76 protein-coding genes and 2 tRNA genes are annotated in these 84,621 nt (G+C 52.4%); 40 read left to right on the top strand and 38 right to left on the bottom strand.

Features of this window, described 5'->3' with window-relative positions; all coding sequences use genetic code 11:
* Positions 1–164 precede the first annotated feature (164 nt).
* Positions 165–1,169: a class 1 fructose-bisphosphatase gene (gene fbp / locus HGO41_RS19920; protein ID WP_013573794.1), complete on the bottom strand. Its 1,005-nt coding sequence runs from the start codon at positions 1,167–1,169 to the stop codon at positions 165–167.
* A gap of 167 nt (positions 1,170–1,336) precedes the next feature.
* Here fbp and mpl point away from each other — a divergent pair, with 167 nt between their 5' ends.
* Positions 1,337–2,722, top strand: a complete 1,386-nt coding sequence (gene mpl, locus HGO41_RS19915) for a UDP-N-acetylmuramate:L-alanyl-gamma-D-glutamyl-meso-diaminopimelate ligase (protein ID WP_112152041.1) — start codon at positions 1,337–1,339, stop codon at positions 2,720–2,722.
* A 298-nt stretch (positions 2,723–3,020) separates the two neighbouring features.
* On the opposite strand, the gene yhcN (HGO41_RS19910) is transcribed toward mpl, so the two are convergent.
* The 3 genes from yhcN (HGO41_RS19910) to argR form a co-directional block, all read right to left on the bottom strand.
* Positions 3,021–3,284 (bottom strand): peroxide/acid stress response protein YhcN, encoded by a 264-nt coding sequence (gene yhcN, locus HGO41_RS19910; protein WP_014411566.1) that lies wholly within the window; start codon positions 3,282–3,284, stop codon positions 3,021–3,023.
* Between the two features lie 201 nt (positions 3,285–3,485).
* Positions 3,486–3,749 (bottom strand): peroxide/acid stress response protein YhcN, encoded by a 264-nt coding sequence (gene yhcN, locus HGO41_RS19905; RefSeq protein WP_013573798.1) that lies wholly within the window; start codon positions 3,747–3,749, stop codon positions 3,486–3,488.
* 450 nt (positions 3,750–4,199) lie between these two features.
* Positions 4,200–4,670, bottom strand: a complete 471-nt coding sequence (gene argR / locus HGO41_RS19900; RefSeq protein ID WP_013573799.1) for a transcriptional regulator ArgR — start codon at positions 4,668–4,670, stop codon at positions 4,200–4,202.
* 464 nt (positions 4,671–5,134) lie between these two features.
* Between argR and mdh the strand changes: the two genes are divergently transcribed.
* Positions 5,135–6,073, top strand: coding sequence for a malate dehydrogenase (gene mdh / locus HGO41_RS19895; protein ID WP_037034246.1), 939 nt, complete (start codon positions 5,135–5,137; stop codon positions 6,071–6,073).
* A 43-nt stretch (positions 6,074–6,116) separates the two neighbouring features.
* On the opposite strand, the gene HGO41_RS19890 is transcribed toward mdh, so the two are convergent.
* The gene (locus HGO41_RS19890; RefSeq protein ID WP_013573801.1) at positions 6,117–6,389 is read right to left on the bottom strand and encodes a helix-turn-helix domain-containing protein; all 273 of its coding nucleotides are present in this window, start codon (positions 6,387–6,389) and stop codon (positions 6,117–6,119) included.
* 660 nt (positions 6,390–7,049) lie between these two features.
* On the opposite strand from HGO41_RS19890, the gene HGO41_RS19885 reads away from it, so the two are divergent.
* Positions 7,050–7,409, top strand: coding sequence for a DNA-binding protein (locus HGO41_RS19885; RefSeq protein WP_013573802.1), 360 nt, complete (start codon positions 7,050–7,052; stop codon positions 7,407–7,409).
* Positions 7,410–7,462: 53 nt separating this feature from the next.
* On the opposite strand, the gene ispB is transcribed toward HGO41_RS19885, so the two are convergent.
* Positions 7,463–8,434 carry an octaprenyl diphosphate synthase gene (gene ispB / locus HGO41_RS19880; protein WP_013573803.1) on the bottom strand — a complete coding sequence of 324 codons (972 nt, stop codon included), beginning with the start codon at positions 8,432–8,434 and terminating at the stop codon, positions 7,463–7,465.
* Between the two features lie 259 nt (positions 8,435–8,693).
* Between ispB and rplU the strand changes: the two genes are divergently transcribed.
* The 4 genes from rplU to cgtA all read left to right on the top strand — a co-directional run bounded on the left by rplU (position 8,694) and on the right by cgtA (position 11,529).
* Positions 8,694–9,005 (top strand): 50S ribosomal protein L21, encoded by a 312-nt coding sequence (rplU, locus tag HGO41_RS19875; RefSeq protein WP_013573804.1) that lies wholly within the window; start codon positions 8,694–8,696, stop codon positions 9,003–9,005.
* 18 nt (positions 9,006–9,023) lie between these two features.
* Positions 9,024–9,281 carry a 50S ribosomal protein L27 gene (gene rpmA / locus HGO41_RS19870; RefSeq protein ID WP_013573805.1) on the top strand — a complete coding sequence of 86 codons (258 nt, stop codon included), beginning with the start codon at positions 9,024–9,026 and terminating at the stop codon, positions 9,279–9,281.
* A gap of 85 nt (positions 9,282–9,366) precedes the next feature.
* On the top strand, positions 9,367–10,323 hold the full coding sequence (locus HGO41_RS19865; protein ID WP_112152042.1) for a DMT family transporter: 957 nt from the start codon (positions 9,367–9,369) through the stop codon (positions 10,321–10,323).
* 33 nt (positions 10,324–10,356) lie between these two features.
* Complete coding sequence (gene cgtA, locus HGO41_RS19860) at positions 10,357–11,529, top strand: Obg family GTPase CgtA (RefSeq protein ID WP_013573807.1); 1,173 nt, start codon at positions 10,357–10,359, stop codon at positions 11,527–11,529.
* 86 nt (positions 11,530–11,615) lie between these two features.
* Here the strand turns inward: cgtA and pmrB are convergent, their stop codons facing one another.
* The 3 genes from pmrB to dacB are packed head-to-tail and all read right to left on the bottom strand — an operon-like array spanning position 11,616 to position 14,820.
* A complete protein-coding gene (gene pmrB / locus HGO41_RS19855; protein ID WP_250981327.1) occupies positions 11,616–12,707 on the bottom strand; it encodes a two-component system sensor histidine kinase PmrB in 1,092 nt (363 codons plus the stop codon).
* Positions 12,704–13,366, bottom strand: a complete 663-nt coding sequence (gene pmrA / locus HGO41_RS19850) for a two-component system response regulator PmrA (RefSeq protein ID WP_013573810.1) — start codon at positions 13,364–13,366, stop codon at positions 12,704–12,706. Before pmrA ends, pmrB begins: the two co-directional genes overlap by 4 nt.
* A gap of 20 nt (positions 13,367–13,386) precedes the next feature.
* The gene (dacB, locus tag HGO41_RS19845; protein WP_013573811.1) at positions 13,387–14,820 is read right to left on the bottom strand and encodes a serine-type D-Ala-D-Ala carboxypeptidase; all 1,434 of its coding nucleotides are present in this window, start codon (positions 14,818–14,820) and stop codon (positions 13,387–13,389) included.
* A gap of 281 nt (positions 14,821–15,101) precedes the next feature.
* Between dacB and greA the strand changes: the two genes are divergently transcribed.
* Positions 15,102–15,578 (top strand): transcription elongation factor GreA, encoded by a 477-nt coding sequence (gene greA, locus HGO41_RS19840; protein WP_013573812.1) that lies wholly within the window; start codon positions 15,102–15,104, stop codon positions 15,576–15,578.
* 180 nt (positions 15,579–15,758) lie between these two features.
* On the opposite strand, the gene yhbY is transcribed toward greA, so the two are convergent.
* On the bottom strand, positions 15,759–16,055 hold the full coding sequence (yhbY, locus tag HGO41_RS19835) for a ribosome assembly RNA-binding protein YhbY (protein ID WP_013573813.1): 297 nt from the start codon (positions 16,053–16,055) through the stop codon (positions 15,759–15,761).
* Between the two features lie 182 nt (positions 16,056–16,237).
* On the opposite strand from yhbY, the gene rlmE reads away from it, so the two are divergent.
* The 17 genes from rlmE to HGO41_RS19755 all read left to right on the top strand — a co-directional run bounded on the left by rlmE (position 16,238) and on the right by HGO41_RS19755 (position 34,318).
* Positions 16,238–16,867, top strand: coding sequence for a 23S rRNA (uridine(2552)-2'-O)-methyltransferase RlmE (gene rlmE, locus HGO41_RS19830; protein ID WP_013573814.1), 630 nt, complete (start codon positions 16,238–16,240; stop codon positions 16,865–16,867).
* Positions 16,868–16,923: 56 nt separating this feature from the next.
* A complete protein-coding gene (gene ftsH, locus HGO41_RS19825; protein ID WP_014411568.1) occupies positions 16,924–18,867 on the top strand; it encodes an ATP-dependent zinc metalloprotease FtsH in 1,944 nt (647 codons plus the stop codon).
* A gap of 124 nt (positions 18,868–18,991) precedes the next feature.
* Complete coding sequence (folP, locus tag HGO41_RS19820; RefSeq protein WP_013573816.1) at positions 18,992–19,831, top strand: dihydropteroate synthase; 840 nt, start codon at positions 18,992–18,994, stop codon at positions 19,829–19,831.
* A gap of 2 nt (positions 19,832–19,833) precedes the next feature.
* On the top strand, positions 19,834–21,174 hold the full coding sequence (gene glmM, locus HGO41_RS19815; RefSeq protein ID WP_037034237.1) for a phosphoglucosamine mutase: 1,341 nt from the start codon (positions 19,834–19,836) through the stop codon (positions 21,172–21,174).
* Positions 21,175–21,409: 235 nt separating this feature from the next.
* Positions 21,410–21,745: a preprotein translocase subunit SecG gene (gene secG, locus HGO41_RS19810; protein WP_013573818.1), complete on the top strand. Its 336-nt coding sequence runs from the start codon at positions 21,410–21,412 to the stop codon at positions 21,743–21,745.
* Positions 21,746–21,829: 84 nt separating this feature from the next.
* Positions 21,830–21,916 (top strand) — tRNA-Leu (locus HGO41_RS19805).
* Between the two features lie 59 nt (positions 21,917–21,975).
* Positions 21,976–22,052 (top strand) — tRNA-Met (locus HGO41_RS19800).
* Between the two features lie 216 nt (positions 22,053–22,268).
* Positions 22,269–22,721, top strand: a complete 453-nt coding sequence (gene rimP, locus HGO41_RS19795; RefSeq protein WP_014411570.1) for a ribosome maturation factor RimP — start codon at positions 22,269–22,271, stop codon at positions 22,719–22,721.
* A 23-nt stretch (positions 22,722–22,744) separates the two neighbouring features.
* A complete protein-coding gene (nusA, locus tag HGO41_RS19790; protein ID WP_013573819.1) occupies positions 22,745–24,253 on the top strand; it encodes a transcription termination factor NusA in 1,509 nt (502 codons plus the stop codon).
* A 24-nt stretch (positions 24,254–24,277) separates the two neighbouring features.
* On the top strand, positions 24,278–26,971 hold the full coding sequence (infB, locus tag HGO41_RS19785; RefSeq protein ID WP_013573820.1) for a translation initiation factor IF-2: 2,694 nt from the start codon (positions 24,278–24,280) through the stop codon (positions 26,969–26,971).
* Positions 26,972–27,050: 79 nt separating this feature from the next.
* Complete coding sequence (gene rbfA, locus HGO41_RS19780; protein ID WP_014333704.1) at positions 27,051–27,464, top strand: 30S ribosome-binding factor RbfA; 414 nt, start codon at positions 27,051–27,053, stop codon at positions 27,462–27,464.
* Positions 27,464–28,408: a tRNA pseudouridine(55) synthase TruB gene (truB, locus tag HGO41_RS19775; protein WP_013573822.1), complete on the top strand. Its 945-nt coding sequence runs from the start codon at positions 27,464–27,466 to the stop codon at positions 28,406–28,408. Before rbfA ends, truB begins: the two co-directional genes overlap by 1 nt.
* A gap of 122 nt (positions 28,409–28,530) precedes the next feature.
* Positions 28,531–28,800: a 30S ribosomal protein S15 gene (gene rpsO, locus HGO41_RS19770; RefSeq protein ID WP_013573823.1), complete on the top strand. Its 270-nt coding sequence runs from the start codon at positions 28,531–28,533 to the stop codon at positions 28,798–28,800.
* A gap of 273 nt (positions 28,801–29,073) precedes the next feature.
* Positions 29,074–31,197 (top strand): polyribonucleotide nucleotidyltransferase, encoded by a 2,124-nt coding sequence (pnp, locus tag HGO41_RS19765; RefSeq protein WP_013573824.1) that lies wholly within the window; start codon positions 29,074–29,076, stop codon positions 31,195–31,197.
* Between the two features lie 129 nt (positions 31,198–31,326).
* Entirely contained in the window at positions 31,327–32,211 is an 885-nt protein-coding gene (gene nlpI, locus HGO41_RS19760; RefSeq protein WP_014333708.1) for a lipoprotein NlpI, read from the top strand.
* 114 nt (positions 32,212–32,325) lie between these two features.
* Positions 32,326–32,406: a protein YrbN gene (gene yrbN, locus HGO41_RS25870; RefSeq protein ID WP_096335046.1), complete on the top strand. Its 81-nt coding sequence runs from the start codon at positions 32,326–32,328 to the stop codon at positions 32,404–32,406.
* Positions 32,396–34,318: a DEAD/DEAH family ATP-dependent RNA helicase gene (locus HGO41_RS19755; RefSeq protein ID WP_013573826.1), complete on the top strand. Its 1,923-nt coding sequence runs from the start codon at positions 32,396–32,398 to the stop codon at positions 34,316–34,318. The genes yrbN and HGO41_RS19755 overlap by 11 nt, the downstream gene beginning before the upstream one ends.
* An 86-nt stretch (positions 34,319–34,404) precedes the next feature.
* Here the strand turns inward: HGO41_RS19755 and HGO41_RS19750 are convergent, their stop codons facing one another.
* A complete protein-coding gene (locus HGO41_RS19750) occupies positions 34,405–35,430 on the bottom strand; it encodes a luciferase-like monooxygenase (protein WP_013573827.1) in 1,026 nt (341 codons plus the stop codon).
* A 217-nt stretch (positions 35,431–35,647) separates the two neighbouring features.
* On the opposite strand from HGO41_RS19750, the gene HGO41_RS19745 reads away from it, so the two are divergent.
* From HGO41_RS19745 to HGO41_RS19735, 3 genes are read left to right on the top strand one after another with little or no spacing between them, the layout of a single operon-like run.
* Complete coding sequence (locus HGO41_RS19745) at positions 35,648–36,622, top strand: HlyD family secretion protein (protein WP_112152047.1); 975 nt, start codon at positions 35,648–35,650, stop codon at positions 36,620–36,622.
* Positions 36,619–37,791, top strand: a complete 1,173-nt coding sequence (locus tag HGO41_RS19740; RefSeq protein WP_013573829.1) for an ABC transporter permease — start codon at positions 36,619–36,621, stop codon at positions 37,789–37,791. The genes HGO41_RS19745 and HGO41_RS19740 overlap by 4 nt, the downstream gene beginning before the upstream one ends.
* A complete protein-coding gene (locus tag HGO41_RS19735) occupies positions 37,788–38,951 on the top strand; it encodes an ABC transporter permease (RefSeq protein WP_013573830.1) in 1,164 nt (387 codons plus the stop codon). Before HGO41_RS19740 ends, HGO41_RS19735 begins: the two co-directional genes overlap by 4 nt.
* A gap of 54 nt (positions 38,952–39,005) precedes the next feature.
* Here HGO41_RS19735 and HGO41_RS19730 read toward each other — a convergent pair whose 3' ends face one another.
* Together HGO41_RS19730 and ubiU are read right to left on the bottom strand one after the other, a co-directional pair.
* On the bottom strand, positions 39,006–39,884 hold the full coding sequence (locus HGO41_RS19730) for a U32 family peptidase (protein WP_013573831.1): 879 nt from the start codon (positions 39,882–39,884) through the stop codon (positions 39,006–39,008).
* A 14-nt stretch (positions 39,885–39,898) separates the two neighbouring features.
* The gene (gene ubiU, locus HGO41_RS19725; RefSeq protein WP_013573832.1) at positions 39,899–40,894 is read right to left on the bottom strand and encodes a ubiquinone anaerobic biosynthesis protein UbiU; all 996 of its coding nucleotides are present in this window, start codon (positions 40,892–40,894) and stop codon (positions 39,899–39,901) included.
* Positions 40,895–41,209: 315 nt separating this feature from the next.
* Between ubiU and ubiT the strand changes: the two genes are divergently transcribed.
* Together ubiT and HGO41_RS19715 are read left to right on the top strand one after the other, a co-directional pair.
* A complete protein-coding gene (gene ubiT, locus HGO41_RS19720; protein WP_013573833.1) occupies positions 41,210–41,731 on the top strand; it encodes a ubiquinone anaerobic biosynthesis accessory factor UbiT in 522 nt (173 codons plus the stop codon).
* Positions 41,725–42,228, top strand: coding sequence for a GNAT family N-acetyltransferase (locus HGO41_RS19715; protein ID WP_013573834.1), 504 nt, complete (start codon positions 41,725–41,727; stop codon positions 42,226–42,228). The genes ubiT and HGO41_RS19715 overlap by 7 nt, the downstream gene beginning before the upstream one ends.
* Positions 42,229–42,268: 40 nt before the next feature.
* On the opposite strand, the gene HGO41_RS19710 is transcribed toward HGO41_RS19715, so the two are convergent.
* Positions 42,269–42,571: a GIY-YIG nuclease family protein gene (locus HGO41_RS19710; RefSeq protein WP_119261172.1), complete on the bottom strand. Its 303-nt coding sequence runs from the start codon at positions 42,569–42,571 to the stop codon at positions 42,269–42,271.
* Positions 42,572–42,686: 115 nt separating this feature from the next.
* Between HGO41_RS19710 and HGO41_RS19705 the strand changes: the two genes are divergently transcribed.
* On the top strand, positions 42,687–43,121 hold the full coding sequence (locus HGO41_RS19705) for a YhbP family protein (RefSeq protein WP_131638606.1): 435 nt from the start codon (positions 42,687–42,689) through the stop codon (positions 43,119–43,121).
* Between the two features lie 105 nt (positions 43,122–43,226).
* The gene (locus tag HGO41_RS19700; protein WP_013573837.1) at positions 43,227–43,868 is read left to right on the top strand and encodes a Rossmann-fold NAD(P)-binding domain-containing protein; all 642 of its coding nucleotides are present in this window, start codon (positions 43,227–43,229) and stop codon (positions 43,866–43,868) included.
* Positions 43,869–43,966: 98 nt separating this feature from the next.
* Here HGO41_RS19700 and HGO41_RS19695 read toward each other — a convergent pair whose 3' ends face one another.
* The 10 genes from HGO41_RS19695 to phnF all read right to left on the bottom strand — a co-directional run bounded on the left by HGO41_RS19695 (position 43,967) and on the right by phnF (position 51,626).
* Positions 43,967–44,605: an LbetaH domain-containing protein gene (locus HGO41_RS19695; protein ID WP_014411573.1), complete on the bottom strand. Its 639-nt coding sequence runs from the start codon at positions 44,603–44,605 to the stop codon at positions 43,967–43,969.
* An 8-nt stretch (positions 44,606–44,613) separates the two neighbouring features.
* Positions 44,614–45,189 (bottom strand): ribose 1,5-bisphosphokinase, encoded by a 576-nt coding sequence (phnN, locus tag HGO41_RS19690; RefSeq protein ID WP_112152049.1) that lies wholly within the window; start codon positions 45,187–45,189, stop codon positions 44,614–44,616.
* A 75-nt stretch (positions 45,190–45,264) separates the two neighbouring features.
* Positions 45,265–46,401: an alpha-D-ribose 1-methylphosphonate 5-triphosphate diphosphatase gene (gene phnM / locus HGO41_RS19685; RefSeq protein WP_250981326.1), complete on the bottom strand. Its 1,137-nt coding sequence runs from the start codon at positions 46,399–46,401 to the stop codon at positions 45,265–45,267.
* Positions 46,398–47,105, bottom strand: coding sequence for a phosphonate C-P lyase system protein PhnL (gene phnL / locus HGO41_RS19680; RefSeq protein WP_250981325.1), 708 nt, complete (start codon positions 47,103–47,105; stop codon positions 46,398–46,400). Before phnL ends, phnM begins: the two co-directional genes overlap by 4 nt.
* 28 nt (positions 47,106–47,133) lie before the next feature.
* A complete protein-coding gene (gene phnK, locus HGO41_RS19675; RefSeq protein ID WP_013573842.1) occupies positions 47,134–47,925 on the bottom strand; it encodes a phosphonate C-P lyase system protein PhnK in 792 nt (263 codons plus the stop codon).
* Positions 47,925–48,800: an alpha-D-ribose 1-methylphosphonate 5-phosphate C-P-lyase PhnJ gene (locus tag HGO41_RS19670; protein WP_013573843.1), complete on the bottom strand. Its 876-nt coding sequence runs from the start codon at positions 48,798–48,800 to the stop codon at positions 47,925–47,927. Before HGO41_RS19670 ends, phnK begins: the two co-directional genes overlap by 1 nt.
* Entirely contained in the window at positions 48,790–49,872 is a 1,083-nt protein-coding gene (locus HGO41_RS19665) for a carbon-phosphorus lyase complex subunit (protein WP_112152053.1), read from the bottom strand. Before HGO41_RS19665 ends, HGO41_RS19670 begins: the two co-directional genes overlap by 11 nt.
* A complete protein-coding gene (gene phnH / locus HGO41_RS19660) occupies positions 49,872–50,453 on the bottom strand; it encodes a phosphonate C-P lyase system protein PhnH (protein ID WP_037034216.1) in 582 nt (193 codons plus the stop codon). The genes HGO41_RS19665 and phnH overlap by 1 nt, the downstream gene beginning before the upstream one ends.
* Positions 50,454–50,456: 3 nt before the next feature.
* A complete protein-coding gene (phnG, locus tag HGO41_RS19655) occupies positions 50,457–50,900 on the bottom strand; it encodes a phosphonate C-P lyase system protein PhnG (protein WP_037034214.1) in 444 nt (147 codons plus the stop codon).
* Positions 50,901–51,626 (bottom strand): phosphonate metabolism transcriptional regulator PhnF, encoded by a 726-nt coding sequence (gene phnF / locus HGO41_RS19650; RefSeq protein WP_013573847.1) that lies wholly within the window; start codon positions 51,624–51,626, stop codon positions 50,901–50,903.
* Positions 51,627–51,931: 305 nt separating this feature from the next.
* On the opposite strand from phnF, the gene HGO41_RS19645 reads away from it, so the two are divergent.
* From HGO41_RS19645 to HGO41_RS19635, 3 genes are all read left to right on the top strand, one after another.
* Entirely contained in the window at positions 51,932–52,276 is a 345-nt protein-coding gene (locus tag HGO41_RS19645) for a type II toxin-antitoxin system RelE/ParE family toxin (protein ID WP_234300340.1), read from the top strand.
* Entirely contained in the window at positions 52,260–52,547 is a 288-nt protein-coding gene (locus HGO41_RS19640; protein ID WP_013573849.1) for a helix-turn-helix domain-containing protein, read from the top strand. The genes HGO41_RS19645 and HGO41_RS19640 overlap by 17 nt, the downstream gene beginning before the upstream one ends.
* A 120-nt stretch (positions 52,548–52,667) precedes the next feature.
* Positions 52,668–52,829, top strand: a complete 162-nt coding sequence (locus HGO41_RS19635; RefSeq protein WP_112152055.1) for a type II toxin-antitoxin system CcdA family antitoxin — start codon at positions 52,668–52,670, stop codon at positions 52,827–52,829.
* A 34-nt stretch (positions 52,830–52,863) separates the two neighbouring features.
* Here HGO41_RS19635 and nrdG read toward each other — a convergent pair whose 3' ends face one another.
* The 5 genes from nrdG to treR all read right to left on the bottom strand — a co-directional run bounded on the left by nrdG (position 52,864) and on the right by treR (position 60,008).
* Entirely contained in the window at positions 52,864–53,328 is a 465-nt protein-coding gene (nrdG, locus tag HGO41_RS19630; protein ID WP_217244183.1) for an anaerobic ribonucleoside-triphosphate reductase-activating protein, read from the bottom strand.
* Between the two features lie 4 nt (positions 53,329–53,332).
* Entirely contained in the window at positions 53,333–55,471 is a 2,139-nt protein-coding gene (gene nrdD, locus HGO41_RS19625; protein ID WP_250981328.1) for an anaerobic ribonucleoside-triphosphate reductase, read from the bottom strand.
* A gap of 343 nt (positions 55,472–55,814) precedes the next feature.
* Complete coding sequence (treC, locus tag HGO41_RS19620) at positions 55,815–57,458, bottom strand: alpha,alpha-phosphotrehalase (protein ID WP_119261173.1); 1,644 nt, start codon at positions 57,456–57,458, stop codon at positions 55,815–55,817.
* A gap of 22 nt (positions 57,459–57,480) precedes the next feature.
* On the bottom strand, positions 57,481–58,899 hold the full coding sequence (gene treB, locus HGO41_RS19615; protein ID WP_037034210.1) for a PTS trehalose transporter subunit IIBC: 1,419 nt from the start codon (positions 58,897–58,899) through the stop codon (positions 57,481–57,483).
* A gap of 152 nt (positions 58,900–59,051) precedes the next feature.
* Entirely contained in the window at positions 59,052–60,008 is a 957-nt protein-coding gene (gene treR / locus HGO41_RS19610) for a trehalose operon repressor TreR (protein ID WP_013573855.1), read from the bottom strand.
* A gap of 344 nt (positions 60,009–60,352) precedes the next feature.
* Between treR and mgtA the strand changes: the two genes are divergently transcribed.
* Positions 60,353–63,055 (top strand): magnesium-translocating P-type ATPase, encoded by a 2,703-nt coding sequence (mgtA, locus tag HGO41_RS19605; RefSeq protein ID WP_099049191.1) that lies wholly within the window; start codon positions 60,353–60,355, stop codon positions 63,053–63,055.
* A 77-nt stretch (positions 63,056–63,132) separates the two neighbouring features.
* On the opposite strand, the gene HGO41_RS19600 is transcribed toward mgtA, so the two are convergent.
* The 4 genes from HGO41_RS19600 to HGO41_RS19585 form a co-directional block, all read right to left on the bottom strand.
* The gene (locus HGO41_RS19600) at positions 63,133–64,104 is read right to left on the bottom strand and encodes a TerC family protein (RefSeq protein ID WP_014411579.1); all 972 of its coding nucleotides are present in this window, start codon (positions 64,102–64,104) and stop codon (positions 63,133–63,135) included.
* Between the two features lie 301 nt (positions 64,105–64,405).
* Positions 64,406–65,152: a glutamine amidotransferase gene (locus HGO41_RS19595; RefSeq protein ID WP_013573858.1), complete on the bottom strand. Its 747-nt coding sequence runs from the start codon at positions 65,150–65,152 to the stop codon at positions 64,406–64,408.
* A gap of 26 nt (positions 65,153–65,178) precedes the next feature.
* Positions 65,179–66,165, bottom strand: a complete 987-nt coding sequence (locus HGO41_RS19590) for a Gfo/Idh/MocA family protein (protein ID WP_250981324.1) — start codon at positions 66,163–66,165, stop codon at positions 65,179–65,181.
* 22 nt (positions 66,166–66,187) lie between these two features.
* Positions 66,188–66,694 (bottom strand): M48 metallopeptidase family protein, encoded by a 507-nt coding sequence (locus tag HGO41_RS19585; RefSeq protein ID WP_013573860.1) that lies wholly within the window; start codon positions 66,692–66,694, stop codon positions 66,188–66,190.
* Between the two features lie 170 nt (positions 66,695–66,864).
* Between HGO41_RS19585 and rlmG the strand changes: the two genes are divergently transcribed.
* Positions 66,865–68,016, top strand: coding sequence for a 23S rRNA (guanine(1835)-N(2))-methyltransferase RlmG (rlmG, locus tag HGO41_RS19580; RefSeq protein ID WP_013573861.1), 1,152 nt, complete (start codon positions 66,865–66,867; stop codon positions 68,014–68,016).
* Positions 68,017–68,099: 83 nt separating this feature from the next.
* Here the strand turns inward: rlmG and HGO41_RS19575 are convergent, their stop codons facing one another.
* The gene (locus tag HGO41_RS19575) at positions 68,100–70,136 is read right to left on the bottom strand and encodes an oxidoreductase (RefSeq protein WP_250981323.1); all 2,037 of its coding nucleotides are present in this window, start codon (positions 70,134–70,136) and stop codon (positions 68,100–68,102) included.
* 396 nt (positions 70,137–70,532) lie between these two features.
* On the opposite strand from HGO41_RS19575, the gene HGO41_RS19570 reads away from it, so the two are divergent.
* Entirely contained in the window at positions 70,533–71,399 is an 867-nt protein-coding gene (locus HGO41_RS19570; RefSeq protein WP_013573863.1) for a crotonase/enoyl-CoA hydratase family protein, read from the top strand.
* 29 nt (positions 71,400–71,428) lie between these two features.
* Here HGO41_RS19570 and pdeR read toward each other — a convergent pair whose 3' ends face one another.
* From pdeR to malT, 4 genes are all read right to left on the bottom strand, one after another.
* Positions 71,429–73,447, bottom strand: a complete 2,019-nt coding sequence (pdeR, locus tag HGO41_RS19565; RefSeq protein WP_119261176.1) for a cyclic di-GMP phosphodiesterase — start codon at positions 73,445–73,447, stop codon at positions 71,429–71,431.
* A 282-nt stretch (positions 73,448–73,729) separates the two neighbouring features.
* Positions 73,730–76,027, bottom strand: coding sequence for a beta-glucosidase BglX (gene bglX, locus HGO41_RS19560; protein ID WP_112152060.1), 2,298 nt, complete (start codon positions 76,025–76,027; stop codon positions 73,730–73,732).
* A 380-nt stretch (positions 76,028–76,407) separates the two neighbouring features.
* A complete protein-coding gene (locus HGO41_RS19555) occupies positions 76,408–76,692 on the bottom strand; it encodes a YjcB family protein (RefSeq protein WP_013573866.1) in 285 nt (94 codons plus the stop codon).
* Between the two features lie 252 nt (positions 76,693–76,944).
* Positions 76,945–79,671, bottom strand: coding sequence for an HTH-type transcriptional regulator MalT (gene malT, locus HGO41_RS19550; protein ID WP_013573867.1), 2,727 nt, complete (start codon positions 79,669–79,671; stop codon positions 76,945–76,947).
* 322 nt (positions 79,672–79,993) lie between these two features.
* Between malT and malP the strand changes: the two genes are divergently transcribed.
* Together malP and malQ are read left to right on the top strand one after the other, a co-directional pair.
* The gene (gene malP / locus HGO41_RS19545) at positions 79,994–82,396 is read left to right on the top strand and encodes a maltodextrin phosphorylase (protein WP_112197553.1); all 2,403 of its coding nucleotides are present in this window, start codon (positions 79,994–79,996) and stop codon (positions 82,394–82,396) included.
* A gap of 9 nt (positions 82,397–82,405) precedes the next feature.
* Positions 82,406–84,496, top strand: a complete 2,091-nt coding sequence (gene malQ, locus HGO41_RS19540; RefSeq protein ID WP_013573869.1) for a 4-alpha-glucanotransferase — start codon at positions 82,406–82,408, stop codon at positions 84,494–84,496.
* Positions 84,497–84,621 lie beyond the last annotated feature (125 nt).

Genomic DNA, 84,621 nt, shown 5'->3' with positions numbered 1-84,621 from the left:
GAGGGAAGTGAGAGAAAAAAGGTCGAAATATCCCTTAAAAAACAATGCCGGTCACCTTAAGTGACCGGCATTAGGCTTTTAAGCCACCTTTTTATGTTTGGGTCAATGCAAAGCTACACAGGTATCACATTCATTCTTTGATGATTTTTTGATGCGTATTTCAGTTATTCATCAGGGAACTGGGCAATGAAGCGCTCCGCGTCTTCCACCATTGAACTGTTGCCCACAAAGAATGGTGCACGTTCATGCAGTTTCTGCGGGATGATATCCAGGATACGGTTTTTACCGTCACTGGCTTTACCGCCAGCCTGCTCGGCCAGGAAAGCCATCGGGTTGCATTCATACAGCAGACGCAGTTTTCCGTTCGGATGGCTGGCGGTGCTTGGATAAATATAAATGCCACCTTTCAGCAGGTTGCGGTGGAAATCTGCCACCAGCGAGCCGATGTAGCGTGAGGTGTAAGGGCGTTGCGTCGCTTCATCCTGTTCCTGGCAATACTTGATGTATTTTTTAACGCCAAGCGGGAATTTAATGTAGTTGCCTTCGTTGATCGAGTACATGTTGCCCTTTTTAGGGAAACAGACTTTTTCGTGAGAGAGGCAGAAAACACCAAGTGAAGGATCGTAGGTAAAGGCATGAACGCCTGCGCCGGTGGTGTAAACCAACATGGTGGAAGAACCATATACCACATAACCTGCGGCGACCTGGCGGTTTCCCGGTTGCAGGAAGTCAGCTTCCGTCACCGGCTGACCCAGCGGAGTCGTACGGCGGTAAATCGAGAAAATTGTCCCGACAGAAACGTTAACGTCGATGTTTGAAGAACCATCCAGCGGATCCATCAAAATGACGTATTTTGCATTTTCAGCGCGTTCACCTTCGAAAATGACAATCTCATCTTCTTCTTCTGACGCGATACCGGCAATCTCACCACGCGCCTTCATCGCGGCTTTTAATTTTTCATTTGCGTACAGATCAAGTTTCATCTGCACTTCACCCTGCACATTCTCTGCACCACTGGTACCCAGAATGTCGACCAGACCCGCTTTGTTGATATCACGGTGAATGATTTTAGCGCCGAGTTTAATTGCTGAAAGTAACGCTGTCAGTTCACCAGTTGCATGTGGAAAATCTTGCTGCTTCTCAACAATAAATTCGCCTAACGTTTTCATGACACTTTCCCTGAATCGAGGATAGATAACGGTACGTTAATAAAAATTTCACAAGAGCGTGAGCAGTTTAGCCCAAATATATGGACGAATCATAGGCAAATCCATTTCTTCTGGAGGATTCTGAGCGGTAGAATAGCGGCTGACTTAAAGGCATTAATGGAAAATATATGCGCATTCATATTCTTGGGATTTGCGGCACGTTTATGGGCGGGCTGGCGATGCTGGCTCGTGCACAGGGGCATCAGGTAACCGGTTCGGACGACAACGTTTATCCACCGATGAGTACGCTGCTGGAAAATCAGGGGATCGACCTGATCCAGGGGTACGATCCTGCCCAGTTAGATCCTCAGCCGGATCTGGTGATCATCGGCAACGCGATGACGCGCGGCAATCCTTGTGTCGAAGCGGTGCTGGAGCTTGGGATCCCTTATGTCTCAGGCCCGCAATGGTTACATGATCATGTTCTGCCAGAGCGCTGGGTTATTGCCGTTGCGGGGACGCACGGTAAAACCACCACTGCCGGCATGGTAACGTGGATCCTCGAAGCCTGCGGTTATGAACCGGGCTACGTCATTGGTGGCGTGCCGGGCAATTTCGAGGTATCTGCGCGTCTGGGCAACAGCCCGTTTATCGTGCTGGAAGCTGATGAATACGACTGTGCGTTCTTCGATAAGCGTTCCAAGTTTGTTCATTACAGCCCGCGTACGCTGATCCTCAACAATCTCGAATTCGATCACGCTGACATCTTTGATGATCTGAAAGCGATTCAGAAACAATTCCACCATCTGGTGCGTCTGGTGCCGGGCAAGGGAAAAATCATTCTGCCGGAGCACGACACACCGCTGAAACAAGTGATGGCGATGGGGTGCTGGAGTGAGCAGGAATTTGTCGGTGATGCCGAAAATTGTGTGTGGGATGCTAAGAAACTGACGCCAGATTCCAGTACTTTCGAGGTTTATTTGCACGGCGAAGCGGTCGGGCAGGTGAAGTGGAATCTGGTTGGCGAGCACAACATGCATAACGGCCTGATGGCGATTGCTGCGGCACGCCATGTGGGCGTGAAGCCGGAAGATGCCTGTAAGGCATTGGGCGATTTCATTAATGCCCGTCGCCGTCTCGAATTGCGCGGCGTAGAAAATGATGTCAGCGTGTACGACGATTTTGCTCACCATCCGACGGCTATTCTGGCAACGCTTTCTGCATTGCGCAGCAAAGTCGGCGGAACTGCACGTATTCTGGCCGTGCTGGAACCCCGTTCAAACACCATGAAAATGGGCATGAGTAAAAATGAACTGGCACCTTCCCTGGGACGTGCTGATGAAGTTTTCCTTTTACAGCCGCAGCATATTCCCTGGCAGGTGGCCGAAGTGGCTGAACACTGTATTCAGCCTGCTCACTGGAGTGCAGACGTCGATTCACTGGTCGATATGGTCGTTAAGGCCTCTCAGCCTGGCGATCATATTCTGGTGATGAGCAATGGCGGTTTTGGTGGTATACATGGAAAACTGCTTACGGCCCTGGCTGCAAAAGCGAAAGCGTCACAAGATCAGTAAAATCATATTTTTATAGTGAATAAGCACAGCAGTTGCTGTGCTTTTTTTATGCCTGTGATCCGCCGTGTTAAGGTTTTCTCAGGCAAAAAAAAGCCCCCGAAATTTTGAGGGCTAAAGGGTGTCGTCGGACAGGACGACGAGGGTATCGTTAGCAAGAGAGTCGGGCAGTGGCAGTGTCAACGCTCTTCCCAGCCTCAACAGCGCTTATTTTCGCTGGTCTGTGGCTGTTGAAACCCGGTAACGCTAATTTATGAAATAATCAAACAGCGGTTTTATATCAGTGACTTACTCAGGAATGTTATTGATAGATTTCTGCTGTCGCGTGATAAGCACCGTCGTTATGGGCTTCGATCACACGGAAAGATTTTGCGCCCTTGCTCTCAGCTTTATCAGACAGCTGCTGGCGGATATCCATTGGCACGCCGTTGACGCCGCTAACGCTGACCATGCCCATCGGTTGCAGATTTTCTGCCTGCTGGTTTGTCACAAGCTGTGCGGCAGAGGCACCAAAAGAAACAACAGACAACAGGCTAAGTGCGGCAATAGTGGTAATAATTTTCATGATGGTTTCCTGAATTCACAGACGTTGGTGCTTTTCATCAGAGAGCAACGTCGATTGAGATTTGGATTTATCAGGACTGTAATATCGTGTTCTGGAGCGCATAAAGCGTGCGGGAACGTAGATGGTGCAGTGACAAATCCTTCTTAATGCGCATAGCGCGGGCCTGAGTCATTCAGGCCCCTTCGCTTCGTTTACCCGAAATTATTGGTAAATTTCTGCGGTCGCGTGGTAGTTACCTTCTTCACGAACTTCGATAACACGGAATGCTTTAGCACCTTTGGCATCGGCTTTATCTGACAGTGCCTGACGGATATCTGATGGTGCACCGGCTACGCCGCTGACGCTGATCATCCCTGTAGGCTGCATTGTTGCGGCTTGTTCTTGTGTAACAGGTTGTGCTGCAAAAACGCCAAATGACAATGCAGAGAGAATGCTTAATGTTGCGATTGTAGTTTTAACTTTCATGATTTTGACCTCGTCGATTTTATTATGTTTCCAACAACTGGTGCTTCACACCACGGAAATGAGTATACATCTAGTCACGCCATAAATTAATAGCTCGCTAATAGTTATTTGGGTGGTTATATGTCAACTATCTTTGTTTTTAATAACAAAAAGGCATAAAAAGTGGATGAAAAACGTTCGTTTCGTGTTAATTTTTAGTAAAATCAATGGAGTGAGTGAATTTGACTATTTGTGCTTATTCTTGCGGTGAATCACACCCTGGAAATATCTGTGTGACGGAATTTCGTAGGTTGTAGCGAGATTTAACAGAAAGGCGGTGCGTTTGCGGTTTTTTTGAGAAACGGAAGGCAGCAATAAAGGAAGGGAATAGCGTTGAATGAGGTCAGAGAAGGTAATCTTCTGACCTCAGGCACAGAATGAAAGCGACAGGAGGTGCAAAATGTTGCAGCCCTAGAGCTCCTGCTCGAACAAACTGAGGATCGCATCGTGCAACTGTTTGACGCTAAATCCGCGGGCCGGTGTCGTGAAGATCGTATCATCACCGGCAATTGTTCCGAGGATCCCTTCGGATTTACCCAGGGAATCGAGTAAACGCGCGATCAGTTGTGCGGCTCCCGGGCTGGTTCGGATCACCACAACGGCATCGTTATGGTCGATATCCAGCACAAGATTCTTCAGAGGACTGGTGGTTGTCGGCACGCCAATTTCAGCGGGCAGGCAGTACACCATTTCCATCTTCGCATTACGAGTTCTGACAGCACCAAATTTTGTCAGCATCCGTGAGACTTTTGACTGATTGATATTTTCGAAACCATCATCCTGAAGTGCGACAACGATTTCGCCCTGAGAGCTGAATTTCTCTTCCTTCAACAGTGCCTTGAAGGCTTTGATCAAATCTTCCTGTTTAGCAGGATTACGCATTTTGCACCCTGGTCTCTGAATCATAGTGGGGCTGATTATGCAGATAATTGAATTTTTATGCAACAGAGGTTAATTGCAAAAATCATGAATTAAGCTTGGAACAAGGAATGTAAGTGCCGCTGTTTTAAGCTCAATTTAATGAATATGCCAAAATTGTGCATTGCGGGTGAACTGTGTTGCACAAGGGATTTAATGTGATGATCTCGATTCAGCTCTCACATTGGACCGAATTTAACCATTTATTAACCTGGCCTATTTTGTGGTGCTATTTTTAATGATGAAGCTTTCCGATAAAAAGTCACTAAAAGCGGAAAAAGGTCATCTTAGAGATGTTTTTTTACTTTCTAAACGACCAACCTCAGATTCTCTGCAGGTGAGCGATTGTTTTTAACAGCGTAAGTGATTAAGGTCACACCAATTAATTACACGACACTTATAAGTTAATGATAAAAAAGGAGTATAGGATGAAAGTTGCAGTTCTAGGTGCTGCGGGTGGTATCGGTCAGGCCCTCGCGCTTCTGCTCAAGACCCAGCTACCTTCCGGTTCCGAACTCTCATTATATGATATCGCACCGGTCACTCCGGGTGTCGCCGTCGATCTCAGCCATATCCCTACCGCGGTCAAAATTAAAGGTTTCTGTGGTGAAGATGCTAAACCGGCTCTGGAAGGGGCTGACATCGTCCTGATTTCTGCGGGGGTGGCACGTAAACCCGGCATGGATCGTTCAGACCTGTTTAATGTGAATGCCGGGATCGTGCGGAATCTGATCCAGCAAGTTGCCAGTACCTGCCCGAAAGCCTGCATTGGTATTATCACTAACCCGGTAAATACCACGGTCGCGATTGCGGCTGAAGTATTGAAAAATGCGGGCGTCTACGACAAAAATAAACTGTTTGGCGTAACGACTCTGGACGCAATCCGCTCCAATACTTTTGTCGCTGAGCTGAAGGGTAAGCAACCTGAAGATATCGAAGTGCCAGTTATCGGCGGGCACTCTGGTGTGACGATTCTGCCTTTATTGTCTCAGATCCCAGGTGTCTCTTTCACTGAAAGCGAAATTGTTGCACTGACTCAGCGCATTCAGAATGCCGGAACGGAAGTGGTAGAGGCCAAAGCCGGTGGCGGTTCTGCCACGCTTTCAATGGGGCAGGCTGCAGCACGCTTCGGGCTTTCATTGATGCGGGCGATGCAGGGTGAAGAGAATGTTGTGGAATGTGCCTATGTTGAAGGTAAAGGCGATTATGCGCGATTTTTCGCACAACCGGTTCTGCTAGGTAAACATGGCATTGCAGAGCTTATCGATATCGGTCAGCTCAGTGCTTTTGAGCAGCAATCGCTGGATTCGATGCTGGATATTCTTCGCAAAGATATCGAGCTTGGTGAGCAGTTTATTAATAAGTGAACATTGAACAAAGCCGCCGGTTAACGGGCGGCTTTTGTTTTTCTTAACGCGGTGTTTCATTGGTCGGGCGGCAACGGCGTTCAATGATTTGCAACGTTTTGGGATCAAAATACCGGCTAGGCCAGATCAGTGAGGGATGGATACCCAAAGCGCCTGCGATAAGCAATTCTCCTTTTGGCCATGGCCGTGATAATGCATTTGAAAGTGTCGAAGAGCTCAGGCCTGCTGATCGTGATACTGCTGCGAGTGTGGTGCCCTTCTTTCTCAGTGCTGCAATAATATCAGCCTGGTGCCAGTCTTCATTCCTTGTCATCATGATCTCTTCCTTCTGAAAAATGATTTTCAATAAATACGCTATTAAACATACTTTTAAAAATTGCTCATACTACTCATATAAACCATATCAATGTTTCCTAAAATCCATTATTTTACTTATTTAGAAAATACATTCTTATTTTGATTTAGACAAACAAGTAAATTCCTTTTGCTTTTTGTGATTTGTGTCAGTTTATAATTTTATTATTGTATTTTTTTAAAGTGAAAACGTAACTGGCATGTGTTTTTTTTGAACAAATACATTGATAGGGTTAATTAACCAATTGAATTTTAGTTATTTAAATTATGATTTAAGGCGGTTTTTCTTGCTTTTTTAGATGGCTATCTACTTGTTGTAATTTGCTTTTTTTAATTTTCCTCTTATTTTAGTTTAAGATTTTATTTAAACTGCTTTCCGAAAAAAAATTTAATCAGTTCACCCGGCTGTTGATAAACATAATTCATGGAAGCATTTACATACATCTATAGACTCACTCCAAAAAATTGAATATCTTCTTTCTGTCACATAGGTGTTTTTCTAAATGACTTATGTTAATACCACCTTTTATATAAACGCTCATTACCAGAAAATATCAGCATTACCCTCATGGATGTATAACAACGATCTTTCTTACTTACTTAATAAGAAACAAGGAATGTTATGAAAAAAGAGTGGTTTGCAGCAAAGGAACTGACCGGAAAAGAAGGACTGCCGACGTCAACCCAAGGTGTGCATGGGATGGCTCGCAGATTGTGCTGGATTAAACGCCGCAGGCTGGGCGTTCAGGGACGTGCAGTGGAATATCACATCGACAGCTTGCCCGGTAATGCCGCCGCCAGTTTATCGATGAATGAGCGTTCTGCTGAATATGTGTATACGTCACATCAGGACCCACTGGCGATCTGGATCGAAAGTTATAAGCAACTGAGAGAACCTGAACGTGAAACGATGATCTCATTCATTGTGAGGGAAGGGATATCTGAGTTGCTCAACAGATTACGTGAGCCTGAAAAAAACTAGCGCAATAATGCCTGTCGCGCCTGCTTTATTCTGGCAGGTACGACAGGCAAATATCAGAAATCGCGTTTTACAGACATATGCGCGAGGCCTTCAAGCGCAGAGCGATATTCGGACTCCGGGAGCACCTGAAGCGCCTGGATGGCTTTATCAGCTTCTTCTTCAGCACGCTGGCGGGTGTAAGCCAGAGAGCCCCACTGATGCATTGCTGCCAGCACGGGTTCCAATAAATGGCGCCCGTTACCCTCTTCGATAGCTTTGCGGATCATAGCGGATTGTTCGGCATCACCGTGCTGCATCGCATGCAGAAGGGGCAACGTCGGTTTTCCTTCATCAAGGTCATCGCCAGTGTTTTTGCCCAGCGTTTCGCCATCAGCATCGTAATCGAGCAAATCATCAATCAGCTGGAAAGCGGTGCCCAGATAACGACCATAATCTTGCAAAGCTGTAATCTGCTCATTGTTTCCGCCCGCCAGCATGGCAGAGGCTTGCGACGCGGCTTCAAAAAGACGCGCAGTTTTGCTGTAAATCACCTGCATGTAACTGGCTTCTGTGATGTCAGGATCATTGCAATTAATCAGTTGCTGCACTTCGCCTTCTGCAATCACATTCACCGCTTTTGCCATCAGAGCCAGAACAGGAAGCGATTCAAGATCTGTCATCATTTGAAATGCGCGGGTGTAGATAAAATCGCCGACCAATACGCTGGCGGCGTTGCCAAATGCGGCGTTCGCAGTGGCCTTTCCCCGACGCATATCTGATTCGTCAACCACATCGTCATGTAACAGTGTGGCGGTATGAATAAACTCAATCAGAGCAGCGACTTTGATGTGTTTATCGCCCTGGTAGGATAGTGCTTTGGCTGCCAGTACTGCTATCATCGGGCGGATACGTTTGCCGCCGCCACTGATGATGTAATATCCCAGTTGATTGATGAGAGAAACCTCTGAATTCAACTGTTCAAGGATGGATGCATTGACTGCAGCCATGTCGTCCTGGGTAAGATCAATAATCTGTTCTAGGTTCATTGTGTTTTTTCAGCTGTTGTTCTCTTCACCGCAATGAGGTCTGGCTCACATTGGCACATGGCGCTAACTGTAAAGGGGATTGTACTTGAAAAACAGTGTAGATAAATGATATCGGAAGAACTGCGCTTTTTTTCTTCTTTTGTCGTCATTGTACTCTTGTCTTATGCTGATTTTTTGCGTAGAATTCGCGCCCTATTGTGAATATTTATAGCGCCCTCTGGACTATACAAAGTTGAGTGCGCGGAAAGCGGAGTTTTATATGTACGCGGTTTTCCAAAGTGGTGGTAAACAACACCGTGTCAGCGAAGGACAGACTATCCGTCTGGAGAAGCTGGACGTTGCAACTGGCGAAGCTATCGAGTTCGATCAGGTTCTGATGATTGCAAACGGTGAAGAAATCAACATCGGTCTGCCTTTAGTGGCTGGCGGTGTAATCAAAGCTGAAGTCGTTGCTCACGGTCGTGGCGAAAAGGTCAAAATCGTTAAGTTTCGTCGTCGTAAACACTATCGTAAGCAGCAGGGCCACCGTCAGTGGTTCACTGACGTTAAAATCACCGGCATCAGCGCTTAAGATTAGGAGAGCGGAACAATGGCACACAAAAAGGCTGGCGGCTCCACACGTAACGGTCGCGATTCAGAAGCTAAACGTCTGGGCGTAAAACGCTTTGGCGGCGAAGCAGTACTGGCAGGCAGCATCATCGTTCGTCAGCGCGGCACCAAATTCCACGCTGGTATCAACGTGGGTTGCGGCAAGGACCACACTCTGTTTGCTTTGGCTGACGGTAAAGTCAAGTTCGAAGTTAAAGGCCCGAAAAACCGTAAGTACATCAGCATCGAAGCTGAATAAGTTTTTCGCGTCTTAGTAAATAGATGTAAGCCCCGCAATTCGTTGCGGGGCTTTTTACATTCTGGTTAGCCCATTCTGGCGGGATATGGATACGAAATCACAGGCACCTGTCGGGATTCTGTTGGCGCTGATTACTGCCATGAGCTGGGGCTCTTTGCCTATCGCCATGAAGCAGGTTCTGGTGGTGATGGATCCCTTTACTGTGGTTTGGTATCGGTTTTCGATGGCGGCCGTTGTGCTGGGTTGCATTTTGGCCATGAGGCGAAGGCTGCCTCCGAGAGCGATTTTCAGGCGACCGCGCTGGCTGGTTTTAGTGCTGATTGCAACTTGTGGATTACTGGGAAACTTTGTTCTTTTTAGTTCTTCTTTGCAATTTCTTAGCCCGACGGCTTCTCAGGTTATCGGACAGCTTTCTCCGGTCGGTATGATGGTGGCCAGCGTAATCATCCTAAAAGAAAGGATGCGCGTTACGCAGGTTATTGGCGCCAGTATGTTAATTTTTGGGCTGATATTGTTTTTCAATACCAGTCTGATTGAGATTTTCACCCGTCTGACGGATTACACTTTGGGTGTGATTTTTGGCGTCGGGGCAGCAACAGTTTGGGTGATATACGGTGTGGCGCAAAAGGTTTTACTGCGTCAACTGGCTTCACCGCAAATCCTTTTTTTGCTGTACACTTTATGTTCTATCGCATTGCTCCCGCTGGCCAGCCCTGCGGTGCTTTCACAGCTCAGCGGCTGGCAGTTTGCCTGCCTGTTGTTTTGCGGCGCGAATACCTTGGTAGGATATGGCGCCTTAGCGGAAGCGATGGCGAGATGGCAGGCAGCTCAGGTAAGTGCATTAGTGACACTCACGCCGCTGTTTACCCTGCTATTTTCAGATTTATTGGCACTTGCCTGGCCTGACTTTTTTGCTGCACCAGTACTTAATTTTATTGGTTATCTGGGAGCATTTGTGGTGGTGGCGGGTGCAATGTTTTCCGCAATTGGCCATCGATGGTGGCCACGTCGGACAGAGCAAAACCTGGTAGCTAAACTTTAGCTGCCCGGCGAATGATTTACGGAGACAGAACAAATGAAGTTTGTTGATGAAGCCACGATTCTGGTTGTGGCCGGTGATGGCGGTAACGGGTGCGTCAGCTTCCGCCGCGAAAAATACATTCCACGTGGCGGCCCTGACGGTGGCGACGGTGGTGATGGCGGTGATGTGTACCTCGTTGCTGATGAGAACCTCAATACGCTGATCGATTTCCGCTTTGTGAAATCTTATCGTGCTGAGCGCGGTACTAACGGTCAGAGCAGCGACTGTACTGGTAAACGCGGTAAGGACATCACCATTAAAGTGCCTGTGGGAACGCGAGTTCTTGACCAAAGCACTGGCGAAGTCCTGGCCGATATGACCAAAAATGGTCAGGTTAATATGGTCGCTAAAGGCGGTTTCCACGGACTCGGTAACACCCGTTTTAAATCTTCCGTGAACCGTTCACCGCGTCAGAAAACCATGGGCACCAAAGGTGAAGAGCGTGATATCGCACTCGAACTGATGCTGCTTGCCGATGTAGGCATGCTGGGTCTGCCAAACGCAGGTAAATCGACGTTTATCCGCTCCGTCTCTGCAGCGAAGCCGAAAGTGGCTGATTATCCGTTTACCACACTGGTGCCAAGCCTCGGTGTTGTACGTATGGATCACGAACAAAGCTTCGTGGTTGCAGACATCCCCGGTCTGATCGAAGGGGCTTCTGAAGGCGCTGGTTTGGGTATCCGCTTCCTGAAGCACCTTGAGCGTTGCCGCGTTCTGTTGCACCTGATCGACATTGCGCCGATCGATGAATCTGATCCGATCGAAAATGCCAAAGTCATCATCAATGAACTGAAGCAATACAACGCCAAGCTGGCTGAAAAGCCGCGCTGGTTAGTGTTCAATAAAGTTGATCTGATCGAGAAAGAAGAAGCTGAAACGCGTGCTAAAGCGATTGCTGATGCATTAGGCTGGGAAGGTAACTATTACCTTATTTCCGCTGCAAACCGCGAAGGTGTGAATGCATTGTGTTGGGACGTGATGAAGTTCATCAACGAAAATCCTAAGCACATGGCGATTGAAGAAGCGGCACCCGAGAAAGTTGAGTTCATGTGGGATGATTATCACCGTGAACAACTGGCTGAAGTGGAATCTGAAGCCGACGACGACTGGGATGATGACTGGGATGAAGATGACGACGAAGGCGTAGAAATCATTTACGAACGTTAATCCCGTGTATTAGCGTTTCATCGCTGAAAGAAAGGCTGCCATTGGCAGCCTTTTTCTTTTTGATCGCGTGTTAATCGGAGCGCGTATTAACGGGTGTCTGGTGAAAGTGTCAGCGAGCTTTGTAATGCAACATTCGGTAGCCAGCATTGTGCGCTGAGGCCAGTGTTGCCGGGACGATTTCGCAATGTCAGCGTACCGCCATGCAGGTGCGCAATCCGCACCACAATATTTAAGCCCAGGCCGCTGCCTCCATAACGTTGGTCGACGCGCTTAAAAGCCTGTGTCAGTTCACTGGCCTTCGTTTCATCAATACCCGGACCGGCATCGTCTATCTTTATCAGGAATCCGTTGTCTTGCGGTGCAATTGTGATGCCGATGTCGCTATTTTCAGGCCCGTAGCGGTAAGCATTTTCGACCAGATTGCGTACCATTAAACGTAGCAGCACAGCATCCCCCTGAATTTCAGCACGAGGCGGCAGGTGTATTTTCAAGTTTTGACCGCGTTCACTGAGCATTTCACACAGCTCTTCTCTGAGCGGCTCAACGACGTTACTGATCAGGTCAACCTGCTGATATTCGCCTTTGGCAAAATTCTGTCCGGCGCGGGCAAGCATAAGTAACTGCTCTATGGTATGCATTAACTGGTCGATGCGGCTTATCAGAGTATCGCTGCCTTCTACGCCTTTTTTGTGCATTATTTCCAGATGCAACCGGACGCCTGCCAGTGGAGTGCGCAACTCATGAGCCGCATCCGCAGTGAACAATCGTTCCTGCTGAATGGTGCTGGAGAGACGGGAGAAAAGCTGATTCAATGCATTCGTCACGGCCACAATCTCCCTGGTTTCGCTGTTGAGTGGCAGGGGAGAGAGGTTATCGGCTGAACGGGTCTCCAGTCGTTTTTGTAACTGGTTAAGAGGCCGAATAATCCAGCTGATGGCCCAAAAGGACAGTACCAGAGTAATACTCATCATGAGTAAGGAAGGGGCAATCAGTGAAGCAATGGCTTCTGCAATTTCTTTCTCAACGTGCGCGTTACGCACTTTGGCTGACAGGGTGTCATTGACCAGCAGGTTAATTTGTTCCTGGCTCTCGTGCCAGAGCCAGAAAATACTGATGAGCTGAGTCACGAACAGGATCAGAGCCAGCATAACCAGAAGGCGGCGGCGCATACTGGTCATACGATTATTTCCAGCCTGTAGCCGATACCACGTACAGTTCTGATGACTTCTTTACCCAATTTGCGGCGCAGATTATGAACATGTACCTCAAGCGTATTGGAGCCTAAATCATCCTGCCAGGTATAGAGATCTTGCTGGAGCAACTCGCGGTTTACAGTCTGCCCGGCACGCATCATCAGTCGTGACAAAATCGCGAACTCTTTGGGCGTGACCTCTACCGGCGCATCATTGAGATAAGCCTGCTGAGAGGAGAGATTGATTTTCAGGTTGCCGACGGAAATCTGGTTGTCACTCTGCCCCTGATAACGGCGGATCAGGGCGCGGACACGGGCCTGTAATTCGACTAAGGCAAAGGGTTTAATCAGATAGTCATCGGCACCGGCGTCAAGGCCATCGACGCGGTCTTCAAGTGCATCGCGGGCGGTAAGAATCAACACGGGCAGGGAAATACTTTGACGTCGCCACTGGCGCAGCAGCGTTGCGCCATCTTTGTCTGGCAATCCTAAATCTAGGATCACCAGACTGTACTGACTGGTTTGGATCAGACTCTGCGCCTCGGCCGCGGTTGACGCGCAGTCGCAGGCATAATTTTCACTGGTAAGTGCCAGCGTTAATCCCTGCCGTAAAAGTTCATCATCTTCAACTATCAGCAGTTTCATCGTCTGGCACTTCTCCGTGGTTAATTATTTTGGTAGATATCCCTGTAGAGACGGCTTTCAAAGCGCACCAGCGGTGCACGCCGTGTACGTTGATCTTCAGGGGGAACAGCATAGCCTGAAAGGAACTGCACAAAGGCCATACGCTGTCCGCTGGCTGTGGTGATGAAACCTGCCAGATTATATACGCCAGACAGTGAACCGGTTTTTGCCGATACTTTGCCGTCGACACCCGCTTCATGCAGACCACCGCGGTACTGTAAGGTTCCGTCATGGCCAGCTAAAGGCAACATCGAAATAAAATCTAATTCTTTGTCGTGCTGGGCGATATATTGCAGCACCTGCATCATTGTGGCCGGTGACAATAAATCATGGCGTGAAAGCCCGGAACCATCAACCTGAATCGAGTTACCCAAATCCACGCCTGCTTTCTGACGCAAAATCTGACGAACCGCGTCTGAGCCCGCCCGCCATGTTCCCGGCACACCAAAACGCTGATGACCAATCGTACGGAAGACCGTATCAGCGATCATGTTGTCTGATTTCTTAAGCATCTGATGCAGCAAATCATGCAGGGGCACTGATTGCGTTTGTGCCAGAACCGTACCTGCTGGTGTCGGCTGGGTTTGACGTTTCAGGGTGCCGTCAATCTGGATATCTGCCTGCAACAGCTCATCTTTAAGAATCGCACCGGCATAACTGGCACCATCCTGAATAGCAAAAGCCAGTGGCAGAGGCTCGCTGCGTTGAGTCAGACAACCAGTGAGTGTATATCGGTTGAATTCACCCGGGACGACATCCAGTTCGCAATACTGCGCATCCGGAGAGCCTTTTGCCAGCGTGCGGACTTCACTGAACATATGCACTGGATAATAAGAGGCTACGCGAATAAACGCGTTCTCGTCAGGTTTAGGCGCGCTATAGAGAGATACCGAGAAACAGTTTCTGTCGACAATTGCGGCTGCTGGGGGAGCGCTGAAGCATTGGGTGATATCATTCCATGGCCATCCGGGAGCTTTGTCATGGCTTGCAAACACGGAAGTGTTAATGACCACATCGCCAGTGATTTCTTTGACGCCCTGTTTTTTCAAAACAGCGACCATATTCCGAATATTCTGGCGTTTCAGGGTCGGGTCACCAGAAAACCGAGCGACCAGATCTCCCTTGAGAACTCCGTCAGAAACAGAACCCGATGTTTCGAGTGTAGTGGTGAAACGGAAATCAGGCCCCAACTGCAACAGCGCAGCCAGTGCCGTCAGAATCTTCATAGTACTGGCAGGCAGCGCCATCTGGGTACCGTGATAATCGATCACAGGCGCAGGGGCGCCAATTTTCTGTACCAGCACCGCCAGATTCGTGCCATCAGGCAGATATTCTGTGTAATTTTCGATCTGAGCCGCATTTGTATTCAGAACAAACGCGCATGCTAATCCACTGACAATTCGTAAAAAACGCATTATTTTGAGTAAAGGCTCTGAGTAACGGCAGGATAATGTGGTGCCATACTACGATGCTACGAACCAAGGCGCAACGTGGCTGAAAGTAAACGATGATCCTCAAGGAACTCTACGTTAAAATACGAATCAAAATGCGAAATGATTCCTGGCCTGGTGGCAACGCCGGGTGAGGTTTTTTTTGTTTTTCGCCAGAGAGTCGGTCAGAAGAACTGGCTTAATTTCTTACCTGATTCAATCAGGACGGTGTTTACCGAAAGGACCAAGTTAGAGGTAATAAATATATGAAACCGATTCCGATGACGTTACGTGGCGCAGAAAGATTACGTGAAGAACTGGACCATCTGAAGAGCGTCCGTCGCCCGAAAATCATTTCTGATATCGCGACCGCACGTGAGCATGGTGATTTGAAAGAGAATGCTGAATACCATGCTGCGCGTGAACAGCAGGGTTTTTGTGAAGGCCGTATCCAGGAAATCGAAGCTAAGCTTTCGAATGCTCAGGTTATTGATGTGACCAAAATGCCCGCAACCGGCCGTGTCATTTTTGGTGCGACAGTGACTGTGATGAACCTGGACACTGAAGAAGAACAAAAATACCGCATCGTGGGTGATGACGAAGCAGATTTTAAGCAAAATCTGATTTCTGTGAATTCCCCGATTGCCCGCGGTTTGATTGGCAAAGAGCAGGATGATGTTGTTGTCATCAAAACGCCTGGCGGCGATGTTGAGTTTGAAGTATTGAAGGTCGAATACCTCTAAAATCTGCATTAAAAAGGGCGAAACGTGATGTTTCGCCCGATAATTCTCACATTCATGCAGTGAATTGCTTCACAGTAAATTGAAAACTAAAGTAAAAAGGCCTGCTCAGACCTTCCCCTGAACGTGATTTCGTGGCACCTTTCCGAAAATCTACAGCGCTTTTCGTTAAACCTTAATGGATTAACGCGGTAAGATAATTTTGCGGTCTTCGGTGGAAGGGCGATAAAGTACCAGCATATTGCCGATGACTTGCACATTACACGCCTTGGTTTCACGCACAATCGCGTCTACGATCAAAGACTTCGTTTCGCGTTCTTCTGCCGCGACTTTAACCTTGATCAGTTCGTGATGTTGCAGCGCCTGTTCGATTTCGGCGAGCACACCCTCAGTCAGCCCGTTGTTGCCCAGCATAACAACCGGTTTCAGGGGATGCGCGAGGCCTTTCAGGTACTGTTTTTGTTTATTGTTAAGATTCATCGTCTTTTTTGCTTAAGTTGGGATTGAAAACGGGTCATTCTACCGCCATCTCATGTATATCACCAACCCGGACTGCTTCGGGGAGGGAATAATACTGACTTAGCCATAGACGTCATGATGCTAACAGCTTGTTCCAAAAGCTCTAACTCAGGGTGGTTGGAAAACTATATGGTTACTAAATAATGTCTAATAAAAAGCGTTCTGCAAGTTCCAGTCGCTGGTTGCAGGAACACTTTAGCGATAAATATGTGCTACAGGCACAGAAAAAAGGGCTGCGTTCCCGTGCCTGGTTTAAACTTGATGAAATACAGCAAGGCGATAAGCTGTTTAAACCGGGTATGACGGTGGTTGATTTAGGAGCAGCTCCTGGTGGTTGGTCACAGTATGTGGCGACGCAGATCGGTAACAAAGGGCGAATTATTGCTCTTGACCTTTTACCTATGGATCCTATTGTTGGAGTCGACTTCCTTCAAGGGGATTTTCGTGATGAATTAGTTCTCAAAGCGCTGCTTGAACGCGTGGGAGAAAGCAAGGTTCAGGTGGTCATGTCCGATATGGCCCCTAATATGAGCGGTACTCCGGCAGTCGATATTCCAAAATCGATGTATCTGGTTGAATTAGCATTGGATATGTGTCGGGATGTATTAGCACCAGGCGGAAGTTTCCTGGTGAAGGTGTTTCAGGGAGATGGCTTTGATGAATACCTGCGGGAAATTCGCTCCCTGTTTACGAAGGTGAAGATTCGTAAGCCAGACGCTTCCCGAGCACGTTCGCGAGAAGTGTACATCGTAGCGACAGGGCGGAAACTGTAGTTCCCTAACGCTGTTTGTTAACACAGTTGTAATATGAGGTTAATCCCTTGAGTGACATGGCGAAGAACCTGATCCTCTGGTTAGTCATCGCGGTTGTATTGATGTCTGTATTTCAGAGTTTTGGTCCCAGCGAATCTAATGGTAACAAGGTAGATTACACTACCTTTACAACCGAAGTGGCCCAAGACCAGGTCCGTGAAGTACGTATCAATGGACGTGCGATTGACGTTATCAAAAAAGACAGCAGCAAATACACAACCTATATTCCGGTTAATGATCCTAAATTGCTGGATACGCTGCTGAGCAAAAACGTGAAAGTTGTTGGTGAACCGCCTGAACAGCAGAGTTTCCTGGCGACTATCTTCATTTCATGGTTCCCGATGCTGCTTCTGATTGGCGTCTGGATATTCTTTATGCGACAGATGCAGGGTGGCGGTGGCAAAGGCGCAATGTCCTTTGGTAAAAGCAAAGCCCGCATGCTGACGGAAGACCAAATCAAAACTACGTTTGCTGACGTTGCAGGTTGTGACGAAGCGAAGGAAGAGGTGAGCGAGCTGGTTGATTACCTGCGTGAACCAAGCCGTTTCCAGAAACTGGGCGGTAAAATTCCTAAAGGCGTTCTGATGGTGGGTCCTCCGGGTACGGGTAAGACCTTGCTGGCTAAAGCCATTGCCGGTGAAGCCAAAGTCCCGTTCTTTACGATTTCGGGTTCTGACTTCGTTGAAATGTTCGTCGGTGTGGGTGCATCACGTGTCCGTGACATGTTCGAACAGGCGAAGAAAGCGGCTCCATGTATCATCTTCATCGATGAAATTGACGCCGTTGGCCGTCAGCGTGGTGCAGGTTTAGGCGGTGGTCATGATGAACGTGAGCAAACCCTGAACCAGATGCTGGTTGAGATGGATGGTTTCGAAGGTAACGAAGGTATTATCGTTATTGCCGCGACCAACCGTCCGGATGTTCTGGACCCTGCGTTGCTGCGTCCGGGCCGTTTTGACCGTCAGGTTGTTGTCGGCTTGCCAGATGTCCGTGGCCGTGAACAGATCCTGAAAGTTCACATGCGTCGTGTTCCGCTGGCGACAGATGTTGATGCTTCTGTGATTGCCCGTGGTACACCAGGATTCTCTGGTGCTGACCTGGCTAACCTGGTCAACGAAGCTGCACTGTTCTCTGCTCGTGGTAACAAACGTGTGGTGTCGATGGTCGAGTTCGAAAAAGCCAAAGACAAAATCATGATGGGTGCTGAGCGCCGTTCCATGGTAATGACCGAATCGCAGAAAGAGTCCACTGCATATCACGAAGCGGGACACGCCATCATTGGCCGTCTGGTTCCTGAACATGACCCAGTGCACAAGGTGACCATTATCCCTCGTGGCCGTGCATTAGGTGTGACTTTCTTCCTGCCCGAAGGTGATGCGATCAGCGCCAGCCGTCAGAAACTCGAAAGTCAGATTTCTACCTTATATGGTGGCCGTCTTGCTGAAGAGATTATTTACGGTGTGGAAAAAGTGTCTACCGGTGCGTCTAACGATATCAAAGTAGCCACGTCGATTGCCCGTAACATGGTTACGCAGTGGGGCTTCTCAGATAAATTAGGTCCGTTGCTGTATGCGGAAGAAGAAGGTGAAGTCTTCCTCGGTCGTTCAGTCGCGAAAGCTAAGCATATGTCTGATGAAACCGCCCGTATCATCGATCAGGAAGTTAAGTCTCTGGTTGAACGTAACTACGTTCGTGCGCGTACTTTGCTGATGGAAAACATGGATATCCTTCATTCAATGAAAGATGCCCTGATGAAGTATGAAACCATCGATGCACCGCAAATTGATGACCTGATGAACCGTACTGAAGTTCGCCCGCCAGCTGGCTGGGACGATGCTAACGGCAAAAACGGTAACAGCAGCTCCAATGACGGCGGTACGCCAAAAGCGCCAACGCCTGTCGACGAACCTCGTACGCCGAATCCTGGCAACACGATGTTTGAGCAATTCAGCGGCAAGTAAGAGGCTGATTGGAAAATAATGCTGATGACACTCAACCCCGGGCTTGCCCGGGGTTTTTTATGCGTGCATTCTTTGCCTCGGAATTTGAAAAGCCTTTATTGATTGATCAGAAGGGACGTGATTTATGCACCTCACTGCCAGAGAGTCCAGATTGGATCTCACTTACCCCCAGGTTATGGGGATCCTGAACGTTACCCCCGACTCATTTTCCGATGGCGGGCGACATAACACGCTTGATCTTGCTCTCAGACATGCTCAGGCAATGGTTGATGCAGGCGCGACAATTCTCGACATCGGTGGTGAATCGACCCGCCCTGGTGCAGCAGAAGTCAGCGAAGATGAGGAACTGGCCCGTGTGGTGCCGGTAGTCGAAGCCATTGCGCAGCGTTTTGATGTCTGGATCTCCGTCGATACCTCAAAAGCCGCCGTGATCCGTGAAGCGGCAAATGCGGGCATGCATCTGATCAACGATATCCGTTCACTTCAGGAGCCCGGTGCGCTACAGGCTGCGGCCGAAACAGGTTTGCCTGTTTGTCTGATGCACATGCAGGGTGACCCCAAAACGATGCAGCATGCCCCGCATTACGACAATGTCGTTGCGCAGGTGGATCAGTATTTTTTTGAGCAAATTGCCCGTTGTGTTAACGCCGGCATTGCGAAAGAGAAATTGTTGCTCGATCCGGGCTTCGGTTTCGGTAAAAATTTGGAGCATAACTATCAGTTGCTCGCACGGTTGGCTGAGTTTCATCACTTTGGCATGCCATTGTTAGTGGGGATGTCGAGGAAATCCATGGTGGGGCAACTTCTGCATGTTTCTCCTGAGAAACGGGTTACCGGAAGTGTTGCTTGTGCTGTGATCGCTGCCATGCAAGGTGCTAAGATCGTGCGTGTACATGATGTAAAAGAAACCGTTGAAGCGATGCGTATCGTGGAAGCGACACTTTCTGCAAGGGATAAAAACTAATTATGAGCAACCGTAAATACTTTGGGACAGATGGCATCCGCGGAAAAGTGGGCGATACCCCGATTACCCCTGATTTTGTTCTGAAACTAGGCTGGGCGGCTGGCAAAGTATTAGCACGCCACGGTTCGCGTAAAGTGATCATCGGGAAAGATACCCGCATTTCGGGTTATATGCTGGAATCAGCGTTAGAAGCAGGGCTTGCTGCTGCAGGTTTATCGGCTTCTTTCACAGGCCCGATGCCAACGCCTGCCGTTGCTTACCTGACACGTACTTTCCGTGCAGAAGCGGGCATCGTTATTTCAGCCTCGCATAATCCTTACTACGATAACGGTATTAAGTTTTTCACAATCGACGGGACTAAATTACCTGACGAAGTGGAAGAGGCGATTGAAGCTGAGCTTGAAAAACCACTGACATGTGTTGAATCTGCCGAACTGGGTAAAGCCAGCCGCATCGTGGATGCCGCCGGTCGTTACATCGAATTCTGTAAAGGCACATTCCCGACAGAACTGAGTCTGAACAGTCTGAAAATTGTGGTCGACTGTGCCAACGGCGCTACTTATCACATTGCACCTAGCGTTTTGCGCGAATTGGGGGCAAAAGTCATCGCTATCGGCTGTGAGCCGGATGGGATGAACATCAACGAAGAGTGCGGCGCAACGGATGTCCGTCAGTTGCAGCAGCGTGTTCTGGCTGAAAAAGCAGATGTCGGGCTGGCTTTTGACGGCGATGGTGATCGCCTGATCATGGTTGATCACGAAGGCAATAAAGTTGATGGCGACCAAATCCTCTACATCATTGCGCGTGAAGGGCTTCGTCAGGGCCAGTTGAAAGGCGGTGCTGTCGGCACGCTGATGAGCAATATGGGCCTCGAGCTGGCCTTAAAGCAACTGGGCATTCCCTTTACCCGTGCGAAAGTAGGTGATCGCTACGTACTGGAAAAAATGCAGGAAAAAGGTTGGCGGATCGGGGCTGAGAACTCAGGCCATATCATTTTGCTGGATAAAACCACTACCGGTGATGGCATTGTGGCAGGTTTGCAAGTGCTTACCGCGATGGTGCGCAATCATATGAGCTTGCATGACCTGTGCAGCGGCATGAAATTGCTTCCGCAGATCCTGATCAACGTCCGTTTTGCTGGTGAACATGATCCGCTGGAATCCGATGAGGTTAAGCAGGTCACGGCTGAAGTTGAAAAGCAGTTAGCGGGCCGCGGTCGGGTGCTGTTGCGTAAATCAGGTACCGAACCTCTGCTGCGCGTAATGGTCGAAGGGGAAGATGCCGAGCTGGTGGAAAAACTGGCCAACCGTATTGCGGATGCCGTCAAAGCGGTCAAAGCGTAAGCCGATAAAAAACGGTAAATTTTCGGTGAGTTTCTCGCTGCCGGACCTCCTGGCAGCATGTTTTATCCCGATTTGCCGTTTTTTTCCGCAAACGAACAGTTTGATGAAAATTGCCCTTGCACGGTAATACGGCTTTGGTTAGTATTCACACCCGCTTCAGTGGGTCCTTTGATGACCTGCTAAATGGTGAGAAGCAATTGGCATGCGGTGAACCCGCGAGGATACAGGTACTACTATGTACGACGCTCTTCTGGTGATTTTCCTTATCGTAGCAATTGGGCTTATCGCTCTGGTTATGCTGCAACAAGGTAAAGGCGCTGATATGGGAGCCTCTTTCGGGGCAGGTGCTTCTGGCACATTGTTCGGTTCGAGTGGTTCCGGTAACTTCATGACCCGCATGACCGGCGTTTTGGCAGCATTGTTCTTTATCATTAGTTTGATTCTCGGGAACATGAGCACCAATAAAGGCCAAAAAGGCAGTGAGTGGGAAAACCTGAGTCAGCCAGCTAAAACTGAGCAGACGACTGCACCGGCAGCTCCAGCAGCGCCTAACAGTGACGTTCCTCACTAAGCAGTAAACTTCTTATCAAAGAAGCTAAGTTTTCAAACAGTGGCTTATGCTTGGACAGTATAAGCGATTGTGAAAAAAAAGAGTGCCGAGGTGGTGGAATTGGTAGACACGCTACCTTGAGGTGGTAGTGCCCGAATGGGCTTACGGGTTCAAGTCCCGTCCTCGGTACCAATCTTTATGATAATTTGCTTTTTAGCGGTTATCGGCGTAGTATTTGCCACGTTTTCGGACGCGGGGTGGAGCAGCCTGGTAGCTCGTCGGGCTCATAACCCGAAGGTCGTCGGTTCAAATCCGGCCCCCGCAACCACTTTCCCTAAGTGTTTATTTCAAATAGACTTTCAGTATCTTCCTGTGATGTTCTGCAGCTTCAATTTGAAAACAACACTTCGCGAAAGTTGTACCGAAGCCGCTATGCGGCGAATAGGGTCCAGTTGCATAAAGCCCCGATTTATCGGGGTTTTTTGTTATTTGGCAACAGAATCACTGGGCTATTTAGCCCTTTTTTTATGTCTTGGGGGTGGGCTTGTCCACATTAGAACAAAAATTAACAGAGCTGATTACAGCACCAGTCGAGGCACTTGGCTTTGAGCTGGTGGGCATCGAGTTCGTTCGGGCTCGCCAATCGACGTTGCGCATCTATATTGATAGTGACGCCGGGATCAATGTTGATGATTGTGCTGATGTCAGCCACCAGGTGAGCGCTGTGCTGGACGTTGAAGATCCAGTCACTGTCGCCTACAACCTGGAAGTTTCCTCTCCAGGCCTTGATCGTCCTATGTTCACCGCTGAACATTATCAACGTTTTCTTGGCGATGAAGTCAGTGTTGTTTTGCGCATGGCAGTGCAAAACCGCCGCAAATGGCAAGGCATCATTAAAGCTGTCGAAGGCGAGATGATCACGGTGACAGTGGAAGGGAAAGATGAAGTGTTCGCACTGAGCAACATCCAGAAAGCGAACCTGGTACCCCACTTTTAAAGAGTTTGGAAGAGGCAACTAGGATGAACAAAGAGATTCTGGCTGTTGTAGAAGCAGTTTCTAATGAAAAATCCCTCCCGCGCGAGAAGATTTTTGAAGCGCTGGAAATTGCATTATCAACGGCGACCAAGAAAAAATACGAGCAGGAAATCGAAGTCCGCGTCAGCATTGACCGCAAAACAGGCGACTTCGATACTTTCCGTCGCTGGGTAGCAGTCAACGAAGTGACTCAGCCGACCCGTGAAATCACCCTCGAAGCTGCACAATACGAAGATCCGTCAATCGACCTCGGCGGATATATTGAAGATCAAATTGAGTCGGTCACTTTCGACCGCATCACTACGCAGACTGCTAAACAAGTTATCGTACAGAAGGTACGTGAAGCAGAACGCGCGATGGTGGTTGATCAGTTCCGTGAGCAGCAAGGTGAAATTGTTACTGGCGTCGTTAAGAAAGTTAACCGTGACAGTATTGCGCTGGATTTAGGCAGCAACGCTGAAGCTGTTATCCTGCGAGAAGACATGCTTCCTCGTGAAAACTTCCGCTCCGGCGACCGTATCCGTGGGGTGCTGTATGATGTTCGCCCTGAAGCACGTGGTGCTCAGCTGTTCGTCAGCCGTTCACGAAACGAGATGCTGATTGAACTGTTCCGCATCGAAGTGCCGGAAATTGGCGAAGAACTGATCGAAATTAAAGCAGCAGCTCGTGATCCGGGTTCCCGTGCAAAAATCGCTGTAAAAACTAACGACAAACGTATCGACCCGGTCGGTGCTTGTGTCGGCATGCGTGGTGCACGCGTTCAGGCCGTTTCCAGTGAACTGGGCGGTGAACGCATTGATATCATCCTTTGGGATGACAATCCTGCGCAATTTGTTATCAACGCAATGGCACCGGCAGACGTCGCTTCCATCGTAGTTGATGAAGATAAATGCACCATGGATATCGCCGTTGAAGCCAGCAATCTGGCACAGGCGATTGGCCGCAATGGCCAGAACGTGCGTTTGGCCTCCCAATTGTTGAAACAGCATCGTGGTGATGACAAGTGGGAACTGAACGTGATGACAGCAGACGACCTGCAAGCCAAACATCAGGCTGAGGCACACGCTGCGATTGATACCTTTACCAAATATCTGGCCATCGATGAAGATTTCGCCACGGTTCTGGTTGAAGAAGGTTTCTCTACGCTTGAAGAACTGGCTTACGTGCCAGTTAACGAACTACTTGAAATCGACGGCCTGGATGAAGACACCGTGGATGCGCTGCGCGAACGTGCGAAAGAAGCGCTGACCACACTGGCTTTAGCTCAGGAAGAAAGTCTCGGTGACAAAAAGCCTGCTGACGATCTGCTTAATCTGGCGGGTCTGGAACGTAGCATGGCATTTAAACTGGCTGCACAAGGGGTTTGTACGCTGGAAGATCTTGCCGAGCAGGGTGTCGACGATCTGGCTGATATTGAAGGTCTTACTGACGAGCAGGCTGGTGAACTTATCATGGCCGCGCGCAATATCTGCTGGTTTGGCGACAACGCGTAATAAACTGTAGCAGGAAGGAACAGCATGACAGATGTAACTGTAAAATCGCTGGCGGCAGAGATTCAGACTCCGGTAGATCGCCTGGTACAGCAATTTGCTGATGCAGGGATCTCGAAGTCCGAAGCTGACTCTGTGACCCAGCAAGAAAAAGAAACTTTATTGTCGCATCTGAATGGTGGAAATTCAGGTGCGTCAAACAAACTGACGTTACAACGCAAAACGCGTAGTACACTGAATATTCCGAGCACCGGCGGGAAGAGTAAATCGGTGCAAATCGAGGTCCGCAAGAAACGCACTTATGTTAAACGTGATATGACCGAGGCAGAACTTGCCCAGGCCGAAGCGGAAGAGCAGGCGAAGCGTGACGCGGAAGAACAGGCACAGCGTGCAGCAGCGGAGCAAGCCCAGCGCGAAGCTCAGGAAAAAGCCAAACGCGCCGCCGAAGAGCAAGCTAAACGTGAGGCCGCTGATAAAGCTAAGCGTGATGCAGCGGAAAAAGATAAAGTGACCAACCAAAATACCGATGAAGTAACTAAACCAGCTCAGGCAGAGAAAGCACGCCGTGAAGCTGAAGCCGCAGAGCTGAAACGCAAAACGGAAGAAGAAGCCCAGCGTAAGATTGAAGAAAACGCCAAGCGCATCGCAGAAGAGGCCCGTAAAATGGCTGACTCTGGTGTCTGGACTGAAGCTACTGCACCAAGCGAATCAGAATCTGCTGACTATCATGTCACCACTTCTACCCATGCTCGTGCTGCTGAAGACGAAAATGACGCCAAAGTTGAAGGCGAACGTCGCAGCCGTACTCGCGGTGGCAAAGCGACCAAACAGAAAAAAGGCAACAAGCTGTCCGAATCTAAAGCGGATCGCGAAGAAGCCCGTGCTGTTGGCCGTAACGGTAAAGGTAAGCGTAAGCCAAGTACCTTACAGCAGAGCTTTAACAAGCCTGTTGTTGCCGTGAACCGTGATGTTGTAGTGGGTGAAACCATTACTGTTGCTGAGCTGGCAAACAAAATGGCAGTTAAAGGTTCTCAGGTCATCAAAACCATGATGAAACTGGGCGCCATGGCCACCATCAACCAGGTCATTGATCAGGAAACTGCTCAACTGGTTGCAGAAGAAATGGGTCATAAAGTTATCCTGCGTCGTGAGAACGAGCTGGAAGAAGCGCTGATGAGCGATCGTGACACGGGTGCTTCTGCAGCCGCTGAGCCACGCGCTCCGGTTGTGACCATCATGGGCCACGTTGACCACGGTAAAACCTCATTGCTTGACTACATTCGTTCAACGAAAGTGGCAGCAGGCGAGGCCGGTGGTATTACCCAGCATATCGGTGCTTACCACGTAGAAACCGAAAACGGCATGATCACCTTCCTGGATACTCCGGGACACGCCGCGTTTACCTCAATGCGTGCTCGTGGTGCTCAGGCAACGGATATCGTTGTACTGGTTGTTTCTGCAGATGATGGCGTGATGCCACAAACCATCGAAGCCGTACAGCATGCGAAAGCTGCTGGCGTGCCAATCGTGGTTGCAGTGAACAAAATTGATAAGCCAGATGCTGATCCGGACCGTGTTCGTACCGAACTGTCTCAATACGGCGTTATGCCGGAAGAGTGGGGCGGTGAATCTCAGTTCATCCACGTTTCTGCGAAAGTTGGTACCGGTATTGACGATTTGCTGCAAGCTATCTTGCTGCAAGCCGAAGTTCTGGAACTGAAAGCAGTTCGCACCGGTATGGCAAGCGGCGTTGTGATCGAGTCCTTCCTGGACAAAGGTCGTGGCCCGGTTGCAACCGTTCTGGTTCAGGAAGGTACTCTGAACAAAGGCGACATCATTCTGTGTGGCTTCGAATACGGCCGTGTCCGTGCGATGCGTGACGAAATGGGGCGTGATATTACGTCTGCGGGTCCTTCTATCCCTGTCGAAGTACTGGGTCTGTCCAGTGTACCGGCTGCGGGGGATGAAGTTACCGTTGTACGTGATGAGAAAAAAGCCCGTGAAGTTGCTCTGTATCGTCAGGGTAAATTCCGCGAAGTTAAACTGGCTCGCCAGCAGAAATCTAAACTGGAAAACATGTTTGCGAACATGACTGAAGGTGAAGTTTCTGAACTGAACATCGTTCTGAAGTCAGACGTTCAGGGTTCTTGTGAAGCGATTTCCGATGCATTGCAAAGCCTTTCTACTGACGAAGTTAAAGTTAAGATCGTCGGTATGGGGGTCGGTGGTATCACTGAAACTGATGCGACACTGGCCGCTGCTTCTAACGCGATCATTCTGGGCTTCAACGTCCGTGCAGATGCTTCTGCCCGCCGCGTCGTAGAAAGCGAAAGCCTGGATCTGCGTTACTACTCTGTCATCTATAACCTGATTGACGAAGTCAAACAGGCGATGAGCGGTATGTTGGCGCCAGAATACAAACAGCAAATCATCGGCCTGGCTGAAGTTCGTGACGTGTTCAAGTCACCTAAATTCGGTGCTATCGCAGGTTGTATGGTGACTGAAGGTATGATCAAGCGTAACAACCCAATCCGTGTACTGCGTGAAAACGTGGTGATCTACGAAGGCGAACTGGAATCCCTGCGTCGCTTCAAAGATGACGTTGCTGAAGTGCGTAACGGCATGGAATGTGGTATTGGCGTTAAGAACTACAACGATGTGCGTACTGGTGATGTGATCGAAGTCTTCGAAATCATCGAGATCAAACGTACTATCGCTTAACGTTTGCGAAGTAGCTGATATCCAGATGGGGGGCCTTGCGCCCCCTTATTTGTCTGGAGCAAGTGAGGAGAAAAGCATCATGGCAAAAGAATTTAGCCGTACTCAACGTGTCTCCCAGGAGATGCAAAAAGAAATCGCCATCATCTTACAGCGTGAAGTCAAAGACCCGCGCGTAGGCATGGCGACAGTTTCAGGCGTAGAAGTATCACGCGACCTGGCGTATGCCAAAGTGTTCGTCACCTTCCTGGACGTGCTGACGACTGACAATCACGATCCTGATCGTGTCAAAAATGGCATCAAAGCTTTGCAGGACGCGTCAGGTTTCATCCGTACCCTGATCGGTAAAGCGATGCGTTTACGTGTCGTACCAGAACTGACTTTCGCTTACGACAACTCTTTGGTTGAAGGTATGCGTATGTCCAATCTGGTGACCAATGTCGTGAAGAACGATGCTGAACGCCGTTCAGCTGCAGGCGATGACGAGGAAGCATAATGAGTCGCCCACGTCGCCGCGGCCGTGACATACACGGCGTTCTGCTACTGGACAAATCTTTAGGCTTGTCTTCTAACGATGCCCTGCAAAAGGTTAAACGCCTTTATAACGCTAACCGCGCAGGCCATACCGGTGCGCTCGATCCCTTAGCCACCGGTATGCTGCCGCTGTGCCTGGGTGAAGCGACCAAGTTTTCCCGGTTCCTGCTTGATTCTGACAAACGCTATCGCGTGATTGCCCGCATGGGACAACGTACGGATACGTCAGACGCCGAAGGTGCCATCATTTCCGAACGTGAAATGACTTTCACTCAGCAGCAACTGGACGACGCACTCGACAGTTTCCGCGGAGAAACTCAGCAAATTCCTTCCATGTATTCAGCATTGAAATATGAAGGGAAAAAACTGTACGAATATGCACGTCAGGGCATCGAAGTCCCGCGAGAATCACGCAGCATTACCGTGTATGAATTGCAGTTTATACGCTGGGAAGGCTTTGATGTTGAGCTGGAGATTCATTGCTCAAAAGGCACTTACATCCGCACGATTGTCGATGATCTTGGTGAGAAACTGGGCTGTGGTGCGCACGTGACTTATCTGCGTCGTTTGCAGGTGGCAACTTATCCTTCAGAGCGAATGGTCACTATGGAAAAACTCCATGAGCTGATCGCTCAGGCAGAAGAGCAGGGCATTGAGCCGCGCTTGCTGCTGGATCCTTTGTTGTTGCCGATGGATAGCGCATGTGAAGATTTCCCGGAAGTGAATCTGTTGCCTGTGGTGGCCGGATATGTCAAACAGGGTCAACCTGTTCAGGCATCTGGTGCGCCTGTCAGCGGTATGGTTCGCATCACTGAAGGCGAAGAACGTAAGTTTATCGGTGTAGGAGAAATTGATGATGATGGCCGCATTGCGCCACGTCGTCTGGTCGTTGAATACACCGACTAAGCGCTTTCTGCCCACCTTGCGATCATATATAGCAAAGGGTAGAATAGCGCAGCTTATGCATTGGGTTGCTGAATTAGAGATCGGCACCCGTTTAATTATCTATAATATTTTGGAGTAAGATTATGTCTCTAAGCGTTGAAGCTAAGGCTCAGATCGTTTCCGACTTCGGTCGCGGCACTAACGACAGTGGTTCTACCGAAGTTCAGGTTGCTCTGCTGACTGCTCAAATTAACCATCTGCAAGGTCACTTTGCAGAACACAAAAAAGATCACCACAGCCGTCGTGGTCTGCTGCGTATGGTTTCTCAGCGTCGTAAACTGCTGGACTACCTGAAGCGTAAAGATGTAGCGCGTTACACCGGCCTGATCGAACGTCTGGGTCTGCGTCGCTAATCAAGCTAGTTTCAGTGTAAAGGGGCCAATAGGCCCCTTTATTCTAGGAAGCTCAGCCAAATCAGGGTACTGTATGGCTGCGGTTTCTACTGTTATTCTAAGAACATGAACTTCCGTTACAGATGTTTTCGCGCGGCTAATGAGAGACTTTATTGCCACTTTGTCAGGCATATAAGGATTGTCATTAGTCGCGAGAATGTAGTGAGAAGCTCGGATATTTATCGGCGTGAACTGCTGTCATAACAGCTGCGCGCCACAAAAAAGGATATTACATTGCTTAATCCGACTATTCGTAAATTCCAATACGGCCAGCACACCGTTACGCTGGAAACTGGCATGATGGCTCGTCAGGCAACTGCCGCTGTTATGGTTAGCATGGACGACACCGCGGTATTCGTTACCGTTGTTGGCCAGAAAAAAGCTAAACCAGGTCAGAGCTTCTTCCCGCTGACTGTTAACTATCAGGAGCGTACTTACGCTGCTGGTCGTATCCCGGGTAGCTTCTTCCGTCGCGAAGGCCGTCCAAGTGAAGGCGAAACACTGACTTCACGTCTGATTGACCGCCCGATTCGCCCGCTGTTCCCGGACTCTTTCCTGAATGAAGTTCAGGTTATCGCGACGGTCGTTTCTCTGAACCCACAAGTTAACCCTGACATTGTTGCGATGATCGGTGCGTCTGCTGCCCTGAGCCTGTCTGGTATTCCATTCAATGGCCCGATCGGTGCTGCACGCGTGGGTTACATCAACGATCAGTATGTTCTGAACCCAACCGCAGATGAGCTGAAAACAAGCCGTCTGGACCTGGTTGTTGCCGGTACTCAGGGCGCGGTTCTGATGGTTGAGTCTGAAGCTGAAGTGTTGAGCGAAGATCAGATGCTGGGCGCAGTGGTATTCGGCCACGAACAACAACAAATCGTTATCGACAACATCAACTCACTGGTTGCTGAAGTTGGTAAGCCAAAATGGGACTGGCAGCCAGAAGCGGTTAACGCAGAGCTGCACGCTCGCGTCGCTGCCTTGTCTGAATCCCGTCTGGGTGATGCGTACCTGATCACCGAGAAACAAGAACGTTACAACCAGATTAATGTGATCAAAGCTGACGTTGTTCAGGCTCTGCAAGCTGAAGACGAATCCCTGGACGCTGGTGAAATCTCTGACATTCTGGGCAGCATCGAGAAGAATGTGGTTCGTAGCCGTGTGTTGCGTGGCGAGCCGCGTATTGATGGTCGCGAAAAAGACATGATCCGTGGTCTGGACGTGCGCACTGGCGTTCTGCCACGTACTCACGGTTCTGCTTTGTTCACCCGTGGCGAAACTCAGGCGCTGGTCACTGCCACTCTGGGTACTGCGCGTGATGCACAGAACCTGGATGAGCTGATGGGCGAAAAAACTGACAGCTTCCTGTTCCATTACAACTTCCCTCCGTACTCAGTAGGTGAAACTGGGATGGTGGGTTCGCCAAAACGTCGTGAGATTGGCCATGGCCGTCTTGCTAAACGTGGCGTGCTGGCGATGATGCCAAAACCAGAAGACTTCCCGTACACCGTACGTGTGGTTTCTGAAATCACTGAATCCAACGGTTCATCTTCAATGGCTTCTGTTTGTGGCGCATCTCTGGCCCTGATGGACGCAGGTGTTCCGATTAAAGCCGCTGTTGCGGGTATCGCAATGGGTCTGGTTAAAGAAGGCGAAAGCTTTATCGTTCTGTCCGACATTCTGGGTGACGAAGATCATCTGGGCGACATGGACTTTAAAGTGGCCGGTAGCCGCGACGGTATCACCGCGCTGCAAATGGACATTAAAATCGAAGGTATCACCCGCGAAATCATGCAGGTGGCTCTGAATCAGGCTAAGGGTGCACGTCTGCACATTCTGGGCGTGATGGAACAAGCTATCAGCATTCCACGTGGCGATATCTCTCAGTTTGCTCCGCGTATCCACACCATCAAGATCAGCCCGGACAAAATCAAGGACGTGATCGGTAAAGGTGGTTCTGTGATTCGTGCGCTGACCGAAGAAACCGGCACCACGATCGAAATCGAAGATGACGGTACTGTGAAAATCGCAGCCACCGATGGCGAGAAAGCGAAATACGCTATTCGTCGTATCGAAGAGATCACTGCTGAAATCGAAGTTGGCCGTATCTATCAGGGTAAAGTGACCCGTATCGTAGACTTTGGCGCATTTGTTGCCATCGGCGGCGGTAAAGAAGGTCTGGTGCATATTTCTCAAATCGCTGACAAGCGTGTAGAGAAAGTGACTGATTACCTGCAGATGGGCCAGGAAGTTCCGGTTAAAGTTCTCGAAGTTGACCGTCAGGGTCGTGTGCGTCTGAGCATCAAAGAAGCTACCGCACCTTCTCAGGACGAAACAACTGAGCAACCTGCAGCAGAATAATCTGTAACAGAAGTTTTACAGCTCCTTTCCATTTGGGAAGGAGCTGTTCGTCTCACGGACGCAGGACGCGTTTGTGTTAAGCAAGCGGATGACAGGATGTTCATCCAATGTTTGTCTCCGGGAGTAGAAATGAAGCCTTTCTTGCGCTGGTGTTATGTTGCGACAGCACTTATGTTGGCAGGATGCAGCAACCATGATTGGCGTAAAAATGAAGTTCTGGCGATTCCGTTGCAGCCGACGTTGCAGCAGGAAGTCATCCTGGCACGCATGGAACAAATACTTGCCAGTCGGTCATTAACCGATGATGAGAGAGCACAGCTATTATATGAGCGCGGTGTGCTGTATGATAGTCTCGGGCTAAGAGCACTGGCGCGAAATGATTTTTCACAAGCGCTGTCTATTCGTCCTGATATGCCAGAAGTTTTTAACTACCTGGGGATTTACCTAACGCAGGCAGGCAATTTCGATGCTGCCTATGAAGCGTTTGATTCTGTACTAGAGCTTGATCCAACTTACAACTACGCGCGTTTGAACCGAGGTATCGCCCTGTATTACGGTGGCCGATTCTCGTTAGCGCAGGATGATCTGCAGGCGTTTTATCGAGACGATCCAAATGATCCCTTCCGTTCGTTATGGCTTTATCTTGCGGAGCGAGAAATCAATCCAAAGAATGCCGACGTAGCGCTTCAACAGCGTTATGACAAAGCGGACAGAGGGCAATGGGGATGGAATATCGTCGAATTCTACCTGGGCAAAATCAGCGAATCTACGCTGATGGAACGCCTCAAGGCAGAAGCAACGGATAACACTTCGCTCGCTGAGCATCTCAGTGAAACTGACTTCTATTTAGGTAAACATTACCTAAGTCTGGGGGACAAGAACAGCGCCGCGGCACTGTTCAAACTGACGGTAGCTAACAACGTCCATAACTTTGTTGAGCACCGCTATGCATTGTTGGAATTGGCGCTTTTGGGCCATGAGCAAGACGACCTATCAGAATCGGACCAGCAATAGCTGACGACACCAATCAGCCTTTTAATCATGGTATTTACCATTTTTAAGCGCCTTAACGGGCGAGGGTTGCTTTGTTCGTTTTATAATCTAATTTGAGCCGGTTCACACTTTTCAATGAAAATGACTGAAAATTTTCTCGACGAGTTATGTAGACTGGCTGCCATTATTAATGAGGCACGTGTACATGACTACTGAGCTTGAAACCTCTTTTGCTGACCTGGGGCTGTCTGCTCCGATCATTTCTGCCCTTACTGATTTGGGCTACGAAAAACCTTCACCAATCCAGGCTGAGTGTATTCCTCACCTGTTAAGTGGCCGCGACGTTCTGGGTATGGCTCAGACAGGTTCCGGTAAAACAGCCGCATTCTCTTTACCGCTGCTGCACAATATTGATGCTTCACTGAAAGCACCACAAATTCTTGTTCTGGCACCTACCCGCGAACTGGCGGTTCAGGTTGCTGAAGCAATGACTGATTTCTCTAAACACATGCATGGCGTGAATGTGGTTGCCCTTTATGGCGGCCAGCGCTATGACGTCCAGTTGCGCGCACTGCGTCAGGGACCACAAGTTGTTGTGGGTACACCGGGCCGCCTGCTGGACCACCTGAAACGCGGCACCCTGAACCTCTCTAACCTGAGTGGCCTGGTGCTGGACGAAGCTGATGAAATGCTGCGTATGGGCTTCATCGAAGACGTCGAAACTATCATGGCGCAGATCCCGGCTGAACATCAGACCGCGTTGTTCTCTGCAACTATGCCAGAAGCTATCCGTCGCATTACCCGTCGCTTCATGAAAGATCCTCAGGAAGTGCGTATCCAGTCAAGCGTAACCACGCGTCCTGACATCAGCCAGAGCTACTGGTCTGTCTACGGTCTGCGCAAAAACGAAGCGCTGGTGCGTTTCCTGGAAGCAGAAGATTTTGATGCGGCGATCATCTTCGTTCGTACCAAAAACGCAACGCTGGAAGTGGCTGAAGCGCTGGAACGCAGTGGCTACAGCAGTGCTGCACTGAACGGTGACATGAATCAGGCACTGCGCGAGCAGACTCTGGAACGTCTGAAAGATGGCCGTCTGGACATTTTGATCGCAACCGACGTGGCAGCACGTGGTCTCGATGTAGAACGTATCAGCCTGGTTGTTAACTACGACATCCCGATGGACTCAGAATCTTACGTTCACCGTATCGGTCGTACCGGTCGTGCTGGCCGTGCGGGTCGCGCACTGCTGTTCGTTGAGAACCGTGAACGTCGTTTGCTGCGTAACATTGAACGCACCATGAAGCTGACCATTCCAGAAGTTGAAATCCCAACTGCAGAAGTTCTGGGCGAACGTCGTCTGGCTAAGTTTGCAGCGAAAGTTCAGCAACAACTGGAAAGCAGCGATCTGGATCAATACCGTGCGCTGCTGGCGAAACTGCAACCTGCAGAAGAGCTGGACGTTGAAACACTGGCGGCGGCACTGTTGAAAATGGCACAGGGCGAACGTCCTTTGATCGTTGCAGCGGATCCGGTCTTCAAAAGCCGTCCACCACGTCGTGAATTCGAAGAACGTGGTGACCGCGGTGATCGTGGCGATCGTCGTGACCGTCCGGTACGTAGCAATGATCGTCCTGCACGTGATGGCGACAGCCCACGTCGTGAGCGTCGTGACGCTGGCGAAATGGAACTGTATCGCATCGAAGTGGGTCGTGACGATGGCGTTGAAGTTCGTCACATCGTTGGCGCTATCGCTAACGAAGGCGACATCAGCAGCCGTTACATCGGTAACATCAAGCTGTTCGGTACGCACTCTACTATCGAATTGCCGAAAGGTATGCCGGGCGAGATCCTGTCTCACTTCACCCGTACACGTATCCTGAATAAACCGATGAACATGCAGTTGATCGGTGATGCGGTGCCACAGGCTCCACGTCGTGATCGTCCGGCCGGTGCTGGCGGTGAGCGTCGTGGTAACGGTGCTCCGCGTCCGTTCAACGGTGAACGTCGTGAAGGTGCCCGTGGTACTGGTGCTCCACGTACTTTCAGTGGTGACCGCCGTGAAGGCGCTTCAGCCGCAGGTGACCGTCGTCCGCCAAGCCGCGCACCACGTCGTACTTCTGACGCATAATCTGATTTCAGTTCGCTGATCCTCAGATAATAAAAAACCAGCCTTCATCAGGCTGGTTTTTTTTCGTCTGCAATTTACGGGGCCGGTTAGCCAATACGCTGCGCTTTAACCAGTTCACCTTGAAGCTGTGAAACAATCTCGAATGAATGCAGGCGTGCCTGATGATCAAAAATCTGGCCGTTGATCATCAGTTCATCGGCTTCGGTTTCACGCAGAATATTTTGCAGACCCTGACGCACCGTTTCTTTATTGCCGACCACCGACATACGCAGCGCATTATCCACGCCAAAACGTTCCTGAGCGGACCATAAGCTTTCGATGTTATCAACCGGCGCAGGCAGTTTGCCCGGCATGCCGCGACGCAAATTGATGAACTGCTGCTGATTAGAGGTGAACATCCGGCGCGCTTCTTCATCCGTATCGGCAGCAATGGCATTGATACAGACCATTGCGTGCGGTTTCTCAAGCTGCGCGGAAGGCTGGAACTTGCTGCGGTAAATCGCTAACGCCTGATACAGCATGTCTGGTGCGAAATGTGAGGCGAAGGCAAATGGCAGGCCGAGGGCCGCCGCCAGTTGAGCGCTGTACAGGCTGGAGCCGAGTAACCAGATCGGCACATGCAAACCCTGGCCGGGCACGGCCTGAACCGGCTGCTGAGGCTGAACATCACCGAAGTACATCTGCAATTCCTGCACATCCTGCGGGAAGTTATCGATTTCACCGGAAAGATGGCGGCGCAGGGCAATCATGGTGCGCTGATCGGTACCCGGCGCACGGCCCAGCCCCAGATCCACACGGTTCGGATAGAGCGTGGCGAGCGTACCGAACTGTTCTGCAATCACCAGCGGTGAGTGGTTTGGTAGCATCACGCCGCCGGAACCCACACGAATCGTTTTCGTCCCACCCGCGATATACCCCAGCAGCACAGAGGTTGCCGCACTGGCGATGCCGGTCATATTGTGGTGCTCTGCCATCCAGTAACGCTGGTAGCCCCATTTCTCGGCATGCTGTGCCAGATCCAGTGAACACTGGAATGCGCGGGCAGGATCCGCGCCTTGCGGAACCGGTGCCAGATCGAGAACGGAAAGGGGAACGGTGTTTTTATCAGACATAATCGCAGCTCACTCTTAATGGAGGTGAGGGGAGAAAGTATTCACTCCGCTCATAATTAGAACGAGTATTACCCAATGCTGACGTATTGAATACGGCATTTGTGCTCTTAAATGCCGTTTAAACATCCTAAAATCAGATTGAAATAACTTAAACTATCATTTCAGCCAATATGTTGTTTTGTGTTAAAAACGGGCAAACAAAAAGGGTGTCGCACCGATGAGTAAACGAATTTTATTGACCCTCCTGCTGGTCGCCGTTGCGGTTTCTCTGGCGGTGCTGTTTCGGGCGCACAATCAGGATCTCTTGTTACAGGGCGAAGTTGACGCGCCGGAAGTGATTGTGGCGTCGAAAGCTAAGGGCCGCGTCATAGAGCGCCATGTGGAACGCGGCGACGATGTCAAAGCCGGGCAGCTATTGATCACCCTCGACAGCCCCGAGCTGATGGCGCAGTTGCGCGCGGCCGAAGCGGCGCGCGATCAGGCAAAAGCCCAGCTTGATCTTTCCGTTAACGGCACCCGTGAAGAAAGCATCCGTAACCTGAAAGCCACGCTGGCGCAGTCGCAGGCGGAATACATTAATGCACGTGATCTTTATAACCGTAATGCCCAAGTGGCGACCAAGGGCTTTATTTCTGCTTCTGATTTAGAAGATTCCCGCCGTGCCCGCGACAGTGCTTATCAGCAGGTATTAGTCGCCAAAGCTAATCTGGATGAAGGCGTCAACGGCGACCGCGTTGAGCAACGCGAAAGCTATGCCGCCCAGTTGCGTCAGGCGGAAGAAGATCTGCTGGAAGTGAAAGCGCAAACCGATGATTTGCAGGTTAAAGCACCGGTTGATGGTGAAGTCGGGCCAGTTCCCGTGGAAGTCGGCGAGCTGCAAAATGCCTCGAGTCCGTTACTGACGTTAGTTCGTCTGCCTGATGCGTATTTCGTGTTTAACCTGCGGGAAGATATTCTGGCGGGCGTGCGTAAAGGCGATAAAGTCCAGATGCGCGTTCCGGCGCTGAATAACCAGATGATCGAAGCTGAAGTGCGCTACATTGCACCGCTCGGCGATTATGCGACCAAACGTGCCACGCGTGCGACCGGCGACTTTGATTTAAAAACCTTTGAAGTGCGTCTGTACCCTGCGAAACCGGTGCCCGGATTACGACAGGGCATGAGCGCGTTGTGGCAATGGAAAGCTAAGTGAGACCGGTTAAAGCGCCGCGCAGTGAAAGGGTAAAAGCCGCATGGCGTTGTTTCAGTCGGGCTTTTACCCGCGAGACCCGGCACGCTTTCCGCAAGCCGGTGATTCACTGGTTGTGCTGGATTTTCCCTTTGCTGCTTTTCGGGCTCATCAGCAGCAACTTTTCGGAAGGCACTTTGCTGGATTTACCGGTTTCTGTGGTCGACAACGATCACAGCCCGCTGTCCAAAACGCTGGTCCGCAAACTGGACGCCGGTTCCCATGCGCACGTGCAGGCTTTCGGGGGGGGCTTACCGGAAGCGGAATACCGTCTGCGTACCGCGCAGGATTACGCGCTTTTGTATATTCCCAACGACTTTGAAGCCGGCGTGCTGGCTGGAAAACAGCCCAGCGCGGTGCTCTATTACAACGCTTTATTCTATGGTGCCGGACTGTACTCCACTCAGGATTTCAGCGGACTGATCACCGAACTTAACACCCGTTACCGTTCAATTATTGCGACAGAAATGGGCAAAACGCTGCCGTCGCTGGCAAGCGTCGATGTCTCTTATGGCAGCTTATTTAACGCCAGCGGCAGCTACATCTATTACCAGCAATTTGCCGCGACCATTCACCTGCTGCAATTGTTTACAGTAACCTGCATGATCTACGTGATGGCGCGCAGTCAGGCCTTACTCAGCGCGCCTTCTTTCACTCTGGCATTGCTCGGTAAACTCGCACCGTATACGTTGTGTTTCACCACTTTGCTGATGGTGGAAATCGCTATGCTGGTCGGATTCTTTGACGCACGTGTCAGCGGTAATCCCTTATACATGCTGCTGATCGGTTTTTTCTATGTGATCGCCGCACAAAGTCTTGGATTGCTGCTTTTCACCTTCACCAAAACCACGATCACGGCTTACACCATGATGGGGATTTTCGTCAGTATCGCGCTGACATTCTCGGGAATGGCGGTACCGGTACTGTCGATGCCACTGCCCGCCCGTATTATCTCCGGCATCGAACCCCTGAGTTACGCACTGGCCGCCATGTTTGACGTTTTCCTGCGCGAAGTGTCGGTGCGCGGCATCCTGATGGTGTGCTGCATCCTGCTGATCTATCCGCTGCTGACCAGTTTGCTGGTACGTAAACGCCTGTATATGCGGATGAAACAACAGGAGCCAGGACAATGACCGGTCGCGAATGGGTTAAAACCTGGTGGAAAACCTTCGGTAAAGTGCTCACCGGTTTGCTCGATAAACCGATGTGGATGATGTTGCTGCTTTCACTGTGCGTGATGAGTCTGGTGTATGCCAACCGTACGGTGTGGGATTTGCCCGTCGCGGTGATCGACCAGGATCACAGCACCGCCAGTCGCATGCTGGCCCGTCAGCTTGATGCGGGATCGAAAATTGCCACTGTCGCTTATGACAATCTGGCGGAAGCGGAACACGATCTGGCGCTGCGAAAACTGTTCGCGGTGATCATCATGCCGGTCGATCTGGAGAAGAAGATCCTCGCCGGACAAAACATCGTGATCCCGGTGTATGGCGATGCGACTAACCGGCTGGCAAACGGGCAAATCCAGCAGGATGTGCTCGCGGCGTATCAGTCGATCCTCACGCAGTACAATACGGATTTGCTGCTCAGTAACGGTTTCAGTGAGCGTCAGGCCAGCGTGGTGCTTTCCCCGATCCTCGGCCAGTCGCTTGATGTGTTTAACCCCGGCATCAGTTTTGCCGCGATTATTTTCCCCGGCTTGCTGGTGATGTTATTGCAGCACTCGCTGCTGATCGCCAGCGTGCGTGTCAGTATTGTGCTCAATAGCGGGCCTGCCGGGAAACCTTCGATCCCGGCTTTTCTGGGGGGGATTTCGGCGCTGATCCCGGTCTGGCTGTTTCTGTCGATCGTATTGTTTGTGCTGTGGCCGTGGGTATTGGGTTACCGGCAAACGGCCACCATTCCTGAAATTTTGCTGCTGACCTTCCCGTTCCTGCTGGCGGTTCTGGGCTTAGGAAAACTGGTGACGGAATGCCTGCGCAGCGTGGAGTTGATTTACCTGACGCTGGCCTTCCTGACCACGCCGGTGTTCTATATTTCCGGTACCATCTGGCCGTTGCAGGCGATGCCAGCGTGGGTTCGGGCCATTTCTTCGATGCTCCCTTCAACGTGGGCGACTAAAGCGATTGCCGGTGTGAATCAGATGGGATTGCCGTTTAAGGATGTCGGCGGTGACATTATGATGCTGCTGATCCTCTGCGTGTTTTACACATTCATCGGCATTGCCGTGGGCATGCTGCGCGATGGTGTCCGGCTGCGCGCGATGTTCCGGCCGAAGCATCCCCGCGCATAAAAAAAGGGATATGACCGTAACGTCATATCCCTTTTTAATTTTGTCTGCATGCGGTTACTGACGCAGTTCCAGCCCGGCGACGCGCTGCCAGTAGCCGTTACAGTCGGCTTTATCGGTGAGCGTCAGCGGATGCAGACCACGTTCGTTAGTACGAAACGCTTCGAGTGTGGCGAGCGTGCCGATGGTTTCCGGCGACAGACGCACAATATCCACCAGTCCCTGCATCGACGTCAGTTCATTGCCGAGGTTATAGCAATACCCGCTCTGCGTCTGAATGCCGTTGAGCACGAACACCTGCTGATTTTCCTGAGACAGCATTTTGCGGCCCTGCGGATAATTGATGCAGCAGGTTTCACACTCATCCTTCGCCCGGTTTTCTGAGCGTGCGGTAAAACAGCGCGCCGAATACGCCAGCGGCAGATGTCCGTAGGACAACACTTCCACTTCAAACTTATCGCGGATGCCCAGATCCTGACACTGGTTCAGCAGGTTCACCAGCCAGTCGCGGGAAAGCTCGACCGGCATACACCAGCGCACCATGCCCTGTTTTTGCAGGATTTTCAGCGTGACCGCGTTATAGCAGTTCAGCGCATGGCCGACGACAAACGGCAGGTTACGCTCAGCCGCCATATTCACCGCGCCGAAATCATTGGCTTCCAGCAAAAACTCGCCATTCTCCACATAACGTTTCAGTTCGTTAAGCTCGGACGGTGCCTGTAACAACGCCAGCGTGGAAATCACCACCTGTTTGCCGGTTGCTGCCAGCTGACGGGCGATCTCCAGCCAGTCGTTCACTTTCATTTCACGGCGTTTGGTACATACATTTTCGCCGAGGTAAATCACATCCGCGCTGCTGGCCGCCGCGGCCTGATAAAAATCTTCAACCTGTGCTTTCGGCCAGTAATAAAGGATGGTGCCTAAAGAATATTTCATCATCGTCTCTTCAGTTACTGCCACTTGCGGTGATAGGCACCGAGCGTCGTTTGTGTGCCCTCAGACATGGAACCCAGCGTGTTCATCCAGGCTTCATCGGTTTTGAAGTTTTGCGGATCGGCCATACAGCGGTCGATGGCCGCACGCCATACGCGCGCGACCTGGCTGACGTACGCCGGGCTGCGCTGGCGTCCTTCGATTTTCACCGAGGCAATATTCGCGGCGAACAGTTCCGGTAATAATTCCAGCGTATTCAGGCTGGTTGGTTCTTCCAGCGCATGGTATTTCGCGCCATCCACCAGATAACGACCTTTGCACAGCGTCGGATAACCGGCGTTTTCACCTTCTTCATAACGGTCGATCAGGACATCATTCAGCCGTGATTCCATGCCCTGTGCGGTCTGTTGCCAGCGCACGAACCGCGCCGGAGAACAGGCACCGACGGTATTTGGCGATTCACCGGTCAGATAAGACGAAAGATAGCAGCGGCCTTCGGCCATAATGCACAAACTGCCGAACGCGAACACTTCCAGTGGCACAACGGTAGTACGGGAAAGCTGACGCACCTGATGCATGGAAAGCACACGCGGCAATACCACTCGGGCGACATCAAAGTTGCGTTTATAAAAACGAATGGCTTCGTCATTGGTGGCCGAAGCCTGCACCGACACATGGCGCTCAACGTGGGGATATTTATTCGCCGCGTAATCCAGCATCGCCAGATCTGCCAGAATCAGCGCATCAGCGCCGAGTTGTGCCGCCATATCCACCGCGCGTTCCCAGCGCTGATAGCCGTCAGGATGTGCAAACGTATTGATGGCGATATGCAGTTTACGGCGGTGGCGGTGAACATAACTGGCGGCTTCCTGCAGCTTTTTTTCCGTAAAATTCAGGCCGGCGAAATGGCGCGCATTGGTGTCATCTTTCAGGCCGATATAAACCGCATCAGCGCCATTGTCGATTGCCGCTTTCAGCGCAGGTAAATTTCCTGCCGGGCAAAGTAGCTCCATTCTCGTTCCTTACTGCAACCGGTCAGCCAAAGCTGAAAAGTTGGGGGTGATGAAAAGCCAGTTGCCGACGTCATTCATTCATCAGTCAGGGCTTTGATTGGTGAACTATTTTAGAGAAGGCAGGGATGCAATATTTTGATTTGAGGCAGTTTCTGCGGCGTTGAAGGGCTTACCGCCGTCGGGGAGGTTGTACGTGGCGTTTTTCTGTTGCAGTATTTATTGATGTAGACCGCTGAACGTTCCCGGCAATGTGTCAAAATAGGCCGTATAACTGCCTTAAAACTTGCCGAAAAGTTACCGAAAGGAGTAGTGCCAGTGTTGCAAAAACTACGTGCACGTTTGGTCCGCCAGGGCCCATCCCTGTTGAGTGTGCCTTTGAAATTTACGCCGTTTGCGTTGCAGCGTCAGGTTGTGCAACAGGTGCTGAGCTGGCAGCTTCGTCAGGCGCTGGCTGATGGCGAACTGGATTTCCTCGAAGGTCGATGGCTGAAAATTGATGTCAGCGATCTGAATCTGAGCTGGCTGATGTCGGTGGACGAAGGCAAGCTGGTGATCGCTGAACACGGCGAGGCGGATGTCAGCTTTAGCGGAAGCGCCAACGACCTGATCCTGATCGCCGCACGCAAAGAAGACCCGGATACGCTTTTCTTCCAGCGACGTCTGCGCATTGAAGGTGACACCGAGCTCGGTCTGTATGTGAAAAATCTGATGGATTCTATCGATCTCGATACCATGCCGCTGTTGCTGAAAAACGGTCTGCTGCGTCTGGCCGATTTCGTCGAAGCGGGACTGCAGGAGGACCGCGGGTCAAAAACTCCGGTAGCTGAGCCATGTTAATCCGTACTGAAATTCCGGTCGATGCTGCGGGCATAGACCGTCTGCTGCGCGCCTCATTCCCGACCGGCGCAGAAGCTGATCTGGTGCAGGAATTGCGCGAAGATGGTCTCCTGACGCTTGGCGTGGTCGCGACCGACGATGAAGGTGGCGTGGTCGGTTATGTGGCGTTCTGTCCGGTGGATATCCAGGGCGAAGACCGCAACTGGGTCGCGCTGGCACCGCTGGTGGTAGAGCAATCTCTGCGGGGGCAGGGGCTGGGAGAAAAACTGGTATACGAAGGGTTAGATTCCCTGAATGAATTTGGTTACGCCGCCGTCGTGGTATTGGGTGATCCTGCCTATTACAACCGTTTCGGTTTTAAACCTGCCGCCGTTCACGGGCTGCATTGCCGCTGGATTGGTACCGAAGCTGCGTTCCAGTTGTTCACCTTATCAGACGATGCGTTGTCTGACGCCAGCGGGGAAGTGGTTTTCCCTTCAGCATTTAACCGTTTCTGATTTTACTCAGAGGCAGTAAAGGCCGGTTTTCCGGCCTTTTTTATTTCCCGCTTTCCGCTAATCCCAGATAATTTTCCAGGCATTCCGGCGCGTTTCTCACCAGCAGCTCTTTCTGTGCCTTACTCAGTTTTTTGACTTTTATTTCCAGCTTTGATGCCAGCGAGCGGTCACCCGCAGGGCACTGGAATGCCAGCTGTAATTCCCCTTTTCCACGCAACGATTTCGCCCCTTTACCCGACTGATGCTGGCCGAGACGCCGCTGCACGTTTGTCGTGATGCCGGTATACAACATCCCGGTGGGGGTTCTCAGCATATATAAAAACCAGTTGGCGGCGGTGGGCATAAGCTCGGGTATGGGAAAGAAAAGGTTGTGTAAGTTTACCCGAAAGGCACAACAGAGTGAGGCAAAACATCGGCATACCGCGTTAAACTGCGAGAAATGAAAATAAGGATCGGCGATGAATAACTCTGATGACCTGAAACATATCCTGAAATTTCTGAAAAAGAACCATGTGCTGGCGCTGTGTGCCTCTGCTGACGGTGAAATGTGGAGCGCTAATTGTTTTTATGTCACCGACGGGGACAGCATGACGCTGTATTTCATGACGGAACTTAAAACCCTTCATGGTTCGCTGATGTCCCGATCGCCCCACATTGTGGGGACGATTGCGCCACATCCGAAAACCATCGCGCTGATTAAAGGCATTCAGTATCGCGGCAAAGCGACCGTTCTTGAGGGTGAGGAGGAAAGCCGTGCACGCAGTCTGTATTGCAAACATTTCCCCGTCGCCATCGCGATGAAAGCGCCGGTCTGGGCGCTGAAACTCAGTCATATCAAAATGACGGATAACGCGCTGGGATTTGGTAAGAAACTGCTGTGGGATCGGCAGTGAGTCTGACTGTCAGCAGTAACAGGAACTGTCTTATAGCGTGATATTCACATTCAGGTAACACTTCAATTCTCTGTGTTTGTATGCCGTTATTTAAAAGGAAGTGATATGGCAAAAGCTCTTCTGCTGGGTGGAAGCGGGCTGATCGGGCGGGAGCTTTTACGCCTGCTGCAACTGGATCCACGTGTCAGCCGTATTGTCGCGCCGAGCCGCCGTCCGCTACCACCGGGCAATAAACTGATTAATCCGCTGGGCGCGAATCTGACCTCGCTGGTTGTCGCACTCGATGAACCAATTGATTTGCTGTTCTGCTGCCTGGGGACCACGCGTAAACAAGCGGGCAGTGCACAGGCATTTCGGGCAGTCGATTACGATCTGGTGGTCGATTGCGCCAAAGCAGCACGGGAGCTGGGCGCACGTCATTGTCTGGCCGTCAGCGCCCACGGTGCGGATGCGCATTCGCGTTTCCTCTATAACCGTACCAAAGGGGAAATGGAACTGACGCTGATGCAGCAGGGCTGGCCGTTGCTCACGCTGGTCAGGCCGTCTCTGCTGGTTGGCCAACGTCATCCGCCGCGCCTGCTCGAACAACTGAGTGCGCCGTTATTCAAAATGTTGCCAGGAAAATGGAAAGCCGTTGAGTCTGATGTCGTGGCAAAAGCCTTGCAGGAACAGGCATTTAACGCCGGTCTGGGCGGGATCACCGTGCTGGAATCCGATCAGATTGCCGCCAGCATTGAAGAACTTTAATTGGTGTGATCCGCTGAAGCGGATCCTTGTGATAAGGTATCAGGCAAAAAACGCAAATTTTCTGCCTGCCCGACCTTAAGCCTGATCCCTGTCGATCTTTACAGATATTTTTCCGCAAACACCGCCAGATCTCTGAAGTCTGGCATCCTTTCTTTCAGCGTTTCATGATCCCAATTCCACCACTGACTTTTCTCGATCCTGGCGATCATATTGTCGTCAAAACGCATGCCAATCTTTTTCGCTGCCACACCCGCGACGATGGAGTATGGCCCGACGTCTTTGGTCACCACCGCCGACGTGCCGATTACTGCACCATTGCCGACGGTCACACCAGGCATCAGCACCGCGTTATGGCCAATCCACACATCGTTACCGACCGTGACGTGATGCTCACGCCGCCAGTCAAAGAAATCCTGATCGTCTTCACCGAGTCCGTACGCCGAACTGCGGTAAGTAAAATGGTGCTGCGCCACACGCTGATAAGTCGGATGATTGCCGGGATTGATCCGCACATAGGTGGCGATTGACACAAATTTGCCGATCGTCGCGTAGAAGATCTGATTGTTTCCGGCGGTGTAGGAGTAATCACCGATCTGCGTTTCTTCGATGATCGCGTTATCTGCAATATGCACATACTGTCCGAGCTGCGATCCGTTCAGCTCGACCTGCTGACCGATTTTAGGCTGGGCGTAATTTTGTTCATCAGCCAGTGAAAAGGGAGAAATAATGTCTGTCATAGGATCCTTCATCGCGAAGTTACGGGATAAACGGGCACACTGACCGGTAATGAAAGGACAGCCAGAAGATGCTGTAAAGTTTCCTGCAATGCGCCATCGTTGTTTAGCAGATGGCAGCCGGCGGGCAGCGCGCTGGCATATTCTCTGGCGCGCTGAAGACGACAGGCAATTTGCGCCGCGTCTTCGCGCCCGCGCTGCGAAAGGCGCGAGGCCAGCACATCGTCTGAGACCTGTAAACACACCGGCAGCAGGCGCTGACCATAACGCTGACGGGCTTTTTCCAGATGCGCGCGCGAGCCGTTCATGACCACATGACAGCCCAGTTGCATCCAGTGGTCTATCTCAATGCCCACGCCATACCGGCACTGATGCGCGTGCCATTCCAGCGCGAACAACCCCTGCTGGCGACGCTGAAGAAATTCGGCTTCACTCAGCGCAATATGGTTTTCCGAACCGGCGTCTGCGGGGCGCGTAATATAACGATGTGCCACGGTGACGCTGGCCGGTAAATGCTGGCGCAGGGCGTCGAGCAGACTGTCCTTTCCCGCACCCGAAGCGCCCATCAGATAGAGTAAACGACTCATTTTTTCTCCCTTGCTGAGTAAGAATTCGGCCTGCTGCCTCCCCTGCGAAGGGGGAGGAGCAAGACTTTTATTCCCTCAGAACACCTGAATGCCCTGACGCCAGACGTTTTGCACGTAGTGATGATCGCCATGTGCCCGTGCCAGCACCAGATCAGCGCGCTTGCCTTCTGCGATTTCACCACGATCCTGCAATCCGAGCGCATTGGCCGGATTACGTGTCACCAGCTTCACCGCCTGCGGCAGGCTGAAAGCGTTATTGTCGTCAGTTGCAATGCGGAAGACCGCATCGAGCAGGCTGGCGGGATAGTAATCAGAAGAGAGAATATCCAGCAGGCCGAGCGAGGCCAGATGGTGCGCCGCGACGTTGCCGGAATGCGACCCGTCGCGCACGATATTCGGTGCGCCCATCAGCACCTGCAAACCGTTGGCGTGCGATGCACGCGCGGCTTCTTCAGTGGTCGGGAATTCGGCGATCACGCTGCCGAGTGCCAGTGATTCTTCAACATGCGCGGCAGTCGCATCGTCATGGCTGGCCAGCGAAATATTGCGCTCGCGGCAGTGTGCGGCAATCGCCTCACGGTTTGGCTGCGCCCAGCGGCGCGAGAGGGCTATTTGCTCTTCCTGATAGTCGTCCATCTGCTCGTCGTTAAGGTTGTACTTGCCCTGATAATACTCACGATACTTCTGCGGTGTGGCGAACTGGCGCTGTCCGGGCGAATGGTCCATCAGCGAAACCAGTGACAGTATTGACGTATCCATCAGCTTCTCGAACAACGGCAATGTGGTTTCATGCGGCAGTTCGCAACGCAGATGCAGCCGGTGTTCGGCGCGGTTCAGACCGGCATTCTGGCTGTTGATGATGGCGTCGATCATCTTTTGCAGATTATCCAGACGATGCCCGCCGTCGCGCACATCGCCGACAGCGACGGCGTCCAGTACCGTGGTAATGCCGCTGGCGACCATCAGCGCATCGTGGCTGCTCATGGCCGAATGGGCCGGCCAGTCAACTTTCGGGCGCGGCGTAAAAAATTTATCCAGATTGTCGGTGTGCAGTTCGATTAAACCCGGCAGCAACCAGCCTCCCTGCGCATCCAGCGCTTGCGGCAACTGACTGCTGCTGTCTGCGAAGGCGCTGATCACGCCATTTTTCATCTCAAGCGATCCTTCAACAACCTGATCGTCGAGTACCAGTCTGACGTTATTGATGATCATATGGACATCTCCGGCGCCGTTTCCGGGCTCATTTCATACAAACGATCGGCAACACGTTGGCGCACATCTTCATCGTGGAAAATCCCGACTACTGCCGCTCCGCGCGCTTTGGCCTGTTCAATCAGCGTGACCACGGCGGCGCGGTTGGTCGCATCCAGCGAGGCGGTCGGTTCATCGAGCAACAGCACCGGATAATCCACCACAAAGCCGCGGGCGATATTCACGCGCTGCTGTTCGCCGCCGGAAAACGTTGAGGGCGCAAGATGCCACAGGCGTTCCGGCACATTCAGATGGCGCAGCAACGCGCTGGCGCGGGCTTCGCTTTGCGCTTTATCCACACCCAGTTCCAGCAGCGGCTGCATCACCAGATTCAGTGCGCTGATACGTGGGATCACCCGCAGAAACTGGCTGACCCAGCCGACCGTATGGCGGCGAACGGCCAGGATCTCGCGCGCTTCGGCGCTGACCATATCAATCTGCTGACCCTGATGTTCGACCCAAATTTTGCCGCTGTCCGGCAAATAGTTGCCGTATAACGAGCGTAAAAGGGTGGATTTTCCGCTACCGGAATGGCCGTGCAGCACCACGCATTCCCCGGCATCGACCGTCAGGCAAGCGTGGCTGAACACCGGTAATCTGGCGCTATTCTGGTTATGCAGAACGAAAGTTTTACTGAGATTTTCGACCCTGAGCTTCGTCGTCATTTTGGTCACTCTTTCTCTGGAATTAGATTCAGGACAGCACGGAAGAAACCAGCAGCTGCGTATATGGATGATGCGGATCGTCGAGCACGCGGTCGGTTAAACCACTTTCCACCACCTGACCTTGCTTCATCACCAGCAAACGGTGTGCAAGCAGGCGGGCAACGCCGAGGTCATGGGTGACAATCACCACCGCCAGCTGCATTTCCACCACCAGCGTGCGCAACAGATCCAGCAGACGCGCCTGAACGGACACGTCCAGGCCACCGGTCGGTTCATCCATAAACACCAGACGCGGATGCGTCACCAGATTGCGGGCGATTTGCAGACGTTGCTGCATCCCGCCGGAAAACGTGGTCGGCAGGTCATCAATACGTGAAACCGGAATTTCGACATCTTCCAGCCACTGACCGGCTTTCTTGCGGATATCGCCGTAATGACGTTCACCGACCGCCATCAGACGCTCGCCGATATTGCCACCGGCAGAAACCTGGCGGCGCAAGCCGTCCATCGGATGCTGATGCACCACGCCCCAGTCAGTGCGCAGCAGACGGCGGCGGTCACTTTCTGGCATGTCGTACAATGACTGCGCAGTGGTCTGGCCGTTGTTGTAGATGACCTGTCCTTCCTGCGGCGCAAGACGGGCGGAAATCGACTGCAACAGCGTGGTTTTGCCGGAACCGGATTCGCCGACAATACCCAGCACTTCACCGGGATACAGATTGAATGACACATCGCAAAAGCCTTTACCCGGCGCATAAAGATGGGTCAGGTTATTCACCGACAGCAGCGGTTCGGCGGCGAGATTTAACGGAGTGTTCATCAGCGGTTACCCTCGTTTGAAGCCTGTTGCTCAACCTGCTGAGCACAAAAATCAGTGTCGGAGCACACGAACATGCGGTTGCCCTGATCGTCGAGTACCACTTCATCGAGATAGCTGTGGTGCGAGCCGCAAATCGCACAAGGTTCATCCCATTGCTGAACGGTGAACGGATGATCATCGAAATCCAGACTTTCGACTTTGGTGAACGGCGGCAGGGCGTAAATGCGTTTTTCGCGTCCGGCACCGAACAGCTGCAATGCGGGCATCATGTTCATTTTCGGGTTATCAAATTTCGGGATCGGCGACGGATCCATCACGTAGCGGTCATTCACTTTCACCGGATAGGCGTAAGTGGTGGCGATATGGCCGAAGCGGGCGATGTCTTCATACAGTTTCACCTGCATCACGCCGTATTCTTCCAGCGCGTGCATTTTGCGGGTTTCGGTTTCTCGCGGTTCGATAAAGCGCAGAGGTTCAGGGATCGGCACCTGGAAAATCAGGATCTGATCTTCCTGCAACGGCGTTTCCGGAATGCGGTGACGGGTCTGGATCAGGCTGGCTTCCACGGTTTTCCCGGTCGTTTTCACTCCCGCGACGCTCTGGAAAAATTTGCGGATCGACACGGCATTGGTGGTGTCATCCGCGCCCTGGTCGATCACCTTCAGCACATCTTTTTCGCCGATCACGCTGGCAGTGAGCTGGATCCCGCCGGTGCCCCAGCCGTAAGGCATCGGCATCTCGCGACCGGCGAACGGCACCTGATAACCGGGGATCGCCACGGCTTTGAGGATCCCACGTCGGATCATGCGTTTGGTCTGTTCGTCGAGATAACCGTGGTTGTAGCCGGTGATCGTTTGGGCTGCATTATTGTTCATTGGCGGAGTCCTGTTCTTTCGTGGCGCGCAGGCGTTTTAACAACTCCAGTTCGGCCTGGAAATCGACGTAGTGCGGCAATTTAAGATGCGAGACAAAACCGGCAGCTTCGACGTTATCGGCGTGGGACAAAACGAATTCTTCATCCTGCGCCGGACTGCTGATCTGCTCGTTGTATTCACGGGTTTGCAGTGCGCGATCCACCAGAGACATCGACATTGCTTTGCGTTCGGCGCGACCAAACACCAGCCCGTAGCCACGGGTAAAGTGCGGCGGTTTGTCTTCCGGCGCGACAAAACCATTCACCATCTCGCATTCGGTCAGCAGGATTTCGCCGATATCAATCGCAAAACCCAGCTCTTCCGGCACGATTTCGACGGTGAGCCAGCCGGTACGGATTTCACCGGCGAACGGGTGATTGCGTCCGTAACCGCGCTGGGTGGAATAACTCAGCGACAGCAGGAAACCTTCGTCACCGCGCACCAGTTGTTGCAGGCGCGCTGCTCGGGAGGCCGGAAACACCGGCGGCGTACGGGTGATATCTTCCGGTTCGGTGCCGTCATCTTCTTCACGAACTGCCAGCTGCTGATTCGTCAGCAAATCAAACACATGGCCGCACTCTTCCGGCTGGGGTTCATCGGCTATGGGTGTGAACGGTGCTTCACCTTCGGCCAGCAGCGCGAAATCCAGCAGGCGGTGGGTGTAATCGTAAGTCGGGCCGAGCACCTGTCCGCCGGGCAAGTCTTTATAAATGGCGGAAATCCGGCGTTCGAGGCGCATCGATTTTGTGTTCAGCGGCTCGCTGGTGGCCAGACGCGGCAAGGTGGTGCGGTAAGCGCGCAGCAGGAAAATGGCTTCAACCAGATCACCGCCGGACTGCTTAATCGCCAGCGCGGCCAGTTCACGGTCGTAAATCCCGCCTTCGCTCATCACACGGTCAACGGCTAAGCCCAGTTGTTGTTCGATCTGGTCACAACCGAGTTCATTTACCCCGGTGTTGCCACGGCGCTCGTGCGCCAGCAACTGGTGAGCGGCGGCAATCGCCTTCTCACCCCCTTTAACGGCGACGTACATCAGCACACCTCCACGCGCGTGGTGCGCGGTATGGCAATCAGTTCTTCGCCGCAGGTGAACATAAAGTCCAGTCCCAGCGGGAAACGGTGAGGGCGGTTGAGCAGATAGTCGCGAACGCAATCAGGCAACAGCGGAGAAAGGGTCCGGCTGTTTTCAATACCCGGCCCGCGCAGACGCAGCGGGGTGCCGCCGGTCAGGCTGTCAAGCTGAACAATCACGCTGGTGGCCAGCTCCGGCGACATTTCATCACCGCAGGGGAAAGCCAGCAGGGTGGCGCTGTCGAGCGCCGGATCGGCCAGCGCAAAACTGACAGAGGAAGGATCATCGGTGAGCACCGCACCGGTATGAAAGCGCAGGTTTTTACGCAGGATTTCATCGTTGAGCGAGGCGCTCAGCCACAGCGGCGTGTCGTTATCGATAAGTGTCAGCAGCACGCAGGCGCTGGCGGAACCTAAAGCGCCGAAACCAGGCATGGCGGGGAGTTGCACGCTGACGCCAGGCTCGCTTAACGCTTTGAGGATACGGCGAAAACTGTACTGCGCATCGGCAACCGGATGTTGAAAACTGGCAACAAGTGACATGAGTTATTCTCCGCGAACCAGAGTAAAGAAATCGACGCGGCTGGAAGCCACCTCGCGGGCGCGTTGCTGGCGGCGTTCCTGTTGCAGCGCAGCCAGAGGCGCTATCACGCGTTTATGCAGCAGTTCGTCCATGCCCTGTATTTGCAGCAGGCCGTCAATAACCGCGCACAGTTCGGCGTGCGGTTTATTGCGACCACTGACGTAGCTGTAGCCGTAGACGCCACCGTCTAACTGAATGACGGCGCGGGTGACGGTCATATCGCCCATCACAAAACGTTTACCGGTTCCGCCCATGCGCCCCTGAAGCTGGGTCAGACCGGTTTCAGCGGCGCGGATGCGCTCAAATTGCGGGGACAAATTCAGCGGCTGCCAGTGGGCGAGCAGCTCATCGGGACGGCTGTGAGCCAGCACCGACATCCAGCGCTGGCGGGTTTGCAGGTGATCCATTCAGTGCTCCATGGTCAGTTCGATCATGTCGGCGCGCGTCAGGCTGACGGAGTATTCCGCCACCGTATCGCTGCCTTCACAAATGTTCAGGGTGCGGACACACAGCAGCGGTGCCTGCGGGACGATTTCGAGTAATTTGCTCTCTTTTGCCAGCGCGCGGCGGGCATTGATGCGGGTGGTGCGGCGGCTGAGCTTTTGCTTAATTTCTTCACGGATAAAATCGTGCAGCGAGCCGTTATGGAAATTTTGCAATGCAGGCCACCAGTCGAGATCGGGCAAATAGTGGTCAATCACACAGACCGGCACGCCGTTAACGCGGCGCAGCGTACGCAGGTGAATAATTGTGTCGCCTTCCTGCCGTGACAGCGCCGCCGCGACGTGATCGGTCGCCGGACGCAGCACCGCCAGCAGACGTTCGCTGGTCGGATGGCTGCCCTGATCCAGCAGGTTCTGGCTGAACCGCGCCTGCGAATGCAGCGGATAATCGTAAGGACGCATCAGCACCAGCGTGCCAATGCCCTGACGGCGTTGCAGCCAGCCGCGATCCACCAGTTCATCCACCGCACGGCGCAGCGTATGGCGATTTACCTGAAAACGTTCGGCAAGTTGTTGTTCCGGCGGCAGATAATCGCCGCAGCGGTAACCGTTACGCAGTTCCTGTTCCAGCTCGGCAGCGATTTGCTGATACACCCTGGCGTGACTGGTCGGATGTCTAGATAAGTTCATCACAATAAATACCTCGCGCAGTAGAAACGGGCAGTAGCAGGGGAAATTTGAAAGCGGTATGAAAGGGTCATGATGCAAACCTCAGTGTGGCGTTGGCATCATCTTGGGCGCGCTAAATGACAATTGGGTGAAGCTCTGGTTGCAGGAAAATGAAGAGTTGGAAGACGTCCCGCAGGAATGAAAGAGGGGGATTTACGGGCTATCAGGAGGGAATTACATTTCTCCGGCGCGGCGGATACCGAAATTTAGCAAGGCGATCTTTTTGTTCTATTATATAAATTTTTGTATATTTCATTCAGGAAGGTATGATGAAAAGGATTTTCTTTGTCGACAGCAGTTTGGCGGATTTACAGCGTTTTCCCTTGCAGGCTCGTCGGGAAGCAGGGTACCAGTTACATCGGGTGCAACATGGGGAAATGCCTTTTGACTGGAAACCCATGCCGGATGTAGGGATGGGGGTGCGCGAATTACGGATTAAAGATACGGAACGTATCTACCGGATTTTGTATATCGCCAAATTTAAAGAAGCCATTTATGTGCTGCACTGCTTTCAGAAAAAATCCCAGGCCACGAATCATCATGATCTGGAGCTGGCTAAAAAACGCTATAAATCAGAAGTAAGCCGGAGGAAAAATGATTCAGAGTTTTGACAATATCTGGGATGCCATCGAAGAAACGCCCCAGGAAGCTGAGAATATGAAAATACGCTCTAAATTAATGATGGTTCTTACTGCACATATCGAAAAGAACAAAATGACTCAGGCTCAGGCTGCGAAGTTTTTCGGAGTCACTCAGCCACGCATATCGGATCTGGTACGCGGTAAAATCTCAGTATTCAGTATTGATATGCTGGTCAACATGCTGGCGAGCGCGGATTTGCATATCACCCACATTGAAATCGGTGGGAAAGCACTGGTGTGAAAATGAAGAGTTGGAAGACGTCCCGCAGGAATGAAAGCGGGGGATTTACGGGATGAACAGTACAAATTACACTCTGGTTGTCGGATGTATTTTTAAACATTAATTACAAAAGGACTTTGTATGTCAGAAGCACTCAATCGTGAATTCAATGATTTACCTGTTACGTTAATACCCGAAACACCTGCGCAGAAATGGAGGCGTGAAAATCAAAAAGGAATTGAGGCGATAAATAAATACGTCGAAGAACATGGTTCGTTTTCTGATTATCAGCGTGCATTTTAGAAAAGTGAGGGGAATAATTTCCCCTCTGAAAGCATTAACGCAAATAATGAATCACCTGATTGCCGCTGCCGCGCCAGATAAGCGACGGGTCTTTCAGTTCCTGCACGAACTTCCCGTCGACCAGCACGTTGATTAACGCGGTGACTTCCTGCTGTTCAGCGCTCAGTTCCCCGAGCGTATAACCTGTCCACACCCACACATCTTTGCCAGGGCATTCCGCCTGTACGCGCACTAACAACTGGCGCACCGCCGACAGATTTTGCGGATGCAGCGGATCGCCGCCGGAGAGCGTCAAACCCTGACGCGGGATCACCGTGTTTTGCAGATCGGCGATAATGCGGTCTTCATCTTCCTGCGTAAAAGGTTTGCCGGAATCCAGCCGCCAGGTGCTTTTGTTATAGCACCCGCGGCATTCGTGGACGCAGCCGGAAACGAACAGCACGCAGCGTGTTCCCGGCCCGTTCACCACGTCGATTGGATAATATTGATGGAATCTCAAAATATTAACCCAGCTGACCGTTACCCAGATGTTTTATCCTGCGCTTCACTTCTTCCTGCTTACCGGCGTTAAACGGACGCGCATCCGGGCTGCCGAGATAACCGCACACGCGGCGGGTGACCGACACGCGGGAAGGCTCGTGATTGCCGCATTTCGGGCAGGTGAAGCCTTTGCTGGTGCATTCGAATTCACCGGTATAGCCGCAGTCGTAGCATTCATCAATTGGCGTATTGGTACCGTAATACGGCACGCGGGTGTAACTGTAATCCCACACGTCTTCCAGCGCTTTCAGGTTGTGCTGCAGGTTTGGGTATTCGCCGTAGCAGATGAACCCGCCGTTGCTCAGTGGCGGATACGGTGCTTCGAAATCGAGTTTTTCATACGGATTGACTTTCTTCTCGACGTCAAGATGGAAGCTGTTGGTGTAATAACCTTTATCGGTGACACCGGCCACCAGGCCGAATTCGGCTTTATCCAGACGACAGAAACGGTCGCACAGGTTTTCGCTCGGCGTGCTGTACAGGCTGAAGCCGTAACCCGTTTCGTCTTTCCAGCTGTCGGTGGCGGCTTTCAGGCGGGCGACAATCGCCACGGCTTTTTCGCGTAACTGACTGGCATCGAACACGTGGGTCTGATCGCCGAACAGCGCGTTAATGGTTTCATGCACGCCGATGTAGCCGAGTGAAATCGACGCACGACCATTTTTGAAGATGCCGGAAATATCGTCGTCGGCTTTCAGACGCACACCGCAGGCACCTTCCATGTACAGGATCGGCGCAACGCGGGCCTTGATGCCTTCGAGACGCGCAATGCGGGTCATCAGCGCTTTTTTCGCCAGCAATAAACGCTCGTCGAGCAGTGTCCAGAACGCCGCTTCATCGCGTTTGGCCTCCAGCGCGATACGCGGCAGGTTCAGGCTGATCACGCCGATATTGTTGCGGCCTTCGTGGATCATTTCGCCGTTCTCTTCGTAAACGCCCAGGAAACTGCGGCAGCCCATCGGGGTTTTGAAGGAACCGGTGACTTTCACCACCTGATCGTAATTAAGAATGTCCGGATACATGCGCTTGCTGGCGCATTCGAGAGCCAGTTGCTTGATGTCGTAATTGGCATCGCCGGCTTTATGGTTCAGGCCGTCGCGGATGGCAAACACCAGTTTCGGGAAGACGGCGGTTTTGCGGTTTTTACCCAGCCCGGCAATGCGGTTACGCAAAATAGACTGCTGGATCAGGCGTGATTCCCACGACGTGCCGAGACCGAAACCGAAGGTAACAAACGGCGTCTGGCCGTTGGCGGTGTGCAGCGTATTGACTTCATATTCCAGCGACTGGAATGCGTCATAACACTCTTTCTCGGTACGGTTACGGGCGAACGCTTCGGCATCGGCAATCTGCCATTCTTCAGCGGTCTGACGATGTTTGTTGAAGCTGGCGGTAACAAACGGCGCCAGCACTTCGTCGATGCGGTTAATGGTGGTGCCGCCGTAAATGTGGCTGGCGACCTGCGCGATAATCTGTGCGGTGACGGCGGTTGCCGTTGAAATCGACTTTGGCGTGTCAATTTCGGCATTGCCCATTTTGAAACCGTGATTCAGCATGCCTTTCAGGTCGATCAACATGCAGTTAAACATCGGGAAGAACGGCGAATAATCCAGATCATGATAGTGAATTTCCCCGCGTTCATGCGCCAGCACCACGTCACGGGGTAAAATATGCTGTTTGGCGTAATGCTTGGCCACAATCCCGGCGAGTAAATCGCGCTGGGTCGGGATAACTTTGCTGTCTTTGTTGGCGTTTTCGTTGAGCAGCGCCATATTGCTTTGCTCAACCAGACCACGGATTTCCTGATTCAGGCGTCCGCGCATTTCGCGTTTCACGTCGCGGTCATGGCGGTATTCAATATAGGCACGCGCCAGTTTCTTGTGCGGCCCCGCCATCAGCTGGTTTTCAACCGCATCCTGAATTTCATGGATATCGACACGCGCCTGATCTTGCAGATTCTCTGCCACAATACGGGCAACCTGCGCGCAATAACCAACGCTGTCGATACCGGCGGCTTCGGCTGCGCGTTGCACCGCTTGTTTGATCAGAACTTCATCGAAAGGGACCTGACAACCATCCCGCTTAATCACGATGGGCTGCATTTTGGTGGATTTTGCGGGTACGGTTTCCTGTCTGTCTGCCTTCACAATGATACTCCTTTTGGGCGGATCCCGCGCCCCACAAGGCTTACAGGCCGGTTGTGTGGCATTTGCGGAAAACCGCTATATATTGGGTTGGGTGTGTACTATACACACTAGATGTAGGATCTACGCGAGCGTTAATTCTCATTTTATTGACCTGAAACAAAGAATTTTTTCGGCGGAGGAATTGATGACCAAATGTAAATTCTGGCCTGAATTTTGCCTGTTGTTTTATAAGGGGATGCATACAAAATAAACGGGTCAGCCACGACTGTGACCGACCCGACAGAAGGGGAAATTCAGACTATCCGGCGAGTTGCCAGAGACATTCGTACGGACGAAGCGTGCCGGAAATGGCAGGCGAGGCGTAATTACTCAGCAGCGTGTTGCCATCTAATTCTGCCAGCGTAAGTGTCTGCTCCTGCCCGCTCAGGTTTGCCACCACGCGCAAGGTTTTGCCTGACGCCTGACGGGTATAACACCACAACTGCGGATGTTCCGGCAGCAAATCCTGATAATCGCCATCGGTCAGAACCGGCAGCGTTTTGCGCAGGCGGATCAGTTGCTGATACAGATAAAATACCGAGTCTTTATCCGCCAGTGCCTGTTCGGTATTGATGTCCTGCGCGTTGTGGCTGACGGAAATCCACGGCGTGCCGGAAGTAAATCCGGCCTGTTCCCCGGCATTCCACTGCATCGGCGTACGTGAGTTGTCCCGCGATTTCTTCGCCAGAATGCGCAACAGTTCTTCGTTGCTGCGCCCGTCAGTTTTCAGTTCGGCAAACATATTCAGGCTTTCCACATCGCGATATTGTTCGAGATGTTCAAAGCCCGGATTGGTCATGCCGATTTCCTCGCCCTGATAAATATACGGCGTACCCTGCAGGCCGTGCAGCACCATTGCCAGCATTTTGGCAGATGTCGCGCGCAGCGCGCCTTCATCGCCAAAGCGCGACACAATGCGCGGCTGATCGTGATTACACCAGAACAGCGCATTCCAGGCGTGACCGTGCATTCCCTGCTGCCACTCGCGGAAAATCTGCTTGAGCTGCACGAAATCCGGCGGTGCATCGGCCCATTTTTCACCGTTCGGATAATCGACTTTCAGGTGATGGAAGTTAAAGGTCATCGACAGTTCGCTGCCGTCATTGGCGGCGTAGCGGCGACAATGCTCCAGCTTTGTTGAAGACATTTCGCCGACGGTCATCAGCCCCAGCGGCTTAAATACGTCACGGCTGAATTCCTGTAAGAACTCATGAATACGCGGACCGTCAGTGTAAAAGCGCCGGCCATCACCGGCATCGTCGGTCGGGAAATCCTGTTGTTTCGACACCAGATTGATCACGTCCAGACGCAGCCCGTCGACGCCCTTATCCGCCCAGAACTGGCAGACTTTTTTCAGCGCCTCGCGCACCGGCGGGTATTCCCAGTTCAGATCGGCCTGCTCGGTGGCGAACAGATGCAGGTAATACTGGCCGCTGGTTTCGTGCCATTGCCAGGCACCGCCACCGAATTTGGATCGCCAGTTATTCGGCGGTCCGCCCTCCGTTGCCCCATCACGCCAGATATAGAAAGGCCGGAACGGGCTGCCCGCATCCTGCGACTGGCGGAACCACTCGTGATGCGTCGAGGTATGATTAAACACCATATCCATCACGATGCGGATCCCACGCTGATGCGCTTCTGCAGTCAGCCGTTCAAAGTCTTCGAGCGTGCCGTAAGCCGGGTCAATCTCGCAGTAATCGGCCACGTCGTAGCCGTTATCAATCTGCGGCGACAGGTACAGCGGTGTCAGCCATATCGCATCAACGCCAAGGGTTTTCAGGTAATCCAGACGCTGTGTGATGCCGTTGATATCACCGGTGCCGCTGCCCGTGGTGTCCTGAAAACTCTTGGGATAAATCTGGTAAATCACGCCGTTTTTCCACCACGGCAATTCGCTGTTCATTCCATTTTCCTTCTTGAATGTCTTACACCACTGCCAGTTCACCCCGGCGGGCTTTCCGCTGATAAACCAGCACGGTCAGGATAATCGGCACCACGATCGCCACCAGCATGGCCAGTGCGTAAATACTCCAGAACTGCGGTTTGATGGACAAAATACCCGGTAAGCCGCCGACGCCGATGCCGTTGGCCGTGACGTGGAACAGGCCGCAAATCAGGCCGGCAAACGCTGAGCCGATCATCGCGCACAGCATCGGGAAGCGGTATTTCAGGTTGATGCCGTACATCGCCGGTTCGGTTACGCCGAGGAACGCGGATATCGCTGCGGGCACGGAGATCTCGCGCTCATTATGTTTGCGGCTGACGATAATCACGCCGACGACCGCAGCGGCTTGCGCAATATTGGACAGGGCGATCAGCGGCCACACCGGGGTTCCGCCGGTGCTTTGCACCATCTGCATATCGATGGCAAGGGTGGTCTGATGCACGCCGGTGATGACCAGTGGCGCATAGAGGAAACCAAACAGCGCGGCACCGATGGGTGCGAGGCTGCCGGTCATGATGAATTTCACCGCGAAAGCCACGCCGTCGCCCACCATGCGGCCAAACGGCCCGATCAGCGTGTGCGCCAGGAATACGGCAATAATCAGCGAGCTGACGGGCACAATCACCAGATACAGATAATTAGGCACGATGCGTTTCAGGCCATTTTCGATCATCGCCAGCGCCATACCGGCGAGAACGGAAGGAATGACCTGCGCCTGATAACCGACCTTTTCGATGGTGAACCAGCCGAAATTCCATACTTCAGGGATTTGCTGCCCGAGGTTGTAGGAGTTCATCAGTTGCGGCGATACCAGCGTTATGCCAAGCACAATCCCGAGGATTTCGGTGCCGCCCATTTTTCTGACCGTCGACCAGCACACCGCCACCGGCAGGAACATAAACACGGCTTCGCCAAGCAGCCAGAGGAAGTCGTAAATGGATTGCCACAGCGGGTGCATCTGCGCCAGCGTCTGGCCGCCGCTCATCGGAATTTCGCCGATAACATTGCGGAAACCGAGAATTAAACCGCCGCTGATCAGCGCCGGTAACAGCGGGAAAAAGATTTCCGCAAAGTGAGAAATGCTGCGCTCAAACCAGCTCATATTCTGGCGGGCGGCAACTTTTGCCTGTTCTTTTCCGGCCGCACTTTTACCGGTGCTGGCGATCAGAACTTTGTAGTAATCATCCACTTCCGGCCCGATAACCACCTGGAACTGACCGGCGTTGGTGAAGCAGCCTTTGACCATCGGCAGGGCTTCGAGACCTTTCGGGTCGGCTTTGGACGGGTCATTGAGGACAAAACGAAGACGCGTAATGCAGTGAGTCACCATCGCGATATTGTCGCTGCCGCCAACGAGGGCGATCAGCTGATCAACATCCTGTTGCTTAACTTTGCTCATGGGAAGTGGCCTGTGATTTTGCGTAAGAGTGTAGGGTACGGTTCAAGCATAGCGAAGGCGGTGGGAACTTGTCCGGGAACGTTCCCGGTTTTGCCGGGACGATCACAAAGTTTTTACTTTTTAGAAAGGCAAAGGTCAGAAAGGCGGGGGATTCAGAAAGCAAGCTTTCCGGGGATAATCAGCTGCCGCACCGTGGTGGAACCGCTGAGCTGCGCCAGTAATTGTTTGGCCGCTGCTTCGCCGCCCGCGCCATAGCCGAGTTCTACTGAATACGATTCCGGGAACAGGAAATGCAGGAGCGGGTTGTTGCCGATACCGCATACCTGCACGCCACGGATTTGCTGCTGTTGCAGGTATTTTTGTGCGCCGATGGCAATGGTGTCGGACGCGCAGACGACGGCCTGAATGTTATTTTTCAGCAACTGCGGGATCAGGTCGAAGCCGCTCTGATAGGTCAGTTCGCCCAGCGCAATGTGCGGTGTCAGGCCATGCTCTTTACAAAAAGTCCGAAAGGCCGCGCTGCGGCGCTGGCCGGTGGTGGTGTCCTGCGGCGAAACACCGATAAAGCCAATCTCCCGTATGTTCTGCGCCAGCAGTTTTTGCATCAGCAACTGCACCGCACCCGCATCGTCATAACACACCGAAGATAGCCCCGGCATATCGCGTGCCAGCACCACCATTTTATCCTGCCAGGGCGTCAGCATTTGGGCTGAAAGTCCGGTGAAACCAAACAGCACAATGCCATCGATATTGCGCTGTTTCAGCACCTGCAAATGCTCTTTCACGCGCTCTGCGCTGAACTGACTTTCCAGCACAATCGGGTCATACCCTTGCTGATAAAACAGCGGCAACATGGCGCGTACCGCCAGATTTTCCGAAGGAGAGTCGAGACGCGACACGATAATCGCCACAATTTTGTCGCTGAACCCGCGCATGGCCCGCGCCGATTTCGACGGACTGAAATGCTGTTGTTCAATCACCTGCAACACCCGTTCACGGGTTTGCGGGCTGACGTTGCCTTCGTTATTCAAAACGCGGGAAACCGTGGATTTTCCGACACCGCTCAGGCGGGCAATATCATTAATGGTCAGGCGATTTTGCTGGGTCATGTTTTAAGGTGAATGAGGGTCAGGTTTAAAATTGGTTGTAGTTAACCGGCGTATACTGCGCTCGCCGGAGATGATGTACGCGTCATCCCGTGCCGTTACCCTAACGGATTTTTATACCCGATGCGTATGAATTTCCAAACCGTTCCTTACCGGAGGTGAAAACCCATGGAACCCGACCCCAATTCTGTAGGTCCGTTGTGATCCGGTAAGCACCCGCATTTTTGCTGCTGCTTGCCGTGACTTTACCTGGCAGGCAGTGGCGCACGTCTTTTCGTTCGCCCTGTTTTTAACAACCCTTTTGCCATGCTCATGGCGGCTTCGCTGTGGGCGCAACAAAGGTGCGAATGATGTTCAAAAATTTCACTTCCCGGCTGCTCAGTGCGCTCAGCCGTAATTTACCGCGCCGCTTAGTCCGCCGCGATCCGATGCTGGAAAACGTATCTGCCCGTGCAGTGCAGGCCATCCCTGCCGCTATGTCGGCGCATTGTCAGGCCTGTGCCCGCGCCACCGAAGACCAGCTTTACCTGCAATTTGCCAGTCATCCGGAAGGGCTGACTGCGCAGGAAGCCGATGCAATTCGCGAAGTTTCCGGCCTGAATCAGACCGGCGATCAGCAACCGGCACCCTGGTGGCTGCATCTGTGGCACTGCTACCGCAATCCGTTCAATCTGCTGCTGACCGTGCTCGGGCTGGTGTCTTACGCCACCGACGATTTAACGGCAGCGCTGGTGATTGGCGCGATGGTGTTTATTTCTACTTTCATGCATTTCATTCAGGAGGCGCGTTCCAATAAAGCCGCCGATGCGCTGAAAGCGATGGTCAGCAACACCGCGACCGTGCTGCGCAGTGACGCGCAAACCGGACGCAGCGAAACAGTGGAAATCCCGATCAGCCAACTGGTGCCGGGTGACCTGATCAAATTGTCAGCGGGCGATATGATCCCGGCAGATCTGCGCATTCTTTCGGCCAAGGACTTGTTTATCAGCCAGGCGGCGCTGACCGGTGAATCCCTGCCGGTGGAAAAACACGCCTGCGAGAAAAAACCGGTTGCGGCTGATCCGCTTGAACTGAACACCCTGTGTTTTATGGGCACCAACGTGGTGAGCGGCACGGCGATTGCGATGGTGATCGCCACCGGCAGCAAAACCTGGTTCGGTCAGCTTGCCGAACGTGTGGTACAGGAAGATACACAGCCAAACGCGTTCCAGGCCGGGATCAGCAAAGTCAGCTGGCTGCTGATCCGCTTTATGATGGTAATGACACCTGTGGTGCTGGTGATCAACGGTTACACCAAAGGCGACTGGTGGGAAGCCGCACTGTTTGCGCTCTCCGTGGCGGTCGGGTTGACGCCGGAAATGCTGCCGATGATTGTGACTTCCACGCTGGCCAAAGGCGCGGTAAAACTCTCCCGCCAGAAGGTGATCGTCAAACGTCTGGATGCGATACAGAACTTCGGCGCAATGGATATCCTCTGCACGGATAAAACCGGCACGCTGACGCAGGATAAAATCGTGCTCGAGCGCCACACTGATGTGCTGGGCGTGACCAGTGATGAGGTGCTGCATCTGGCGTGGCTGAACAGCCATTATCAAACCGGCCTGAAAAACCTGCTGGATGTTGCGGTGCTGGAAGCAGGCGATGCCGGTCCGGCGCATAACTCGCTGAAAGTGGATGAAATTCCGTTTGATTTCGACCGTCGCCGTATGTCTGTCGTCGTCGCCGAAAACGACCAGAATCACCGCCTGATTTGCAAAGGCGCGCTGGAAGAAATGCTGTCGATTTGTACGCTGGTGCAGCTCAACGGTGAGATTGTGCCGCTGACCGATGTGCTGCTGGCGCGTATCCGCCGCATTACTGACGATCTCAATCAGCAGGGGCTGCGCGTGGTAGCCGTGGCGCATAAAGTGATGCCATCGCGCACGCAGGGCTACGGCGTGACCGATGAGTCCGGCCTGATCCTGGCCGGGTATATCGCATTCCTCGATCCGCCAAAAGAAAGCACCGCACCGGCGCTGGATGCACTGCAACGCAAAGGCGTGACGGTGAAAATCCTCACCGGCGACAATCCGCTGGTGGCGCGTAAAGTCTGCAAAGATGTCGGATTACAGGCCGATAACGTCGTGATCGGCAGCGATATCGATGCGCTTGACGATGTGCAACTGCTGAACGTCGCCCGCGAAACCACGGTGTTTGCCAAACTGACACCGATGCACAAAGAACGCATTGTGCGCGTACTGCGCGGTGAAGGGCATGTGGTTGGCTTTATGGGTGACGGCATCAACGACGCGCCTGCGCTGCGTGCGGCGGACATTGGGATTTCCGTGGATTCTGCGGTGGATATCGCCAAAGAAGCGGCCGATATTATTCTGCTGGAAAAAAGCCTGATGGTGCTGGAGCAGGGCGTGACGGAAGGGCGCAGAACTTTCGCCAACATGCTGAAATACATCAAAATGACTGCCAGTTCCAACTTCGGTAACGTGTTCAGCGTGCTGGTCGCCAGCGCCTTTCTGCCGTTCCTGCCAATGTTGCCGCTGCATCTGCTGATTCAGAACCTGATTTACGATGTGTCTCAGGTGGCGATCCCGTTTGATAACGTGGATGAAGAGCAACTGGCGAAACCGCAGCGCTGGAACGCCGGGGATATTGGCCGTTTTATGGTGTTCTTCGGGCCGATCAGTTCCGTCTTCGACATTCTGACTTTCAGCCTGATGTGGTGGGTGTTTAAAGCCAATACGGTGGAGGCGCAGACGTTGTTCCAGTCCGGCTGGTTCATTGAAGGGCTGCTGTCGCAGACGCTGATTGTGCACATGATCCGCACCCGCAAAGTGCCGTTTATTCAGAGCCGCGCGTCCTGGCCGCTGTGCATCATGACGCTGATGGTGGTGATCACCGGTATCGCGCTGATCTACTCGCCGGTTGCCGGATTCCTGCAATTGCAGGCGCTGCCGCTGAGCTATTTCCCATGGCTTATCGCCATTCTTGCGGGCTACATGGTGCTGACGCAGTGCGTGAAAGGCTGGTTCGTGCGCCGTTACGGCTGGCAGTAATCTTTAAAATTCTATCCTGAATGCTAAAAAGCGCGACCGGTGAAGCGGCCGCGCTTTGCATTAATCAGTTCGAAATATTACGACTGCGCGTTGTTCTTGCGATCGTTACGACGGTTCACCCAGGTGTTAATCAGCAGGGTGATGATCAGAATCGACGCAATCACGCCCAGCGAAATCCCCACCGGAATGTGGAACACGTCGAGCAGCAGCATTTTGATACCGATGAAAATCAGGATCACCGCCAGCCCGTATTTCAGCATCGAGAAACGTTCTGCCACGCCCGCCAGCAGGAAGTACATCGCGCGCAGGCCGAGGATCGCAAACAGGTTAGAGGTCAGGACGATGAACGGGTCGGTGGTTACCGCAAAGATAGCCGGAATACTGTCGACTGCGAAAATCACGTCGCTCAGTTCCACCATAATCAGCACCAGCAACAGCGGAGTAGCGAACAAAATACCGTTACGGCGCACAAAGAACTTCTCACCCTGCAACTCATCGGTCATGCGCATTTTGCTGCGCAGCCAGCGGATCATCGGCTTCTCGCCAACCTCACCGTCTTCTTCTTTCGCCAGCGCCATCTTGATACCGGTGAACAGCAGGAATGCGCCGAACACGTACAAAATCCAGCTAAATTGCCCCACCAGCCAGCTACCGGCGAAAATCATGCCGGTACGCAGGACGATGGCGCCGAGCACGCCGTAGACCAGTACGCGGCGTTGCAGGCTGGCAGGAATAGAGAAGTAACTGAACAGGATCAGCCAGACGAAGACGTTATCCACCGCCAGCGCTTTTTCCAGCAGATAGCCGGTCAGGAACATGGTGGCCTTGGCGTCGGCCACTTCACGGCCAAACTCGCCGTTGAGATACCACCAGAAGCCGAAGTTGAACAGCAACGACAGGCCTATCCACACCAGCGACCACATCGCGGCACTTTTCATACTCATGGTTTGCGCGCCTTTTCGACCCTGCAACAGCAGGTCGAACGCGAGCATAATTATCACTACCACGGCAAAGGAGCCCCACAACATCGGGTTGCCTACGGAGTTCATCATTGCGATATCCTCGAAAAAACATCAAAAAAAAACGGCCAGCGTCGGAAGACGTTAGCCGCTCATTTTTTGAGCTGTGAGCAAACCTCGCCTTCCGGCAAGGTCTCACTTACAAAGATAAGTATTCATCTTGTGAATGCTTATCTTTGCCCCGGTAACCGGGTGGCTGAGACGGCGCTGCATGAGCGCGGGTCCAGACACCGTAATGACGATTATCCGACGAAGAAGTTACTCCCCTTTGCAGTTCGCAAATTAATGCAAAATGTGTCCGGTGTCAAACATTCAGAAACATTATGGAGCATTAACCCGCCAGTGCCTGACGTTTGCCGAGTGCGCCGACGAAGGCCAGCAGCAGGCTACGGCTGAGGGGTGTTTCGCTAAGTTGCTGAGCCTGATGCGCAAAATCTATCGTATCGTCTTCGGCGATAGAGCCCAGCCATGACAGATACGTTTTCATTACCGCCAGACTGAATTCCGGATGGAACTGCGTGCTGATGGCATTCGGGCCGTAGCGCAGGATCTGATGCGGATCGTGCCGCGTTTTCGCCAGCACCGTCGCTGTCGCAGGCGGCGTAATGACGGTTTGCAGGTGGATCAGATTGGCTGCGAACTGTGCGGGAAGCTGCGACACCAGCGGATCAAGATGCCCGTCCGGCGTCAGCGTCACCTCGTGCGTACCGACTTCAATGCCTTGCGGATGGTAATCCACCTCGCCACCCAGCGCGTATGCCATCAGCTGATGACCGTAGCAGGCACCAAACATGGGTAATTCCTGCAACATGCCCAGCCGCACCCAGTCCGCCGCTTCTTCGCTCCACGCCAGATGCTCGGTGACCATGCTGCGCGAACCGGTAATGATCGCACCGCAATAGTTTTCCGGCGGCAGCGGGCGTTCACCCGCCTGCAAATCCACAATCACCACCTGCTGCGCGTCGATATCGCCCTGACGGATAAACATCTGCGGAAAGTTATCGTGCGCACGGCGGATAGGTTCCGGCGCGTGGCCAGTCTGTAAAATCAACAGCGATTTCTGGCTGGGTGCAATCATCTGTTACTCCCGATTTTTACTTAATATTAAGGCTGGTTATCGGCCGGGAATACCACGCCGGTCTGACGACGGATTTCCGTCAGCACTTTGGCCGTGATACGCGAGACTTCCAGCCCGGGGTGCGCGACAAACTGGCTGTCGACCAGAATCGCAAAAGTTTCTGCTTCATACAGCATGGTGTTGATGTGCTGGGGCTGCGTCAGATCCAGCTTCTGGCTGCCGCGTGGCGTCAGGCTGAGCGTCTGGCATTCAGACAGTTTTTCCATCTGCAAGGTGCCGTCTTCGCCCTGGATCTCACTGGGTAACAGGGAGTCGCTGATTTTGGAATGGTTGATAACCACTTCGAAATCATCCGCATAAGACAAGATCACCGTGCCCTGACCGTCAACGCCGCTTTCCAGCAGGGTTGCCGTGGCTTCCACCGATTCCGGTTCGCCAAACAACGAAATAGCACTCGCCAGACAGTAATAACCGATATCCATGATCGAGCCATTGGAAAACGCCGGGTTAAAGGTATTCGGGTTTTCACCGGCCAGATAGCGCGGATAACGTGAGGAATACTGGCAGTAATTCAGAATGGCCTTACGCAGTTTACCGATGCGGTTCAGCGCGCCTTTCATGTGCAGGAAGTTGGGCAGATACGCGGTCTTAAACGCCTCGAACAGCACTACGTTGTTTTCTTTTGCGCAGGCGATCAGGCTTTCCGCTTCACGCAGATTGGAAGCCAGCGGCTTTTCGCAAATCACGTGTTTTTTATTGCTGAGGAACAACAGCGACTGCCGGTAATGCAGGGAGTTCGGGCTGGCAATATAGACCGCATCAATCAGATCAGAGGCGGCCATTGCTTCAAGGGAATCAAAGTAATGTTCAACCGGATAATCCTCGCCGAGCTTTTTAGCGCCTTCCAGCGTGCGGGAATAAATCGCGGTCAGCTTCATTTTACCGCTCTCGTGGGCGGCATCAATAAAACGCTGGGTGATCCAGTTGGTGCCCACAACGCCAATACGAATCATGAGAAATCCCTATAGTTAACTATTATTGATACAACTTACCGAATATTTCCAGATGCGTCAGATACATGCGCGTGTCGAATTCTAACTGATGATAGTCGGGCGTCATATGACAGCACAGGCTGTAGAATGCTTTGTTGTGTTCTTTTTCTTTCAGGTGCGCGAGTTCATGCACCACGATCATTTTCAGAAACGCTTCCGGCGCGCTTTTAAACACCGTTGCCACGCGGATTTCCGCTTTGGCTTTCAGCTTGCCGCCCTGAATACGGGATATTGCCGTATGCAGCCCCAGCGCGTGCTTCATCACGTGGATTTTATTGTCGTAAGCCACTTTGCTTAACGGCGATGAACTGCGCAAAAACTGATTTTTCAGGTCCAGCGTATACTGATAGAGCGATTTGTCAGTGGTCAGCTCGTGCGGTTCGGGATATCGCGTCAGCAAGACTTTACCTAAACGTTCCTGGTCGATTAACTGACGCACCTGAGCCTGAAGCGACTCCGGATAGCCTTGCAGATAGGTCAATTCAGGCATAACTGTTTGCTTTATCTCTTATTGCCGGGGAAAAGATGCCGAAACGGGGTGCGGGGTTTTTACCACGATCGCGTCGATCCGGCAGATAAACCCCTTTTTAACTGAAAAAACGTTTTACTGATAGACCAAATTAAGGGATAAACAGCGCAAATTGAATATGAGGAGGGCCAATGAGCCAATTTGAAACCGAAACCGGTGGTCAGTTATTGCAACTGCGTCTGGAACGTTATCCGCTGGAAGAAGCGGCAACGCAGTTACAGGCATGGGAAGCGGCCGATGAATATCTGCTGCAAAACCTGAACACCGACGCGCTCAACGGCCGTCCGCTGCTGATTTTCAACGATGCTTTCGGCACGCTGGCCTGCGCCTTGCAGCCGCACAACCCGACCAGCGTCAACGACTCCTTCATGAGTCAGCTGGCGATGCGCCACAACCTGCGCCTTAACGGTTTTGACGAAGACAGCGTGGCGGCGCAAAGCAGCCTGGTGCCGTTGCCGATCAATCCGGGTCTGGTGATCATCAAAGTGCCAAAAACGCTGGCACTGCTGGAACAACAACTGCTGGCGCTGCGTGAAGTGGTGACGCCGGACACGCAGATTATCGCCGGCGCGAAAGCCCGTGATATTCACACGTCAACGTTGCAACTGTTCGAGAAAATCCTCGGACCGACCAAAACCAGTCTGGCGTGGAAAAAAGCCCGTCTGATCCATTGTGAAGCCACCTTGCCTGCGCAAACCGCAGAGCCGGTGATTTCTGAGTGGGCGCTGGATGACAGTGAATTCCGTATTTCCAACCACGCGAACGTGTTCTCACGCGGCGGTCTGGATGTCGGCGCTCGCTTTTTCATGCAACATCTGCCGGAAGGCATTGAAGGGCGCATGGCGGATCTGGGCTGTGGTAACGGTGTGATCGGCATGACCGCACTGGCGCTGAACCCGGATGCGGAAATGCTGTTCGTCGATGAATCTTATATGGCGGTAGAGTCGAGCCGTATTAACGTCGAAAACAATTTGCCGCAGGATGTCAGCCGCTGTCATTTCGAAGTGAACAACATGCTGGCCGGTGTCGAGCGCGAAACACTGCACGCCGTGCTGTGTAACCCGCCGTTCCATCAGGGCACGGTCATCAGCGATGACACCGCGTGGCGCATGTTCTGCGATGCCAAACGCTGCCTGCAAACCGGCGGCGAGCTGCGTATCGTCGGCAACCGTCATCTGGATTACTACCAGAAGCTGCGTCGCCTGTTCGGCAACTGCACGACGATCGCCACCAATCAGAAATTCGTGATTTTACGTGCCGTGAAAACAGCTGCACATCATTGATAGCTGAATTAGTCTGAAGTGCTGAAATGAAAAAGCCGCTTATCGCGGCTTTTTTTTCGTCTGTCGGTTTCTGAAATAGTTTTCTAAATTTTCAGTGCCAGCCGTGTGCCCTGATCGATAGCGCGACGCGCATCGAGTTCGACGGCGACGTCGGCACCGCCAATCAGGTGTACGATTTTTCCGGCCTCCTGTAACGGCTGATACAGCGCGCGCTGCGGTTCCTGTCCGGCGCAGATAATCACGTTATCCACTTCCAGACATACCGGTTCACCGTTCATGATCAGGTGCAGCCCCGCGTCGTCGATGCGTTCATAGCTGACACCACTTTGCATTTTCACGCCACGCTGCAACAGGCTGGTGCGGTGGATCCAGCCAGTGGTTTTCCCCAATCCTGCGCCGACTTTGGTGGTTTTGCGTTGCAGCAGAACGATATCCCGCGCGGCAGGTTCGGGCTGTGGCCCAAGTGGTGCCAGACCGCCACGGTGCGTCAGGCTCTGGTCGATCCCCCATTCGTGGCTGAAAGCCTGAGTGCTGAGGCTCGATGACGGGCCGGTGTGGATCAGGTATTCGGCGGTATCAAAACCAATGCCGCCCGCGCCAATAATGGCGACGCGCTGTCCGACCGGTTTTTTATCCCGCAGTACGTCGAGATAGGTCAGCACGATCGGATGATCAATGCCCGCAATATCCGGCAGGCGCGGTGAAATACCACAGGCGAGGATCACTTCGTCATAACCCGTTAACTGGCTGGCGCTGACGGTTTCGCCCAGGCGCAGCGTTACGCCCAGTAATGTCAGCTGGCGCGAGTAGTAACGCAGCGTCTGATAAAACTCTTCTTTGCCGGGGATCTGTTTGGCGACATTAAATTGCCCGCCGATTTCATTGTGTGCATCAAATAATGTGACGTGATGCCCGCGGCTGGCGGCGGTAGTGGCAAACGCCAGCCCGGCTGGCCCCGAGCCGACAACGGCCAGATGTTTGGTGATTTCCGCACGGGTAACCGGTAACTGCGTTTCACGGCAGGCGCGCGGATTGACCAGACAGGAAGTGACTTCACCGGCGAATATCTGATCCAGACAGGCCTGATTACAGCCGATGCAGGTGTTGATTTCATCAGCACGTCCCTGCGCGGCTTTTTCGACAAACGCAGGATCGGCAAGAAACGGGCGTGCCATCGACACCATATCCGCACAACCTTCGGCGAGAATTTTCTCCGCCACGTCAGGGTCGTTAATGCGGTTAGTGGTAATCAGCGGAATCCCCACTTTGCCCATCAGTTTTTGCGTCACCCAGATGAACGCCGCGCGGGGCACCATGGTGGCTATGGTCGGAATGCGCGCTTCATGCCAGCCAATACCGGTGTTGATAATGCTCGCGCCTGCCTGTTCGATGCGCTGCGCCAGCATTTCGACTTCATTCCAGTCCGAGCCTTCTTCGACCAGATCCAGCATGGATAAGCGATAAATGATGATGAATTCCCGGCCACAGGTTTCGCGCACGCGGCGCACGGCTTCGGTGGCAAACCGCATGCGGTTATCGGCAGAACCGCCCCAGTTGTCCGTGCGCTGATTGGTGCGCGCGGTGAGGAACTGGTTTATCAGATAGCCTTCGGAGCCCATGATTTCCACGCCGTCATAACCCGACTCTTTGGCAAGCTGCGCGCAGCGGGCGAAATCCGCCAGTGTGGAGTAGATTTCTGCCTCGCTGAGGGCGTGAGGTGTAAAGCGGTTGATCGGCGCCTGAAGCGCTGAAGGCGCGACGGGGTGGGGCTGATAACTGTAACGTCCGGCGTGAAGGATCTGCAGGGCAATTTTGCCGCCAGCGGCATGCACCGCGTCAGTCACCACGCGGTGATGCGTGATGTGTTCCTGTTCAGCGAGAATTGAACCGCCCTGATAAACCACGCCCTGCGCGTTAGGGGAAATGCCGCCGGTGACAATCAGCCCGACGCCTGCGGCGGCACGTTCTGCATAAAAGGCCGCCAGACGTTCCGGCCCGTCCTCCCGTTCTTCCAGCCCGGTGTGCATGGAACCCATCAGCACGCGATTTTTCAGTTGGGTAAAACCTAAATCCAGCGGCGCCAGCAGGTGCGGATAAAAAAGCGAAGCGCGTTCAGTCATGGAATTCTCTTAAGTGGTCGGAGGAGATGAATTCAATTTAGCTGCTGGCAGAACAATTGGAAAGTCAGTGTGTAATGACTGTGATATGTATCACTCTGAGGAATTCGCTGAGCGTTAATTAACTATTACGCTTCTTATTACTCGCGGTTTATTAATTGGCAGAGGTGACTTTTGTCGCCGGAAAACAGCACAAGATAGCAGATGAAATACCTATTTCTTTGTTTTTACACACAATGGTCTTATTGCAGGTTGTTTATTTTTAACATTTTTTTCAGAGATTGTGGTCGTTAGGATTATTTTTAGAAAACCATATCGAATCGATTCAGTTCGGGTTAGAGCTGGACTAGGCTGGGGTTGCTTCACCCTAAAAATTCAATTCTAACCTGGATATATACTATGAATCTTATTGACCATACAGCCTGCCGCCCGTTCACCGAAGCCGGGCATTTGTCCCAGATTGCAGCCTATTATGAAGAGGGGCGTAACGTCATGTGGATGATGCTCAGGTCTTATCCACGTCCCTGTTTTAATCAGGAGCTTATCGAAGACATTATGACGCTGATGTATGCCGCGAAGGCATCCGGTCTGCGTTTTGATTTTTGGGTCACCGGCTCTTTGGTGCCCAATATGTATAATGTCGGCGGTGATCTGAGCTTCTTTGTTGATTCCATCGTCAATAATAAACGCGAAGCGTTACGTGCTTACGCCAGAGCCTGCGTGGATTGCGTTCACGCTGCCGCGCGTGGTTTTGATGTAGGCGCGATCAGTTTATCGATGATAGAAGGCACGGCACTGGGCGGCGGCTTTGAAGCCGCACTGGCACACCATTACGTGCTGGCGCAGAACACCGCCCGGATGGGGTTCCCTGAAATCGCATTTAACCTTTTCCCGGGAATGGGCGGTTATTCGCTGGTATCACGCAAAGCGGGGATGAAGCTGGCGGAGGAACTGATTTCCACCGGGGAGTCGCATACCGCCGAATGGTTTGAAAGCCGCGGGCTGGTGGACGTGTTATTCCAGCCGGGGGAAGCATTCACCGCCACGCGAACGTTCATGGATGTTTTGCGACCAAAGCTCAACGGCATCCGGGCGATGATCCGCGCACGTCAGCGTGTGCTGCAATTATCACGTTCAGAACTGATGGATATTACGGAGGATTGGGTGGATGCAGCGTTTACGCTGGAGGAGAAAGACCTGAGTTATATGGAGCGTCTGGTCATGCTGCAAAACCGGCATACGGCGTCATTGCGTAAAACCGGCTAGCAGCAGGCAGAAGCAGCCCGTCACTGGCGCTATTTCTGTTTTGCTTTATGTTTAAAAACATTGGGTGAAGCAATCATTTTTTCCTCAAGCCAGTGCTCCAGTTCATTTGCTGGCATTGGCTTGGCATATAAAAATCCCTGTTTGCTGTCCACACCGATTTCGTCAATCAGCTTCTCTTCTTCCGCCGTTTCCACACCTTCCGCCACCACCGTCAGTTGCAGCGTTTTGGCCACCGCCACAATCGCCCGTACCAGCGCCTGAGACACCGGATTATCATTGATTCCACGAATAAAGCTTTGATCCAGCTTGATGCAGTCGAGGGGGATTCTCGCCAGTTGTGACAGTGAAGAATAACCGGTGCCGAAATCATCCAGATGTACCTGTGCGCCCAGTTTATGCAACTGGTTAATCATGGTGATCGCTGCACCTTCGTCTTCCACCAGGCAACTTTCTGTCAGTTCGAAATCCAGCAGGCAGCCTTTCATGCCGGCATTTTTCATGGCATCCGACAACGTCGTGATGAATGAACTATTGTTAAGCTGTCGTCCGGAGAGGTTTACCGCCACCCGCAAATTCAGCCCTTTTTTCTGCCATTCCGTCGCCTGACGGGTGGCGGTTTCGATCACCCATTTACCGACTGGCGTGATGAGACCGGATTCTTCGGCATAGGGAATAAAGCTCTGAGGTTGGATCAGACCGCGTTCCGGAGAATTCCAGCGCAGCAGTGCCTCCACGCTTTGCACGGTACCGTAAAGCGATACTTTCGGCTGATAGTGTAAGACCAGCTGATCTTTCTCAGACAAGGCTTTGCGTAAATGTGTATCTAACCACATGTATTCAGAGGCTTTCTCATTCATCTCTGGTGAGAAAACACAGTGTACATTTTTGCCCTTTTCCTTGGCTGCATACATGGCAGTATCGGCGTTTTGCAACAGTATATCGCCGTCGGTACCGTGTTCCGGGCAAATCGCGATACCTGCTGAACAGCCGGTATACACTTCAATCAGCCCGATGCGGAATGGCAAACTGAGCCTGCGCAAAACGCGCTGACTCAGCGCTTCCAGCGCTTTTATTTCAGCATGCGTGCTGAGAATAATGAATTCATCCCCGCCGAGCCGCGCCAGTTTATCGTTGGGCGACAGGCAATCCTGAATGGCATCAGACACCGCGCGCAGCAGGTGATCACCAAACATATGTCCGTAGGCGTCGTTAACTTTTTTGAAGTTATCCAGATCCAGATAAATCAGCCCGACGTTGTTTTCACCACGCTCGATAAGTGCTCGGGCAAGGGACTCCTGCAAGGCATTACGGTTAGCGAAACCGGTGACCAGATCAGTATTTGCCAGCACGCGCAAACGCTCCTGCGCCTTGCGTTCGTCAGTGATGTCAGAGCCGGAGCAAATCAGATATTTTTGCTGTTTGCCGCTGCCGCTGTGGACGAATTTATTGCGAAACAGGAACAGGCGCTGGCCTTTGACGGTGTTGATCCAGCGTTCCACTTCATAAGATTGCTGATGCTGGAAAAAACCATTGATATTCTGACGTGAGGCCAGGCCTTCTTCCATCGACATAAAAAGGTCATAGGCGCTGCGTCCGATAACATCTTCTTCGCGCAGGCCGGTATATTCCTCGCTCAGACGGTTAAAACGATGGATTTTGCCTTCCTGATCGATAATCACGATCACGGAGTTGGCTTCAGAAACCACCTGCTCAGCAAAGGTCAGACCGACTTCAAGGTCATGGGCGACAGACTCAGTGTCCTGATAGGCGGATGCCGTACCGGCCCAGGCTTTACTGTCGATTTTTCGCCCGACAAGATACAAACGCGCAGGGGATCCGAATAGCGTGATATCCAGGGTAAAACTCGAGGTGATCCCGGTGAGTTGCCTTATTTTCCCTGCCTGCCACTGCGTCAGAGAGATAGCAATATTGACGACGCCTTTCTCTGCGGATAACTCCAGGGCATTGCTGTCTGAACCCAGTCGCCAATATGGGCGTGGTGTACCAAAGTGCAGGTACAGGAGGGAAGCATCTTGAGAGTCGACCATGAATGTTTCTCCGCAAAGAACGCTATACGCCGCCAGTGTGGCGACGGGCGACAGTCAGCACAGACGGAGCTTACTCTGTTCAGCACATTCGCCACGTTCCGTAAAAAAACGGACAGGGGCGGAATGGCGTAACACATTGAATTTAAGGTTAGCCACTGCCAGTTATATATCCAGTTACCGGACAGAAATTACTGCTCAGAACAGGCGGTCTCCGTTACCGGAATACCGCCTGAGAGAGAAGGTTTTTGATTCTCTTCCGGGCCTGATGTCAGGCCCGGAAAGTTATTTCAGCAGGAAACTGGTTTGTTTCACATCCTGAGAATCTAACCCCACGAATACATTGAACTTTCCAGGCTCTGAAGCCCATTTCAATTTATCGTTGTAGAAGCGTAAATCTTTTTCGGTGATCGTAAAGGTAACAACTTTCTCTTCGCCTGGCTGCAGGTTGATTTTCTCAAAATTCTTCAACTCTTTAACCGGACGACTGATCGATGCCGTGACATCCTGCAGGTACATCTGGACGATCGTCGCACCGCTGACTTTGCCGGTGTTTTTCACCGTCACGCTGGCGGTGAGCGGGTGTCCGGCATCCATCGTGGTGGATGACAAACTCACGTCAGACACACCGAAGCTGGTGTAGCTCAGGCCATAACCGAACGGGAACAGCGGGCCGTTGGTGATATCAAAATAACGGGTGGTGTATTTATCTGGATGCTGAGGATTAAACGGACGGCCGGTATTGAGCACGCTATTGTACAAAGGAATTTGCCCGACTGAGCGTGGGAAGGTCATCGGCAGTTTGCCTGATGGATTGTAGTCTCCAAACAGAACGTCGGCAATCGCATGTCCGCCTTCGGTGCCGCTGAACCAGGTTTCCAGCATGGCATCAGAAATTTCGTTTTCCCACGACAGGGTCAGCGGACGGCCATTCATTAACACGACAACCAGCGGTTTACCGGTGGCTTTCAATGCCTTGAGCAGGTCACGCTGGCTTTGCGGAATGTTAATTTCGGAACGGCTGGACGCTTCGTGCGCCATGCCTTGTGCTTCGCCGACTACGGCGACCACAACGTCAGCTTTTTCTGCTGTTTTCACCGCTTCGTCGATCATATCCTGCGGTTTGCGTGGATCGTTGATCACCTGTTTCTCGTAAGAGTTCAGGAAATCGACCAGAGCCTGATCGTTGGTGACGTTGGCACCGCGGGCATAGAGGATAGTGCCTTTATCACCGAGCACATCTTTCATCCCCTGCAACACAGTGACTGCCTGCGCTGCCTTACCGGCTGCCGACCAACTGCCCATCACATCACGCTTGCTGTCAGCCAGCGCGCCAACGACGGCAATCGTACCTTTTTTGTTTAACGGTAACGTTTGATTGTTATTTTTCAACAGCACCAGCGAGGTCCGTGCCACTTCGCGCGCCTCCTGGCGATGCAGACGGCTTTCGGCGTTGGTGTCAGCCGGATCGCTCGACTGCGGGCCTAAATGACGATATTCATCAACAAACAGCCCCATATCCCATTTCGCGGCCAGAACATCGCGAACGGCGCGGTCAATGTCTTTCTGGCTCACCATGCCGTCGGCAAGTAACCCTTTCAGGTACTTACCGTACATATTGTCAGCCATGTCCATATCGACACCGGCTTTCAGCGCCATCGCGGCCGCCTGACGATCGTCTTCGGCTACGCCATGTTTGACCAGCCCGCCAATGGCGCCGTGGTCGCTGACAGTCAGGCCCTTGAACTGCCAGTCATCGCGCAGAATATCTTTCAGCAGCCAGGTATTCGAGGTGGCAGGAATACCGTTAACGCTGTTCAGTGCCACCATCACACCGCCGGCACCCGCATCGACTGCCGCTTTATAAGGTGGCATGTAATCGTTGAACATGCGGGTCAGGCTCATGTCCACAGTGTTGTATTCGCGGCCGCCTTCGACAGCACCGTACAACGCATAGTGTTTGACGTTTGCCATGACGGCGTCAGGGGCAGACGGATCTTTGCCCTGATAACCGGTAACCATTTCATGCGCGAGGCGCGAGGTCAGATAGGTATCTTCGCCGAAACCTTCAGAAACACGGCCCCAGCGCGGATCACGGGTGATATCGACCATCGGTGAGAACGTCATGTTCAGGCCATCGGCTGCCGTTTCCTGGGCTGAAATACGTGCGCTGGTCGCCACCGCCTGCATATCCCAGCTCGCCGCCAGACCGAGGCTGATAGGGAAAATCGTGCGCTGCCCATGCACCACGTCATAGGCATAAAACGGAGGAATTTTCAGGCGGCTGTACTGCACCTGATCCTGCATACGGCGGATATCGGGCTTAGTTACCGTGTTAAACACGCCACCGACTTTACCGGCGCGGATGTCAGCCATGATGGCTTCTTTTTGGTACTCAGGCCCCACAGTGACCAGATTCAGCTGACCGATTTTTTCATCAAGGGTCATTTTTTTCATCAAATCGGCAATGAACGCGTTGCGCTCTTTCACCTGATCCTGAGGAATGCCCGTTGTTTCAACGGCGAGAGAAGAAGCAGAACTTACCAGTAACACTAACGCGCCAAGCATGTGATGCGTATTCATCGGAATTCCTTCAACCATAAGCAGGGGAGCCAAATCAGAGAAAATTCAGCAGCCTGAAGCAAACAAAGCAATGATCATTCTAAGAAAAGTATAGAGTGAGAATCTAATACGTCCCTTCAACTATTAGCAATGAATAGTTTAGACGCCAGCACAATATCTTTTTACCTTTCGGTACATCCCGCAATTTACAGGTAATCAGAATGATAGATACAAAAAGACATTCGATGCGTCACGCAAATTTTTATATTTAGGATTACATGACATCCGGCTGAACAAATAATCATCAGAAGTAACACGGGGGGAAAGCGCGGGATAACAAAAAGGGCAGAACATGCGGTTCTGCCCTTTAATAATCTGGAATATCCGCTAAGGAAATCGGATTAATAGTAGTAAGACATATCGGTCGGGGTTTTGCTCATGACATCAAAGAAAACGTCTTTGGTGTTTGCCCAGAATTGCGCGACGGCAACGGCGTTGTAGCTCATGCCCATCAGGCTCATGACAAAGAAACAGGTCACGGTGAGGCCGATACCACTGCAAACGAATGCCATGGTATTGCGGCTGGACTGGCGACAAACAATATTAAGCTGACTGGTGCAGAACATCAAAAAAGCGCTCAGCAATTCCCAGCGCATCATTAAAATCCCGGCAGTTAATGTACCCATCGATAAAATCCTTACTTACTACAGCCACTTGCACGAAGCCAAAATCAGCCGGAAGGCTGCTACGACGGGCGGGCAATGGGCTTTACAGAAGAAATGGTGAATTACAATTATGTGACGACGGTCACATTATATCACCGGATTTTATTTTTGAGTAAAAAATGTTCGCTAATAAAAAATAGGCATAACACATCAACTTATTTTGACGATGTGTTATGAAAAGTGGAGAAATCGTGATGTATTTTGAAGAGATAATTACGCGCCGTAACCCATCACTTGTAACAGGTGCTGAGCCTGCTGCACCGCTTCCTGCCGGTGCGCAACCCCCAGCTTCTGATACAGATTACGGATATGGGTTTTGATGGTCGTTGATGCAACGTCCAGCTCACCGGCAATCTGGTCATTACTGTAGCCGGAGTAAATCAGCCCCAGAACCTGCCACTCGCGCTGCGTCAGCGGACTGGTACGGATCAGTTCCGGCACTTGCGGATGGGTCAGCAGTTTGTTCACAAAGCCTTCGTCGAAATGCGCAAACTTGTGACGGTGATGCTGGTTAATTTCGCGCAAAATCTGCTGGGCGCGGCGCTGTTCCAGTTCCGGTAGCAGATTAAGCTGGATCAACTGGCGCAGTTGTTGCGCCATCATTTCCCCTTCGATGACGAAATGACTGACAAAACCGGTACGGTTCGCCAGCGCCAGCGCTTCGATCAATGCTTTTTGGGCGTCACTTTTGCGCCCGGTTTGCCAGTAAAGTAAGTTACTCAGCAGCAAATTGCGGTTCAGATCGCTGGTCAGGCGCAACTGCCGGGCATTCTGATTCAGTTCATCGAGCACCACTTCAGCTTCATCAAACTGTTCCAGCAAAATCTGTACGCGGGCAATATTTCGCCACTGGCCTTGCTGGAAATGGTTATCTGCCATGTCCGGTTTACGCGCCTGTTGCAGCCACTGGCGTGCAGCGTTTTTATCGCCAATCATCTGCCAGTAAATCACCCGCGGCTTATCGGTATTGGTCAGCCAGTCAATGTGATACTGACCGGTTTTCAGCAACGCTTCACAGCGCTGTAAATGGTGATGGGCGTTGTCGAGCTGACCGCGTGCCAGCGAACATTTCGCCAGCATTGCCAGGCATTGCAACTGCTGTTGTGGCTGGAAATTGCTCAGCACATTAAGCCCTTCACGCGCAGCTTCTTCTGCATCATCGAGCCGCGACCATGACCACAGCAGCTGGGAACGTAAACGCAATAAAAATTCGTGCATCGGCAACTGTTCAAGATGCTGTTCGCGCACCAGTTCAAAAGCGCGATCCTGCATCTCAAACGCGGCCTGCAAAAAACCCTGAGCAATCAGAATTTCACTCTGTTGCAGCAGCGCCCATAAGGCGTAGTGATAGGCTTCATAACGGCGGGCGATTTGCTCGGTCTGCTGCATCAGCGGCAGTGCGCGGGTGAGATCCCCTTTGCAGTGCTGGATTTCACCGGTCACGGACGTGGCCACAATGCGGCTGTAATAGCTTTCATAAGGCAGATAGCGCAGCGCCTCAGTGGCCAGTTTTTCCGCCTCATCCTGACGTCCGTCGTTGATAGCCACCTGTGCCCGCAGGGCATCAAACTCGGCCGCCAGTGCCTGTTCCATCACAATATTATGCTGTTTCATTTCGCTTTCAGCGCGGGCCAGCAACACCTCGACTTCAGCATAACGGTGCTGACTTTGTGCGAGCCATGCCTGCAACAACACCAGTTTAGGATTCTGAATCAGCCGGTCATAAGGCAGAGCGGCAAGACATTCTTCCAGCAACGCCAGCTCGCTTTGATTAAACAGGGCCCAGGCATGTTGCAGCAGAATATCGCGCAGCAGATTGGTGTCTTCGGCACCCAGCGCATGATGAATGGCTTCGGCCGGAAAACCTTGTGCCAGCCAGCCTTCGGCGGCAGCGCGATGAATGGCAGGCAGCTCAGATGCCAGTTCCCACTGACAACGCTGACGCAGGAATGTGGCAAACAGCGGGTGGAAGTTAAACCATTCGCCGCTGTCATCCATACGGTTGATGAATAATCCCTGACGTTCCAGTTCTTCCAGCCGTTGCTGACCATTTTCGCTGCCGGTCAGGCGCACAATCAGCGCATCGTTCATTGAGCGCAACAGCGAGCAGCGCAGGAGAAAATCACGCGTCGGGGCATCAACGCGATCCAGCACTTCATCCACCAGATATTCAGAAAGATGGCTGGCATTCAGCCCGGCCAGTTTGCGTGCGGACTGCTGCGTCGAATGCTGTGAAGGGTGAGAAGACTGCCGCGCCGATAACGCAATCAGTTGCAAGGCGGTGGCCCAGCCCGCGACTTCGTCGCACAGCCGGCTGCTGTCTGCCTGATCAATCGGGTCTTTCAGCCGGTTGTCGAAAAATTGCTGTGTTTCCGGATGCGTAAAGGCCAGATGCGAGGCGTTGAGTTCCAGCAGTTGATCCCGCACACGCATATTGGCGATGCCCAGCGGTGGCAGGGTGCGTGAAAGCACCACCAGTGACAGGTTTTCCGGCTGATGGCGCAGGAAAAAACGCATCCCTTCATGAATGGCGTCATTGGAAATCAGATGGTAATCGTCGATCACCAGCAGCAGCGGGCTGTGCCAGTCGGAAAGCTCCACAAAAAGCTGGGCAAACAGCGCAGGTAAACTGGCGTACTGATGCTTGAGACTCAGCGCTTCGCTTTTGATGCAATGCCCGCCGCAGGCCTGCTGTACAGCAGCAATCAGATAGCTGGCAAAGCGCTCCGGCTGATTGTCGCTTTCATCAAGAGAATACCAGCCCAGATCGCTTTTACCTGCAGCCCAGTGCGCCACCAGCGTCGTTTTCCCATAACCCGCCGGACTGGCGACCAGGGTCAGACGATAATTTGGCGCAGTCGAGAGCTTCGTCAGCAGACGTTCCCGAACCACTGTATTTTGCTGCCGCACCGGGCGGCTCAATTTTGAAGGGATCAGCATTTTTTTCGATTCTTTTGACAGAAGGACAGAGGGGACGTTATTTATTTCACAGCGTGTAATTAATCACTTTTTCTAAAGTCCTCCTTTGAAACATTGATTGCAAGAATGTTACGTTTTTACATGCCGTTAAGTTGCTCTGCATCACACTTCTTAATACAAATTTTCAGGCATCTGCCCTGAACCTCCGTCTCCTCCGGCTACGCCCCGTTTCTCCTCCCTGCCTAATCTTTTACGGGAGGATGCCGCTCACCGACATACGCGTCAGCATAGTGATAATCAACACCAGACTTTCCCTACAAATTTCCGGATAAAGAGGCATGTGATGCAGGTGACTTTAGATAAGACGCAGTTTTTAGCCGCGCTGAAACGCCAGTGGCAAGGGTTCGGTTTGCAGCAGGCACAGGATATGACACCGCACCAGTGGTGGCAGGCCACCAGTGCCGCATTATCTGAACAACTGAGCGCGCAACCGGCACCGGCGGCGGCGAAACAGCCGCAACGGCACGTTAACTATATTTCGATGGAATTCCTGATCGGGCGCCTGACCGCGAATAATCTGATCAATCTCGGCTGGTACGACACGGTCAGTCAGGCGCTGAAAGAGCAGGGTGTCGAGCTGGCCGACGTACTGGAGCAGGAAACCGATCCGGCGCTGGGCAATGGCGGATTAGGCCGTCTGGCTGCCTGTTTCCTCGATTCCATGGCGACCGTCGGGCAACCGGCGACCGGCTACGGTCTGAACTATCAGTACGGTCTTTTCCGCCAGTCGTTCAGCGAAGGCAAACAACAGGAAGCGCCGGATAACTGGCATCGCGAATGCTATCCGTGGTTCAGCCACAACAGCTCACTGTCCGTCGATGTGGCGTTTGGTGGCAAACTGACAAAAAACGAAAAGGGCGCTGAACAGTGGCATCCGGCGTTTACCCTGCGCGGTGAAGCCTGGGATCTGCCGGTGGTCGGGTACAAAAATGGCGTTACCCAGCCGCTGCGCCTGTGGCAGGCCACTGACGTGCATCCGTTCGATCTGACGCTGTTCAATGACGGTGAATTTCTTAAAGCCGAGCAAAAAGGCATTGATGCGGCAAAACTCACCAAAGTGCTGTATCCGAATGACAATCACGACGCTGGTAAACGCCTTCGCCTGATGCAGCAGTATTTCCAGTGCGCCTGCTCGGTGGCCGATATCCTGCGCCGCCATCACTTCCTTGGCCGTAAAATTGAGGATTTACCGAAATTTGAAGTCATTCAGCTCAATGACACGCACCCGACCATTGCCATTCCTGAACTGTTGCGTATTTTGCTCGACGAACACCAGCTTGAATGGGACGCCGCCTGGGCGATCACCCGCCAGACGTTCGCGTACACCAACCACACGCTGATGCCGGAAGCGCTGGAGTGCTGGGATGAAAAACTGGTGCGCAGCCTGCTGCCGCGCCATTTCTCGCTGATCAAAGCCATCAACGCCCGCTTCAAAAAAGTGGTCGAAAAACAGTGGCCGGGTGACAAAGCCGTCTGGGAAAAACTGTCTGTCCATCAGAACAAACAAGTACGGATGGCAAATCTGTGCGTGGTCAGTGGTTTTGCGGTGAACGGCGTGGCGGCGTTGCATTCCGAACTGGTGGTCAAAGACCTGTTCCCGGAATATCACCTGTTATGGCCGAATAAATTCCACAACGTGACCAACGGCATCACACCGCGCCGCTGGCTGAAACAGTGTAACCCGGCGCTGTCATCGCTGATTGATGACACCCTGAAAACCGAATGGGTGAATGACCTGGACGCGCTGAAAGGGCTGGAAAGTTCTGCGGATAATAAAAAATTCCGTCAGCGTTATCAGGCCATTAAGCGTGAGAACAAAATCAAACTGGCGCATTACGTGAAACAGGTGATGGGGCTGACCCTCAACCCTGATGCCATTTTCGACGTACAGATCAAACGTCTGCATGAATACAAACGCCAGCATCTGAATCTGCTGCACATTTTGTCGTTGTACCGTCAGTTGCGTGATAACCCGGAAATGGACCTGGTGCCGCGTGTGTTCCTGTTCGGCGCGAAAGCGGCACCGGGTTATTACCTGGCGAAAAACATCATCTATGCCATCAACAAAGTCGCGGAAAAAGTGAATAACGATCCGCTGGTGCGTGACCGCATCAAAGTGGTGTTTATTCCGGATTACCGCGTGTCCGTGGCTGAACTGATGATCCCGGCGGCTGATGTTTCCGAGCAAATTTCTACCGCTGGTAAAGAAGCTTCCGGCACCGGCAACATGAAACTGGCACTGAACGGCGCGCTGACCGTCGGCACACTCGACGGCGCGAACGTTGAGATTGCTGAAGAGGTCGGGGAAGACAATATCTTCATCTTTGGTAACACCGTCGATCAGGTCAAAGCCTTGCAGGCGAAGGGCTACGATCCGCTTAAAATTCGCAAGAAAGACAAGCACCTGGATAAGATCCTCAAAGAACTGGAAAACGGCTTCTTCAGCAATGGCGACAAACAGGCCTTCAGCCTGATGCTCGACAGTTTGCTGGGCGGCGGCGACCCGTATCTGGTGCTGGCTGACTTTGCCGATTACTGCGCGGCACAGCAAAAAGTCGACGCGTTGTATCGCGACCAGGACGAGTGGACCCGTAAAACTATCCTCAACACGGCCCGCGTAGGGATGTTCAGTTCCGACCGCTCGATCCGCGATTATCAGCAACGGATCTGGCAGGCGAAGCGATAAGGAGCCCGCATGGAGAACAAAGCACTGGAGCAGGCCGCCAGGGAGGCGGGGATTGCTTCTGGTTTTATTAATGCGCACGGCAAACAACAGGCAATCGCTTCCGAGACCAAGCGTGAACTGTTATCGGCGATGGGCTGGGTGGCGGGCAGCCGCCGCCCGGTTGCCACGCCGGTGCCGTCGGTCAAAGTGTTTGTCACCGGCAGCCGTCTGGCATTGCCGGTCGGCGGTGAAGGCGAATATGCCTGGACTCTGAAACTGGAAAGCGGCGTGACCCAAAAGGGGCGGATCAGCGGCAAAATGACGCTGGCACTCCCGGGTAAAATTCCTGCCGGTTATCACCAGCTGACGTTGACGCAGGACGCGCAACAGTGGGAGTGTCGGGTCATTGTCGCGCCGAAACGCTGTTACGAACCGGATGCGCTGCTGGCCGGTAAAAAACTGTGGGGCGCCTGCGTGCAGCTTTATACATTGCGCTCGGAAAATAACTGGGGCATCGGTGATTTTGGCGATCTCAATCTGATGCTGAAAAACGTCGCCGAACGCGGCGGCGCGTTTGTCGGGCTTAATCCGATCCACGCGCTGTATCCGGCGAATCCGGTGGCCGCCAGCCCTTACAGTCCGTCATCCCGCCGCTGGCTAAACGTGATTTATATCGACGTCGGCGCGGTAGATGATTTCCGGCAGAGCGATGCGGCGCAACAGTGGTGGCATCAGCCGCTGACGCAGCAACGTTTGCAGGCGGTGCGCGCCAATGACTGGGTGGATTACGCCAGCGTTATGCCGCTGAAATTAGAAGGATTACGGCTGGCTTACGCACATTTTCAGGGGCGTAAGGCGCAGGATCCGCAGGTGAAATCCCTGCGCAACTTCGTCAAACAGGGCGGTGAAAGCCTGTATCTGCAGGCTGCGTTTGATGCGCTTTACGAGCATCTGGCGAAAGAAAGTGATGTGGCACTTGGCTGGAACCGCTGGCCTGAAAAATATCATGATGCCCGTGGCCCGGCCGTGCGGGCGTTCTGCGAGCAACATGCTCAGGATGTGGAGTTTTATCTGTGGCTGCAATGGCTGGCGGAAACCCAGTTTACGCAGTGTTATCACACCAGCCAGCGGCACGAGATGCCGATGGGGCTTTACCGTGATCTGGCGGTCGGCGTGGTGGCAGGCGGATCCGAAACCTGGGGCGACGGCGAGCTGTATTGCCTGAAAGCTTCGGTGGGTGCACCGCCGGATATTCTCGGCCCGCTCGGTCAGAACTGGGATCTGCGCCCGATGGATCCGCATGTGATGGTGAGGCGCGGCTATCAGCCTTTTATCGATCTTCTGCGTTCCAACATGACCAGTTGCGGCGCGTTGCGCATCGATCATGTGATGGCGTTACTGCGCCTGTGGTGGATCCCGGCGGGTGAAACGGCGGATAAAGGTGCGTACGTGCAATATCCGGTGGATGATCTGCTGGCCATTTTAGCCCTGGAAAGCCAGCGTCACCGTTGCATGGTGATCGGCGAAGACCTGGGCACCGTACCGGTCGAGATCGTCAGCAAACTGCGCGAAAGCGGCGTGTATTCCTACAAAGTGCTGTATTTCGAGCGCGACGAGGAAAATAACTTCCGCGCGCCGCAGTCCTATCCGGTTCAGGCGATGGCCACGATTACTACGCACGACCTGCCGACGCTGCGCGGCTACTGGCAAAGCGACGATCTGGCGCTGGGAAAATCCCTCGGTTTGTACCGCGACGAGGCTGTTTTACAGGAGCTGTACGCCGACCGCGCCCGCGCACGTCAGGGGTTGCTTGATGGTCTGCATCATTACGGCTGCATCCCGAAGAAAACCGGGCATAAAGCCGCACTGATGGAAATGACGCCAATACTCAACCGTGGTCTGCAACGCTACGTCGCTGACAGTGCCTGTGCCTTGCTCGGCCTGCAACCGGAAGACTGGCTGGACATGGGCGCACCGGTTAACGTGCCCGGTACCAGCGATGAATATCCGAACTGGCGCCGTAAGCTCTCCCATACGCTCGAAGAGATGTTTGCCGACGAGCAGGTGAATAAGCTGATTAAAGACCTCGATAAACGCCGCCGGAAAGTATCGGTGAGCTGAAGCTGAAAGGAAGGAAGTGAAAAGGGGTTCTGCCTTAGGGCAGGACCCCTTAATAAGATGGTCACCCCCACCCTGTGAGCGGTACGCTGACAGGGTGTTTTTCTTTCTGAAGGGGATCATCATGC

The sequence above is a fragment of the Rahnella sp. CG8 genome, assembly GCF_023701875.1.
In the GTDB taxonomy this organism is placed as follows: Bacteria; Pseudomonadota; Gammaproteobacteria; order Enterobacterales; family Enterobacteriaceae; genus Rahnella; species Rahnella aceris.
The sequence above is the reverse complement of the archived record's forward strand: the minus strand, read 5'-3'. Positions and strand labels throughout refer to the sequence as shown.

Excerpts from the sequence above, each read along its gene's own strand:
- fbp (WP_013573794.1), bottom strand. The coding sequence starts at position 1,169 with ATGAAAACGTTAGGCGAATTTATTGTTGAGAAGCAGCAAGATTTTCCA.
- mpl (WP_112152041.1), top strand. The coding sequence starts at position 1,337 with ATGCGCATTCATATTCTTGGGATTTGCGGCACGTTTATGGGCGGGCTG.
- yhcN (WP_014411566.1), bottom strand. The coding sequence starts at position 3,284 with ATGAAAATTATTACCACTATTGCCGCACTTAGCCTGTTGTCTGTTGTT.
- yhcN (WP_013573798.1), bottom strand. The coding sequence starts at position 3,749 with ATGAAAGTTAAAACTACAATCGCAACATTAAGCATTCTCTCTGCATTG.
- argR (WP_013573799.1), bottom strand. The coding sequence starts at position 4,670 with ATGCGTAATCCTGCTAAACAGGAAGATTTGATCAAAGCCTTCAAGGCA.
- mdh (WP_037034246.1), top strand. The coding sequence starts at position 5,135 with ATGAAAGTTGCAGTTCTAGGTGCTGCGGGTGGTATCGGTCAGGCCCTC.
- HGO41_RS19890 (WP_013573801.1), bottom strand. The coding sequence starts at position 6,389 with ATGATGACAAGGAATGAAGACTGGCACCAGGCTGATATTATTGCAGCA.
- HGO41_RS19885 (WP_013573802.1), top strand. The coding sequence starts at position 7,050 with ATGAAAAAAGAGTGGTTTGCAGCAAAGGAACTGACCGGAAAAGAAGGA.
- ispB (WP_013573803.1), bottom strand. The coding sequence starts at position 8,434 with ATGAACCTAGAACAGATTATTGATCTTACCCAGGACGACATGGCTGCA.
- rplU (WP_013573804.1), top strand. The coding sequence starts at position 8,694 with ATGTACGCGGTTTTCCAAAGTGGTGGTAAACAACACCGTGTCAGCGAA.
- rpmA (WP_013573805.1), top strand. The coding sequence starts at position 9,024 with ATGGCACACAAAAAGGCTGGCGGCTCCACACGTAACGGTCGCGATTCA.
- HGO41_RS19865 (WP_112152042.1), top strand. The coding sequence starts at position 9,367 with ATGGATACGAAATCACAGGCACCTGTCGGGATTCTGTTGGCGCTGATT.
- cgtA (WP_013573807.1), top strand. The coding sequence starts at position 10,357 with ATGAAGTTTGTTGATGAAGCCACGATTCTGGTTGTGGCCGGTGATGGC.
- pmrB (WP_250981327.1), bottom strand. The coding sequence starts at position 12,707 with ATGACCAGTATGCGCCGCCGCCTTCTGGTTATGCTGGCTCTGATCCTG.
- pmrA (WP_013573810.1), bottom strand. The coding sequence starts at position 13,366 with ATGAAACTGCTGATAGTTGAAGATGATGAACTTTTACGGCAGGGATTA.
- dacB (WP_013573811.1), bottom strand. The coding sequence starts at position 14,820 with ATGCGTTTTTTACGAATTGTCAGTGGATTAGCATGCGCGTTTGTTCTG.
- greA (WP_013573812.1), top strand. The coding sequence starts at position 15,102 with ATGAAACCGATTCCGATGACGTTACGTGGCGCAGAAAGATTACGTGAA.
- yhbY (WP_013573813.1), bottom strand. The coding sequence starts at position 16,055 with ATGAATCTTAACAATAAACAAAAACAGTACCTGAAAGGCCTCGCGCAT.
- rlmE (WP_013573814.1), top strand. The coding sequence starts at position 16,238 with ATGTCTAATAAAAAGCGTTCTGCAAGTTCCAGTCGCTGGTTGCAGGAA.
- ftsH (WP_014411568.1), top strand. The coding sequence starts at position 16,924 with ATGGCGAAGAACCTGATCCTCTGGTTAGTCATCGCGGTTGTATTGATG.
- folP (WP_013573816.1), top strand. The coding sequence starts at position 18,992 with ATGCACCTCACTGCCAGAGAGTCCAGATTGGATCTCACTTACCCCCAG.
- glmM (WP_037034237.1), top strand. The coding sequence starts at position 19,834 with ATGAGCAACCGTAAATACTTTGGGACAGATGGCATCCGCGGAAAAGTG.
- secG (WP_013573818.1), top strand. The coding sequence starts at position 21,410 with ATGTACGACGCTCTTCTGGTGATTTTCCTTATCGTAGCAATTGGGCTT.
- nusA (WP_013573819.1), top strand. The coding sequence starts at position 22,745 with ATGAACAAAGAGATTCTGGCTGTTGTAGAAGCAGTTTCTAATGAAAAA.
- infB (WP_013573820.1), top strand. The coding sequence starts at position 24,278 with ATGACAGATGTAACTGTAAAATCGCTGGCGGCAGAGATTCAGACTCCG.
- rbfA (WP_014333704.1), top strand. The coding sequence starts at position 27,051 with ATGGCAAAAGAATTTAGCCGTACTCAACGTGTCTCCCAGGAGATGCAA.
- truB (WP_013573822.1), top strand. The coding sequence starts at position 27,464 with ATGAGTCGCCCACGTCGCCGCGGCCGTGACATACACGGCGTTCTGCTA.
- rpsO (WP_013573823.1), top strand. The coding sequence starts at position 28,531 with ATGTCTCTAAGCGTTGAAGCTAAGGCTCAGATCGTTTCCGACTTCGGT.
- nlpI (WP_014333708.1), top strand. The coding sequence starts at position 31,327 with ATGAAGCCTTTCTTGCGCTGGTGTTATGTTGCGACAGCACTTATGTTG.
- yrbN (WP_096335046.1), top strand. The coding sequence starts at position 32,326 with ATGAAAATGACTGAAAATTTTCTCGACGAGTTATGTAGACTGGCTGCC.
- HGO41_RS19755 (WP_013573826.1), top strand. The coding sequence starts at position 32,396 with ATGACTACTGAGCTTGAAACCTCTTTTGCTGACCTGGGGCTGTCTGCT.
- HGO41_RS19750 (WP_013573827.1), bottom strand. The coding sequence starts at position 35,430 with ATGTCTGATAAAAACACCGTTCCCCTTTCCGTTCTCGATCTGGCACCG.
- HGO41_RS19745 (WP_112152047.1), top strand. The coding sequence starts at position 35,648 with ATGAGTAAACGAATTTTATTGACCCTCCTGCTGGTCGCCGTTGCGGTT.
- HGO41_RS19735 (WP_013573830.1), top strand. The coding sequence starts at position 37,788 with ATGACCGGTCGCGAATGGGTTAAAACCTGGTGGAAAACCTTCGGTAAA.
- HGO41_RS19730 (WP_013573831.1), bottom strand. The coding sequence starts at position 39,884 with ATGAAATATTCTTTAGGCACCATCCTTTATTACTGGCCGAAAGCACAG.
- ubiU (WP_013573832.1), bottom strand. The coding sequence starts at position 40,894 with ATGGAGCTACTTTGCCCGGCAGGAAATTTACCTGCGCTGAAAGCGGCA.
- HGO41_RS19715 (WP_013573834.1), top strand. The coding sequence starts at position 41,725 with ATGTTAATCCGTACTGAAATTCCGGTCGATGCTGCGGGCATAGACCGT.
- HGO41_RS19710 (WP_119261172.1), bottom strand. The coding sequence starts at position 42,571 with ATGCCCACCGCCGCCAACTGGTTTTTATATATGCTGAGAACCCCCACC.
- HGO41_RS19705 (WP_131638606.1), top strand. The coding sequence starts at position 42,687 with ATGAATAACTCTGATGACCTGAAACATATCCTGAAATTTCTGAAAAAG.
- HGO41_RS19700 (WP_013573837.1), top strand. The coding sequence starts at position 43,227 with ATGGCAAAAGCTCTTCTGCTGGGTGGAAGCGGGCTGATCGGGCGGGAG.
- HGO41_RS19695 (WP_014411573.1), bottom strand. The coding sequence starts at position 44,605 with ATGACAGACATTATTTCTCCCTTTTCACTGGCTGATGAACAAAATTAC.
- phnN (WP_112152049.1), bottom strand. The coding sequence starts at position 45,189 with ATGAGTCGTTTACTCTATCTGATGGGCGCTTCGGGTGCGGGAAAGGAC.
- phnM (WP_250981326.1), bottom strand. The coding sequence starts at position 46,401 with ATGATCATCAATAACGTCAGACTGGTACTCGACGATCAGGTTGTTGAA.
- phnL (WP_250981325.1), bottom strand. The coding sequence starts at position 47,105 with ATGACGACGAAGCTCAGGGTCGAAAATCTCAGTAAAACTTTCGTTCTG.
- phnK (WP_013573842.1), bottom strand. The coding sequence starts at position 47,925 with ATGAACACTCCGTTAAATCTCGCCGCCGAACCGCTGCTGTCGGTGAAT.
- HGO41_RS19670 (WP_013573843.1), bottom strand. The coding sequence starts at position 48,800 with ATGAACAATAATGCAGCCCAAACGATCACCGGCTACAACCACGGTTAT.
- HGO41_RS19665 (WP_112152053.1), bottom strand. The coding sequence starts at position 49,872 with ATGTACGTCGCCGTTAAAGGGGGTGAGAAGGCGATTGCCGCCGCTCAC.
- phnH (WP_037034216.1), bottom strand. The coding sequence starts at position 50,453 with ATGTCACTTGTTGCCAGTTTTCAACATCCGGTTGCCGATGCGCAGTAC.
- phnG (WP_037034214.1), bottom strand. The coding sequence starts at position 50,900 with ATGGATCACCTGCAAACCCGCCAGCGCTGGATGTCGGTGCTGGCTCAC.
- phnF (WP_013573847.1), bottom strand. The coding sequence starts at position 51,626 with ATGAACTTATCTAGACATCCGACCAGTCACGCCAGGGTGTATCAGCAA.
- HGO41_RS19645 (WP_234300340.1), top strand. The coding sequence starts at position 51,932 with ATGATGAAAAGGATTTTCTTTGTCGACAGCAGTTTGGCGGATTTACAG.
- HGO41_RS19640 (WP_013573849.1), top strand. The coding sequence starts at position 52,260 with ATGATTCAGAGTTTTGACAATATCTGGGATGCCATCGAAGAAACGCCC.
- HGO41_RS19635 (WP_112152055.1), top strand. The coding sequence starts at position 52,668 with ATGTCAGAAGCACTCAATCGTGAATTCAATGATTTACCTGTTACGTTA.
- nrdD (WP_250981328.1), bottom strand. The coding sequence starts at position 55,471 with ATGCAGCCCATCGTGATTAAGCGGGATGGTTGTCAGGTCCCTTTCGAT.
- treC (WP_119261173.1), bottom strand. The coding sequence starts at position 57,458 with ATGAACAGCGAATTGCCGTGGTGGAAAAACGGCGTGATTTACCAGATT.
- treB (WP_037034210.1), bottom strand. The coding sequence starts at position 58,899 with ATGAGCAAAGTTAAGCAACAGGATGTTGATCAGCTGATCGCCCTCGTT.
- treR (WP_013573855.1), bottom strand. The coding sequence starts at position 60,008 with ATGACCCAGCAAAATCGCCTGACCATTAATGATATTGCCCGCCTGAGC.
- mgtA (WP_099049191.1), top strand. The coding sequence starts at position 60,353 with ATGATGTTCAAAAATTTCACTTCCCGGCTGCTCAGTGCGCTCAGCCGT.
- HGO41_RS19600 (WP_014411579.1), bottom strand. The coding sequence starts at position 64,104 with ATGAACTCCGTAGGCAACCCGATGTTGTGGGGCTCCTTTGCCGTGGTA.
- HGO41_RS19595 (WP_013573858.1), bottom strand. The coding sequence starts at position 65,152 with ATGATTGCACCCAGCCAGAAATCGCTGTTGATTTTACAGACTGGCCAC.
- HGO41_RS19590 (WP_250981324.1), bottom strand. The coding sequence starts at position 66,165 with ATGATTCGTATTGGCGTTGTGGGCACCAACTGGATCACCCAGCGTTTT.
- HGO41_RS19585 (WP_013573860.1), bottom strand. The coding sequence starts at position 66,694 with ATGCCTGAATTGACCTATCTGCAAGGCTATCCGGAGTCGCTTCAGGCT.
- rlmG (WP_013573861.1), top strand. The coding sequence starts at position 66,865 with ATGAGCCAATTTGAAACCGAAACCGGTGGTCAGTTATTGCAACTGCGT.
- HGO41_RS19575 (WP_250981323.1), bottom strand. The coding sequence starts at position 70,136 with ATGACTGAACGCGCTTCGCTTTTTTATCCGCACCTGCTGGCGCCGCTG.
- HGO41_RS19570 (WP_013573863.1), top strand. The coding sequence starts at position 70,533 with ATGAATCTTATTGACCATACAGCCTGCCGCCCGTTCACCGAAGCCGGG.
- pdeR (WP_119261176.1), bottom strand. The coding sequence starts at position 73,447 with ATGGTCGACTCTCAAGATGCTTCCCTCCTGTACCTGCACTTTGGTACA.
- bglX (WP_112152060.1), bottom strand. The coding sequence starts at position 76,027 with ATGAATACGCATCACATGCTTGGCGCGTTAGTGTTACTGGTAAGTTCT.
- HGO41_RS19555 (WP_013573866.1), bottom strand. The coding sequence starts at position 76,692 with ATGGGTACATTAACTGCCGGGATTTTAATGATGCGCTGGGAATTGCTG.
- malT (WP_013573867.1), bottom strand. The coding sequence starts at position 79,671 with ATGCTGATCCCTTCAAAATTGAGCCGCCCGGTGCGGCAGCAAAATACA.
- malP (WP_112197553.1), top strand. The coding sequence starts at position 79,994 with ATGCAGGTGACTTTAGATAAGACGCAGTTTTTAGCCGCGCTGAAACGC.
- malQ (WP_013573869.1), top strand. The coding sequence starts at position 82,406 with ATGGAGAACAAAGCACTGGAGCAGGCCGCCAGGGAGGCGGGGATTGCT.